Source organism: Kitasatospora sp. NPDC048194, assembly GCF_043202455.1.
Lineage (GTDB): Bacteria > Actinomycetota > Actinomycetes > Streptomycetales > Streptomycetaceae > Kitasatospora.
Genome location: NZ_JBIDAK010000026.1, coordinates 1 through 96,765, shown reverse-complemented (window position 1 = coordinate 96,765; position 96,765 = coordinate 1). Strand labels below are relative to the sequence as shown.

Below are 96,765 nucleotides of genomic sequence, written 5' to 3'. Positions count from 1 at the left end.
CGCGGGGCGTGGTTTGTTGTTGGGGCCGGCCCCCCCCCGGTCGCGCCCACCCCCGCGTTTAGCCGCGGGGCCGGGGGGGGGGGGGTCGGGCCCCCCCCCCCCCCCCCCCCACCCCGGGCCCCTCCGCCCCTCACTCACCCGAGCGGATCGGCTCCCCCGTCCGGTGCAGGTGGCCCAGGATCTCCCGGTACGAGCGGAGCAGGCCCGTCTCGTAGTACGGAATGCCCTTCTCCGCGCAGAACGCCCGGGTGATCCGCGCGGCCCGCCCCAGTGCGGGGGTCGGCATGTTGGGGAACAGGTGGTGCTCCACCTGGTAGTTGAGCCCGCCCATCAGGGAGTCGACGACCGGACCGCCCCGCACGTTGCGCGAGGTGAGCACCTGGCGGCGCAGGAAGTCCAGCCGCATCTCCGGGGTCACCATCAGCATGCCCTTGTGGTTCGGGGCGAAGACGCAGCCCAGGTAGACGCCCAGCAGCGCCTGGTGCACCGCGAGGAACGCCACCGCCTTGCCGACCGGCAGCGCGGCGAAGACGAGCCCGAAGTAGGCCGCGAAGTGGACGACCAGCAGGGCGCCCTCCAGCAGCGGCCGCTTGATCACCGGGCTGCGCAGTGCGCGGAAGCTGTTGAAGCTGAGGTTGAGGCCCTCCAGCAGGAGCAGCGGGAAGAACAGGTACGCCTGCCGGCGCCCGATGAACCGGGCGAGCCCGCTCGCCTGCCGGGCCTGCCGCTGCGACCAGACGACGAGGTCGGGGGCGACGTCCGGATCCCGCTCCTCGTGGTTGGGATTGGCGTGGTGGCGGGTGTGCTTGTTCATCCACCAGCCGTAGCTCATGCCCATCAGCAGGTTGGCGGCGATCCGCCCGCCGATCTCGCTCGGCAGCCGCCGCTCGAACACCTGGCGGTGCGCCAGGTCGTGGGCGAGCAGCCCGATCTGGGCGAACACGACGGACATCCCCGCCGCCAGGCCGAGCTGCCACCAGGTGTCGCCCAGCGCGAACAGCGCGCACCAGCCGCCGAGGAACGCGGCGAGCACCAGGCCCACCCGGACGGCGTAGTAGCCGGGGCGGCGGTCGAGCAGCCCTTCGGCGGCTATCCGGCGGCTCAACCGGGCGAAGTCGCTGCCGCCGCCGTCCGGCCGGGGGGCGGCGGCCTCGGCGGCCTCGGCGGCTCCGGGAGCCTTGGTCATCGTCAGGGGCTGTGTGGGCATGCCCCGAGTCTGGTCGGACGGGCGGCCGCGAAGAACGGGGAAAGCACCCGTGCCGTACGGGTGTTAACCCCCCTCTCCGCTTTCGGGCCACCCGTCCCGGGGCGTCTGCCGCTCAGCCCTTGTCGCGGGCCTGCCAGGCGGCGCGCTGACGCAGGGAGATCCGGTTGCCGTCCGGGTCGACGGCCTCGATGCGGACGCCGAAGCCGTAGTCCTCCGGTTCCGGCTGCTCGAAGGTCACGCCCCGCTCGCGCAGCACCTCGAAGTCGGCCCGCAGGTCGTCCGACTCGATGAAGACCGGACCGGGCGTCCCGCCCTCCTGGCTCCCGGCCGGCTGCCCGGCTGCCGGGGCGTGCGGCCAGAGGATGATCTCCAGCGGACTGCCGGGGACGGCCACGGTGAGGAAGCGGCCGTCCGGGCCCGGGTGGTCGATGCGCTTCTCCAGGCCGAGCTGGTCGGCGTAGAACTTCAGGGCGCGCTCCTGGTCGGTCACGTAGACCGTCACGTACATGATGTTCGTCAGCATCGCGCTGCCGTCCCTTCGTACTGTCGTCGGTGGTTCACTACCGCACCGACGGATCCCGGCGGACGAATGTGACAGTCACCGCGAATACGTCCCGTCCAGCGCGGACGGAAGTTCCGAGCCGCGCTCGGGGCCCGGGCTACCGGCGCGCCACCGAGCGGCGGACCGCGTGGACGGCCGCGCCGAGGGCGAACCCGTAGACCGACACCAGGCCGTGGCCGTTGTCCTGGGCGAGCCACATCGCCAGGCCCAGCACCGGGACTCCGGCCGCCAGGGCGATCTCCTTGGGCAGGCGGGTGCGGGTGAGGAGGGCCAGCGCGAGGGTGGCGCCGAGGAAGTAGGTCGCGCCGGAGCTGCCGGCGAAGTTGCGGGGGTCGGTGCTCGGGCCGTCGCCGAGGCCGAGCAGGGTGTCGATCCGGCCGGGCAGCAGGATGCCGGCGAGGAAGAAGCCGAGGGTGAGCGGGCCTCCCCAGTACCACTGGGCGAGTGCGGCGACCGCGGCCAGGGTGACGATGTTCCACAGGCCGCCGAAGAGCCCGCCGTTCTGCATGAACACCGAGGTGAACTCGCGCCACCAGCCGGACCTGGCGGGGTCCGCGTCCAGCGCGTCCATGGCCCCGGACCATGCGAGCTGGAGCAGGACGCCGCCGACGGCCGTGGCGGTCAGGGCGACCGCCGCCCAGGGGACCGGCCGCCCGCGCAGGGTGTCCCGGCCGACCACCCCGAGCCCGCAGTTGACCATCATGACCATCAGCGCAGCCGTGGTCACGTTGAAGACGATCGCCCCCATGCCCGTCACTCCCCCGGTTCCAGCGATTCCAACGCTGTTCGAAACCCGACGGCGCAAAGCTAGCACAGTTTTCGAACGGTGTTGGAAAACGAGGTACGGTGGATCCCATGAAGCGGTGGATCTCATGAAGCTCACCAAGGAGCGCATCGTCGATGCGGGCATGGCCGTCTTCGCGGAGGTCGGCTACCACAACCTGTCGATGCGCCAGGTCGCCGACCGACTCGACGCCCACGCCGGCAGCCTCTACTACCACGTGCGCGGCAAGGAGGAACTGCTCGCCCTGATGGCCGACCGGGTCTGCCGGCGCGCCTACGACGCTGGCACCGAAGCCCTCGCCGCACTCCCGCCCACCGCCACCTGGCAGGACCGCGTCGAAGCCCAGACCACCACCCTGCGCGCGGAGATCAAGCAGCACCCCGGCGGCGCCCAGCTCCTCGCCGAGAGCCCCGGCGTGCTCAGCACCGGCGCCCTCTCCCTGATGGAGCGCCTGCTGCGCACCCTGCTCGACGCCGGCCTGCCCGCCGAACACTGCGGCACCGCCGCCGACACCCTGCTCAGCCACGTCACCGGCTTCGTGCTCCAGGAGCAGAACCAGCCGACCACCCCGCCTACCGTCACCGCCGAGCTGTTCGCCGACCTGAGCGAGCGCTTCCCCCTGGTCATGGGCGACTTGATCCCCCGCCTGAGCCAGGACGAGAAGTTCGCGCGGAGCATCCGCCTGCTCTGCACGGGCTTCGCGGCCCTCTGCTAGCCGGCCACCCGCCGGGCGCGGACGTCGGAGCCGGACGGCCGGACCGCTACCCGGCCCCCTCGAGCCGCCGGGTCATGAACGTGCTGTGCGGGTCCGGCCGGTACTCCCCGAAGGGCCCGCACTCCTCGAACCCGAACTTCCGGTACAACTCCCGCGCCGGCCGGAAGAACTCGGCCGACCCGGTCTCCAGGCTCAGCCGGGTGCACCCCCGCGCCCGGGCCTGCGCGATGATGTGGGCCAGCAGCAGCGAGGCGACGCCGCTGCGCTTGCGCCGGGCGCTGGTGCGCATCGACTTGAGCTCCGCGTGCCCGCCGCCCAGCTGCTTGAGCGCACCGCAGCCGACCAGCTCCGGCCCGTCCAGCACCGACCAGAAGGTCACCTCCGGGCGCCGCAGCCCGTCGAGGTCCAGTGCGTGCGTGCTCTCCGGCGGCGTGATCGACCGCATCTCCCGCACGTGCTCGGCCAGGAACTCCGCGATCTCCGGCCCCGAGAGATCGTCCACCACGATCCGCACCGCGCCACCTCCCGTCGTCCGGCCGCACTCTACTGGAGCGCTCCGCCGGGGATTCCGGCCGTGGGGGCCCGCGCGGGCGGGATCAGTCGACCTCGCCCGGCAGGCTCCGGCGCCACTCCTGGAACCGGTCGAACCGGTCGACGGTGCCCGCCAGCCGGTAGCCCGGCACGGCGAACAGCGACCGGATGGCATCGGCCGGATCGAGCAGCGGAACGGACATCTCCAGCCGCTCCTCCAGGTCCTCGAGCACCTCCTGTTCGTACTCCGTCAGGCCGTCCCGGGCGTACGTCACCAGCGGGTAGCCGCCGGCCGGCGGGTGCGGCTGCGGCAGGGCGGGCATGCAGCGCCACATCACCCCGCAGCGGCGGACCAGCGTCTCGCCCAGGTACCACGCGGCGACCTCCAGCAGCGGAGTCCCGCGGGCGTCCCGGACCTCCTCCCAGGTGTCGAACCGGCTGCGGATCAGGTCCTCCAGCCGGTCGAGCGAGGCGGGCGCGAAGTCCCAGTCACCGCCGTGCTCGGCCGCCCACGCCGGGAACGCCTGGCGCTGCTCGGCGAGCCACCCGGACAGCCGGGGGTTGTCGGCCCACTCGGGGGTGTCGATCGGATCCATGCCGGCAGCCTATGCGCCGAGCGCCCCGTGGCGCCGTAACCGACTTGTGTGCAAGGTGCGTTGACGTTCGACACGACGTGGAATCGACGAGACGCGAACACCGTCGGCCGTCTACTGTTCGAACTCTGGCGGCGCACACGTCAATCGGGGCCCGTCCCGACGCCGCCCGGCCAACTGCCTTCATCTGCGGGCTCCTTGGGGGAGTAGCCACGTGACAGACCTGATACCCCGCCGCGCGCGCATCTGGGCGCGCGGCGGCCTCGCACTCGCCTGCACCGCCGTCCTGGCCGTCACCGGCCTGCCCGGTCTCCAGGGCACCGCGTACGCGGCCAAGGGCAAGCGCTGCGACGAGATCTACCAGAGCGCGAAGGGCGCCCCGCAGGGGACGTCCTTCCCCTGGAACAAGGCGTCCGACAGCGTCCGGGACAAGTCGTCCTGGGACACGTACGACTTCGACGCCCCGCGCCAGGCCTTCGACGGGCTCACCCTCCCGTCCGACCCGGCCCAACAGGAGGAGTTCCTCAAGCAGTTCGACTCGGACTACGAGAAGTACCCCGAGAACACCAAGGAACGCGTCTACGCGCGGTACAAGAACTACCTGACCCGCGACCCGCAGAACACCAAGTACGGCACCTTCGAGAAGTGGCTCTCCGACGCCTACATCCTGCCGAACAACAACAACCGGCGCGGCGCCTTCTACGAGGAGAAGGTGGTCAAGGACCTCGGACTGGTCGGCCCCGACTGGCTCTGCCAGGAGGAGATCCCCATCCTGGACAAGGACGGCAAGCCGGTCATCGACCCGAAGACGAACAAGCCGCTGGTCCGCAAGTTCGACGCGGTCAACTACAGGACCAACGACTTCCTGGAGTTCAAGGCCGGCGGCGGCCGGGACACCACCCAGGACCTCGCCAACCGGACCTTCCTCCAGGACCCCCAGCGCAAGGACGCACGCCTCACGTACGTCTTCGGCGAGGAGAAGAAGAGCGCCACCACGAAGTACCTCGCCAAGGTCAACAGCGAGGTGGGATCGGACCCGGCCAACCCGCGCGTGCGCAGCTACGAGCACCGGTCGACCGGGGTGCCCGTCTCCAGGTTCGACCCGAACACCTCCAAGCCCGACCCGTACATGAACACGGGCGCCAAGCAGCCCTCCGGCGGCGCCGCCCGGAACATCGAGGGCTCGATGCCCACCCCGAAGGACATGGCGGAGCGGATGGCGCGCATCCGCGCCGAGGACCCGACCGGCCTGCGGGTGCGCGGGCCCGGCGGGGTGGACTTCTCCACCCTGCAGCTCTCCTACGTCGGCAAGCCGGTCAAGGGCCAGGCGCTCAACTACGCGTTCGCCGCCAAGAAGGCCGACGAGGACGAGGAGAACGTCGGCTGGGGCGGCCAGGAGAAGGCCCAGCTCATCTCGGACTCCTTCTTCACCTGGCTCGCGCTCACCCCGGACAAGTTCTGGGTGAACCTGATGCCCGACCAGCCCGACCGGATCATGGACCCGGCCTTCGGCAGGACCGACGCCGGGCGGGTGCTGCTCCAGGCGGACCTGGAGATGAAGCACGACTGGGCCAGGGACGTCGACCCGCGCCAGGGCACCGGCAAGAAGCTCTGGGAGGCCATGCAGGCCGAGGGCCTGGACTGCGGGCCGATCGAGCGGAACTGGATCGTGCCGCTGCCCGCCAGGATCCGCGCCGACGAGAACGGCGTGTACATCCTCGACGCGCCGCTGAAGGTGAACTCCGAGGCGGCCGTCACCACCGCCCACAACCCGAACGGCGACTGCTCGCTCACCGAGGCCCAGACCCACACCTTCGAGCGGCTGGTCCGCGAGATCGTCGTCCCGGGCATCGAGCACAAGGTCAACACCGCCCCGGCGTACGCCGACCTGCGCCGCGTCTACAGCGCCCGGGTCGCCGCCGAGTACGTGCGGCAGCAGGACCAGCAGGAGGCCACCGACTACCGGTCGGTGATCAACAGCAACGACGTCTCCGGGTGGCCGCTGCGCGGCGCGAACAAGGGCTGGACGCCGCGCCAGACCTGGGAGGAGTACGTGAAGTCCTTCACCCAGGGCGACTACAGCTACCCGTGCGGGAACGACGGGAGGATCTGCGTCGTGGGCGGCGTGGACTTCTCCCAGTCGCCCAAGCAGGACATCGGCGCGACCGAGTTCACGGCCAAGCACAAGGACCTGCCGCGCTCCGCGCAGACCTCGGTGAAGGCCATGACCGACAAGGCGGACAGCGACGACCTGCTGCTCCTCGGCGGCGGCGGACCCGCCGACACCGGCCCCACGCCGACCCCGACCCCGACGGACACCCCGACCCCCACCGCGACGCCGACCTCGACCCCGACGCCGACGCCGACCTCGACCTCCACGGGCACACCGACCGGTACGCCCACGCCCACCCCCACCACCGCGCCGAGCACTCCGGCCGCCACCCCCGCGGGTGACGACGGCGCCAGCCCCTCACCGGCCCCGGCCGGCGGCAGCAGCGGCCGCGGCAGCGGCGGCGGCGGAAGCCTCGCCAGCACCGGCACCGACGTCCTGCCCCTGGCCGGCGCCGCCGCCGCACTGCTCGCGGGCGGCGCGGCGATCGTCTGGTGGCGCCGCCGCCGGGCCTGACCCGGTCCGCGGCGCGACGGCCGGCCCCGCACCCACCCGGGTGCGGGGCCGGCCCGTGCTCAGCCCCCGGTTGCGGCGAGCGGCGCGTTCAGCACTGCCGCGGCGAGCGGCGGGCCCAGCGCGGGTTGCGGCGAGCGGCGGGCTCAGCCCTGCTGCGGCCGGCGGCGGCGCAGGCCGAGCAGCAGCAGGACGACCGCCGTCAGCACCGCAGCCGTCCGCAGCACCCCCGGCGCCATCGACCAGCTGAACTCCCCCAGCGGCGAGCCCGTTCGGGCGGCCCCGCCGCTCTCCTTGGCGTGCTGCATCGTGAACAGGGTGGACGCGCTCATGGTGATCAGCGGGATCCCGAGGATCACGAACTTGCGCGTCATGTCCGAGATCTGCCGGGTCAGGTAGCCGAGCCCCCAACCCGCCAGCATCGCCGGGAAGAAGCCCGACACGGCGCCGCCGACGAGCAGCCCGCAGGAGAGCAGGATCAGCGGGGACGGCCTGCGGGCGCCCTTGGCCGGGCCGGCCCCGGCGGCGGGGGCGGCCTTGGCCCCGGCCCTGGCCTTCCGCTGCTTCCCCGGCTTCGTCGCGGCCGGCTCGACCGGCGCCGCCTCCTCCTCCACCCGCTGCTCGGGGACCGGCTTCGGCGCGGGCTGCGGGGTGTCCGAGAAGTCGAGCATCGTCATCGTCCACGGGCTCGAACTCTGCACCATGGGCGGCGGGATGACCCCAGAACCGGTCTCGGGCCCGGCGACGCCCGGCAGGTCCAGCGACACGTTCGGGATGCCGCCGGACGCGGCCGGAGCCGCCGACGGGCCGTAGACGCTGTCCTCCGCCGGAACTCCGCGCGCGCCCGCGCCCTCCGCGCCGTCACCCGCCGGCCCGGCCGCCTCCGGGGAACCCGACGCCGGCGCCGCCCCGGAGGAACCGGGCGCCCCCGGACCAGGCACCCCCGGACCCGACGCCCCCGCCCGCTCGCTCCACGGCCCGCTCTTGCGCCACCACTCGCCGTCCGTCATCACCGACACCCCGCCTCGCCCGGCCCGCCCACTGGGAGCGCGGCCGCCCACCGAACCGCCCTCGGCCGTGACGCTACCCACCGGGCCCCGCCCGCGCGAGTCCCGCCACGAAGACCCCGGCCCGCCGCTCCCCCGCCGCCGCAGGGGGCCCGGCCGTCCTCCCGCGCGACTAACCTAGGTCGAATGACCACACAGCAGGGCCCTCGACGCCAGGGCAGGTCCGCCACCGGCCCCCGCACCCTCGCCGAGGAGCTGCGCGCCCGTCCCGACGACGCGCTGGCCGCCCTGCTCCGCTCCCGCCCCGACCTCCTGAACCCCGTCCCCGGCGACCTCACCCAGCTGTCCGCCCGGCTGTCCTCGCGGGCCTCCGCGCTGCGCGCCCTGGAGCGGCTGGACCGCTTCACCCTCCAGGTCGCCGAGGCCCTCGCCACCGCCCCCGACGGCACCGGTCTGGCCACCGTACGGACGCTGCTGACCGGCCCGGCCAAGGTCAAGCCGCACCCCGGCGCCACCCCGCTCACCCCCGCCGACCGGTCCGCCGTCGCCGCCGAGCTGCCCCGAGCGATCGCCACCCTGCGCGACCGCGCGCTGCTCTGGGGCCCGGACAACGGCCTGCGGCTGGTCCTCGCGGTGCGCGAGGCGCTCGCCCCGACCGCCGCCAACCCCGGCCGCACCGGCCTCGGCCCGACGTTCGCCGAGGCCACCGCCGGCATGTCCCCGGCCCGGCTGCAACAGCTGCTCGCCTCGGCCGGCCAACCCCCCACCCCGGACCCGGTCACCGCCGTCGCCGCCCTGACCTCCCTGCTCAGCGACCGCGCCCGCTGCGCCGCCCTGCTCGCCACCGCCCCCGAGCCCGCGCTGCGCCTGCTGGAGCGGCTGGTCTGGGGGCCGCCCACCGGCACCGTCCCGGACGCCACCCGCCCCGTCACCGCCGAGGACGCGCAGAGCCCCGTCGAGTGGCTGCTCGCCCGCGGCCTGCTGCTGCCCACCAGCCCCGGCAGCGTCGTGCTGCCCCGCGAGCTGGCCCTGCACCTGCGCGGCGGCCGCACCCACCGCACCGTCGAACCCCTCCAGCCCGAGCCCGCGCCCGCCGCCGCCCCGCGCGATCCCCAGGTCGTGGACGGCGCCGCGGCCGGCCAGGCGCACACCGCGGTCAAGACCGTCGAGGAACTCCTGGACGCCTGGGGCCTCAACCCGCCGCCCACCCTGCGGGCCGGCGGCCTCGGCGTACGGGACCTCAAGCGCACCGCCCAGACCCTCGGGACCACCGAGCAGCAGGCCGCCTTCTGGCTCGAACTCGCTTACACCGCAGGCCTGCTGGCCCCCGACGGCGAGGTCGACGAGTGCTGGGCGCCGACCCCGGCGTACGACGGCTGGCTGCAACTGGACACCGCCGAACGCTGGGCCGTCCTGGCCACCGCCTGGCTCGGCGCCACCCGCGTGCCCGCCCTCACCGGCACCCCGGACGGCAAGGGCAAGCCGCGCGCCGCCCTCGGCCCCGAACTGGACCGCACCCTCGCCCCGTCCGTCCGCCGCGCCACCCTCGCCCTGCTCGCCGAACTGCCGCCCGGCACCGCCGCCACCGCCGAGGAACTGCTGCCCGCCCTGCGCTGGCAGCGCCCGCTGCGCGGCGGCCCGACCGGCCCGGACGGCCGCGAGCTGCGCGACGACCTCACCGCCTGGACCCTCGCCGAGGCGGAACTGCTCGGCATCACCGGCCGCGGCGCCCTCGCCGCGCCCGCCCGCGCCCTGCTCACCGCCGAGTCCGACCCGGCCGAGGTGCTCGCCCCGCTGCTGCCGCAGCCGCTGGACCACGTGATCCTCCAGCCGGACCTCACCGCGATCGCCCCCGGCCCGCTGCTCACCCCGCTCGCCCAGGCGCTCGCGCTGTGCGCCGACATCGAGTCCAAGGGCGGCGCCACCGTCTACCGGTTCACCCCGGCCTCCGTCCGCCGCGCCCTGGACGCCGGCCGCACCGCCGCCGACCTCCAGGCCTTCCTGGCGCAGCACAGCCGCACGCCCGTCCCGCAGCCGCTCGGCTACCTGATCGAGGACGTCGCCCGCCGGCACGGCATCCTGCGGGTCGGCGCCGCCTCCTCCTACCTGCGCTGCGACGACCCCTCGCTGCTCGGCGAGGTGCTCGCCGAGCGCCGCGCCGCCGACCTGCGGCTCCGGCTGCTCGCCCCCACCGTCCTGGCCTCCCAGGCCGCCCCGGACGTCCTGCTCGCCACCCTGCGCGCGATGGGTTACGCCCCGGCCGCCGAATCCGCGGAGGGCGACGTGCTGATCACCCGCCCGGACACCCACCGCACCCCGCCCCGGACGGCGCCCACGCCCGTCCCCGACGGCCCGCCCGCCCCGGACGACACCCTGCTCGCGGCCGCGATCAAGGCCATCCGGGCCGGTGACCGCGCCGCGACCGCCTCCCGCCGCGAGGCCGCCCCGGACCCGCGCCGGCTGCCCCGCACCGCGGCCGCCGAGACCCTGGCCGCCCTGCAGACCGCCGTCCTGCTCGGCGAGCGGATGTGGATCGGCTACCTCAACGCCGAGGGCATCGCCAGCCAGCGCATCATCGACCCGGTCAAGGTCGAAGGCGGCTTCGTCACCGCCTTCGACCACCACGCAGACGAACTGCGCACCTTCGCCCTCCACCGCATCACGGGCGTCGCCGAACTCGACGAGTGACGGCCGCCGGGGCGGCGGACGGCCAACGGCGGGACAGCCAACGGCGGGGGGCGGCTGACGGCCGGGGCGTCAGTGCCCCTTCGACTCCTTCATCTTCTCGGCGATCGCCTTGTCCGCCAGGCTGCCGATCTGCCCCTGGCCGACCGGCAGTCCACCTCCGGTGACGGTGTCCGCGAGCAGGAAGCCCGGCGCCGCGAGCAGGCCGCCGGGGCCCTCGCCGATGCCCGCGAGGGCGTGCGCGGAGCCGGCCGAGGCGGCGGTGGCGGCGAAGGCCGAGCCCATCAGGGCGAGGGCGGTGAGAACACGCTTCGACTTGTTCATGCCCAGCCCAACGAGTGAGGGCCCCGCCGGTCACCCGGCGCCCCGCAGGGCCGGGGCCGCCCGCGGCCGAGCGCGACGAGCCCCCCTCACGCACCCCGCGCGACGAGCCCGCCCGCGCCCCCCCTCACGACGACCCGCCCGCGTACCCCGCGCGATGAGCGACACTGGAGGGTCTGCGTCATCCAGCCTGTCAGCCAGTGGAGGGCTCCCCCGCGTGAACGACGGACCGCTCATCGTCCAGAGCGACAAAACTCTTCTCCTGGAGATCGACCACCCCAAGGCCGCCGACTGCCGCCGCGCCATCGCGCCGTTCGCCGAACTGGAGCGCGCACCCGAGCACGTGCACACGTACCGGGTGACCCCGCTCGGGCTGTGGAACGCGCGCGCCGCCGGCCACGACGCCGAGCAGGTGGTGGACGCCCTGGTGACGTACTCCCGCTACCCGGTGCCGCACGCGCTGCTGGTGGACGTGGCGGACACCATGGGCCGGTACGGCCGGCTCCAGCTGGTCAAGCACCCGACGCACGGGCTGGTCCTGACCACCACCGACCGGCCGGTGCTGGAGGAGGTGCTGCGCTCCAAGAAGATCGTGCCGCTGGTCGGAGCCCGGGTCGACCCGGACACCGTGGTGGTGCACCCCTCCGAACGCGGCCAGATCAAGCAGGTGCTGCTCAAACTCGGCTGGCCCGCCGAGGACTTCGCCGGCTACGTGGACGGCGAGGCGCACCCGATCCACCTCGAGGAGGACGGCTGGCAGCTGCGCCCGTACCAGGCGCAGGCCGTCGAGGGCTTCTGGCACGGCGGCTCGGGCGTCGTCGTGCTGCCCTGCGGCGCCGGGAAGACGCTGGTCGGCGCCGCCGCGATGGCGCACGCCAAGTCGACCACGCTGATCCTGGTGACCAACACCGTCTCGGCCCGCCAGTGGAAGCACGAACTGGTCAAGCGCACCTCGCTCACCGAGGACGAGATCGGCGAGTACAGCGGCACCCGGAAGGAGATCCGCCCGGTCACCATCGCCACCTACCAGGTGATGACGACCAAGCGGAAGGGCGTCTACGCGCACCTGGAGCTGTTCGACGCCCGCAACTGGGGCCTGGTGGTCTACGACGAGGTCCACCTGCTGCCCGCCCCCGTGTTCAAGTTCACCGCCGACCTCCAGGCCCGCCGCCGGCTCGGCCTGACCGCCACGCTGGTGCGCGAGGACGGCCGCGAGGGCGACGTGTTCAGCCTGATCGGGCCCAAGCGCTTCGACGCCCCGTGGAAGGAGATCGAGGCCCAGGGCTACATCGCGCCCGCCGACTGCTGCGAGGTGCGGGTCACCCTGACCGACTCCGAGCGGCTGGCCTACGCCACCGCCGAGCCCGAGGAGCGCTACCGCTTCTGCGCGACCACGGCGACCAAGCGGCGGGTGGTGGAGGCGCTGGTCAAGAAGCACGAGAAGGACCAGACGCTGATCATCGGCCAGTACATCGACCAGCTGGACGAGCTCGGCGAGGTCCTGGACGCCCCCGTGATCAAGGGCGAGACCAGCAACACCCAGCGGGAGAAGCTCTTCGACGCGTTCCGCAACAAGGAGATCAGCGTCCTGGTGGTGTCCAAGGTCGCGAACTTCTCGATCGACCTGCCGGAGGCCACCGTGGCCATCCAGGTCTCCGGGACCTTCGGCTCCCGCCAGGAGGAGGCCCAGCGCCTGGGCCGCGTCCTGCGCCCCAAGGCGGACGGGCACGCGGCGCACTTCTACTCGGTGGTCGCCCGGGACACCGTGGACCAGGACTTCGCCGCCCACCGGCAGCGCTTCCTGGCCGAGCAGGGCTACGCGTACCGCATCGTCGACGCCGACGACGTGCTGTAACCGCGGCGACGCTCAGTAACGGACACCGTCGCGCCCGAGGAAGATCACCCGCGCGGCGGTGTCCAGGGCGATGCCGAGGTTGCGGACGGCCGTGCTCAGCGGGTTGCGGTGGCGGCCCTGGACGGCGGTGGCACCGGCCGGGCCCGTACGGGGGGTGCTGTTCTTTCTGCTCATGTCTTCAACGGTAGGCACCCGACCGGCCCGGGGCATCACTCCAAAGGCCGCATCCGCCGCGGCGCCGGTCGTCCTCCAGGTGTACGGCGACCCCTGAGACCTGCGGGGCTGGAACCCCGAGACCGACGGGTCTAAGATCGTCCGCCTGCCCCCTCCCGAACCGTGGTACCTGGCGGTGTTCCGCAGGCAGCCGGGGGAGGCGCCGACCGCACGGCAACCGGTCGGCCGTACCCACCGTGAGCTCCATCGATCCGCTGCGCCCGCGTCCGGGGCAGCCGGGAAGGTTCGCTGTGCCCGCCACCCCCACCACCGACCCCCTCCAGCGCGAACGCGACCACCTGGCCGCGTCCCGCGCCGCACTGCGCGCGATGCGCGAGGACGTCCAGTCACTGGACCTGCGCGACGTGACCGGCACCTGGGTGTCCGCCGTCGTGCTCCAGAACCAGATCGAGGCCAGGATCGCCGCCCTGGCCGACCTCGCCGACACCCCGCTGTTCTTCGGCCGCCTCGACTACCTCCACCCGATCGGCGAGGAACTGAGCGGAACGGGAGGTGCCGCGCGAAGCGCGCCGAGGAAGGGTGGCGGTGGGCGACGGGCGGGAGGAGGGGAGAGCTTCTACATCGGCCGCCGCCACGTCCACGACGCCGACGGCGACCCGATGGTGATCGACTGGCGCGCACCCGTCTCCCAGCCGTTCTACCGGGCCAGCCGCACCGACCCGATGGACGTCGAGCGCCGCCGCCGCTTCGGCTACACCGGCGGCGAACTCACCGCCTACGAGGACGAGCACCTCACCGACCCGGCCGAGACGGACACCGCCTCCGCGCTGCTCGCCGCCGAGATCGAGAAGCCCCGCGTCGGCCCGATGCGCGACATCGTCGCCACCATCCAGCCCGAGCAGGACGAGATCGTCCGCGCCGACGTCACGGGCACCATCTGCGTCCAGGGGGCGCCCGGCACCGGCAAGACGGCCGTCGGCCTGCACCGCGTCGCCTACCTGCTGTACGCGCACCGCGAGCGCCTGGCCCGCACCGGCACCCTGGTGATCGGCCCGAACAACGCCTTCCTCTCCTACATCGAGCAGGTGCTCCCGGCCCTCGGCGAGCTGGACGTCGCCCAGGCCACCGTGCAGCAGCTGGTCGCCCACGTCGAGGTCCGGGGCGAGGACTCCCCGGAGGCGGCCCGGCTGAAGGGCGACGCCCGGATGGCCGAGGTGCTGCGCCGGGCTGTGCGCGCGGGGATCACCCTGCCGACCGAGCCCTGCGTGGTGGTCCGGGGCTCCCGCCGCTGGCGCGTCCCCGCGTACGAACTGGTCGAGATCATCGAGGAGTTGAAGGGCCGCGAGATCCGCTACGGCGCCGCCCGGGACGCCCTGCCGCAGCGCATCGCGCACGCCGTGCTGCTGAAGATGGAGCAGTCCGGGGAGGCCCCGGACGACCGGGTGCAGGACGCGGTGGCCCGCAACAGCGCCGTCAAGGCCGTGGTCAAGGAGTGCTGGCCGGCCGTCGACCCGGCCAAACTGGTGCTGCGGTTGCTCTCCGAGCCGGAGTTCCTCGCCGAGTGCGCCGAGGGCGTGCTCACCCCCGAGGAGCAGCGGGCCGTGCTGTGGCCCAAGCCCGGCCGCTCGGTGAGAACCGCCCGCTGGACGCCGGCCGACGCCGTCCTGGTGGACGAGGCGGCGGACCTGGTGCAGCGCACGCCCTCGCTCGGGCACGTGGTGCTGGACGAGGCCCAGGACCTCTCCCCGATGCAGTACCGCGCCGTCGGCCGCCGCTGCAGCACCGGCTCGGCGACCGTCCTCGGCGACCTCGCCCAGGGCACCACGCCCTGGGCGACGGCGAGTTGGCCGGAGGCGCTGCGCCACCTGGGCAAGCCGGACGCGCACGTCGAGGAGCTGACCAAGGGCTTCCGGGTGCCCGAGGAGGTCATCGCCTACGCGTCCCGGCTGCTCCCGGCGATCGCCCCGGGCCTGGCCCCGGCCGGCTCGGTCCGCCAGGCGCCCGGCTCCCTGGCGGTCCGGCGGGTCGACGGGCCGGAGGCGGTGGAGGCGGTCGTCGCGGCCTGCCGGGAGGCGCTGAAGAACGAGGGCTCGACCGGCCTGATCGCCGCCGACGCGAGGATCCCGCTGCTCGCCCGGGCGTTGGCGGACGCCGGGCTGGCGCACCTGACGCCCGGCACCGAGACCAGCGCCGACTCCCGGCTGACCCTCGTCCCGGCGTCGCTGGCCAAGGGTCTGGAGTACGACTACGTGGTGCTGGACGAGCCGGCCGCGGTGGTCGCCGGCGAGCCGGACGAGCGGACCGGCCTGCGCCGGCTGTACGTGGCGCTGACCCGTGCCGTCTCCGGGCTCACGGTGCTGCACACCGAGCCGCTGCCCGAGCAGCTCCGCTGAACCGCGCCCGAGGAGGGCGAAGGGGCCGCGCCCGCGGAGGGCGAAAGGGCCGCGCCCGCGGAGCACGACGGGGCCGGTCCCGCGCACGGGGCCGGCCCCGTCCGACGCGCACTCAGGCGTCGATCAGCGCCCGCCACTCGGCGACCTTGGCCGCGTCCACCGGCGTCCGCCAGCCGTCGACCCGGACCGCGCCGCCGACGTGGAAGGCGTCGAAGCCCTCCGCCCGCAGCCCCGGCACGTGCTCGGCCCGCAGGCCGCCGCCGATCAGGATCCGCTGGGTGTACCCGGGCTCGCCCGCGCGGGCCAGCTCGGCGGCCAGCACCTCGCGGCCGGCGTCGACGCCGGCGGCCGCGCCGGAGGTGAGGAAGGTGTCCAGCCCGGGCAGGGCGCCGACGGCGGCGCGCAGGGCGGCCCGGTCGGCACTGTGGTCGATCGCCCGGTGGAAGGTCCAGCGGCAGCCGGCGATCGCCCCGGCGACGGCCGCGGTGGCGGCCAGGTCGACCGCGCCGTCGGCGTCGAGGAAGCCGAGGACGAACTCCTCGGCCCCCTCGGCCCGCAGGGCGGCGGCCCGGGCGCACAGCTCGTCCAGGTCGCCCGGGGCGAAGCCGTCCCGGATCCGCAGCATGACGCGCAGCGGCAGGGCGACGGCGGAACGGATCCGGCCGAAGTCCTCGACGGACGGGGTGAGGCCGTCGGCGGCCATGTCGGTGACCAGTTCGAGCCGGTCGGCGCCGCCCGACTCGGCAGCCGTGGCGTCCTGGGGCGTCAGCGCGATGACTTCGAAAATTGGTCTAGACATATCGCACAGCCTGCCACATCCGACCGCCCCCGGCGAGACCGCCACCCCGCCGAGCCCCGCCTCAGGCGGCCTGCCGCCCACGCGGCCCGGCCATCCCCTTCGGGCGGCCCAGCAGCGCCAGCGCGACCGCCGCCGCCACCGTCAGCACCGCCATCGGCAGCAGCCGCCAGGCGCCGCCCTCCTGCTGCCACAGCGCCTGAAGGTTGACGCACACCGCCCACGGCAGCGCCACCAGCCCCGGCACGGCCACCAGGTACCAGCCGCGCACCGCCGACAGCGCCATCACCAGGGACACCGCGATCATCAGCGCACGCCACTGCGGGTCCAGCTGGTGGAAGCTGGTGTAGACGTTGTCCGTGAGCGCCGCGACCGGGGTGATCACCGCCGCGGCCAGCGCCAGGCCCCGCTCCCGCCAGGTCGGCACCGGCAGGGCGTCCTTCGGCGCGGCCAGCAGCAGCAGCGCCCAGAGCACGAACGGCCCGCTCCACTCGAAGACGGCGAGGAAGATCCAGAGCGGCTGGACGACCTGCGACTCGCTCACCGCCTGCACCAGGTCCGCCACCGCCGCCAGCGCCGCCACCACGGCCAGCAGCTTCGCCGCCGTCCACCGCCCCAGCATCGCCACGACGGCGGACAGCGCCGCAGCGCCGCACATCACCCAGTAGGGCAGGGAGTACAGCAGCGAAGCGCGCGACAGACCGAGGGTCAGGCAGGTCAGCAGCGCATGGCCCGCCGCCAGCCCTCCGGCGGCCCCGACCACCAGCGGGGCGGCCAGCGCCGCCAGCCGGCCGCCCCCGGAGGAGGAGGTCAGCCCGGTCCGCATCCGCAGCCCGTAGGCGCCCAGGTCGAACAGCTCCCGGACCTTGGCCACCGGTCCGGCCCCCGCCGTGGTGTCGGCGAAGACGTCGGCCAGCTCCTCGCCCCGCTCGCGCCGGTAGCGGACGGGGTAGAGCGCCAGTGCGGTCCGGACGGCGACGGTCCCGTTCATGCTCATGCGAAGGCCCCCCTGACCCTCGGAGTGACGGCGGTGACCGAGACGGACAGCCGCCGCTCGGCCTCGGTGGCCACGGCCCGCAGCCGCTCCGCCTCGGCGGCCAGCGCGCCCCGACCGGTATCGGTCAGCGCGTAGGTGCGACGGGCGCGGCCGTCCACGACCTCCTCGGCGGCGACCTCGATCAGGCCCTGGCCGAGCAGCCGGTCGAGCGCCCCGTAGAGCGTGCCGGTGCGCATCTTGACCCGGCCGTCCGAGATCGCGGAGATCTCCTGGATGAGCGCGTAGCCGTGCCTCGGGGCGTCGGCCAGCGCGGTGAGCAGAAGCAGCGTGGGCTCCTGCATGGAGCGTTCTGTCATGCGTCTACATATATCGCCGACCGGCACATCCCGTCCACCGGAACCAGCCGACACAATGGGCCGCATGCCCACCGCGACCGAGGACCTGCTCACCGCCTGGACCGCCCTGCTGCACCGCTGCGGCGCCGCCGACGACCCCGAACCGTACGGCCGCGAGCTGCTGCGCCGCTGGTCGGAGCCGCAGCGGCGCTACCACACCCCCGAGCACCTGCGCGCCGTCCTGCGGCACGTCGACGAGCTCGCCGGGCACGCCGCCGACCCGGACACCGTCCGGCTCGCCGCGTGGTTCCACGACGCCGTCTACCGGCCGGACCGCACCGAGAACGAGGAGCGCAGCGCCGCCCTGGCCGTCCGCGCGCTGACCGCCGTCGGCCTGCCCCCCGAGCGGGTCGCCGAGGTCGAGCGGCTCGTCCTGCTCACCGTCACCCACGACCCCGCCCCGGGCGACCGCGACGGCGAGGTGCTCTGCGACGCGGACCTCGCCGTCCTCGGCGGCTCCCCCGAGGCGTACGCGGCGTACGCGGCCGCCGTCCGCCAGGAGTACGGCTTCGTCCCGGAGCCGGACTTCCGCGCCGGCCGGGCCGCCGTCCTGCGCGCGCTCCTGGCGCTCCCGGCGCTCTACCGCACCCCCGCCGCCGCCGAACGCCTCACCGCGGCCGCCCGCGCCAACCTCACCGCCGAGCTGGCGGACCTCGGCGGCGGCCGGGCCGGTCCGGGGCCGGTCCGGCCCTAAACGAGCTCCCCCACCGGCGCCACCACCACGCCCCGCTTGCCGCACACCCAGTGCGGCTCCGGCCCCAGCTCCGGCTCCACGCCCAGCGCGTGCGGGTCCCCGTCGGCCGCGCAGTCGGCGCACAGCGGCCACCGCCCGTAGGCCTCCAGCAGGGCGTCCTGGACGTCCTGGGCGATCAGCCCGAGGACGTACTCGGTGCCGTCCGGCCACTGCTCCAGCCACCAGCGGCGGTGGGTGACGGCGTCCTCCACCAGCGAGACGACGGCGGCGTCCGCCACGTCCCGCGCGGTGAGGTCGGCCAGGATCAGTGCCCGCGCGTTGTGCAGGGCGGTCTCGATGTCGTCGGAAGCCATCCGTCCATCCTCTCCCGCCGGCGCCCGAACGCGGAAACGCCGCGTGGGCGGCCCCCTGAGGGAGCCGCCCACGCGGACGGGAGTCAACCGATCCGATCGGAGCGATCAGGATCAGAAGTCCATGTCACCGCCCGGCATGCCGCCGCCGGCGGCCGCAGCGGCCTTCTCCGGCTTGTCGGCGATGACGGCCTCGGTGGTGAGGAACAGCGCCGCGATGGAGGCGGCGTTCTGCAGCGCGGAGCGGGTGACCTTGGCCGGGTCGATGATGCCCTCGGCGACCAGGTCGACGTACTCGTTGGTGGCGGCGTTCAGGCCGTGACCGGCGGGGAGGTTGCGCACCTTCTCCACCACGACGCCGCCCTCGAGGCCGGCGTTGGTCGCGATCTGCTTGATCGGGGCCTCCAGCGCGACCTTGACGATGTTGGCACCGGTGGCCTCGTCGCCCTCCAGCTCCAGCTTCTCGAAGGCGACACCGGCCTGCAGCAGGGCGACGCCACCACCGGCGACGATGCCCTCCTCGACGGCGGCCTTCGCGTTGCGGACGGCGTCCTCGATGCGGTGCTTGCGCTCCTTGAGCTCCACCTCGGTGGCCGCGCCGGCCTTGATGACGGCCACGCCGCCGGCCAGCTTGGCGAGGCGCTCCTGGAGCTTCTCGCGGTCGTAGTCCGAGTCGCTGTTCTCGATCTCGGCGCGGATCTGGTTCACGCGACCGGCGACCTGCTCGCTGTCGCCGCCACCGTCGACGATGGTCGTCTCGTCCTTCGTGATGACCACCTTGCGGGCGGTGCCCAGCAGGTCGAGACCGGCGTTCTCCAGCTTGAGGCCGACCTCCTCGGAGATCACGGTGCCGCCGGTGAGGATGGCGATGTCGCCGAGCATGGCCTTGCGGCGGTCGCCGAAGCCCGGGGCCTTGACCGCGACGGACTTGAAGGTGCCGCGGATCTTGTTCACGACCAGGGTCGACAGGGCCTCGCCCTCGACGTCCTCGGCGATGATGACGAGCGGCTTGCCGCTCTGCATGACCTTCTCCAGCAGCGGGAGCAGGTCCTTGACCGAACCGATCTTGGAGTTGGCGATGAGGATGTACGGGTCCTCGAAGGTCGCCTCCATGCGCTCCAGGTCGGTGGCGAAGTAGGCGGAGATGTAGCCCTTGTCGAAGCGCATGCCCTCGGTGAGCTCGAGCTCCAGGCCGAAGGTGTTGCTCTCCTCGACGGTGATGACGCCTTCCTTGCCGACCTTGTCCATGGCCTCGGCGATCAGCTCGCCGATCTGGGTGTCGGCGGCGGAGATGGAGGCGGTGGAGGCGATCTGCTCCTTGGTCTCCACGTCCTTGGCCTGGGCCAGCAGCTGGTCCGAGACGGCGGCGACGGCCTTCTCGATGCCGCGCTTCAGAGCCATCGGGTTGGCGCCGGCGGCGACGTTGCGCAGACCCTCGCGAACCAGGGCCTGGGCGAGCACGGTGGCGGTGGTGGTGCCGTCACCCGCGACGTCGTCCGTCTTCTTGGCGACCTCCTTGACGAGCTCCGCACCGATCTTCTCGTACGGGTCCTCGAGCTCGATCTCCTTGGCGATGGAGACACCGTCGTTGGTGATCGTGGGGGCGCCCCACTTCTTCTCCAGAACGACGTTGCGACCCTTGGGGCCGAGCGTGACCTTCACTGCGTCGGCGAGCTGGTTCATGCCACGCTCAAGGCCGCGGCGAGCTTCCTCATCAAAGGCGATGATCTTGGCCATCTGAAGTGGTCCTCCGGGACACGGTCGACTGCTCGGACCAAGGGGTGCCCGCGACGGACGGCCCTGGTGTGCGGGGGTCCATTCCCCTACCGCTCCCGGGGGCCTCACCGACCCGGTCCGCTGTCACTCTCACGCTGTGAGTGCTAACGCCAATGATTAGCACTCCAGGTGGTCGAGTGCAAGCCCAATCGGCGACCCGCGAGCCGCCGCGGGAGCCGCCGGGAAACGCGAACGGGCCCGTACGACGCACGTCGTACGGGCCCGCCGAGAAGCGAGGGTTCCACCAGCAGTGGGCCGCGCCGAGCTCCTGGAGCGGAAGGGGGTCAGACCGCGCGGACCATGTCCGCCTGCGGGCCCTTCTGTCCCTGGGAGATCTCGAACTCGACCCGCTGGCCCTCCTCGAGGGTGCGGTAGCCGTCCATCTGGATCGCGCTGTAGTGGACGAAGACGTCCGCACCACCGTCGACCGCGATGAAGCCGTAGCCCTTCTCCGCGTTGAACCACTTGACGGTGCCCTGAGCCATTCCGAACTCCCCTAGTGCTGTGCTGGCCCTTCACGCGCCCGCAGGTCGCGGGCCCGGGTCTGGTTGGAGGCCGGCCCGGGGAACCCCCCCTGGGCGCAGCCGTGCACGCCGCAATCCCCGCGCGGAACGCCGAACGGCTTCCGGTGAGCGGGCGATTGCGTCGACCGCGGCTGAATGTATCCGGATCGACGCCCTCTGCAACAGGGCCAGCCGCCGGGAATTCACGGGACCCGTCAAGAGACAAGGCCGAACAAACCGGGAGGAAGTCGGCATTTCACGCCGGACATAGCGGACGAATTACCCAAATCCGTGCAGGAATTCTGACATCTGCCTGACATGTTTCACGGCCGGGGGCACGAGCCGGTCTCAACGTCCGGACGGCCTCGGGCCGAGCGGCGTGCGAGCCGAAAGGGGAGCCTTGTTCCCAGCCGAGCCACACTCTACTCCCACCCGACCCGGAATATTCCCGCCGAAATACCGACGGCCGCCCGCACCGACGGAGAGCCGAATTCCGTGGTGCGGGCGGCCGGGGAAGCGGACGCGGGGCTCAGCAGCCGCCGGCCACCGCCGGAATGATCGAGATGCCGGCGCCGTCCTTGATCTCGGTCTCCAGGCCGTCCGCGAAGCGGACGTCGTCGTCGTTCACGTACACGTTGACGAATCGGCGCAGCTTTCCGGTGTCGTCCAGGATGCGGGCGGAGATGCCCGCGTGGTTCTTCTCCAGGTCCGCGATGACCTCGGCCAGGGTGGCCCCCTCGGCGGTCACCTCGGCCGCGCCGCCGGTGTAGGTGCGCAGGATGGTGGGGATGCGGACGTTGGCGCTCATGGCTCTCCTAGCGGGGTGGGGTCGGGTCAGGCGGACGCGAGACCGGCGGAGCGGAAGGACTCCAGCGTCGGGCGGATCACGGCGGTCATCCCGGCGTCGGAGACGGCGTCCAGCGTCTTCAGGCCGTCGCCGGTGTTGATCGCGACGGTCTCCTTGGCCGGGTCCAGCTGACCGGTCTCGACCAGCTTCTTCAGCACGCCGACGGTCACCCCGCCCGCGGTCTCGGCGAAGATGCCCTCGGTCCTGGCCAGCAGCCGGATCGCCGCCACGACCTCCGCGTCGGTGACGTCCTCGACCGCGCCGCCGGTGCGGCGGGCGATGTCCAGCACGTACGGGCCGTCCGCCGGGTTGCCGATCGCCAGCGACTTGGCGATGGTGTCCGGCTTCACCGGCTTGATCACGTCCCGGCCCGCCTTGAACGCGGCGGACACCGGCGAGCAGCCCTCGGCCTGGGCCCCGAAGATCCGGTACGGCCGGTCCTCCACCAGGCCGAGCCTGATCAGCTCCTGCAGCCCCTTGTCGATCTTCGTCAGCTGCGAACCGGAGGCGATCGGGATGACGATCTGCTCCGGCAGCCGCCAGCCGAGCTGCTCGCAGATCTCGTACGCCAGCGTCTTGGAACCCTCGCCGTAGTACGGGCGCAGGTTGACGTTCACGAAGCCCCAGCCCTCGCCGGCCGGGTCCCCGATCAGCTCGGAGCAGAAGCGGTTCACGTCGTCGTAGGTGCCCTCGATGCCGACCAGCTCGCCGCCGTACACCCCGGCCATCACGACCTTGCCCTGCTCCAGGTCGTGCGGGATGAACACGCAGGAGCGGAACCCGGCCCGGGCCGCCGCCGCGCCCACCGCGCCGGCCAGGTTGCCGGTCGAGGAGCAGGACAGCGTGGTGTAGCCGAACGCCCGCGCCGCCTCGATGGCGCAGGCCACCACCCGGTCCTTGAACGAGTGGGTGGGGTTCCCGGAGTCGTCCTTGACGTGCAGCGGCGCGGTGAACCCGAGCTCCCGCCCCAGGTTGTCCGCCTTCACCAGCGGGGTCCACCCCGGGTTCAGGTTCGGCTTGGAGGCCACGTCGGCCGGCACCGGCAGCAGCGGCGCGTACCGCCAGATCGACGCCGGACCGGCCTCGATCCGCTTGCGCAGCTCCTCGGCGCGCTCGTCGCCGAACTCGTAGGCGATCTCCAGCGGCCCGAAGCACTCCGCGCAGGCGAAGCTCGGACCGAGCGGGGACCGGGCGCCGCACTCCCGACAGGACAGGGCGGCGGCGGGGCCGAGGTCGACGGTGGGGGATCCCGCCGGCCGGGCGCCGGGGGAGGGTGCGACGGTGTCGATAGCCATGATGGCGGAGGCCTCTCTCCTCATCTTCCCCGTGACGCGGTCGCGCCACAGGCCGGAATTGGCACCTGTCCCGCCGGGGCCTGTGAACGACAGCCGAGCGAGAAGGTTGCCGGGACGTCAACGGGCCGTTCCCTCAGTCCCTCTGGATGAGCTTGTGAAGTTGTGGTTCAGCGGCGACCCCGGCGTGCGGAGGTCCGGCAGCTGTACGAAGACTGTATCCGAAGGCGTCGATCCCGAACGGGACCGTCCGCCACGCGAGATGGCCCGTCCAAACCGCCCCCTCGAGGAGACCGACCGTGCCCGCCGAACCGACCCCCGCACTCCTCCCGCAGGCGGCGTCCTGGCTGCGCCGCCGCTCGTGGAGCGCGGCCGACCGGCCGGTGCACACCCTGCTGGAGGCCAAGCGGCGCACCGGGCAGACCGTCAGCGTGGTCCTGCCCGCCCTCGACGAGGAGGCCACCGTCGGCGACATCGTCCGCACCGTCCGCCGCGAACTGATGGACCGCCTCCCCCTGGTCGACGAACTGGTCGTCCTCGACTCCGGCTCCACCGACGCCACCGCCGCCACCGCCGCCGCGGCCGGCGCCCGGGTGGAACACCGGGACGCCATCCTGCCCCGGCTGCCCGCCGTCCCCGGCAAGGGCGAGGTGCTCTGGCGCTCGCTGCTGGTCACCCACGGCGACATCGTCTGCTTCGTCGACGCCGACCTGCGCGAGTTCGACCCGGCCCTGGTCTACGGCACCGTCGGGCCCCTGCTGACCGACGGGAACATCCAGCTGGTCAAGGCGATGTACGACCGCCCCTTCGAGGTCACCGGCGCGGCCGCGGGCGACCCCGACGCGGTCGTCCCGACCGGCGGCGGGCGGGTCACCGAACTCGTCGCCCGCCCCCTGCTCAACCTCCACTGGCCGGAACTCGCCGGTTTCGTCCAGCCGCTCGGCGGCGAGTACGCGGCCCGCCGGTCGCTGCTGGAACGGCTCCCCTTCCCCACCGGCTACGGCGTCGAACTCGGCCTCCTCGTCGACGCCCTGGAACTGGCCGGGCTGGACGCCCTGGCCCAGGTCGACGTCGGCGTCCGCCACCACCGCCACCAGGACGGCCAGGCCCTCGGCCGGATGGCCGCCACCATCTACCGCACCGCCCTGGAACGCCTCGACCGCACCCACCGCCTCAAGGCCTCGGCCGACCTGGTCCACCCCCACCTCACCCAGTTCACCCGCGACCCGGAGACCCGCGCCTTCATCGCGCACACCCACCCCGTCACCGCCCTCGAGCGCCCCCCGATGCACACCATCACCGAATACGCCACCCGCCACTGAGGGGTTTGCCACCCCGGACCCCCGGCAACATCCCAACCATGGGCGATCTCACGACCGAACGTTCGAGTGCCACCGGCACCGCTCCCGTCCTGGTGGCATCCAACCGGGGGCCGGTGTCGTTCAGTACCGCCGACGACGGCACCCTGACGCTGCGCCGGGGCGGCGGGGGCCTGGTCTCCGGCCTGTCCGCGATCGACGACCCCGACGCCGTCTGGGTCTGCGCGGCCCTCAACGACGCCGACCGCCGAGCCGCGGCCGGCGCCCCCGACGGCCGTCTCGACCGCGCCGGCCACGACGTCGGCGGCCAGGCCGTACGGATGCTGGACATAGACCCGCAGACCTTCGCCCACGCCTACAACGGCATCGCCAACTCCACGCTCTGGTTCGTCCACCACCTGCTGTACGCGACCCCGACCGCGCCCTCCTTCGACACCGACTTCCGCACCGAGTGGGCCGCCTACCAGGCCTACAACACCGCCTTCGCCGAGGCCCTGGCCGCCGAGGCCGCCCCGGGCGCCGCGGTCCTCGTCCAGGACTACCACCTCTCGCTCGTCCCGGGCCTGCTCCGCGAGCTCCGCCCCGACCTGCGGATCGGCCACTTCTCCCACACCCCGTGGGCCCCGCCGGAGTACTACCGGCTGCTGCCCGACGACGTCGCCCGCGCCGTCCTCACCGGCATCCTCGGCGCCGACCGGGCCGGCTTCCTCACCGAGCGCTGGGCGCGCGCCTTCGCCGCCTGCTGCGAGGACCTCCTCGGCGCCACCGTCGACCCCGGGGCGCTCACCGTCACCCTCCCCCAGCCTTCGGCCGGGGGGACCCCCAGCGGCCGCACCACCCGCCTGGGCGTGCACGCCCTCGGCGCCGACGCCGACTTCCTCCGCGAGCGCTCCCACCGCCCCGACGTGGACGAGCGCCTCGCCGCCCTGCGCGCCGCCGTCGGCGACCGCCGCACCATCGTCCGGGTCGACCGCACCGAACTCAGCAAGAACATCGTCCGCGGCCTCCAGGCCTACCGGCACCTGCTGCGCACCCGCCCCGAGTGGCACGACCGGGTGGTGCACATCGCCTTCGCGTACCCCTCCCGCACCGACCTCGCCGAGTACCGCAGCTACACGGCCGCCGTCCAGGAACTCGCCGAGGCCATCAACGCCGAGTTCGCCACCCCCACCTGGCAGCCGCTGATGCTGCACGTCGACGACGACTTCCCGCGCTCCCTCGCCGCCTACCGGCTGGCCGACGTCGCGCTGGTCAACCCCATCCGCGACGGCATGAACCTGGTCGCCAAGGAGGTCCCGGTCGTCTCCGACAACGGCTGCGCCCTGGTGCTGTCCCGCGAGGCCGGCGCCCACGCCGAACTCCGGGAGGACGCCCTCGTCGTCAACCCGTACGACGTGGTCGCCACCGCGGAGGCCCTGCACGCCGGCCTCACCATGAGCCCGGACGAGCGCGCCGACCGCACCAAGCGCCTCGCCGCGGCGGCCACCGCGCTCCCCCCGCAGCAGTGGTTCCTGGACCAGCTCAACGCCCTCTGAGCGACTCCCCCAGAGCCGCCAGCAGCTCCACCACACCCTCGGGGCCGTCGACCACCACGTCCGCCCGGTCGGCGAGCTCGCGCACCGGAGCGTCCCCCACCGCTCCGGCGCACACCAGCAGCCCCGCCGTCCCCTGCCCGCGCAGCTTCTCGACCGCCGAGAAGGCCGCCACGTCCCCCAGGTCGTCGCCCGCGTACAGCACCGCCCGCGCCCCGCGTTCCTGGAGGAACGCGGTCAGCGCGGCACCCTTGTCGACCCCCGGCGGCCGCAGCTCCAACACCAGCCGCCCGGGCTCCACCACCAGCCCGTACTCGGCGGCCAACTCCCCGACCGGCGCGCGCAGCAGCTCCAGCGCCTCCTCCGGCGCCGCCGTGCGCCGGGTGTGCACGGCCACCGAGCGCCCCTTGTCCTCCACCCAGGTCCCCTCGGGCGCCCCCACCCGCTCCAAGGTCCCGGGCAGCGCCGCCCGCACCCCCGCGACCCCGGGATGCACCTCCGGCGCCGTCACCAGGCCGTCCTCCCACCGCTCGGCGCCGTAGTGCCCCAGCACCACCAGGCCCGGCACCGCGTCGAACCCCCCGTACTCCGCCGCCACCCCGGCCGGCCGACCCGTCACCACCACGAGGCCCCCCACCACGGGCGCCAGCCCCCGCAGCGCCCCCACCACCCCGGGATGCGCCCTGGCCCGCGCGGGATCCGCCACGATCGGCGCCAAGGTCCCGTCGAAGTCCAACGCGACCACCGCCTCCAGCGGCGTCCCCAGAATCACCCGCAGCCCGTCCCGCCCGGCCTCGGTCGCCGGCACAACCATCTCTTCAAGACCCATACCGACCCCCATACCCGCTACCCCCCACCACAAGCCGCAGGCGCGCGGGCCGGAGCCCGCGCGCCCGGGAAGAGCACCCCGCCGGCACCCCTGCCGGTGGTCAACGAGCCGCCCGGCGGGCCTCCCTCACCCGCCGCAAGCGGTTCACCAGCACCGGAGCAGCCGCCAACGCCTCCTCCCGGTCCAGCAGCCCGTTCAGCACCTGGTAGTAGCGCGTGGGCGAGATCCCCAGCTCCTCCCGGATCGCCCGCTCCTTGGCCCCCGCCGTCCGCCACTGCCGCCCCTCCAGCGCCAGCACCGCCCGCTCCCGCCCGGTCAGCTCACCCACCGAGAACACCTCCGTCCGTCACTACGGAGTGTCATTCTCGCGCCGAACACCGACACACTCTGCGGGACGCACGCACCCCCACCGCGCGGCTACCGTCGACCCATGATCAGCTTCGCCCTGCACATCCCCACCGCCGAGCTCACCCCCGAGCCCCTGGACCCGTCCCAGATCGTCTCCGGCACCCCGGAGGTCACCGGGAAGGTCCTCGCCGAGTCCCCCGACGGCCGCCAGCTGCGCGGCATCTGGCAGATCACCCCGGGCGTGGTCACCGACGTCGAGGCCGACGAGATGTTCGTGGTGCTCAGCGGCCGGGCCACCATCGAGATCGAGGGCGGCCCGACCCTCACCGTCGGCCCCGGCGACTGCGCGGTCCTGCGCGAGGGCGACCGCACCACCTGGACCGTCCACGAGACCCTCCGCAAGGCCTACGCGATCACGCTCCCCCACTGATCGCGGGCCACCCCCGACCGACGCGCCCCGCCACCGACCGGGCCCCCCGGATCGGGGCCGCGACGCCACCGACCGGAAGCCGGCGCCCGGGTCCTACTGCTTGCGGACCCGGGCCGCCTCCTTCACCGCCGCGTCCTGCAGCCCGCCGAGCACCTGCTTCGGATCCCCCGTCACCGCCTGCCCGATCCCCGCCTTGATCCGGTTGCTGACCTCGCCCCAGGCCGGGTCCCCGAACGGGTAGAAGCTCGCGTTGGCCAGCCCGACCGCGAACTGCTTGAGGTCCTCGTGCTTCGGGTCCGACGACATCTGGGTGAAGGCGTCCTGGGTCACCGGCAGCAGGTTGTACTGCTCGTCGAACTTCAGCTGGTTGTCCCGCGAGTAGACGAAGGACAGGAACTTCTTGATCTCGTTCTTGTGCCCGTTGGCCTTGAACGCCATCATCCAGTCCGCGACCCCGAGGCTCCCGGTCCGGCCGACGCCGTCCTTCTTCGGGATGGGCGCCGTACCGAAGTCGATCTTCCCGGCGGACGCCATCCGCAGCAGCGTCGGGTGCCCGTTCAGCATCGCGACCTTGCCCGCCGCGAAGTCCTGGAACACCGGCGTGCGGTTCATCCGGCCCGGGTCCGGGTACGTCAGCCCGGTGCTCACCAGGTTGTTCTTCAGCCAGTTGAAGGTGGCCTGGTTCTGGTCGCTGTCGATGGTGTAGTTGCCGACGTCGTCGGAGATGCTCCCGCCGCCGCTCAGCGTCCACAGCATCGACTCGGCCGGCGCCTCCTCCGGCCCCAGCGGAAGCCCGTACGGGGTCACCCCCGGCACCTTGGCCTTGATCTTCTCGGCCGCGGCCCGCAGCTCGCTCCAGGTCGTCGGCGGCTGGGTGACCCCGGCCTGCTTGAAGATCGCCTTGTTGTAGAACAGCACCCGCGACGAGGACACGAACGGGATGCCGTACTGGGTCCCGAGCACCTGCCCGGCGTGGGCGAAGTTGTCCATGAACTTCGCCTGAGTGTCCATCGAGAGCACGTCCGCGGCCGGGTACAGCCGGCCGGCCGCGACCTGGTCGGCGAACCCGCCGCTCTGCAGCAGGTCGGGGGACTTCCCGGCCGCGATCATGTCGTCGACCTTCTTGCCGATGTCCGTCCAGCTGTCGACCTCGACCTGGACCTTGATGCCCGGGTTGGCGGCCTCGAAGGCCTTGGAGACGTCGTCCCAGTAGTGCTTGGAGCTGGTCTCGGCGTTCTCCCCGTAGTCCGCGGCCACCAGCTTGAGCGTGACCGGCCCGCCGCCCTGTCCGCTGCACGCGCTCACCGCGGTGAGCACCAGCGCTCCGGCCATCGCACTGCCGAGCACACGGGTGGAAACGTGGACGCGCCTGTTCAACGCGGGTACCGCCTTCAGGGGATCAACTGCGGCCGGATGAGGGAATCCGGCAGGGGGGAGGCGCCACACTGCCAAACCCGCGGTCCACTGGTCCACACCATTCGGCCCCACCCGCCGAGTAGTTACCGAAGTGCCCCGTTCCGTTGCACGATGCGCAACACGATGCGCAACACCGACGACCGGACGCCCCGTTCCGGCCCGTGAGCCCTCGCCCTCGCCCTCGCCCTCGCCCTCGCCCTCGCCCGAACCGGACCCCCGCCCGAGACCAAGCTCACCCAGTATGGACCAGACCAATCCGGCAACTGGACTAGACCTCTTCGACCGAGCCAAGGGAAACTGTCCCCCGTGAAGCACGTCATCGCACTCGATGTAGGCGGCACCGGCATGAAGGCCGCGCTGCTCGCCCAGGACGGCTCCGTGCTGTTCGAAGCACGCCGACCGACCGGGCGGGAGCGCGGTACCGAGGCCGTCGTCGCCGCCATCCTCGACTTCGCCGCCGATCTGGCGGACGAAGGCCGCAGCCGCTTCGGCGCCGCCCCGCTCGCGGCCGGCGTCGCCGTCCCCGGCACGATCGACGAGGAGAACGGCATCGCGGTCTTCTCCGCCAACCTCGGCTGGCGCGACCTCCCGCTGCGCCGGCTGCTCGGCGAGCGCCTGGCCGCCCCCGGCGGCCCCGCGGTGCCGGTGGCCCTCGGCCACGACGTGCGTTCCGGCGGCCTGGCCGAGGGCCGGCTCGGGGCCGGCCGCGGCGTGGACCGCTTCCTGTTCGTCGCCCTGGGCACCGGCATCGCCGGAGCCATCGGCATCGACGGCCGGATCGAGGCCGGCGCCCACGGCTACGGCGGCGAGATCGGCCACGTGGTCGTCCGCCCGGACGGGCCGCCGTGCGGCTGCGGCGCCCGCGGCTGCCTGGAGACGCTGGCCTCCGCCTCCGCCGTCTCCCGCGCCTGGGCCGAGGTCAGCGGCGACCCCGCCGCCGACGCGGCGTCCTGCGCCGCCGCGGTGGACGCCGGGGACGAGCGCGCGCTCGCCGTCTGGCAGCGCGCCGTCGACGCCCTGGCCGACGGCATCGTGCTCGCCCAGAGCCTGCTCGACCCGTCCACGGTGATCGTCGGCGGGGGGCTGGCCGAGGCCGGCGACACCCTGCTGACCCCGTTGCGCACCGCGGTCACCGGGCGCCTGACCTTCCAGATGCCCCCGAAGGTCGTTCCCGCCATGCTCAAAGACACCGCCGCGTCCCTGGGCGCGGGCCTGCTCGCCTGGGATCTGCTCTCCATGGAGGTGACCGCGTGACCACCGCGGACCGTGACCGTACCGCCCTGGCCGGCGCCCGGATCGTCCTGCCCGGCGGCGTCGTCGAGGGCGGCCGCCTCACCGTCGAGGGCGAGCGCATCGCCTCCGTCACGGGCGGCACCGACGGCACCGGCAGCACCGAGAGCGCGGCCGAGCCCGGGGACCTCGACCTGACCGGCTGCACCGTCGTGCCCGGCTTCGTCGACCTGCACGTCCACGGCGGCGGCGGAGCCTCCTACGCCTCCGGCATCGCCGAGGAGGCCCTGCTCGCCGCCCGCACCCACCTCGCCCACGGCACCACCACCACCGTCGCCTCCACCGTCACCGGCGAGATCGACGAACTCGCCCGCCAGGCCCACGTCCTGTCCGAACTCGTGGAGGACGGCATCCTGGCCGGCATCCACTTCGAGGGCCCCTTCATCTCCCACCACCGCTGCGGCGCCCACCGCCCCGACCTGCTGCGCGACCCCGACCCCGCCCTCGTGCGCAAACTCGTCGACGCCGCCCGCGGCCACGCCGCCATGGTCACCCTCGCCCCCGAACTCCCCGGCGGCCTCGACTCCGTGCGCATGCTCACCGACCTCGGCGTCATCGCCGCCGTCGGCCACACCGACGCCGACTACACCGCCACCCTCGAAGCCATCGACGCCGGCGCCACCGTCGCCACCCACCTGTTCAACGCCATGCCCGCCATCGCCCACCGCGCCCCCGGACCGATCGTCGCCCTCCTGCAGGACGAACGGGTCACCGTCGAACTGATCAACGACGGCGTGCACCTGCACCCCTCCGTCCTCGACCTCGCCTACCGCACCGCCGGCCCCTCCCGGGTCGCCCTGATCACCGACGCCATGGGCGCCGCCGGCATGGGCGACGGCCTCTACCCCCTCGGCCCCCTCCAGGTCGAGGTCAACAACGGCGTCGCCCGGCTCGTCGAGGGCGGCTCGATCGCCGGCTCCACCCTCACCCTGGACATCGCCTTCAAACGCGCCGTCACCGTCAACAACCTGACCCTCGGTCAGGCCGTCGAGTCGCTCTCCACCACCCCGGCCCGACTGCTCGGCCTCACCGACTCGATCGGCTCCCTGGAGACCGGCAAGCTCGCCGACCTCGTCGTGCTCGACTCCACCAGCTACGACCTGGTCGCCGTCATGCGCCGCGGTCGGTGGGTCCGCGGCGGCGACCGCTTCACCACCACCACCACCGAATCCGCCTGAGAAGACGACGACGGCCGCCCTCCCCCGCAGGGGACGGGCGGCCGCGTCGCGTCGCGCACCGGGCTCAGCTGCTCGGGTCCACCGTGATCTGGTCGATCAGGATCGGCCCCGAGGGCACGGTGAGGGTGACGGAGTTCGACCCCGCCTGGAACTGCGGCAGTATCCAGGTGGTGTACCAGGACGTGGCCGGGTCCTTGCCCGGCGAGTAGTTCCGGAAGGTCAGCCCGCTCGGCCAGTCCTTGCCGTTCACCGCCGCCGCGCCCTTCACGTCCGCGCCGGCGTTGTTGTAGTGCACCGTCAGCTTGTACGTCCCGGCCGCCGGGACGTCGCCCGTCCATGTCACCGAGCCGCCCTGCTGGAGCGTCAGGTAGCTGCCGTCGGCGGACTTGGCGCCCTTGACGGTGTTGCCGGAGGGCGCGTTCTGCGCCTGCAACTGGCCCGCGTCCACGGTGGACGGGCCGGTGGAGGCACTCGCCGAGGGCGAGGACGTGCCGGTGGTGGCGGTGCTCGCCGGGGTGCTGGGGGCCGGCGGGGCGGAGGTCGTGGTGCCGCCCTTGGCGGTCTTGTCGCCGTCCGGGTCGCCCGTGGAGAGCGCGATCCCCGCCCCGATGGCGATCGCCGCGACCACGGCGACCGCGCCGATCACCGCGCCCTTGCTCCGGCCGCTGCTCGGGCGCTCCTCACCCGGCTGCGGCCGGGAGTGCTCGGCGTAACGGGCCTGCGGTGCCTGCTGGGTGTGCTGGCCGTGCTGCGGCGGCACGCCCGGCCGGCCGTACGGGCCGCCCTGCGGGGGCATCCCGGGCTGGCCGTACGGGGGCTGCTGCTGGGCCATCGGCGGCGCCGCCTGCTGGTAGGGCTGGCCGTACTGCGCACGCCCGACCTCCATCGGCCGGTTGTACGACGTCCGGGGGACCCCTTGCTGCGGCTCGGCCGGCTGGCCGGTGGAGCCGTCGGCCGGGCGGTAGAGGTAGCCGAACGGGTCGTCGTCCTGCGGGGCACCGCCCCCCTGGCCCTCGGACACTCCGTTGTCGCCGGCGGTCGTCACGGTGGTCTGCTCCCCCATCCGTTGCGCGCCGCCGGGCTGCGGGCGGCGCAGATCATGGACGCTGTCGTACGCGGAACCCTACCTGCCGTAGCGGACAGCCGGAAAAGAGGCCTTGACAACTCTCCGGTAACCTGCGCCGCGCAGGATGCTCGGCACCCGATCGATCCGGCGGTCCGACCCGCCCCGAGCGGTCCGACCTGCTCCGACTGCTCTGGTCGGCCTCCGACTCATCCGTCAGGCCTCCGGCTGATCCGACCGGCCCCGACCGGCGCCCGCGGCCCTGCGTCAGCCCGCCCGCCGGTGCGAGCGCTCCCCGCGCGCCCCGCGCACCGCCCCGCCCCGGGCCCGCTTCTCGTCGTACATCCGTTCGTCGGCGGTGTGCAGCACCTCCTCGATGCTCATCCCGCAGCCGGCCCAGCCGATCCCCAGGCTCACGCCCACCCGCATCGCCCGTCCGTCGATCCGCATCGGCGGGATGATCGCGTTGCGCAGCCGGTGCGCGAGGTCCTTGGCCTCCTCGCGGCCGATGCCGTCGGCCAGCACCACGAACTCGTCGCCGCCCAGCCGGGCGACCGTGTCACCGTCCCGGACCGCCCCGCTCAGCCGCCGGGCCACCTCGACCAGCACCGCGTCGCCGGCGTTGTGCCCGAACCGGTCGTTGATCGACTTGAAGCCGTCCAGGTCGCAGAAGAGCACCGCGAGCCCCTTCTCCACCGGGGCCACCGGGCCGGAGCGGAACGCGGCCGACCAGGCGTCGCCGGTCGGCCCGTACTCGGCCGGGACCACGGCGTGCACGTGCTCCCCGTAACCGGGGCCCAGTCCGGGCAGCAGACCGCCGCCCTCGGCCGGCTGGTAGCCGTGCGCCGGCCCGGCGTACGGGTCCACCCCCTCCAGGCCGTCGTACGCCGCGTGCGCGCTGTACGAGTCGGCCGGGTAGCCGTACGGGGACGGGTAGCCGGCCTCGCCGGACCCGGCGGGACCGACCGGGGCGACCGGCTGCGGCTCGGAGCAGAGCCGGCGGCCCAGCCGGGCCTTGAGCTCGGCACCGTTGGGCAGGCCGGTGAGGGCGTCGTGGCTGGCCCGGTGGGCGAGCTGGAGCTCGTGGCGCTTGCGGTCCTCGATGTCCTCGACGTGGGTGAGCAGGAAGCTCGGGCCCTCGGCCGCGTCCGCCACGATCGAGTTGCGCAGGCAGACCCACTGGTAGCCGCCGTCCCGCCGGGACAGCCGCAGTTCCGCCCGGCCGCTCTCGGCGCTGGTGCGTTCCAGCAGCGCCCGGTCGTCCGGGTGGACGAGGTCGGCGAAGCTCTGCTGGCGCAGGACGGCGCGGGGGCGGCCGAGCAGTCGACAGAGCGCGTCGTTGACCCTGGTCAGCTGGCGGCGCCCGGCGCCGTGCAGTTCGGTGATGGCCATCCCGCTGGGCGCGTACTCGAAGGCCTGGCGGAAGCTCTCCTCGCTGGCCCGCAGCGCCTGCTGCTCCTTCTCCAGCCGGGCCAGCGCGCGCTGCATCTCGGCCCGCAGCCGGGCGTTGCCGATCGCGATGGAGGCCTGGAGCGAGAACATCTCCAGCGCCTCGCGGGTCCACGCCCCGGGCCGCTTGCCGCTGCGCGGGCGGTCCACCGAGAGGACGCCGAGCAGGTCGCCGCCGGCGCTGTACATCGGGGCGAGCAAGCCGTCGGCGGGGTGCCAGTCGTTGGCGTAGACGGGCAGCGGGCCGTCCCCGATCCAGCGCGGGATGTCGCTGGCGACGGCCCAGCCGCGGTCGTACGGCAGGAAGCGCAGGGTGCCCCAGTGGTCGCTCACGCCGAGCAGCCGGTCCCAGGACTCGCGCGATCCGACCTGCCCGAGCAGCACCGAGGGCCCGCCCATCGGGCTCTCCTCCAGCTCCCAGACGGCCGCCACCACGAGGTCGCCGTCCGGCCGGACGAGGCTCACCGCGGCGGCGTCGAAGCCGAGTCCGTGCACCGCGCCCTCGACGACGGCCTGCAGCGTGCCCGCCAGGCTGCGGGCAGCGTTGAGGTCCGCCACGACCCGGTGCAAGGTGCGGAGGGTCGCGAGACGGACGTACGGCTCCGACTCGGCTTCCATGCGGGGGCTCCCCGGCTGCTTCGGATAGTTCTTGATTGGTTATCGTCCGATTGCCAGAAGAACTGAATCACAGGGAGCACAGCGTTCGGCACGCTCGGTCAGCAATAGGACGTCACTTGTGACTTAAATCACACGGCACTAATGCGCCCTTAATCAGTTCATTCCCCCATAGCGGGACAAAAGGCGTTATCGGTGCATTTCCGGTGGTCGACCGGGTCGGCCCCGCACTGGAGCCCGGTACGCCCACCGGTCCCCCGGCATCACCCCTGGGAGTGAGCCCGCCCACGGCCCGGCAGGCCCGCGCCGGTGGTCCTACGACCACGGTCCGATGCCGTTTCCCGCGGCCGCCAGCTACCGTGCGGTACGTGTACCCGTCCTCGCAGCCCGAAGCTGCTCCCCACGCCACGCCCGACGAGTTCCGGGCAGCACTCTCCCAGCTCGCCGCCGGCGTGAGCCTGGTGACCGTCAACGACCCGGAGGACGGGGAGGACGTCGGCATGACCGCGACGTCCTTCCTCTCCGTGTCGCTGGAGCCGCCGCTGGTGCTGATCTCGGTCCGCGAGGACTCCCGGATGGACGAGGTGCTCGCCCGGGCCGACACCTGGGCGGTCTCGGTGCTGGCGGAGGGGCAGAAGACGCTCGGCTCACGCTTCGCCATGAAGGGCCGGCTCAGCGACCGGCTGCTGTTCGCGGACACCCCGCACCGCCGCGGCCCGCAGAGCGGCGCCCCCCTGATCGAGGGCGCGCTGGCCACCGTCGAGTGCCGCACCGAACAGCGGATATCCGCGGGCGACCACACGCTGCTGATCGGCCGCGTCCTCGAAGCCCTCGTCCCCGAACCCGGCGGCCGCCCGCTTCTCTACTTCCGCGGCGGCTACCGCAGTCTCGGCTGAGCCGGCCCCGAGCCGGTACCCGAGCGGATCACCGATCCGGCTCTCGGCCGGACAGGCCTACTGGTCCTGCCGCGGCGCCCGCCGCCCCTGCTTCAGTTCGGAGCGGTGCCGCTTGTTCTCCAGCCGCCGCTGGACCATCCCCCGGCTCGGGCGGGTCGCCCGCCGGGCCTTCGGCGGCGGCGCGCAGGCCTCGGTCAGCAGCGCCGCCAGGCGGGCCGCGGCCGCCTCCCGGTTGCGCCACTGCGAGCGGTACTCGGAGGCCTGCACCACCAGCACCCGGCCGTCCACCAGCCGGTGCGCGAGCCGCTCCAGGGCACGCTCGCGCCACACCTCGGGCAGCGCCCTGGAGGCCGCCAGGTCGAAGCGCAGCTCGACCTTGGAGTCGGAGGTGTTGACGTGCTGGCCACCGGGGCCGGAGGAACGCGAGAAGCGCCAGACGAGCTCGGCGTCGGGGACGACCACCGACCCCCGTACGCGGATGGGCTCGGGCATGCGCCCATCATCCCGCGCCCGCCCCGCCCGGTCACCCGGTTATCCGCACCCCGCCGCGAACCCCGACAATGGCCTACGTGATCGAGCTCGGCTACTCCCTCTCCAACCGCTTCCCCGACCCCCCGCAGACCGACTACCGCACCGCCCCCGTGCGCTCCCTGCGGTACGACCTGTTCTGCGGCGACGTCTACCTGGACGCCGAGGGCGCCGAGCTCTCCACCCGCTGGGGCTGGGTGCCCGTGCTGGACTTCGCCTGGGCGCTGTGCGACATCGTCGAGCAGCTCGACCGCGACCCGGACGGCTCCCGCGCCGCCCGGGTGCAGACCGCCGACCTCGACTTCACCCAGAACACCGAGTTGCTGCGCTTCGCCCGCCGCTTCAACTGGGTGGAGATCACCGCCACCTGGCTGCGGGACGAGCCGCCCGCCGTGGTGCGCCACAGCGAGCTGCGCCGGGAGGCCCGGGACTTCCTCCAGGACACCCTCGCCGACCTGTTCGACATGCACCCCGACCTGGCCGACAACCCGAACATCTGGTCGCTGCAGGGCCGGTTCCCGCGGATCTGACCCGGCGACGGATCGCCGGGTTGGTCAGTCCTTTGATTTTCCTTTGTCCGCGTTTGGCACCCGCCGAGAATTCACGGACCCGGTGGAACCAAGCACCCCGGGGATTGCGTTGTCCCGGGAAAAGCGAACGAAGGGACTGCAATCGCCATGCCAGTGAGCCTCTCCAAGGGTGGCAACGTCTCGCTGACCAAGGAGGCCCCCGGCCTGTCCGCGGTGAGCGTCGGCCTGGGCTGGGACGTCCGCACCACGACCGGCGCCGAGTTCGACCTCGACGCCAGCGCGATCGTCCTGAACGCGGACGGCAAGGTGCTGTCCAACGCGCACTTCGTCTTCTTCAACAACACCAGCACCCCGGACGCCACCGTCGTCCACACCGGTGACAACCGCACCGGCGAGGGCGCGGGGGACGACGAGACGATCAACGTCAACCTGGCCGGCCTGCCCGCCGAGGCCGCCAAGATCACCTTCCCGGTCACCATCTACGACGGCGTCGCCCGCGGCCAGAACTTCGGCCAGGTGCGCAACGCCTACATCCGCGTGGTGAACGCCGCCGGCGGCGCCGAGATCGCCCGCTACGACCTCTCCGAGGACGCCGCCACCGAGACCGCGATGATCTTCGGCGAGCTCTACCGCAACGGCGGCGAGTGGAAGTTCCGCGCCGTCGGCCAGGGCTACGCCTCCGGCCTGGCCGGCATCGCCCAGGACTTCGGCGTCCAGCTCTGACGCACCCCCGGGCGGTCCGGCCGACCGCTCGAAGCCCGCGGCGCGGGGCGTCGGACGGTCCGACGTCCCGCGCCGCGGGCCTTTCCGCCCCTGCTCAGCGCGAGGCGCGCAGGTGCGGCAGCTCGATCAGCTCGGTCTCGTCCTCCGGCGTCAGGTCCACCACGGTCGGCTCGGCCTGCTCCGGCCCGTCGGCCGCCGGCGCGGCCTGGACGGGCCGGGCCTGCTGCGCCTCGGCCTTCGCCTTGGCGGCGACCGCCTCGTCACCCACCACGTCCGCCAGGTCGGTGCGGTCCTCCAGCTCGGCGATGCTGCCCACCGCCGGCGCCGGAGCCGCCGCCCGTACCGGCGCGCCCGAGCCGCGGCCGAAGAAGCTGAAGCCCTGTCCGCGCGCCTGGCCGGACTGCGCCGGGCGCGGCCGCTGCCGCTCGACCGGCACCGGTGCCACGGCCGGGACGCTCGGCGTGCCGCCGAGCTGGCCGACCGTCGCGGTCAGCGCCGGACGCAGCGGCGTCGGCTGCACCGCGGTCGGCCGCACCGAAGCCTGGACCGCCGAGGACTGCACCCCCGAGGACCGGATCGCCGAGGACTGGGCCGCCGGCGCCTGCGCCGGGGTCGGCACCGAGGGCGCGATCGGAGCGGGCACGGACACCGGCTTGGCCGCCGCGCCCGCCGAAGCCACCGGAGCCGCCGGAGCCGCCGACCCGGCCTGGGCCCCGGAAGCCGCGGCGGCGCCCGGGCCGGTCTGCGACACCGTCGCGGACGCCCGCAGCGCGACCTCCGCACCGGCCGTGCGCGCCCGCCGCGCCTCCTGCTCCGCGGCCCGCCGCTCGAGCAGCCGCAGCACCGAGGCCGCGCGGACGAACGCGGCCGGGCTGGCCGGGTACTTGGGACGGCTCGCGGCGAGCGCCCGCTGGGCCGCCTCGGCCTCCTTGAGCGCCTGCTCGGCCACGGTCACGGCCCGCTCCCGCAGCAGCCGGGCGATCTCGGTCTCGGCCTTCGCCAGCCGCGACTTCTCCGCCGTCAGCCGCCGCCCGAACCGGGTGGCCCGCTCCTCGGCGACCTCGGCCGCGTACTCGGCCTCGGCCAGTTGCTCCTCGAAGCGCTCCTCGGCCCGCAGCCGCTGCGCGGCGGACAGCTCGGCGGCCGCCCGGGCCGCCTTGTCCCGTTGGCGCAGCAGCAGGGCGAATCCGAGCACCGCGATCAGCGCCGCGATGCCCACCGAGCGCACCAGGACGGTGTCCTGACTGAACAGCAGAGCGGCCAGTGCGGCGACCAGCAGTACGCCGGCGGCGGTGGGGGGAACGACCCGGCTGAGGACGGAGGAATGACGGTGGCGTCCGCGAGACATGCCAAGAAACTAGCGTGCGAATTGGGGCCGTGTCAGCCCAGGGTCCTCTTCCGCCCTTGACAGGGTGCCGTTTTTACCGCACGTGCCCGGCTTTTCACTCAAGATCACGACAAGGGGGCTGCTCAGCGCGCTCCCGGCAGTGCGGCCCGCTGACCTCCCGGCGACCGGCCCGACGCCCGCCGCCGCGACCGGCGACCGCCGCCACTACCGGCGACCGACCCGGCGGCTCGCCGCCCGCGCCCGCCTCAGCGGTGCGAGGCCGCCGGACCGCTCGGGTCGTCGTGGTTCTCCGGCAGCTTGCACACGTGCTGGAGCCAGAGCGCCGCCGCGATCACCGCGGCCCCCGCCAGCACGGCCAGCCCGGCGGTGACCGCCTGGTCCTTGCGGGCCGCCACGTCCAGCTCCCCGAGCAGGTAGATCCCGGCCCCCGCGTAGATCCCGGTGACCACCGAGGACACCAGCGCGCTGGCCTGCCCCAGCACCACCGCGCGGGCCGCCAGCAGCGGGTCGACCCGCTTCGCGCCGGGCTGCCGCTCGCGCACCGCCTTCAGCCGGGACCGCAGCGAGATCGTGGTCGCCAGCAGGATCACCGCCACCGCCGCCAGCACCACCGGCGCCGCGGCCGGCACGGCCGGCAGCGTGTCCAGGGAGGCCCACAGCTTGGAGCCGGCCCAGGACAGCGCCGTCGTCGCGGCGGTGATGCCGATCAACAGGCGGAGGCGAAGCAGCTTCACTCGGAGCAGGTCCTTCCCGGGGTACCAGAGCCGGCCGACCGGCCGGGGGCCGGCGCGGAGGCGTCAGGCCACCGTACCGGGCGCGGCCGGACGGACATCTACTCGTACGGCCGGGGCCCCCGGCCGAGTTCCCCGGCCCGCCCGGCCGACCGGCGGCGGGCCGGTCCCGGGGCTACTCCGGCAGCGTCAGCCGGATGTCCTTGCGCCGCCGCACGCCCTGCGCCTCCGGGCCGCCGAGCGCCTCCAGGAGCGCGGCGACCTGCCCGTGCCCGGGCACCTCGGCCTCGGGCTGGGCGTCCAGCCACGGGGCGAGCACGAAGACCCGCTCGTGCGAGCGCGGGTGCGGCAGCACCAGCTGCGGGTCGTCACTGACCACGCCCTCGTAGGCCAGGATGTCGACGTCCAGGGTGCGGGGGCCCCAGCGGACCTCCCGGACCCGGCCGAAGGCGTCCTCGATCGCGTTGCCGCGCTCCAGCAGGTCCCGCGGCGGCAGCGAGGTGCGCAGCACGACGACCGCGTTGTAGTAGTTGGGCTGTTCCTCCGGGCCGCCGACGGCCTCGGTCTCGTAGACCGCCGAGACGGCCTTGATCTTCAGCCCCGGGGTGTCGGCGAGCGCGTCGACGGCACCCTGCAGGGTCTCCAGCCGGTTGCCCAGGTTGCTGCCCAGCGCGATCACCGCGCAGCGCTGGCCGTGCAGCGTGGTGTCGGCGGAGTCCACCCGGCTCTCCAGGTCGAACGCGTTCGGCTCGGCGGTCGGGTCACTGCTGCTCATCGAAGAAATCCCTCTGCATCGGATACCGGGCACGCGGTGGGGGTCATGTGCGGCCCCGGTGGATGGTCACGGTCACGTCGTCGAACGGCACGGTGATCGGGGCGTCCGGCTTGTGCACGGTGACCTCGACCTCCTCGACCGCGTCGTGCTTCAGGCACTGGTCGGCGATGCGCTGGGCCAGGGTCTCGATCAGGTCGACCGGCTCCCCGGCGATGATCGCGGTGACCTCCTCGGCCACGATGCCGTAGTGCGCGGTGCGGGTGAGGTCGTCTCCGGACGCGGCGGGGCGGGTGTCCAGGTACAGCACGAGGTCGACCACGAAGGTCTGGCCCTCGACGCGCTCGCGCTCGAAGACGCCGTGGTGGCCCCGGGCTCGCAGCCCCCGCAGGGTGACGCGGTCCAGCAAACGAATCACTGCTCCCAGTCGGACGGGCCCCGCCCTGGAAGGCACGGACGGGCAGGGCGAAGGCGGGCAGCACGCCCGCCACTCCGTTTCGAATCTACCCGCGAGCGCGGACAACGCCTGACCGTCCTACCCGGCACGAACCGTCGCCACGCACGCCGATCCGGCGATTGACGTGAACGTCGGACGCCCACTCGGGAATTCCCCGGTCACGGTTCGGCGCCGCTATCGCGCGACCGCCGCCGTCATTCCTCGTCGTCCTCGTCGCCGCTGGTCAGAACGGGTGAACCGTGGTGCGACCAGAGCTTCCACCCGGCCGGGGTACGGCGGAACAGATTGCTGGAGACGACCTTTCCGCCGACCAGCGGACCGAGTTCCCCCTCCTCCTCCGCCTCACCGCCGGAGAGGATGTTCTCGGTGCACGTGACAAGGGCCACATCGCCGTGGACCTCGGCCTCGACATCGGTCAGGAAGAACTGGATGTACTCCGTGTTCATCATGATCAACATGTAGGAGCGGGTCACCTGCGCCCGCCCGCGCAGCACCGGCCAGCCGGGGTGCACGCACACCACGCCGCCCTTGTCGTCGGCGTGCTCGGGCCCCAGCCAGGCCTCCTCGACCGCCTCGACGTCCCCCCGCTCCAGCGCCTCGTAGAACGCCCGGTTCGCCGCGAGCACCGCTTCCAGGTCCACCTCGTGGGCCTTTCCGGCCGTACCGCCGCTCAACCTGCCGTCACCTGTCACAGACCCTCCCTCACCCCAGCCGCGCCGCGCGCTGCCAGGCCGCGACCACGCGGACGGCGTCCGCCGTACCCGACACGTCGTGCACCCGCACCGCCCAGGCTCCGGCCTGGGCGGACAGCACCGAGACCGCGGCGGTCGCGTCGTCCCGCTCACGGGCCGGGCGCAGCTCCCCGGTTTCCGGGTCGGCGAGCAGCGTACCCAGGAACCGCTTGCGCGAAGCGGCGACGAGCACGGGACGGCCGAGCGCGGTGAGCGCGTCCAGCCGGCCGAGCAGCGCCCAGTTGTGCTCGGGGGTCTTGGCGAAGCCGAGCCCCGGGTCGAGGATCAGCTGGTCCTCCTTGACCCCGGCGGCCAGCAGCGCGTCGATCCGGTCGGTCAGCTCGGCGACCACGTCCCGCACCACGTCGTCGTAGACGGCGAGCCGGTCCATGTCGGCGGACTGCCCGCGCCAGTGCATCACCACGAAGGGCACGCCGGTCCCGGCGACCACCCGGCCCATCGCCGGGTCGGCGAGGCCGCCGGAGACGTCGTTGACGATCGCCGCGCCGGCCTCGACGGCCCGCTCGGCGACCGAGGCCCGCATGGTGTCGACGGACACCACCACCCCGGCGGCGGAGAGCTCGCGCACCACGGGCAGCACCCGGCGCAGCTCCTCCTCCTCGGGCACCCGCTGCGAGCCGGGCCGGGTCGACTCGCCGCCGACGTCCACCAGGTCCGCGCCGCGGGCGCGCAGCGCGAGTCCGTGCGCGATCGCCTTCGCGGGGTCGAACCAGAGCCCGCCGTCCGAGAAGGAGTCGGGCGTGACGTTGACCACGCCCATCACGGCACAGCGGCCGAGCCGCGGCAGACCGGGCGGCAACGGGAAGGACGGCGCATCGCTCATGCTCCCCATTATCGAACGGGGCCCCCGCCGAGCGTTCTCGGCGGGGGCCCCGGGCGGTGCCGAGCGGCCTCAGGCGGCCTCGGTCACCTCGCGGCTCGACGGGACGGGCATCAGGCCCTCGCGCTGGCGCTTGCGGCCGAAGCGCGGCATGCCCAGGGTGATGAAGGCCTCCGCCTGCATCGCGGCGAAGCCGATCCGCGGCAGGTCCCGGGTGTTCGGGAAGACCAGGAAGCGCGGCTCCCACTCCGGCTGGAACTTGGCGTTGAACTTGTACAGCGACTCGATCTGGAACCAGCGGGACAGGAAGACCAGCAGTCCGCGCCAGGCGCGCAGCACCGGGCCGGCGCCGATCCGCTCACCGCGGGCCAGTGCCGAGCGGAACATCGCGAAGTTGAGCGACACCCGGCGCACGCCCATGTCGGGCACCGCCTGGAGGGCCGCGACGATCAGCAGCTCGTTCAGGCCCGGGTCGGCGGCGCGGTCGCGGCGCATCAGCTCCAGCGAGATGCCGTCCGGCCCCCAGGGCACGAAGTGCAGCACGGCCTTCAGGTCGTCGCCGCCCTCGCCCTCCTCCGGCGCCTTGTGCGCGGTGACCACCACGCAGTCGTCGTCCAGCGGGTCGCCGAAGCGGCCCAGGGCCATCGAGAAGCCGCGCTCGGTGTCGGTGCCGCGCCAGCGGGCGGCGGCGTCGGCGATCCGGTACTTCTCGTCCGGGGTGAGCTCGGAGACCCGGCGCACCTTGCAGGAGTAGCCGTTGCGCTCGATCCGCTTGACCATCTGGCGGACGTTGCGCATGGCGCGGCCGGACAGCGAGAAGGTCGAGGTGTCGACGATCGCCTCGTCGCCCAGCTCCAGTGCGTCCAGGCCCGCCTCGCGGGTCCACACCTCGCCGCCGACCTCGCTGCAGCCCATCACCGCCGGCACCCAGGCGTGCTCGCGGGCCTCGGCCATGAACACCTTGATCGCGCCCGGCCAGGCCTCGACGTCGCCCACCGGGTCCCCGGAGGCGAGCATCACGCCGGAGACCACCCGGTAGGAGATCGCGGCCTTGCCGGTGGGCGAGAACAGCACGCTCTTGTCGCGGCGCAGCGCGAAGTAGCCGAGCGAGTCGCGTTCGCCGTGGCGCTTGAGCAGCTCGCGGACCTTCTCCTCGTCCTCGGCGCTGAGCTCCGGCTTCGGCTTGCCGGGGCGCAGCGCCAGGTAGGCGGTGGTGAAGGCGGTCAGCAGCCCGAGCCCGCCGAGCAGGTAGGCGACCAGGTCGGACATCCGCACGTTGGTGTAGCGGATCGGGCCCTCGAAGCCGAACAGCCCGTACCCGACGTGCTCCAGGCGCTCGGTGAGGCCGGGGTGGCCGACCTCGTACTTGGTCCGGGTGCTCACGATCAGCAGGCCGAGCAGCACGCTGAGGGTGCCCATCACGACCAGGTTGACCAGCGCGCGCCAGCGGGTGCGCGGGTCGGCCTTGGCGTAGAACTCGCGCTGGTGCAGCAGCATCACGACCCAGACCGCCAGCGAGACGACCGCCGGGCCGACCTGGTGCCAGCGCACGATGTGCAGCGCCGCGCCGACCGGCAGCAGCACGCAGACCGCGCGCCAGGCCCGCCGCTTGCGGCGGCGCAGCGCGTGGGCGAGCGGCACCAGCAGGATGCCGACCATCAGGGTGCCGACCGCGGCCAGGCTGGTGGTGCCGCCCGGCAGCTGCCCGGCGAAGGTGTGCATCTTGGTGTGCCGGAGCTTGGGGAACACCGCGCTGGCGATGTCCACCAGCCCGATCAGCAGGCAGGCGTAGCCGACCGCGCCCGGGAGCCAGGCCCTCGGGACGGCGGCCGCCTGGTTGCGCAGCGTCTGCAGACCACGCCGACGGCGCGGCGGCTGCTCGGGGCTCGGCTCAACGGACACGGGAACGCTCATGGAAGCTCAGGGTAGAGGCTGCGGGGCGGTGTCCGGTCACTCCGGGGGAGCACGTGTGATGGACCTTCATGCCTATTCCTTCATCAGGCCATGCGCATACCAAGGATCCGGAAACGGTAGGTAAACCGGGTGCCCTGGATGCGCTGCGGTTGAGCCGGGGGTGGGAGCCGGGACCCGCCGCCGCGTGGCGGGTCGGGGCCCTCCGGTGCGCGTTACGTACGGTGGACGCCGCATTCTAGGGTGCCGGTTGCCCCCGGTCTCCGCCCGCCCTCCCGGCCCACCCGGGCGCCCGGTCGGCCTAGCAGCGGTGGCCCGGCCTGACGGGCCGCCAGACGATGAAGCCTGCTCCGACAGTGTCCCACCGGAAGGCCGACGGCATGGAACTGACCAGCGACGCGCTGGTGAACTCGCTGCTCGCACTCGGTGCCGCGGCTCTCGTCACCACCCTGTGGATCTGGCCCCGGCTGGCCAAGCAGCGCCCGCTGCCGGTGCTCGGCCGGATCGGCCTGCTGACCGTCGTTCAGGTGTCGATCCTCGCCGTGCTGGCGCTCTCGGTGAACAACTCCTTCGGGTTCTACACCTCCTGGGACGACCTGCTCAGTCCCGGCGGCGCCAAGCTCGCGCTGGCGAGCAACGAGAACCACAAGGGCGGCACCCCGGTCTCCGACGACCTGATCCAGCCGACCACCGAGGGCGGGCTGGAGACCGTCACCAACCTGCCGAAGGGCGCGCCGGAGGAGGTCGGCAAGGTCGAGTCGGTGCGGGTCAACGGCAAGGAGACCGGCTTCTCCGACCAGATGTTCGTCTACCTGCCGCCCGAGTACTTCGACCCGAAGTTCGCCCTGGTCCGCTTCCCCGTCCTGGTGGCACTGGCCGGCTACCCGGGCACCACCCTGAACCTGCTCAAGGAACTGCCGCTGGTGCAGACGGCGGCCGAGCTGCAGCGTTCCGGCAAGATGCCGCCGACCGTCCTGGTGATGGCCCGCCCGGCGGTGGTCCCGTCCCGGGACACCGAGTGCGTGGACGTCCCGGGCGGCCCGAAGACGGAGAGCTGGTTCGTCAAGGACCTGCCCCAGGCCCTGCACAGCACCTACCGGCTCGGCCGCTCGGCCGGATCCTGGGGCCTGTTCGGCTACTCCACCGGCGGCAGCTGCGCGATGCGGCTGGCGATGCGCTTCCCGAACGTCTACGGCAACGCCGCCGGCCTGCACGGCGACTTCGCGGTGCGCCAGGACAACTACACCGGCGGCGACCTCTTCAACGGCGACAAGGCGCTGACCCAGCAGCACGACCTCGGCTGGCGGCTGCAGAACCTCCCGGTGCCGCCGCTGAACCTGCTGGTGGTCTCCACCCGCAAGGAGGGCGACTACCCGCAGACCGTCCAGTTCGTCGACCAGGCCACCCAGGCGGCCGCCGCCAACCCGCAGTTCAAGGTCGAGTCGCTCTACCTGGACGACGGCGGCCACAACTTCGACAGCTGGACCCGGGAGCTGCCCGCCTCGCTCGAATGGCTGGGCACCCACCTCGGCTGAGGCGTGCGGGTGATTACCCGCCGGTCGGCCCGACCGTCCGGCGGTTCGGGGGAACGTATCGCGGCCGCCCGCCGGACACCCGGCGGACGCCGCCCCGGATGCGCGCAGGAGGCGCCGTGCTGAGCACCCGCTCGCTCTTCGACGAGATCTACCGGAACGACCAGGCGTACCAGCTGTTCTGCAGCATCGCGGCCGGCGGCGAGGACCAGGGCGGGTGGGAGAACGAGCGGATCACCGCCCTCACCCAGGACCCGGTCCTCGCGCCGAAGGTCGCCCGGCACGGCGCGGACGAACGCAAGCACGGCCGGATCTTCGCCCAGCTGCTGAACAAGCGCGGCCTGCCCAAGGTGCCCGTCCCGGAGGAGGCCGACTACTGCATGCTGCTGGAGCGCCAGGGCGTCGGCCTCTCCCACGAGCGGCTGAAGAGCGACGTCCCGCTGAGCGACCGGGAGATCATCGTCTACCTCGCGCACAGCCGGGTCACCGAGCAGCGCGCCGCCGAGCAGATGCGCCAGCTGGTCAAGGTGTACGGGGACAACCCCGACCTCGGCCGGGCGATGCGGATGATCTCCGCCGACGAGGACAACCACCTCGCGTACTGCCACGAGGAGCTGCTGCGGCTGAAGGACGCGGGCCACGGCCCGTACATCCGGCACACCCTGGAGGCCACCGCCCGGGGCGAGATCCGCACCCACCGGGACGTCGGTCTCGCGGTCACCGCCCGGATGGCGCGGATCCTGGGCTGGCCGCGCTGGCAGCTCGCCCTGGTCACCCTGGGGGTGCACGCGCTGTACCTGTACGACCGCGTCCTCGGCTGGCGCCGGATGGTCACCCTGCGGATGCCCGAGCGCCGCAACGCGCTGGGCACCCCGGCCCCGCCGCACGCGGAGCACGAGGTGCTCTGAGCCGCCGCACCGGCGGCCGCGCCCACGGGCCGCCCGGCTACCGGCTACCGGCTACCGGCTACCGGCTACCGGCTACCGGCTACCGGCTACCGGCTACCGGCTACCGGCTACCGGCCGATGATGAGGCTCATCGCCTCGGCCCGGCTCGCCGGGTCGCGCAGCTGGCCGCGCACGCAGGAGGTGATGGTCTTGGCACCGGGCTTGCGGATGCCGCGCATCGACATGCACATGTGTTCGCACTCGACCACGACGATCGCCCCGCGCGGCTCCAGGATCCGCATCAGCGCGTCGGCGACCTGGCTGGTCAGCCGCTCCTGCACCTGCGGGCGGCGGGCGTAGACGTCGACCAGCCGGGCCAGCTTGGACAGGCCGGTGATCTTGCCGCTGGCGGACGGGATGTACCCGACGTGCGCCACCCCGCGGAACGGCACCAGGTGGTGCTCGCAGACCGAGGTCAGCTCGATGTCCTTGACCAGCACCATCTCGTCGTGGCCGAGGTCGAAGGTGGTGGTCAGGACGTCCTCGGGCTCCTGCCACAGGCCCGCGAATATCTCCTTGTAGGCCCGCGCCACCCGGGCCGGGGTCTCCAGCAGGCCCTCGCGGTCCGGGTCCTCCCCGACGGCGAGCAGCAGCTCGCGGATGGCGTTCTCGGCCCGCTTCTGGTCGAAGGTGCCGACGGCGACAGGGCCGTCGAGCGTCACCGGGTCGATCATGCGGGCCTCGCTTACGTGTGGGAAGACTCTGGCTGAACAGCACGGATGCCGCGCCTCCAGGGTACAAACCCTGGTGACGCGGCATCCATTCCCCCGGGGAACCGGGCCCGGCTCCGGGCGGTCAGCCCTCGGTCGGCGGCTCGGAGGCCGGCAGCGGCGGGAGCTTCACGACGTCCACCGGAGCGGTGTCGGTCGCGGCGGCGCCGTTGGTGAGCGCCAGCTCCTTCGGCGACTGGACCGGCGGCCGGGTGGACGGCGTGCGACGGGTGGAACCCGTCCAGGCCGGCCGGGCCGGGCGCTTGACCACGGGGGCGAAGATCTCGGCGATCTGCTCCTTGTTCAGGGTCTCCTTCTCCAGGAGTTCCAGAACCAGGTTGTCGAGCACGTCGCGGTTCTCGACCAGGATCTCCCAGGCCTCGTTGTGCGCGCTCTCGATGAGCTTCTTCACCTCTTCGTCGACCAGCGCGGCGACCTCTTCCGAGTAGTCGCGCTGGTGACCCATCTCGCGGCCCAGGAACGGCTCCGAGTTGTCGGTGCCGAACTTGATCGCACCCAGGCGCTCGGTCATGCCGTACTGGGTGACCATGGCCCGCGCGGTGGCGGTGGCCTTCTCGATGTCGTTCGAGGCGCCGGTGGTCGGGTCGTGGAAGACCAGCTCCTCCGCCGCGCGCCCGCCCAGCATGTACGCCAGCTGGTCGAGCATCTCGTTGCGGGTGGTGGAGTACTTGTCCTCGTCCGGCAGCACCATGGTGTAGCCGAGGGCCCGGCCGCGGGACAGGATGGTGATCTTGTGCACCGGGTCGCTGTACTGGCAGGCCGCCGCGACCAGGGCGTGACCGCCCTCGTGGTACGCGGTGATCTTCTTCTCCTTGTCGGACATGATCCGCGTGCGCTTCTGCGGACCGGCCACGACGCGGTCGATCGCCTCGTCCAGGATGCCGTTGTCGATCAGCTTCTTGTCCGAGCGGGCGGTCAGCAGCGCGGCCTCGTTGAGCACGTTCGAGAGGTCGGCGCCGGTGAAGCCGGGGGTGCGCTTGGCGACGGCCGACAGGTCGACGTCGGGCGCGATCGGCTTGCCCTTCTGGTGCACCTTGAGGATGTCCAGGCGGCCCTGGAGGTCCGGGCGCTCCACCGCGATCTGGCGGTCGAAGCGGCCCGGGCGCAGCAGCGCCGGGTCCAGGATGTCGGGCCGGTTGGTCGCCGCGATCAGGATCACGCCGCCCTTGACGTCGAAGCCGTCCATCTCGACCAGCAGCTGGTTGAGGGTCTGCTCGCGCTCGTCGTGGCCGCCGCCGAGGCCCGCGCCGCGGTGCCGGCCGACGGCGTCGATCTCGTCGACGAAGACGATCGCCGGGGCGTTCGCCTTGGCCTGCTCGAACAGGTCGCGGACCCGGCTGGCACCGACACCGACGAACATCTCGACGAAGTCGGAGCCGGAGATCGAGTAGAACGGCACCCCGGCCTCGCCCGCGACGGCACGCGCCAGCAGGGTCTTGCCGGTCCCGGGCGGGCCGTAGAGCAGCACGCCCTTGGGGATCTTGGCGCCGACGGCCTGGAACTTGGCCGGCTCCTGCAGGAACTCCTTGATCTCGTGGAGCTCCTCGACCGCCTCGTCGGCGCCCGCGACGTCGGCGAAGGTGGTCTTCGGGGTGTCCTTGGTGAGCAGCTTGGCCTTGGACTTGCCGAACTGCATGACGCGCGAGCCGCCGCCCTGCATCTGGTTCATCAGGAACAGGAAGACCAGGACGATGATCACGATCGGCAGCATCGACAGCAGCAGGCTGACGAAGGTGCTCTGCTTCTCCGGGCTGACGGTGTAGCCCTCGGCGAGCGTGTTCGAGTCCTTGTCGTTGATCTGGGCCTGGAGCTTGTCGGCGATCGCGACACCCTGGTCGCCGATGTACGAGGCCTGGAACTTGGTGCCGGACGGGGCCTTGCCCGTACCGGCCGCGGACAGCGTGGCGCCGTCCTTCAGCTGGATCTTGATCGTGTTCGAGTCACCGGTGGTGATCTGCGCCGACTTGACGTTGTGCGCGTCGATCGCCGCGACCACCTGACCGGTGTCCACCGTCTTGTAGCCGTTCGAGTCCGAAACGACCTGCATCAGTACGATGACGGCGAGGACGGCCAGCACGATCCACATGATCGGCGCACGGAAGTATCGCTTGACGTCCATCCATGCGGGGCGTTGCCGCCCCGTCCCTCCTGCCACTCAACGGCGCCGGGAGGCGGGGGGCCTCGGCGCATCCGGGTCGGTGCTCATGTGAAGAGCGGTTTATTGGACCGTACCGCAGTCGGACCCGCCCATGGCGGGAGCGCGGCGACACGGCCGTCGTTCTTTGTCCCCCCGGTCCAACGGGCGGGAACCACCTACTGTTCCCGCCCGTAGCCCGAACGGGCCTCAGCCGCCGTAGACGTGCGGGGCGAGGGTCCCGATGAAGGGGAGGTTACGCAGCTTCTCCGCGTAGTCCAGCCCGTAGCCGACCACGAACTCGTTCGGGATGTCGAAGCCGACGTACTTCACGTCGATCTCGACCTTGGCGGCGTCCGGCTTGCGCAGCAGGGTGCAGACCTCGAGCGAGGCCGGGCCGCGCGACCCCAGGTTGCCCAGCAGCCAGGACAGCGTCAGACCGGAGTCGATGATGTCCTCGACGATCAGGACGTCGCGGCCCGCGATGTCGGTGTCCAGGTCCTTCAGGATGCGCACCACGCCCGAGGACTTGGTGCCCATGCCGTACGAGGAGACCGCCATCCAGTCCATGGTGACCTGCGAGTGCAGGGCGCGGGCGAGGTCGGCCATGACCATCACGGCCCCCTTGAGGACGCCGACGATCAGCAGGTCCTTGCCTGCGTAGTCCCGGTCGATCCGCTCGGCCAGCTCCAGGAGCTTGGCGTCGATCTCGTCCTTGCTGATGAGCACCTTTGCGAGGTCAGCGCCCATGTCGTTCTGGTCCACCGGGGATACGTCCTCAAACGTTCGGGGTCTGTGTGGCCGGCGGCCGGCTCCCCCGGGACGTGCCTCGCCCTCAGTCGCCCTGCCGCCGAAAGACCAGCGTGCCACACCGGCGGGTGGCCTCGACTCCCCCGGGTAGGTGCAGCGGCCCCTGACCCCGCCATCCGGTGACCAGCAGGTCCACCGTCTCCAGGTGCCGGGCGAACAGGTCCCCGGCCGGACAACCCGCGCGCAGCGCGGCCCGGCGCAGCACCCGGCGCCGGACGGCCGACGGCAGTTCGGCCAGCTTCACGGCGTCCAGGGTGCCTTCGCCCGTCCGGAGGTCGCGTTCGGCCAGGGAGGCCCACTGGTCGAGGGCGTCGGCGTCGTCGCGGAACAGCCGGGCGGTGCGGGCCAGCGCCTCCACCACGCCGCCGCCCAGGTGCTTCTCCAGCACCGGCAGCACCTCGTGGCGCACCCTCGAGCGGGTGTAGGCGGGATCACAGTTGTGCGGGTCGTCCCAGACCGGGATCGCCTGGGCGGAGCAGGCCTGCCGGGTGGCCGCCCGGTCCAGCTCCAGCAGCGGCCGGCGGTAGCGGCCCTTCTGGGCCGGCATGCCGGCCAGCGAGCGGGCGCCCGACCCGCGGGCGAGGCCCAGCAGGACGGTCTCGGCCTGGTCGTCCCGGGTGTGGCCGAGCAGCACCGCGATCGCGCCGTGGCGCTCGGCCGCCTCGTCGAGGGCGGCGTAGCGGGCGTCCCGCGCGGCCGCCTCCGGCCCGCCGTCGCGGCCGACCTGCACCGGGATCGCCTCGACCGGGTCCAGGCCGAGCGACCGCAGCCGCTCGGCGACCTGGGCGGCGCGGTCGGCGGAGCCGGGCTGCAGGCCGTGGTCGACGGTGACGGCGCCGACCCGCAGGCCGATCTTGGGGGCTTCGAAGGCGGCGGCGATGGCCAGCGCCATCGAGTCGGCGCCGCCGCTGACCGCGACCAGCACCAGCGGCGAGCCGGGGGCGGCCGGGGTGCGGGGCAGACCGGAGGGGTGGCGGGCGGCGTTGCCGATCAGGGTGGTGCCGACGGCGGCGCCCACCAGCGGCGCACCGGCCGGGCGCTCGCGGGGCTCGCGCACGGGCGCGGTGAAGGTGGTACCGGCCTCGGCGGCGAGGTCGGTGAGCGTACGGCGGACGGCCAGGCGTATCGCGGCTACGGCGGGGTGAGGGCCCACGGCGGACGACTCCTCGGCGGAGGGGACAGGACTGCGGCGGGCGCGGCCGGGGCCGCGCGCCGACATGAGCGCCGCGTTACCGGGCGCTCACAGATGGTGGCAGAAAGCGGCGACCCGCTACGCCACCCGCGCCATCGGTACGACCACCGTCCCACGTTCGGGTGAATGGAGAAACGTATCTTCACCCACCACCTGCCCGATTGGACCACTCGTACGAGCGGGTTTGACCGCCACGGACCAGCGGCGGTCCCGCCTCGTCGGCTTCCTCAGCGGGCGACCCGGGCGACCCAGGCCGCCGGGTCGTGGATCTCGTCCTTGGTCGGCAGGGTGTTCGGGGAGGTCCACACCCGGTTGAACCCCTCCATGCCCACCTGCTCCACCACCGCGCGGACGAACACCGCGCCGTCCTGGTACTGCCGCAGCTTGGCGTCCATGCCCAGCAGCCGGCGCAGCATCAGGTCCAGCCGGTTCGCCCCCCGGTCGCGGCGCTGCTGGAACTTCTCCCGGATCTCCGCGACCGTCGGCACCACGGCCGGCCCGACCCCGTCCATCACGACGTCCGCGTGGCCCTCCAGCAACGACATCACCGCCGTCAGGCGCCCCAGGATCTCCCGCTGCGCGGGCGACTGGACGATCTCCAGCAGGTTCGCCGAGGCGCCGTCCCGGCCCTCCCGGCCGCCCGCCCCGGGCAACGCCCCGCCGAGCGAACCCGCCGCCTCGCGCAGCCGGTCCAGCAGGGCGCCCGGGTCGACGTCCGTCTCGGCCAGGAAGGCCTGCACCTCGGACTGGATGTGGTCGCGCAGCCAGGGCACCGCCGTGAACTGCGTCCGGTGCGTCTCCTCGTGCAGACACACCCAGAGCCGGAAGTCGGACGGGTCCACGTCCAGTTCGCGCTCGACGTGGACGATGTTCGGCGCCACCAGCAGCAGCCGGCCAGGACCGGGGCCCTCCGGGCTCAGCCGCGGCTTGTCGAACAGCGCCGCCGGGCTGTCCGGGGCCTCCAGCGAGGGCTCGGCCGGCGCGAAGGTCTCGTACTGGCCCAGCACCTTGGTCGCCAGGAACGCCAGCAGCGCCCCGACCTCGATCCCGGTGGCCTTCTCCCCCACCGCGCCGAACACGCCCGCCGCCGCACTGTTCGCCCGCCGCGCCTGCAGCTTCTCCACCAGCGGCTGGACGACCGTCCGGAAGCCCGCCACGTTCGCCCGCACCCACCCGGGGCGGTCCACCACCAGCACGGGGGTCGCGGCGGCCGCGGCCAGGCTGCTCGACCGCATCCCGGTGAACGCCCGCACGTGCTCCTCCGCCTCCAGGGCGTGCCGGCGCAGCTCGGCGACCACCGCCGCCGCCTCCGCCCGGCTCACCTCCGGCCCCGGCCGAACCAGCCTCGTCGCGGTAGCGACCGCGAGATTCCAGTCGACCATGTCAGCCCCGCCACTCGCGCTCGTCATGCCCTCACCGTACGTGCTCATCACCACCAACGGCAGCCACCTGCCGGCAACACCTCGGCCACCGGCCCCGGATCCGCGACCACCGCCCGGAAGCACCGGCCCACGGGTACGAACGACGGCCCGGACACCCGCCCTCCACCCCTCCTGCCCGCCCGCACGGCCCCCGAACCCGGGCCGCCGGCCCGGCGGTGGTGGGGCGCGGTCGGCGCCGTGCGGCCGGTCCGGACGGTCGCCCCGGCGCGGGCGGGTCAGTGGCAGCCGCAGGCGGCGAGGCGGGCGGCGATGCGGTCCATGGCGGCGCGGGCGGTGTCGGCGGAGGCGGAGGTACGGGTCATCACGGCGAAGAGGAGGAGGCGGCCGTCGGCGTCCACAACGGTGCCGGCCAGGGTGTTGACGCCGCTGAGGGTTCCGGTCTTGGCGCGGATCAGCCCGGCCGCGTCGGCGGCACCGGAGCCGGTGCCGTAGCGCCTGTCGAGGGTGCCGCTGAACCCGGCGACCGGGAGGCCGGTGAGGACCGGGCGCAACTCGGGGTGCTGGTCGGAGGCGGCCAGGGCGAGGAGTCGGACCAGGACGGCGGGCGGGATCCGGTCGTCCGGGTGCAGGCCGCTGCCGTCGTCGAGGACCACGCCGGTCATCGGGACGCCCAGTGCGGCGAGCTGCCGGGTGACGGCGGTCGCCGCGCCCTCGAAGCCGGCCGGCTGGTGGGCGGCCAGCGCGACCTGACGGGCGATCGCCTCGGCGAGCTGGTTGTCCGAGGTGGTCAGCAGCCGCTCCACCAGCCGGGCGAGGGTCGGCGACTCGACCTTGCCGAGGACGGGGGCGTCGGCGGCCGCCGGAGCGGTGGCGGGCCTGGCCTTGCCCTCGACGGTGACGCCCTGGGCGGCGAGCATCGCGGCGAAGGCGTCGGCGGCCGCGCCGGCCGGGTCGGCGACGCGGTTCGGGGCCTCCTCCCGGCTCCTCGGGTCGGCCTTGGCCTCGTCCACCATCAGCGGGACGACCAGCGCGATGTTCTGCGCGTCGTGGTTCCGGTGCTGCGGGCTGCCCGTGTACATCGACAGGTCGTAGTCCAGCTGGACCGTGGTGGTGCCGGCCGCCTTGAGGGCGGTGGCGGTCTGCCGGGCGAGCGCCTCCAGGGAGGCGGGGGCGGTGTCGGCGTCGACGGGCTGTCCGCCGATCTGCACCTGGTCGGCGGGCAGCGCGGTGAGCGTCGGGTCCCCGCCGCCGACCAGGGTGACGGTGCCCGGGGTCGAGCCGCGGACCACCCGGGTGGCGAGCCGGGTGTCCGCGGGGAGGAGGGACAGCGCGGCGACCGCGGTGGCGAGCTTGGTGGTGGAGGCCGGGGTGGCCGGGGTGTTCTCCCCCGAGCCGTAGAGGAGGCGGCCGTCGGCGGCGTCCGCGACGGCGATCGTCACGGTGCCGAGGCTCCGGTCCGCGAGGGCGGAACGGAGCGCCTGCTGCAGGCCCTGGGCGGTGGGGGCGGCGGCCTGCGGCCCGTCCTCCGCGGCGGCCAGGACGGCACCCGCCGGGGGCACCGGGCGGGCGACCGGCGCACTGCCGCCGTCGGCGGGTGCGGAGCCGGCGGGTGCGGAGCCGGCGGGCGGTTCGGCCCGCCGGGCCGGTCCGGCGCTCGGGCTCTCGCCGGTCCGGGGCCCGGCCTTCCCGTGGTCGCCCCTGCGACCCCCCTGGCCGTCGTCGTCCTCGCCCCGCCCCGCGCTGTGGCCGGGCGCCGGCGAGGGCTGCGCGTACGCACCGCCCGGGGTCAGCACGGCCCCGGCGACCAGCAGCGCCGCTCCGGCCAGTCCCGCGGCCGTCCCCCTGCGACGGCCTGCCGCCCCCACCCCAGCTCGCACCGACCGGCCCCTTTCCTGAGCACTCGCTCCCGTAGGAGACACTTGGATTCTGTCAGTCCCTACCTTGGAGGAAGCGTTGGAGTTCGACGTCCTTATCGAAATCCCGAAGGGCTCGCGTAACAAGTACGAGGTCGACCACGAGACCGGCCGTCTGCGGCTCGACCGGATGCTCTTCACCTCGACCCGCTACCCGGCCGACTACGGCTACGTCGAGGGCACGCTCGGCGAGGACGGCGACCCGCTGGACGCCCTGGTCATCCTGGACGAGCCGACCTTCCCGGGCTGCCTGATCAAGTGCCGCGCCATCGGCATGTTCCACATGACCGACGAGGCCGGCGGCGACGACAAGCTGCTCTGCGTCCCGGCGACGGACCCGCGCTGGGAGCACCTGCGCGACATCCACCACGTGTCGGAGTTCGACCGCCTGGAGATCCAGCACTTCTTCGAGGTCTACAAGGACCTGGAGCCCGGCAAGTCCGTCGAGGGCGCCAACTGGGTCGGCCGTGCCGAGGCCGAGGCCGAGGTCACCGCTTCGATCAAGCGCCTCGCGGAGCAGGGCGGCCACTGAGCCGTCGTTCCGGTCCGGCTCGACCAGGACGGTTCGGGGCGGGGTCGGGACAGCCAGGGGCCGGGGGGGGGGGGGGGGGGGCCCCCGCCCCCCCCCCCGGCGGCCCCCCCCCCCCCCCCCCCGGGGGCCGGCGGCCCGGGCCGCCGCCCGCCCCGCGCCGCCCCGGGGCCGGGGGGGGGGGGGGGGGGGGGGGCCGCCCGGGGGGGGGGCCCCGCCCCCGGGGGGGGGCGGCCCGGGGCCCCCCCGGCCGGTGGGCTTTCCGGGGGCTCAGTCCTCCAGCCGGAACCCGACCTTCATGCACACCTGGTAGTGCTTGATCCGGCCGTCCTCCAGGTGGCCCCGGACCTGCGACACCTCGAACCAGTCGAGGTTGCGCAACGTCCGGGAGGCCCGCTCCACCCCGTTGCGGATCGCGGCGTCGACGCTCTCGGTCGAGGACCCGACGATCTCGGTCACCCGGTACACGTGGTCGGTCATGGCGGACTCCCTCAGCTGTGCGACGGCCCCCGGTCCACCGTGCACCGGCCCGGGTCCGCCCGCACCCCGGCGGCGTCCGCCGGGGGCCGCCCGGAGGCACGCCTCAGAACGCCGCCCGCACCTCGCCGACCGGGACGCCGCCGCCGAGCAGCGGGGCCGCGCCTATCCGCTCGACGGTCTCCTGCGCGCCGGTCAGGCCCAGCCGGCGCAGCGCGGCCGCCAGGACCGGGCCGCGGGCCCGCTCGGCACCGTCGTCGATCTTGAAGGCGAGCGCCCGGCCGTCCGGCAGGGCGACGACCTGGACGGCCTCGGCGCCCATCTTGGAGAGCGCGCCGGGGACGGCCCGCATCAGCCAGGTGTCGGCCCGGCGGGTGCCGGCCACGTACTCGGGGTGGGCGCGCATCGCGTCGGCGACGCGGCGCTGGACGGTGCCCTCGGCGGCCAGCACCAGGCCGCGGTAGCCGCGGGCCAGGCCGGTCAGCGTGACGGCCAGCAGCGGGGCGCCGCAGCCGTCCACCCCGGCGTGCGCGGGGGTCTCGCCGGTGGCCTCCTCCAGCGCCTCGCGGGCCAGCCGCTGGATCGGGTGGGCCGGGTCGAGGTAGCCCGCGGTGTCCCAGCCGTTGGCGACGCAGGCGGCCAGCCAGCCGGCGTGCTTGCCGGAGCAGTCCATCAGGATCGGGGCGCGCCCACCGCCCGCGCCGAGCAGCAGCTCCGCCTCGGTCTCGTCGAGCGGCAGGTCGGCCGGGGTGCGCAGGGCGGACTCGTCGAGTCCGGCGGAGCCCAGGATCGCCCGGACCCCGTCGAGGTGAAACGATTCTGCGGAGTGGCTGGAGGCCGCCAGCGCCAGCAGCTCGCCCTCGATCGCCAGCCCGGCCCGCAGGGTGGCCACCGCCTGGAACGGCTTGGCCGTCGAGCGGGGGAAGACCGGCGCGTCGGGGTCGCCCAGCGCGAACTCCACCGAACCGTCGGCGGCGAGCAGGACGAGGGAGCCGTGGTGGCGGCCCTCGGTGAAGCCCGAGCGGACAACCTCGGCGAGCACGGGCGGGTTGGCGGACTGCGACATCGGGAGCCTTCCGGGGGCGGGGGTGGACCGGGAGGAAGCCGGGCCCACCCGCCCGCGACGACTCACCCGGTCAGAGCGGCCTCTCGGAGAGCAGGTCGTCGACCCGTGCTTCCCCATCACGGTACCTGCGGGTGATCTCGGCACTGCAACCGTCGGCCGTCCGCAGCAGGCGCCGGCGCCGTCCGGAGACCTCGCGCTCGTGCGCGCGCAGCCGTTCCAGCGCGGCCAGCAGCTCCTCGGCGGGGTGCGCGGCGAGGTCGGCGAGCTGGACGTCCCCCATCAGGGCGTCCGCCTCCAGCTGCGACTCCTGGGTGCGCGGCGGCCCCAGGGTGACGTGCCGGGCCGAGCGCCGCACGGTGGAGGGCGCGTCGGTCAGGATCGCGGGCAGCCGGTCCAGCAGCTCGCCGCCGCCGTCGCCCGCCGGCCGGGCGGCGCGGGCGGGGTTGCCGCCGGGGCGCCGGTCGAGCTCGGCGCGCAGGATGTCCATCCGGCCGTGCAGCAGCCGCCGCAGGTAGGACAGGTCGGCCTCCTGCGCCAGGGTCTCCCGGCGCAGCAGGCGCAGCTGGTCCAGGCCCAGCCGCTCCAGATCGGGCTCGCCGTCCGGGCCGGCCGCCCAGGAGGGAGCCCCGGGGGCCTGCGCCACCTGCCCGGGACGGTTCCCCGCCGCGCTGCTCGCGTCCATCATGCAACCCACCTGCCGTCGTCGATCCCGCCCGCTCGCGGCACTCCGTCCCTGCCGCCGGCCCGGCCCGTCCCCCGACGGGCTCGCGCGTCCGTCCGTTGGCACGCCCGGGGGATCCGAACGGTTCCGCCCCCCGGCCGGAACCACCCGCCGGGGCGACCCGGCCAGAACGCCTGACCTACCGGCTCGACCTCCCGGCCGAGCCCGGCCCGGTGCGGCGGACCTCCAGGCGCGCCGGGCCCTCGTACGGTCCCCAGCGTGCCACCCCACCCGGCGCGCGCGCACCGACCGTGCACCCGAACGGCCCCCTGGCGAACGGGGGTGGCTGATATGACCGGTCCTTTCCGCAGGAAGAGTGGCGCCCGACCCTGCGCAGGCGCGCGCTTCACGGCGCGCGCCACCGGTGTGCGCGCCCCAGATGTGCGCCCCCGGGCCACGACGGGACCGGTACGGCGGCTCCGGCACAATGGCGGCATGCGAGCAGTGGTGCAGCGAGTGACCGAGGCCAGGGTGACCGTGGCCGGAGAGACCGTCGGCGCGATCGAGGGGCCCGGGCTGTGCGTCCTGGTCGGCGTCACCCACGACGACACCCCCGCCAAGGCCGCCCAACTCGCCCGCAAGCTCTGGACGCTGCGACTGCTGCCCCCCGACGACGCGGGCGTCGAGCAGAGTTGCTCGGACCTCGGGGCCCCGCTGCTGGTGATCAGCCAGTTCACGCTCTACGGCGACGCCCGCAAGGGCCGCCGCCCCACCTGGAACGCCGCGGCCCCCGGCCCGGTCGCCGAACCCCTGGTGGACGAGGTGGTCGCCCGGCTGCGCGAGCTGGGCGCAAAGGTGGAGACGGGCCGGTTCGGCGCCGACATGCAGGTGGCGCTGGTCAACGACGGCCCCTTCACCGTCCTCGTCGAGGTCTGAGGCCGAGGCCCGGAGGCCCGGAGCCCAGGGTCCGGGACCAGCGGTCCGGGGCGGCGGCGCCCAGGGCCCGGGCCCGCGGCCTACTGCGGGACGATCACGTCCTGGGTGCCCGGGACCGTCCCGGCCAGCAGCACCGCGTCCACCGGGACGTTCCGCTTGACGATCGCCAGCGCGATCGGCCCCAGCTCGTGGTGCCGGGCCGAGGAGGTCACGAAGCCCAGCGCCCGCCCGTCCGGCTCGGCCGCCAGCCGCACCTCGGTGCCGTGCGGGGGCAGGGTCTCCTCGGTGCCGTCCAGGTGCAGGAAGACCAACCGGCGCGGCGGGCGGCCCAGGTTGTGCACCCGGGCGACGGTCTCCTGGCCGCGGTAGCAGCCCTTCTGCAGGTGGACGGCGGTGCGCAGCCAGTCGACCTCGTGCGGGATGGTGCGGTGGTCGGTCTCGAAGCCCAGCCGGGGCCGGTGGTCCTCGATCCGCAGCGCCTCGTACGCCCACACCCCGGCCGCCGGGCCGTACCTCTCGGTGAGCCCGGCCAGTTCGGCGCGCGGCACGAACAGGTCGCGCCCGTACGGGAGTTCGCGCACCGCGGCGGCGCCCTCGACCGAGGCGGTGGAGCCGGCCGGCAGGTGGACCACGGCGTAGTCGGCGGTCGCGTCGGCGACCTCCACCCGGTAGAAGAACTTCATGCTCTCCAGGTAGGCGACCAGTGCGCCCTGGGTGCCGGGCTCGACGTGCGCCCAGGTGGTGGTGCCGTCGTCGACCAGGTAGAGGGCGTGCTCGACGTGCCCGTTCGGGGAGAGCACCAGGGCCTCGGTGGCGTGCTGCGGCTGCAGCCCGCTGACGTGCTGGGTGAGCAGCAGGTGCAGCCAGGAGAGGCGGTCGTCGCCGGTGACGGTGACCACCCCGCGGTGCGAGAGGTCCACGAATCCGGTGCCCCGCGCGAGGTTGCGTTGCTCGCGGAAGATGTCGCCGTAGTGGGCGGCGACTCCCTCGTCGGCCCCCTCGGCGGGGACGGCTCCGGGCAGGGCAAGCAGCGGGCTCTTCACACCGGTCATACCGGCCAGCTTACGACCGGCCGTCCCGGTGCCCGGCGGCGCAGTCGGCGCAGCGGCCGAAGATGGCGAAGTGCTTGAGGTCGGTGTCGAAGCCGTGCTGCTCGCGCAGCCGGTCGATCAGCGGCTGCGCGATCTCGGTGCCGGTCTCCGTGACCTTCTCGCAGTCCCGGCAGACCAGGTGCAGGTGGTGGTGGCGGCCGGCCAGGTGGTAGGTCGGGGCGCCGTGGCCGAGGTGGGCGTGCGAGACCAGGCCCAGTTCCTCCAGAAGCTCCAGGGTCCGGTAGACGGTGGAGATGTTGACGCCGCTGGCGGTCTTGCGGACGTGGCTGAGGATGTCGTCGGGGGTGGCGTGGTCGAGGACGTCGACGGCCTCCAGCACGAGCTGGCGCTGCGGCGTCAGCCGGTAGCCGCGCTCGCGCAGGTCGGCCTTCCAGTCGTCGGAGAGGTGCCAGTCGCCGGAGAGCTGCCAGTCGGTGGTGCCGGTGTCCGCCACGGTGCTGTCCCTGCCAAGGTCGGGGGTCCTGATGCAAGTGTAGGGACCGGCTGCGGGCCGGTCCCTACCTCGTGCGCGGGCCTTACTTGAAGAAGGCGATGCCGTCGTCCGGCAGGTCGTTGATGTCCTTGATCAGCTGGGCCGGGCTGAGCACCTTCCTCAGCTGGGCGGACATGTACGGGCGCAGCGGCACGTTCGGGGCGGCCTTCTCGCCGACCCAGAGCAGCTCGCCGTTCACGAAGCCGTACAGCCGCTTGCCGCCGGAGTACTCCGGGGAGCCCTCGATCCGGGCCACCGCGTCGGTGGCCACGTCGACCTGCGGCTTGCCGTCGGCCAGTTCGCCGTACCAGATCTCGACGGTGCCGTCGTCGCGGAGGGAGGAGATCTCGATCCCCCGGACCCCGCTCGTGCCGTGGTGGTTGCTGGTCACGCGCCAGAAGGCGTGCTCGTTCTCCAGCGGACGGACCTTCTCGCCCTCCTCGTTCAGCACCCAGGTGCGGGAACGGAACTCCAGGAAGGGCCGGCCGTCGTGGCGGATGACGATCTCCTGGCCGAAGTTGCACTTCTCCGTGCCGGGGAAGTCATAGACGCCCGCGCCCTCCCAGGTGCCGAGGAGGAAGGCGAGCGGGACGACGTCCTTGTGGAGGTCAGAGGGGATCTCGATCATGTTCCTGGTCGCTGTCGTGGTCGGTGCGGTCTGCCTCAACCGTACGGCAGGCTCAGCGCTGGCCCTGGTACAGCTTCATCACCGAGAAGATGGCGAACCAGGTGATCAGCACGGCCATGAGGGCCAGCAGACCGTCGAAGAACATTTCCAGACCGGACACGGGGGGCTCCCAGGCGGCGACAGTGTGGTGGATTTTGCTGGCGCTCACTCTATCCGCCGGGCCCGGGCCGGTCGCGGTGAGCCCCACCACGTCGCCTTTCGCGCCCCCGCGCTCCGGCGCCGCCCAAGGTTTCCCCACGGGATTCCGGGATGACGGCGGGCCGCGGCGGCGGGCCCTCTAAGGTGGCGCCATGTCGAAGAAGCTCGTCATCAAGGTCACCGCCGGGGCGGATGCGCCGGAGCGGTGCTCCCAGGCCTTCACGGTGGCGGCCGTGGCCGTCGCCAGCGGGATCGAGGTCTCGCTCTGGCTGACCGGGGAGTCCTCCTGGTTCGCCCTGCCGGGGAGGGCGAAGGAGTTCGAACTGCCGCACGCGGCGCCGCTGCCGGACCTGCTGGAGTCGATCCTGGCGGCCGGCTCGGTGACGCTGTGCACCCAGTGCGCGGCGCGGCGCGGGATCGAGCAGAAGGACACCGTCGAGGGCGTCCGGATCGCGGGCGCGCAGGTCTTCGTCAGCGAGATCATGTCGAACGACGTCCAGGCGCTGGTGTACTGAACCGCCGCCCGGGCGGGGTGCGGGGCCGTGGCAGGCGCTACCGCCCTCCGCCCCGGGAATCGTGCGGCTCTTCGTCGGGGCGGTCCCGGTCGTGACCGGGATCGTCCCACTTCGGGTCGTCCCAGCGCGGGTCGTTCCACCAGTCGTCGTCCGGGTCGCGCTTGTTGGCGAACACCGCCGCGGCCGGCGGGATGACCATCGCGACCACGCACATGCCCACCGCGGCGCCCACCGAGAAGAACCGCACCACGCCCCAGGCCAGCACGAACAGGCCCAGGCACACGCCCATCATGGCGTAGTAGAAGTGCCGCCGGCGCCGTGTCTGCACCTCTCCACGGTACGGCCGAGGGCCCTGCCGCGGCAGGGCCCTCGGGGTGATCGTCCGGTCTGGGACCGGGGTCCGGTCCGGGTCCGGTCAGACCGCGATCGCGACCTCGACGGCGGTGCCCTGGGAGGCCACCACCTGACGGTCCACGGTCTGGCCCGGGACCAGCGCGCGCAGGGTCCACTTGCCCGGGCGGGCGAAGAACCGGAACTGGCCGGTCGCCGAGGTGGGCACCTCGGCCGTGAACTCACCGCCCTCGTCCAGCAGCCGGACGTAGCCGTTGACCGGCTCACCGTCGCGGGTCACCGAACCCTGGATGATCGTCTCGTTCGCCACGTCAACTCCTGCCAGGTCCGGCCCGCCGGCCTTCGCACCGCACATGTCTGTCTTCCCTTCTGACTTACGGCTCGAGCCGGGGGCTCAGTTGCTGCCGAGCTCGATCGGCACGCCGACCAGGCTGCCGTACTCGGTCCACGAACCGTCGTAGTTCTTGACGTTCTGCTGGCCGAGCAGCTCGTGCAGCACGAACCAGGTGAGCGCGGAGCGCTCGCCGATGCGGCAGTAGGCGATGGTGTCCTTCGCGAGGTCGATGCCCTCGGCCTCGTACAGGGCCTTGAGCTCCTCGTCGCTCTTGAAGGTGCCGTCGTCGTTGGCGTTTTTGGCCCACGGGATGTTGCGGGCGCTCGGCACGTGGCCGGGCCGCTGCGACTGCTCCTGCGGGAGGTGGGCCGGGGCGAGCAGCTTGCCGGAGAACTCGTCGGGCGAGCGGACGTCGACCAGGTTGAGGTTGCCGATGGCGGCGATCACGTCGTCGCGGAAGGCGCGGATCGAGGAGTCGGCGGCCTGCGCCTTGTACTCGGTGGCCGGGCGGACCGGGACCTCGGCGACCAGGTCGCGGGAGTCCAGCTCCCACTTCTTGCGGCCGCCGTCCAGCAGGCGGACGTCGCCGTGGCCGTAGAGCTTGAAGTACCAGTAGGCGTAGGAGGCGAACCAGTTGTTGTTGCCGCCGTACAGCACGACGGTGTCGTCGTTGGCGATGCCCTTGGCGCTCAGCAGCGCCTCGAAGCCGGCCTGGTCGATGAAGTCGCGGCGGACCGGGTCCTGGAGGTCCTGCTTCCAGTCGATCCGGACGGCGTTGCGGATGTGGTTCTTGTCGTACGCGGAGGTGTCCTCGTCGACCTCGACGATGACGACCTTCGGGTCGTCCAGGTGGGCCTGGACCCAGTCGGCGTCGACCAGGACGTCGCTTCGGCTCATGGTGGTGTTCTCCATCCGAGGGCGGTTTGCGGAAGGTGCTGCTCAGGAGGTGCTGCAGGGCGCCCCGGACGGGTTCGGTCCGAATTCCTGTCCGAATGACGGGACGGGAGAGGAGACCGGGCAACCGGGCGGGGAACTGCGGAGTACGGCGGCGACCCTCGGCCGCGACGGCCGGAGCAGGTCACCGTGGAGATCGGCGGCGGGCTTCAACTGCCCTGCCAGACTGCCGATTCAGCGCATTCGACACAGACAGGCGGCCACGCGGCACAGGTCGACCGCCCGCCGCTTCGTGAGATCCGTCTGTCGCTTCATGCCGACGATGCTAGGGACACCCGAGGCCCGCTGTCATCAGCGTATCGAATACCGAGATCGAAACGGTCGGATGATGGGATTCGCCGCGAGAGGGGCGGGACGGAGCCCGCGGCCGGCTCCCGGCGGCGGGGCACAACGTGCGGAAACGACACCGCTCCGGAGCCGGCGCTGGACAGCCCGTCTCGCAGAGCGGAACGGGGGCGGAGTGGAAAGGGGCCGGCGGCGGGCCGGGGAGGGGCGGGCCGGTGCTCCGGGAGGGGGTGCGGGCCGGTGCTCCGGGAGGGGGCGCGGGCCGGTGCTCCGGGAGGGGGCGCGGGCCGGCGTCAGCCCAGCAGCTTGACGCCCTTGCCCTCGAAGGACAGCTGGAGGCCCTCCGGCAACGGCGTCGCGCCGTCCTTCGCGGCCAGCGCCAGCCCGGCGGGCATCGAGTCCAGGGTGAAAGCGGCCGGCTGGATCTTCCGGTTGGTGAGCCCGGCGACCATCTCCGCCAGCGAGCTCAGCTTCAGGCCGTCCACGGTGATGGTGTTGCCCTCGTTGTGCACGGTCGCCTCACCGACCGAGACCGGCCCCAGCGAGGCCTTGACCTTGCCCGGGCCGCCGTACGACAGGCTCAGCCGGGAACTGCCTCCGCCCGGCAGCGGGGCGCCGCCCAGCAGCTCGGAGGCCGGCGGCAGCAGCTGGGCGAGGTCCTGGTACGAGATCACGCCGCTGCCGGTGCCGTCGTCCACGGTCGCGGTGCTCAGGCTGTCGCTCACCGAGACGCCGGAGAGCCTGGCCTTGAAGGAGTGCAGCGCCACCTGGTGGCCGTTGTTCTGGACGGTCAGACCGTCCGAGGAGATCCGGACGTCGTCCAGCTTCTTGGTCACCACCTGGGTGAGGAACGGGAAGCCCTCGATCGTCACGTCCGGCCGCCGGCTCATCTGGCCGCTCTTCACCAGCCGGTCGGCGGCCTCGTCCTCGGCCACGCCGACGGCGATCCGGTCCGCGCCCACCAGCAGCCCGGAGAGCACCGCCAGGCCGATCGTCGCCTTCCACCATCCGCGCATCGTGTTCCCCGTCGTCGCCGGTCGCCGTCGTCCCGCACGACCGTACGACGTCCCGCCCCGGAAGGTGGTTCCGGGGCGGGCAGGTGTGACGTACCGGGCTCAGCCGGCCAGCAGGTCGGTGGCGATCCAGATCAGCGGCGCGGACACCGCCAGCGGCAGCGCCACGCCCGCCGTCATGTGGACGAAGCGGGACGGGAAGTCGTACGCCGCGACCCGCCGGCCGACCAGCGCACCCAGCCCGGCGAGCACCCCCAGCGCCGGCGGCGCGCCCACCAGCAGGCCCAGCACGACCGCCGCGACCAGACCCAGCACCGGGCCCAGCTGCTTCGGACCGGGCAGCGGCGCCGCCGCCAGCAGGACGGCCAGCGCGACGGCGCCGACCCCGGCCGGCACCCAGTCGGCCAGCAGCAGCATCGTGCACAGCGCCGTCACCACGGTGGCCGACCCGAGCACGGTCAGCGCGTAGAACCGCTCCTTCGGATCCGACGGACGGAACGTCTGCAGCACCAGGACCAGCAGGAAGAACCCGCCCAGGGTGCCCACCACGGCCGCCGCCCCGCCGTCCGAGTCCGCCAGCAGGACGGCCGCATCGGCGGTGAACCCGGCCAGCGCGGCGAGCAGGATGCCCTGCCGGGCCGGCCACATGCCGTTCAGCCGGAACCAGCCGGCCGCCGTCAGCAGCTGCAGCAGCGCGACCACCAGGGCCAGCGCCACCTGGCCCAGCGCGGCGCCGCCGGCCAGCAGCGCGGCCGCACCGGCGGTGATCAGGGCGGGCTGCAGGCCCGGGTCGATGATCGGCGAACCCGTCCGGCCGCCGGGGGCACCGGACTGCGGCGCCGCCGGCAGCGGCTGCGCGGGCAGGCCCTGGTACGGCTGGGCACCGGGCCCGCCGGGCGCCTCCGGTGCCTGGCCGGGCAGCGGGGCGGACGGGCGCTTGAGCGTCATCGTCGGCGAGTCGAGGGCGGGCCCGACGGGCCCCGCGGGCCCGGCGGGCACCGCCTGCTGCGGCGCTGCCTGGGGCGGCGCGGACTGCGGCGTCGGGGCCCGGTGCCGTGCCCGGGACGGCGGCTCCTGCCAGGCCTGCGGCTGCGGCTGCGCCTGGGGGTGGTGCTGGTGCTGGTGCTGCGGCTGCGCCTGCGGCGGGAACTGCGGCTGCGCTGCAGGCCGGCCGAGGTGCGGTGGCGGGGCGACCGGCATCGCGCCCGAGACCGTCACCGGAGGCAGCAGCGTGGTGGCCGCCGCGTCGTCCAGCGGGGGGACGGGCGGCAGCAGCGTGGTCGCGGCCGCGTCGTCCAGCGCCGGCACCGGAGGCAGCAGCGTGGTGGCCGCCGCGTCGTCCAGCGCGGGCACCGGCGGCAGCAGGGTGGTCGCGGCCGCGTCGTCGTCCACCGGATGGCCGTACGGGTGCTGCGGGGGGTGCTGCTGATGCTGCTGCGGGTGGGGCTGGTACGGGTGCGGGTGCGGCTGCTGCGGCCAGGTGCCGTAGCCGCCGTCCTGCCGGTTCGGGTCGTTCATGTCCGTCACGCCGCTCACCCTCCCGCGAACGGCGGGAGGACCTCGACCGTCCCGCCCTCGGTCAGGGCGACGGTCGCGTGGTCGCGGCCGCCCACCTGGGAGCCGTCGACCAGGTACGAGCAGTGCCCGAGCAACTGGACGAACTTCGGCCGGTCCGCGTGCCGCTCCTTGGCCGCCGCCAGCGCCTCCGCCAGGTTCGCCGCCTGGTACGGCTCCTCGGCCAGCCCGGCCTCGGACTTCGCCGCCGCCCAGTAGCGGATCGTCCCGCGCACCCGGGCGCCGCTCGCGGGCTCGGTGGTCGCGCCCATCGGGCCACCCCTTCCGTTCGTCCTCGCCCGGCCCCGGTGGCCCGGTCCGGTTCGCCACCGGGGCGGCCGCCCGACCACCCGAACGAATGGACCCGCGCGGCGCCGCCGATGTGCGTCCATGATGGCGTGTCCGCCGTCGCGAGCGGCAATCGCCCTGGCCGGACGGGTGCGCGACGGCGCCCGAAGTTGTGTCCGGTCTCACCCGGCGCGCGCCCGGATTGGGCGAACCGCCGGATTCGCGCACTCCCGGGGCGGGAGCGGGTCGGCTATCCTCGACGACCAAGAGGGATCCGGGCAGAGTCGCCCCCGGGTCCTTTTGTGCTTTCAGGACGCCAGTACGGACGTTCTTGCGATTCGTCGGCCCACCCCCGGCGCGCCGCAGGAGCCCCCGCTCGACCGGCACGAGGACGTGCCCGGTCGGCGGGGTGTCGACACCGGGCGCCGGGCCGCCACCCGGTACCGGACCAGACCGGAGGGTTCGCGGGATGAGCGGGACGAGCGGAGCGCAGACGGCGCGCCAGGGGTTGCGGGACCCCGGGCGCGAGCGCCGTCCCGCCCTCCGCTCCCCCCGTGCGCCCCAGGCGCCGGTCGTCCTTCCCCTCCTCACCCTCACGTCGCCCACCGCCGCCCCCGCCGGGACGCGCAGCGCGCGACACCTCCCCGTTCGTGCGCCATCCGGCTGTGGCGGCAGCCCCACCGCGACCACGACGACCCGGAAAGGGGACCACCGGGTATGAGCTCCCTCCTCCTCCTGACCAACGCGCTGCAACCCTCAGCGGAAGTGCTGCCGGCCCTCGGCCTGCTGCTCCACAACGTCCGGGTGGCCCCCGCCGAGGGGGCCGCACTGGTGGACACCCCCAGTGCGGACGTCATCCTGGTCGACGGGCGGCGTGACCTGCCCCAGATCCGCAGCCTGTGCCAGTTGCTGCGCTCCACCGGCATCGGCTGCCCGCTGATCCTGGTGGTCACCGAGGGCGGCCTGGCCGCCGTGACCGCCGAATGGGGCATCGACGACGTCCTGCTGGACACCGCGGGCCCCGCCGAGGTCGAGGCCCGGCTGCGGCTCGCGCTCGGCCGGCTCCAGGTCGCCGTCGACGACAGCCCGATGGAGATCCGCAACGGCGACCTCTCGGTCGACGAGGCCACCTACTCCGCCAAGCTCAAGGGCCGGGCGCTCGACCTCACCTTCAAGGAGTTCGAGCTGCTCAAGTACCTGGCCCAGCACCCGGGCCGGGTCTTCACCCGGGCGCAGCTGCTCCAGGAGGTCTGGGGCTACGACTACTTCGGCGGCACCCGGACGGTGGACGTCCACGTGCGGCGGCTGCGGGCCAAGCTCGGCGTCGAGCACGAGCAGCTGATCGGCACCGTGCGCAACGTCGGCTACCGCTTCGTCGTCCCGGAGAAGGCCGAGAAGGGCGAGCGTCCGGACCTCGCCCAGCGCCCCTCCGCTCCGCTGGAGGCGTGACCCGGAGCCGGGCGGACCGTCCCCGCCCGGCTCGTCCGGATTGCTCCGGTGCGCCCCGGGGCGGCCCCAGGTCGCACTGCCGCCCCCGGGACCACACGCGTAGACTCCCCCCGTGGCCAAGGTGACGCGCGACGATGTAGCCCGACTGGCTGGGACCTCGACCGCGGTCGTCAGCTACGTGATCAACAACGGGCCGCGCCCGGTCGCGCCCGCGACCAAGGAGAAGGTCCTCGCGGCGATCGAGCAGCTCGGCTACCGGCCGAACAGCGTCGCCCAGGCGATGGCATCCCGCCGGACCAACCTGATCGGCATGGTCGTCCCCGACGCCCGCCAGCCCTTCTTCGCCGAGATGGCGCACGCCGTGGAACGGGCCGCCTCCGAGCGCGGCAAGCTCGTGCTGATCGGCAACTCCGACTACGTGGACGACCGCGAGGTCCACTACGTCCGCGCCTTCCTCGGCATGCGGGTCTCCGGCCTGATCCTGGTCAGCCAGGGCCCCTCGCAGCGCGCCGCCGAGGAGTTCGCCGCGATGGAGGGGGCGAAGGTGGTGCTGCTGCACCGCCGCCCCGAGGCGATCGACGACGTCGCCGTGGTCACCGACGACGTGGGCGGCGCCGAGGCCGTCGTCCGCCACCTGCTGGAGGAGCACGGCCACCCGTACGTGGCCTGCTTCGGCGGCCCGGTCGACTCCCCCGCCCCCGGCGACCCGGTCATCGACCACGTCGAGGGCTGGCAGCGCGCCATGGACGCGCACGGCGTCCCCACCGAGCCGCACCTGATCGACGCGCCCTTCCACCGCTACGGCGCCTACGAGGTCGCGCTCGGCGTGCTCAGCTCCCCCGACCGGCCCAGGGCGATCTTCTGCTCCACCGACGACCAGGCCATCGGCGTGCTGCGGGCCGCCCGCGAGGTCGGCCTGCGCGTCCCCGAGGACCTCGCGGTGGCCGGCTTCGACGACGTGCCCGAGGCCGCGCTCGCCGACCCGCCGCTGACCACCGTCGCCTCCGACCGCGACGCGATGGCCCGGGCCGCCGTGGACCTGGTGCTGGACGACTCGCTGATGGTCCCCGGCTCGGACACCGAGCGGGTCCGCAAGTTCCCGTCCCGCCTGGTCGTCCGCCGTTCCTGCGGCTGCGACGGAGCGGCGCCCGGCCGCACCCCGGCGGAATAGCCGGTTCCGCTCCGCCGGCCGCCCGGCCGTCCGCCACGGCGGCCTGACCAGGCTTTATGAGAAGTCAACGGGCTTCTCGGACCCTTCTGAGCCGCTTCTCATCCGCTCCTCATGCGCCGGGCGGAGCTTGGGCGGCATGAACGAACAGCAGCAGCACCCGGACGAGCACCACGACCCGTACCGCCCCCGCGTCATCGAGGGCACCGTCCTCGGCGGCGGCGCCGCGGGCACCAGCGGCGCGGCGGGCACCAGCGGCAGCGCGGGCACCGACGGCACCGCGCGCACCGGCGGCACCGACCCCTACGCCGGGTACGCCTACCGCGAGGACCACTCCGGCGGCGGCTTCGACGGACCGCCCCCTCCCCCGCCCGTCCCGCCCGAGCCGCCCACCCTCCTCGGGCACCCCGCGGGCCCCGACGGCCCCGGCCGCGGCAGCCGGGCCCGGCGCGGCGTGCTGCGCGGCCGGCTCGTCCTGGTCACCGCCGTCGCCGCGATCGCCGCCGTCATCGGCGGGCTCACCGGTGGGGTCGTGGCCGCCGACCGGCAGTCCTCCGGCAACCGCGTCGGCACCGTCGCCAGCCCGGTCTCGGCCCGCTCCGACGGCAGCGCCGACGTGCCGGCCGTGGCCGCCGCCGTCTCGCCCAGCGTCGTCCAGATCACCGTGAAGACCGGCAACGGCACCGCCACCGGCACCGGCGTCGTCCTCGACACCAGCGGCCGGATCCTCACCAACTACCACGTCATCGACACCGCGATCGCGAACGGCGGCCGGATCACCGTGACCTTCAAGGACGGCTCCACCGCGCCCGCCACCGTCACCGGCACCGACAAGGGCCTCGACGTCGCCGTGATCACCGCGACCGGCGCCAAGCACCTCACCCCCGCCGTCCTCGGCGACTCCTCCACCGTGGCCGTCGGCGACCCCGTCGTGGCCATCGGCAACCCCGACGGCCTCACCGGCACCGTCACCTCCGGCATCATCAGCGCCGAGAACCGCGACGTCACCGTGCAACTCGACGAAGGCAGCACCGGCAGCAACGGCGGCTTCGGTTTCCCCGACCTGCCCGGCCTGCGCGGCAGCATCCCCCAGCAGCAGAGCACCGGCGACGCCACCACCTACAAGGCCTTCCAGACCGACGCCGCCCTCAACCCCGGCAACTCCGGCGGCCCGCTGATCAACGCCAACGGCCAGGTCATCGCCATCAACTCGGCCATGTACTCCCCCAACGGCGCCAACTCGACCGCCGGCGGCTCCAGCAGCACGGCCGGCAGCGTCGGCCTCGGCTTCGCCATCCCGATCAACGACATCAAGCAGGTCCTGCCGAAGCTCGAAGCCGGCCAGAACGTGTGAGCCGGAACCCGTAGCAGTCGGCAGCCGTCCGCCAGGCGGACAATTGCTCCCAGCAGGCACCCCATCCGACGAGAAAGGGCACCAGCCCATGACCCCGTCCGCCGACGACCGCACCCCCGCCGAGGCCGGCCACCCCTCCGCCCGGCTCCTCGTGGTCGACGACGAACCCGCGCTCCGGGACGCCCTGGAGAGCAGCCTCGCCTTCGAGGGGTACGAGGTCGACACCGCCACCGACGGCTACGAGGCACTGGAGTCCGTCGAACGCGACAAGCCCGACCTCGTCCTGCTGGACATCATGATGCCCCGGATGGACGGCCTCACCGCCGTCCGCCGGATGCGCTCCCGCGGCGACACCGTCCCGGTGCTGATGCTCACCGCCCGCGACGCCGTCGGCGACCGCGTCACCGGCCTCGACGTCGGCGCCGACGACTACCTCGCCAAGCCCTTCGAGCTCGACGAACTCCTCGCCCGCGTCCGCGCCCTGCTGCGCCGCAACGCCCTCGCCGCCGAGGCCGCCGCCCGCGCCGCCGCCGAGGACGAGAGCGAGGTGCTCGCCTTCGCCGACCTGCGGATGAACACCGCCACCCGCGAGGTCACCCGCGCCGGCAAGCCGGTCGAGCTCACCCGCACCGAGTTCATGCTGCTGGAGATGTTCCTCTCCCACCCCCGGCAGGTCCTCACCCGCGAACAGATCCTCAAGGCGGTCTGGGGCTTCGACTTCGAACCCTCCTCCAACTCCCTGGACGTGTACGTGATGTACCTGCGCCGCAAGACCGAGCAGGGCGGCATGCCGCGCCTCATCCAGACCGTACGGGGCGTCGGCTACGCCCTGCGCCCGGCCGCCGGCACCGGCGCGTGAGCGCCCTACCGCCCCCGCCCCCACTGGCACCGCCACGCCCACCCGGCCCCCGGCGGCGCCTGGTCCACTGGCTGCGCTCCCGGTCCCTGCGCAGCCGCCTCACCTTCCTGAGCGCGGCGGCGGTGGCGGTGGCGATCGCGCTGTCCGCGCTGGCGTGCTGGTTCATCGTCGAGAAGCAGCTCTACGGCCAGGTCCGCAACGACCTCGCCAGTGCACCGCCGCCGCTGCCCGGGAGCGGCCATCTCCTGTGCTACGACACAGCCGAGAAGGCTCTGGAGCACCAGCGACCCGGCATCGCCCCGGAGAACTTCGGCGCCGTGCCCCGGGACACCCAGTACGTCGTGGCCAACCCCGCAGGGGTCTGCCTCCCCCCGTACGCGACCAAGGCCATCGTGGTCAGGCCCGGCGACAGCGCGGGCTTCAAACTCGCCCCGGGCCAATCGATCATCCGGGACGGTCACTTCACCGACGGAACACCGGCGGTCGTCCGCATCTCCCTCACCCACTCCGGATCCCAGCCCGCTCTGCTGATGGTGGCCACCTCCACCCAAGGCGTCGAGGACTCCCTCCAGGGCCTCGCCGTCCTCCTCGGCTCCGTCTCCGTCGGCGGCATCCTCCTCGCCGCCGTCGCCGGCCGCCTGGTCGCCCGCTCCGCCCTCAAGCCCGTGGACCAGCTCACCGACGCCGTCGAGCACATCGCCAGGACCGAGGAGGTCGGCACCACCATCCCGGTCCACGGCCACGACGAGATCGCCCGGCTGTCGGCCTCCTTCAACTCCATGAGCACCGCCCTCGCCAACTCCCGCGAACGCCAGACCCGGCTGATCGCCGACGCCGGCCACGAGCTGCGGACCCCGCTCACCTCGCTGCGCACCAACGTCGACCTGCTGATCCGCAGCAACGACACCGGCCGCCCGCTCCCCCCGGCGACCAGGACCAAGCTGCTCGGCAACCTCAAGGCCCAGATGCAGGAGCTCACCGTCCTGATCGGCGACCTGCTCCAGCTCTCCCGCCCCGACTCCCCCAAGGCCGGCCCGAACCTCGCCGTCGTGGCCCTCCACGAGATCGCCGCACGGGCCGTCGAACGGGCCGAGCTGCGCGGCCCCGGGCTGGTCTTCGAGACGAGCACCGAGCCCTGGTACGTGCACGGCGACGCCGCCGGCCTGGAGCGGGCGGTGATCAACCTGCTGGACAACGCGGTGAAGTACAGCCCGCCCGGCGGCACGATCGAAGTCCGGCTGCGGCAGGGCGTGTTGACCGTGCGCGACCACGGCCCCGGCATCCCGCCGGACGAGCTCCAGTACGTGTTCGACCGGTTCTGGCGCTCCCCCTCCTCGCGCCAGCTGCCCGGCTCCGGCCTCGGTCTGTCGATCGTCGCGCAGAGCGTCCGGGAGGCGGGCGGCGAGGTCACCCTCGGTCCGGCCGAGGACGGCGGTCCGGGTGCGCTGGCCACCGTCCGGTTGCCCGGCGGTCCCGCGCCGGAGTGACGCTCCCGGCCCGGCCACCACCGGGTGGGGAACCGGACGGCGGGAACAGGACGGGCGGGGAACAGGACGGGCGGGGCGCCCCGACAGCGCCCCGCCCGTCCTCATGTCCGGCACACGGTCAGTCGATGTCGCTGCCCGGGCCGAGGACCTTGATCCGGTCCTGCGCCGGCGGCTGCAGCGGCGCGGCCGCCGAGCTGTGGGCCGCCAGGTAGGCCGTGAAGACGTCCAGGTCGGAGGCGCCGACGAGCTTGTCGGTGCCGGCCGCGAAGGCCGGGAAGCCGTCGCCGCCGCCGGCCAGGAACTCGTTCGCCGCGACCCGGTACCTGGCGGCCAGGTCGACCGGCGCGCCGTTCAGCCGGATCGAGTCCACGACGACCCGGTCCGCCCCGGTCTTGCGCATGTCCAGGGTGTAGTGCAGGTTCGAGGACACCTGGAGGACCTTCGGCGCCGCCTCGTTGGCGCCGCTGACCTGCTGCTGGAGCAGCTGCACCAGCTGGGCCCCGGTCAGCGTCTTGACCTGCATCATGTTGGTGAACGGCTGGACGGTGAACGCCTCGCCGTAGGTCACCACGCCGTCGCCCTCGCCGCCCGAGGCCCTGTAGACCAGGTCGGAGCGGATGCCGCCGGGGTTCATGAAGGCGACCTGCGCCCCGCCCTTGTCGGCCGGGGAGAGCCCGGCCAGCTGCGCGTCGGCGATCACGTCACCGAGCGGCTTCTCCAGGTCGCTGCTGCCGCGGCCGTTGATGTCCGAACCGATCCAGCCGACGGGCCGGTTGGCGATCGGGGCGGCCAGCTTCTGGTAGTGGTCGACCAGCGCCGTCATGTCGGGCGCCTTCTCGACCGTGCGGCGCACCACGTGGTTCTCGGCCTTGACCGAGGGGCGCACGATCTCGCCGGTGGTCTTGTCCAGCTTCATGTCGATCTCGGTGAAGAGCCGGCCGAAGGAGGCGGCACTGGTCACCGAGCGCGGCACGCCGTTGGGGTCGGGGATGGTGCAGGCGTACGCGTTGTGGGTGTGGCCGGTGACGATGGCCCCGACCGCCGGGTCGATCTTCCTCGCGATGTCGACGATCGGGCCGGAGACGCCCTGGCCGGCCGGGCCGCAGTCGTAGTTGTAGACGCTGCTGGCCGGGTAGCCGCCCTCGTGGACCAGCGCGACGATCGAGTTGACGCCCTTGGACTTCAGCTCCGCGGCGTACTTGTTGATCGTCGAGACCTCGTTGGCGAACTTCAGGCCCTTGACGCCCTCGGCGGTCACGATGTTCGGCGTGCCCTCCAGGGTGACGCCGATGAAGCCGATCTTGACGCCCTGCGACTTGGTCACCCAGTACGGGGGCAGCAGCGTGCGGCCGGTCTTCTCGTCGGTGACGTTCGCCGACAGGTAGTTGAAGTTGGCGCCCTTGAAGGTCCGGCCGGGCTCGTAGCAGCCGTCGGTGGGGTGGCAGCCGCCCTCCTGCATTCGCAGCAGTTCCTGCGCGCCCTCGTCGAACTCGTGGTTGCCCACGGAGGTGACGTCCAGGCCGAGCTTGTCCATCGCCTCGATGGTCGGCTCGTCGTGGAAGAGCGCGGAGGTGAGCGGGCTGGCCCCGATGATGTCGCCGGCCGCGACGGTGATCGAGTCGTCGGCCGGGATCCGGGCCTTGCGCAGCTCGGTGGCCAGGTACTCGATGCCGCCGGCAGGAGTGGAGACCTCCTTGCCCGTGGCCGGGTCGATCTCCTTGACCGTGCCCGAGGACCCGGCCGGGGGCTCCAGGTTGCCGTGGAAGTCGTTGATCGCCAGCAGCTGGAGGTTGACGGTCTTGTGACGCTTGGCGTTGGCGTCGGCGGCCTGGGCGGCCGTCGGCACGGCCACCGTGCCGAGCAGACCAGCGGCGGCGACGACGGCGAGCGCCGTCCGTCGGGATCTGACGGTGAGCATGAAGGGGTTCCCCTGCGCGTCGGAGGGAGGACCGGTGGCGGGACAGCACCGGTGTTCGGGCGTGAGTCGTGCGTGTGCAGCCTAGGGTCAACGCGCGTAGCTGTCAGGACGTGGAACGTAACAAGACGATTACCTGCTGACGAACCGTCGCCGTCCGGGCGGTGCGCGGACCACGCAGGGGCCGTGCACGGGCCGTGCAGGGGGCGCCCCCCGTCGCGTCGGATCCCCCCGGCCCGGCCGCGCCAGACGCCCGGCCCGGCCGGGTCAGACGCCCGGCTCGGCCGCCAACTGCCGCTCCGCCCGCACCCGTTCGGCCACGGCGTCCTCGGTCATCGCGCGGTCGGTGTACACCAGCGGCCGCTCGGTCTCGGTGATGATGTGCTTGACCACCTGGACGTTGCCGTTGACGTCCCAGACCGCGATGCCGGGCGACAGGGTCGGGATGATCTCCACCGCCCAGCGCGGCAGGCCCAGCACCCGGCCGGTGGCCCGCGCCTCCTCGGCCTTCTGCATGTAGATCGTCCGGGTGGAGGCCATCTTCAGGATCGCCGAGGCCTCCTTGGCCGCCGCGCCGTCCACCACGTCCGACAGGTGGTGCACCACCGCGACGAAGGACAGGCCCAGCCGGCGCCCGAACTTCAGCAGCCGCTGAAACAGCTGCGCCACGAAAGGGCTGTTGATGATGTGCCAGGCCTCCTCGACCAGGAAGATGCGCTTCTTCCGGTCCGGCCGGATCCAGGTGTGCTCCAACCACACCCCGACGATCGCCATCAGGATCGGCATCGCGATCGAGTTGCGGTCGATGTGCGAGAGGTCGAACACGATCAGCGGGGCGTCCAGGTCGATGCCGTCGGTGGTCGGACCGTCGAACATGCCGCGCAGGTCACCGTCGACCAGCCGGTCCAGCACCAGCGCCACGTCCAGGCCCCAGGACTGCACCTCGTCCACCGCCACGCCCAGCGACTCCACGGAGGACAGCTCGGGGCTGCGCAGGGTCTCGATGATGTCGTCCAGCACCGGCTGGCGGTCCGTCACCGAGGCCACCACATGGGCGTGCGCGGCCTTCAGCGCGAAGCCGGCCCGCTCCTCCAGCCCGCGCCCCATCGCCACCTCGACGATGGTGCGCAGCAGTGACAGCTGGCCGGTCTGGGTGATCGCCGGGTCCAGCGGATTGAGCTTCACACCGCCGTCCCGGGCCGCCATCGGATCCAGCCGGATCGGCTTTATGCCCAGCGCGTCGGCGATCAGGTTCCACTCGCCCACACCGTCCTCGCCCTGCGCGTCGAGCACCACCACCTGGCGGTCCCGGAACCTCAACTGGCGCAGCACGTACGTCTTCTCCAGCGCCGACTTGCCGTTCCCGGACTCCCCCAGCACCAGCCAGTGCGGCGCCGGCAGCTGCTGCCCGTACAGCTGGAAGGGGTCGTACACGTACCCCTTGCCGCTGTACACCTCCCGCCCGATGATCACGCCGGAGTCGCCCAACCCCGGGGCGGCGGTGGGGAGGTACACGGCCTGCGCCTGGCCGGTGGAGGTGCGCACCGGGAGCCGGGTGGTCTCCACCTTGCCGAACATCAGGCTGGTGAACGCGTCGGTGAGGTTGCCGAGCCCCATGAGCGGCCTCCTGGTGTCAGCGGTGGGGGGTGGACGGATGCGGCGGGTGGACTGGTACGGCGGTGGACTTGGTACGGCGGGTGGACGGGTGCGGCGGGTGGACCGGTACGCCGGGCGAGTGCGACGGCCGGGCCACCGGCACCCGCCCGCTAGCGGCGGATGCCGGTGGCGAACGGCAGGGTGTTGACGAACGCCCGGTGGTGCTCGCGGTCGCACCACTCCAGCTTGAGGTAGCTCTTGCCGGCCGAGGCCCGGATGGTCCGCTTGTCGCGGGCCAGCGCCTCCGGATTGCGCGAGGAGACCGTGATGTAGCCGACCAGGTTCACCCCGGCCGCACCGGAGGCCAGGTCGTCACCGCGCTGGTCCACCCGGCCGGTGTGGGCCAGGTCGCGGGGGTCGACCGTGCGGTTCATCTTGGCCGCGCGGCTGGCCTCCGCCTCGTCGTTGGTCTTCTCGGTCAGCATCCGCTCGATCGCGACGTCGGTGGGCTCGAGGTCCATCGTCACCGCCACCGTCCGGATCACGTCCGGGGTGTGCACCAGCAGCGGCGCCAGGAAGTTGACGCCCACCGGGGTGAGCGGCCACTCCTTGATCCACGCCGTCGCGTGGCACCACGGCTCCCGGGTCGCCGACTCGCGGGTCTTCGCCTGCAGGTACTGCGGGTGGGTCGCGTCCAGCTCCGCCGGCCAGGCGTTGCGCCGGGACATCGCCTGGATGTGGTCGATCGGGTGGTCCGGGTCGTACATCGAGTGCAGCAGCGAGGACAGCCGGGCCTGGCCCAGCGGCTGGCGCACCCGGATGTCCGCCTCGGCCAGCCGGGCGCAGATGTCGGTCAGCTCGCGCGCCATCACGGCCGCCAGCCCGTCGTCGTCCCGGGACCGGCCGCCACCGCGCTTCTCGTAGGCGCTGCGCCCCATCGCGTGCGCCTCGGCGGCCAGGTCGCGGGTGTAGTGCATGCAGGCCACCAGGTACGCCCGGTGCTGCTCCGAGGAGGTCGACACCATCGACTGCAGCTGGTCGTACGACTCCTGCAGCCAGCGCGGGGCGTCGTGGTCACCGCGCCGCTCGACGTCCTTGGCGTGCGCGTCCGGGTCGGCCGGCAGCGTCCTGGCCAGGATCTGGAGCCGGGTGACGAAGCCGTCCCCGTTGGCCACGTGCTTCAACAGCGTGCCGAACCGGTCGACCAGGGCCTCCTGGTCCTCCGAGTCCCGCAGGCCCACGCCCGGGCCCTCGATCTCGATCGCGGCCGTCACCGTCCGCCGCTCCAGGTGCATCAGCACCCCGACCTCGTCCGGCCCGAACGGCGCGGTCAGCCAGCGCAGCCGCCCCACCCCGGGCGGCGGTCCGATCTCCACCTCACGGCCGTCCAACCGGGTGCCGGCGTCCATCGCGTCCGACCGCCACACCGCGCGCCCGCTGCGGACCGTCCGCCGGTAGGTGCGGTTGATCTCCGCCCACTTGTAGAACGTCCGCTTGCGGTACGGCACGTAGACCGCCGCGATGGCCAGCAGTGGCAGGCCGACCAGGCCGCCGATCCGCAGCGGCAGGACGGGCATCAGCAGACCCCAGAGCATGCCGAGGAACGCCCCGAAGATGATCAGCAGGATCTCCCCGGACTCCCGGTTCCGGCCGATCGGCGCGTTCGGGCGGGCCTTGCCGATCAGGTAGGTGCGGCGCTGGTGCACGTACGGCTGGGCGTACTGGGCACCGTACTGGCCGAGCGGTTCGCTGCTCACTTACCCGTCACCCTCCCTTCGCTGGGTTGCTGTCGCGGATCGGAACCGGGGCCTGCGGCGGCCCCGCCTGCTGCGGTGGGGCCGGAGTCCGGCCGGCGTGCGCGGCGATGCCGGGCGCGACCGAGCCGCCGCCCGCACCCCCGCCGCCCGCGCCCGCCACCTGGCCCCGGTCACCGTGGGTGGTGATGCCCTGCTTCATCAGGTTCGCGGTGCCGTTGATCATCGCCGAGCCGGCCTGGACGGCGCTGGCCCGGGCCCGGCGCATGTTCAGCATCTCGTCGCCGAAGGTCGGGACGAAGCGGTACACCGCGGCGCTCGCGAAGATCGACAGGAACAGGATCGCCAGCCCGGACAGCACCCGGGCGAAGTCGTCGTTGGCCCCGGCCCCCGTCGCCACCGCGCCCGCCAGCCCCAGGATGATCACGATGATCGGCTTCGCCAGGTCCACCGCCAGCATCATCCCGGCCCACCGGCGCACGTGCTTCCACAGCTGCCGGTCCACCAGCCCCGCGTACACCGCCGTCCCCAGCAGCGCGCCCACGTACAGCATCGCCGCCCGGATCACCAGTTCGATCCAGAGCACCGCCGCCGCCAGCACCGCGACCAGCGACACGATCACCAGGATCAGCGGGCCGCCGCCGACGTTCCCCTTCTCCAGGGTGTCGGCGAACGCGCCCAGGTACGTCCCGGTGTCCGACTTCGTCCCGACCGCGATCGCCTTCGTCAGCCCGTCCGTCACGCTCACCACGGTGAACAGGATCAGCGGCGTGAACGCGGAGGCCACCACGGTCAGCCACAGGAAGCCGATCGCCTCCGAGATCGCCGTCGTCAGCGGCGCCCCGCGCACCGCGCGCTTGGTCACCGCCAGCAGCCACAGCACCAGCGTGATCACCGTGGACACCGCGAACACCACGGCGTACTGCTGCAGGAACGACGCGTTGGTGAAGTCCACCTGCGTCGTCCCGTCGATCGCCCCCGACAGGTTCCGCACCACCCACGCCGCCGCCTGGGCACAGCCCTTGGCGAGCGACCCGAGCGGGTCGGTCACGCTGTTGACGGTGCCGCTCCCGGGCAGCGACCCACCACCGCCGGGCGGGGCGCAGTAGACGTCGTTCCCGGGCAACGGGATCCCGGGACAACTCGAGTTGGTGGCGCCCGAGCTGGGTGTGGGCGAGGGATCGGCGAGCGCGCGGCCGGCCGTCATCATGACGAAGACGGCGCCGAACAGCGCCGACCCCGTCACGCGTCGGACGGTCCGCCTGACGCGGCCCGGATGACCGTCAACGGGCATAGCGGAAGCCTCCGAACTGCTCGACGGCACCAGTGATCTCCTCCGCGGTCGCGGCTTGCTGGTCCGGCGGGACAGGTGCCGGGCCCGCCACTCGGCTGAAGTCGGTGAGCTTCCAGTCCGTTCCGGTCCACCGCAAGCTGAGGCTGAGGGTGAACCACTCCTCGGACACGGGCTTGGTCGACCGCTCGCCGGCCAGTCCGTACAGGCCGGTGCACCAGACGTCGACCTTGACGCTGTCCGGCGTGTAACCGCTGCTCCTGGCGCCGATCGGGACCGTCCGGCTGACGAAGGTCAGGCCCTTGGGCGGCTTCCCCTGCGCATCCACGCCGAACCTGGCCGCCGTCTCGGGTGTGAAGCCCTGGTCCAGCCGGCTCTGCAGCGCCCCCACCGCGCCCGGGTCGGCGATGGTGGCGACGATGGTGTGGCGGCTGTCGGTGCGGAACATGTCCGCGGAGCCGATCGCCACCGCGTAGTTGGTGGCGGCGGACTGGGCGCCCTGTTCGGTGTGCGGGAAGCCGGTGGCGATCCCGTTGGCGGTGGTGCCGACGGGCTGGTCGCCGCTGGGGGCCGGGCCGGCGCCCGAGGGGGCGCTGGGGGCGGCGCGGTCGGAGGAGCTGCCGCCGGCGCCCGGGTCGGGCTTGCCGCGGTTGGCGATGGCGACGGCCACCACGAGCAGGGTGACGACCACCAGGACTGCCAGCAGGGCGCGCACCGGACGGGACTGACCGAGGGTCGGCGGGGCCGCGGGCTGGTCGCCGACCGGCAGCCGCGTACGGGTGTGCGGCTGGTCGTCGGACAACGGCACGGCGGCCCTCCTGGTGCGGGGAGCCTGGGCGGCTCCGGGGGCCCTCCGTCCGGGGGCGGGCGCGGACGGGGGGTGGGGACGGGGTGGACTCCCGGGGCGGCTCGGCCGCCGGTGGGGTGGGGGCGGAGACCTGTCCTCAGGCGAGCCGGGTCACTGCTGTCCGATGGTCAGATCGCCATGCCGTAGACAATGGTGAACAGAGTTCCGAGTGATCCGATGATGAACACGCCGGTCAGCCCGGCGATGATCAGTCCCTTGCCCTGTTCGGCGCCGAAGCTGTCGCGCATCGCGGTGGCGCCGATCCGCTGTTTGGCGGCACCCCAGACGGCGAGGCCGAGGCAGACGAGGATGGCGATGGCCATGATGACCTCGACCATCACGCGGGCCTCCGAGCCGAGGCTCGCGAACGGGCCCCAGTCCGGCGCGATTCCGCCGATGATGGTGTCGATGCTCGGCTTCTTGGGTGGGTCCTCGGCCAGGTGGCCGACCGCATAGGTGTGCACGCTGCTCAGGTTCATTTCCATCTCACCGCCCGATCAGGCAAATTCAAGGGCCCGGACCCGGCCCGCGCGAAGGGTCGGTACCTATTCTTGGCCAGATCTGATGTCGACTTGGCTACTTCTCGCGGATTGGTCGTGAGGCGTCGGACACGTACGCGAGGATGTCCACCGTACGAAGGATAGCGCTCACTCTTTGTATCTCTGATGATTGCGGTGAGCAACGCCTTCCGGGACACTTCGACTGACGATTCGTCGGGATGGTGCTGATGGTACTCCGGAAGGCCGGTACGGCCGCCGCCGCTGCGGGAGTTGTCGCGTTCGGGCTCATCGGCCTGGTGACCATGGGGACGCTTGCGGCGAGTGGGACGCCGCAGCAGGCGGTGAATCGTTCCGCCCTCTCTCCGGGAACCGTTCCGGCCGCCTACCAGGACGCGATCCAGAAGTGGGGATCCCTCTGCCCGGAGATCTCCCCGCCGATGCTCGCGGCACAGCTGTACCAGGAAAGCGGTTTCGACCCGCGGGCCCAATCCGGCGTCGGGGCACAGGGAATGGCGCAGTTCATGCCGGGCACCTGGCCGATGTACGCGACGGACGGCGACGGGGACGGCAGGAAGGACGTCTGGGACCCGTACGACGCGATCGCCTCGGCGGCGGCCTACGACTGCGCGCTCGCGAAGGACGTCGCCGGGGTCCCGGGCGACCCGCAGGCCAACATGCTGGCCGCCTACAACGCCGGTCCGTACGCGGTGACGAGCAACAGGGGCATCCCGCCGTACCGGGAGACCCAGGGGTACGTGCGGAACATCCAGGCGATGGCGCGCAGCTTCACCGCGCCGACCGCACCGGTGGAGGTGTCGGCGCAGTCGGCGGGCGCGATCTACTTCGCCCAGACCAAGCTCGGCACGCCCTACCTGTGGGGCGGCGAGGGCCTGCCCTCGCAGAACGGGCGGTTCGACTGCTCGGGGCTGACCCAGGCCGCGTACGCCAGCGTGGGCATCAACCTGCCCCGGGTGGCCAACGACCAGTGGTACGCCGGCCCGCACCCGTCGCGCGACCAGCTGCGGCCGGGGGACCTGGTGTTCTGGGCGACGGACCTGAGCGATCCGCGGAGCATCCACCACGTGGGCATCTACGTCGGCGGCGGCTACATGATCAACGCGCCGCACACCGGGGCGGTGATCCGGTACGACAAGATCGACACCAGGGAGTACATCGGGGCGACCCGGGTCACCTCGGACGGCGCCCAGGCGCTGCCGACCCGCAACGACAGCGGGGCGGTCAACGCCCCGAGCCGCCCCGGCACGACGGCCCCGTCGGCGCCCGCCGCCGCCCGGGCCGCCGTCGTCGAGCCGGCCCCGCCGGCACGCCCCGCGGTCGCCGCCGCACCCGCCCCCACCGCGCCCGGCCGCCCCGTCCCGGGCGGCTGATCCGGGCGGTTCTGTGTGTGCCCTGTGGACGCTGAGTCAAGTTTCCATAACCGCGCGTTTCCGTGGAACGCTGTGCCCCGGGGATGACGTTCTATCCGGTGGCCCCTCGTCAGCTCATCGCGCCGGGCGGGCCCCGGCCGGAACGACCAGCTGCTGCGGACCAGAAGGAGGTACGGCGTGTCGACGCCGCTTGCCGACACGACCAATCCCGACCTCGGCCTGCTCTACGCCGTCAACGGCCTGGCCAAGGACTCCCCGCGGTGGCTGGACCACCTGGTCTCCTGGGTGGGCGAGTACGGCATCCTGATCGGCCTCGCCCTGCTCGGGCTGGTGGCCTGGCTGCAGGCCCGGCGCCGGCCGGACGCGCCGGTGGCGATCGCGGGCCTGCTCTGGGTGCCGCTGTCGGTGGCCGTCGCCGAGTTGGCCAACCTGCCGATCGCCGCGATCGTGGACCGTCCGCGGCCCTTCGTCGACCACCCAGGGCTGCTGGTGCTGGTGGACGGCAAGGCGGGCACCCACTCCTTCGTGAGCGACCACTCGACCATGACGATGGCCGTCGCGGTGGCGCTGTTCCTGGTGAACCGGAAGCTCGGCTGGATCGCCGGCGGACTGGCCCTGCTGCAGGGCTTCTGCCGGATGTTCATGGGCGTCCACTACCCGACGGACGTGATCGGGGGCTTCGCTCTCGCGGTGGCGGTGGTGCTGCTGCTGGCACCGATCGCGATGGCGGTGCTGGTCCCGTTCTGCCACGCCCTGAGCCGCACGGCCGTCGCCCCGCTCATCCGGGCGCCGGAGCGCGGCGGCCCGGCTCGCGGCGGCGCCCCGCGGGGCCGTCGGCGCGGACGCGGGGCGGTGCGCTCGGAGGAGCAGCCGCCGGAGTCGGACCTCGCGGCCTGAGCACCCGGCCGGCCCGCGGCGGTCCGCGGCTACCGGGGCCACCGGGGCGGACCCCCTCGGAGTCCTGGTCTAGAGCACCTCGCCGCCGCCGTGTTCGGCGAGGTGGCCGTGGCCCTCGCGGCGGGCCAGGTCGCGTGACCGGCGGGCGGCGGAGTACCAGCCGCAGCTGCAGGTCGCGAAGGCGAAGGAACCGCGTTCGCTGACCGCGACGCGGTGCTCGGGCATCCGGGCGTTGCCGGGTTGGGCCGGCAGCTCACTGTGCACGTGGTTCACGGTAACGCGCCGGGCGGCCGGCTCGCCAACCGCCCGGTTCCGGTCCGTCCCGTAACCGACGGCGCCCCAACTCGTTTGCCCGGAAAGAGCTCTGCCCACCCGGTGGTGTCCCGGCAGGGCAGTCGGGCCCGAGGGGGTTGTCGCGAGGATGAAGATGACCGACCAACAGCGAACCGGGCGGCCAGCGCGCCGCCCGGGGCCGCAGCTGCGCTCGGCGGCCGGGGCCGCCCTGCTCGCCGCCGTCCTGGCCGCGGGAGCCGCCGGGTGCTCGGCCGCCTCCGGCGGCGGCTCCTCGGACCAGGGGTCGGCCGTTCCGGACCAGTTGGCCGCCGACCCGCTGACGGCGGTGCGCAACGCCGCCGACATCACCGGGCGCACCGGCTCCGCGCACGCCGCCACCGAGCTGGTCACCGAGTCCGCGGAGAAGAAGGCGTCCTTCAGCGGGACGGGCGGCTACGACTACGTGAAGCGGATCGGCCGGCTGGAGGTCCAGGTGCCGCCGGGCGCGGCGACCACCGGGAAGATCGTCGAGGTGGTCCTGCCGGGCACCGTGTACCTGCAGAACAGCGGCGCCAAGGTGCCCGAGGGCAAGTGGGTGAAGCTGGACGTCCGTCAGCTGCCGGACGGCAACCTGGTCAGCAGCGGCGCCACCGACCCGGCGTCGGCGGCCGGTGCGCTGCGCGGCGTGCAGAAGGCCGACCTGGTCGGCACCGAGACCGTCGACGGCGCCCCGCTGCACCACTACCGGGGCACCCTGGACCTCGCGAAGGCGGCCGACGCGACGGGCGGCCGGGGCGGCGACGGCCTGCGGATGGGCGGGCAGACCTTCACCGTCAAGGAGGTCCCGTACGACGCCTGGCTGGACGACCAGGGGCGGCTGCACAAGGTGGTCGAGGTGTTCACCTTCGCCGGGGTGGCCGGGTCGAAGGAGGCCAAGGACCAGGTGAAGGTGACGTCGACGACGTCGCTGTCGGACTTCGGCAAGCCGGTCGAGGCGGCCGAGCCGCCGGCCTCGGACATCTACCAGATGAAGCCCACGGAGAGCCCGAAGTAGGACGCGGTACGGGGGCGAGACGGGGCGCCACCGGTGCGGGTGGCCGTCCGGGGAGCGATGGCCACCCGTTTCGGCGGCGCCGAGATGGCCCGTCCGTGCCATGTGGACGGGCCCCGGAGTGCCTAGGCTGGACGTCGGGTGGCTGCCGCCCGGGCTGGCGAGGCACTGAAGGGGTGGTGCGAGTGGTGTCGTCCACGGGCGGCCGCAGCGGCGGCCACGATGACGCGGCCCTCGACGAGATCGAGCTGGCCGGCGAGCTGATGATCGCCGCGACGGCCAGCAGCGGCGACCGGCTGCCGACCGAGCGGATCGACGAGGTGCTGCTGGACCGGGTGGAGCCGGGCCGGGGCGAGCGGGAGGGCTGACGGCGGGCCACCGGGCCGGGCGCTTCGGCCGCGCCCCTCCCGGACGTCAGCCGCGGCTCAACTGCGCAGCAGCCGGCCGATCGCGGCGGTGGCCTCCGCCACCTTGGCGTCCAGTTCGACGCCGCCCTGCTCGGCGGCCGCGGCGACGCAGTGCCGCAGGTGCTCCTCCAGCAGCGAGAGCGCGAAGGACTGCAGCGCCTTGGTGCTGGCCGAGACCTGGGTGAGCACGTCGATGCAGTAGACGTCCTCGTCGACCATCCGCTGGAGGCCGCGGATCTGGCCCTCGATCCGGCGCAGCCGCTTGAGGTGGGCGTCCTTCTGCGCGCTGTAGCCGTGCGGGCCGTGGCCGCCCTGGTGCCCGTCGACGGCCTCGGCTGCGGCGGCGGTGCCGGCCCCCGGTGCGGTGTCGGCTTCGGGCCCGGCCCCGTGCGCGTGGTCCGGCTCGGTGCGCGCTTGCGTCGTGGTCATCGGCCCGCCTTCGTCTGAGTGCCTGGTGGCTGCGTCGGCCTCCAGTGTCCAACACCCGGGCCTTCCGTGGTGTTCCGACGGCCCACCCGGCATGTGCCGGACGGCCCGGCGCGGGCCCCGGCGCGGTTCACCCGTCTGAGCGGCGCCCCCGTCCCGGACGCGCACGACGGGGGCGATCCGGGCGGGGTTCCGTCAGACTGGGGGCTCCCGTCCGCACCCCCGTCGTGCGGTGCGGGTCAGCCGGTCCGGTAGCCGAACGGAAGGGGAGGTTCCTCCTCCCCCGGTACCACCCCGTTTGCGTGATTGCGCTCGGTTGCACCTAGCATCGTTCAGTCCCTACCCCGCACATCGGAGATTTCCGTGCGTTTTAGCCTGACCCCGAAGGAGACGAGCTTCTACGACATGTTCGCCGCCGCGGCGGAGAACCTGGTCGTCGGCTCGAAGCTCCTGCTGGAACTGCTGGGATCAGACGTCTCGGCCCGCGCGGAGATCGTCGAGCGCATGCGCGCCGCCGAGCACGCCGGGGACGACACCACCCATGCCGTCTTCCACCAGCTGAACTCCTCCTTCATCACGCCGTTCGACCGCGAGGACATCTACAGCCTGGCCTCGTCGCTGGACGACATCATGGACTTCATGGAGGAGGCCGTCGACCTGGTCGTCCTCTACGACATCCAGACCCTGCCGAAGGGCATCGAGCAGCAGATCGAGGTGCTGGCCCGGGCCGCCGAGCTGACCGCCGAGGCGATGCCGAACCTGCGCACCATGTCGAACCTCACCGAGTACTGGATCGAGGTCAACCGGCTGGAGAACCAGGCCGACCAGATCCACCGCAAGCTGCTCGCCCACCTGTTCTCCGGCCAGTACGACGCCATCGAGGTGCTCAAGCTCAAGCAGGTCGTGGACGTCCTTGAGGAGGCGGCGGACGCGTTCGAGCACGTCGCCAACACCGTGGAGACCATCGCGGTCAAGGAGTCCTGACCCACGTGGACATGGCAGCACTCATCGCCGTCATCGGCGTTGCGTTCTTCTTCACCTACACCAACGGCTTCCACGACTCGGCCAACGCGATCGCCACCTCGGTCTCCACCCGGGCGCTCACCCCGAAGGCCGCGCTCGCGATGGCCGCGGTGATGAACCTGGCCGGTGCCTTCCTGGGCAGCGGCGTGGCGCACACCGTCTCCAAGGGGATCATCGAGACCCCGAGCGGCAACCAGGGGATGGCGATCCTGTTCGCAGCCCTGGTCGGCGCGATCGCCTGGAACCTCGTCACCTGGTACTTCGGCCTGCCGTCCTCCTCCTCGCACGCGCTGTTCGGCGGCATGGTGGGTGCGGCGCTGGCCGGCGGCATCGACGTGATCTGGAACGGGGTCGTCGACAAGATCGTCATTCCGATGATCGTGTCCCCGGTGGTCGGCCTGGTCGGCGGCTTCGTGGTGATGCTGGCGATCCTGTGGATCTTCCGGCGGGCCAACCCGCACCGGGCCAAGCGCAACTTCCGGGTCGCCCAGACCGCCTCGGCCGCCGCGATGGCGCTGGCGCACGGCCTCCAGGACGCCCAGAAGACCATGGGCATCGTGGTGATGGCGCTCACCATCTCCGGCCACCAGACCACCGGTGACATCCCGGTCTGGGTGAAGATCTCCTGCGCGACCATGCTGTCGCTCGGCACCTACGCGGGCGGCTGGCGGATCATGCGCACCCTCGGCCGGAAGATCATCGAGCTGGACCCGCCGCAGGGCTTCGCGGCCGAGGCCACCTCCTCGGCGGTCATGTACATCACGTCGTTCGTCTTCAAGGCGCCGATCTCCACCACCCACGTCATCACCGCGGCGATCATGGGCGTCGGGGCGACCAAGCGGATCCGCGCGGTGCGCTGGGGCGTCGCGAAGAACATCGTGCTCGGCTGGTTCATCACGATGCCGGCGGCCGCCCTCGTCGCCGCCCTGGTGTACTGGTTCGTGCACCTGTTCTGGGGCTGAGCGCGCAACGGTCCCGGAAACGGCGACAGGGCCCGCCCCCACATCTCGGGGGCGGGCCCTTCTCATGCCCCGCGGCGGCACCGCCATGCAGCACCGCGAGACAGCCGGGGGTCCGGCGGCTCAGCCGAAGCGGCCGGAGATGTAGTCCTCGGTCGCCTGGACCGACGGGTTGGAGAAGATCCGCTGGGTGTCGTCCAGCTCGATCAGCTTGCCCGGCTGGCCCACGCCCGCCAGGTTGAAGAAGGCGGTGCGGTCGCTGACGCGGGCCGCCTGCTGCATGTTGTGGGTCACGATGACGATGGTGAACTGCGACTTCAGCTCGCCGATCAGGTCCTCGATGGCGAGGGTGGAGATCGGGTCGAGCGCGGAGCACGGCTCGTCCATCAGCAGGACCTGCGGCTCGACCGCGATCGCCCGGGCGATGCACAGCCGCTGCTGCTGGCCGCCGGAGAGGCCCGCGCCCGGCTTGTTCAGCCGGTTGTGGACCTCGTTCCAGAGGTTGGCGCCCTTCAGCGAGCGCTCCACCACCTCGTCCAGGACGGCCTTCTTCTTCACGCCCGCGAGCTTGAGCCCGGCGACCACGTTGTCGTAGATCGACATGGTCGGGAAGGGGTTCGGCCGCTGGAAGACCATGCCGACCGAGCGGCGCACGGCGACCGGGTCGACGTTGGCGCCGTAGAGGTTCTCGTCGTCCAGCAGGACCTTGCCCTCGACCCGGGCGCCGGGGATCACCTCGTGCATCCGGTTGAGGGTGCGCAGGAAGGTGGACTTGCCGCAGCCGGAGGGGCCGATGAAGGCCGTCACCGAACGGGGCTCGATGCTCATCGAGATGTCCTCGATGGCCTTGGTGGTGCCGTAGTAGGCCGACAGTCCGCTGACGTCGATGCGCTTGGCCATGATCGTTGCTTCTCTCGTCTGTCTTCGTACGTCAGTGGTCGGTCAGTGTCCGCCCTTGGGCGAGCGCCAGCGTGCGATGCCCCGGGCGATGAGGTTGAGCCCCATCACGAAGGCGATCAGCACCAGCGCGGCACCCCAGGCACGGGCGTAGCCGAAGTCGTTGTTGACCATCGAGTACTGCTGCCAGATGTACATCGGCAGGGACTGCTGCGGCCCCTCGAACGGGTTGGTGTTGATCGCGTCGGCGCCGAACACCAGCATCATCACCGGGGCGGTCTCGCCCGTGATGCGGGCGACCGCGAGCATCACGCCGGTGGTGATCCCGCCGATGGCGGTGGGGAGGACGACCCGCAGGATGGTCTTCCACTTCGGCACGCCGAGGGCGTACGAGGCCTCGCGCAGCTCGTTCGGGACGAGCTTGAGCATCTCCTCGGTGGAGCGGACCACGACCGGGATCATCAGGATCGCCAGCGCGAGGCTGCCCGAGAAGCCGGAGTAGGCGAAGCCCAGGGCGAGGTTCCAGAGCGAGAGGATGAACAGACCGGCGACGATGGACGGGATGCCCGTCATGACGTCGACGAAGAAGGTGACGGCCTTGGCGAGCCGGCCGCGGCCGTACTCGACCAGGTAGACGGCGGTCAGCAGACCCAGCGGGGCCGCCATCGCGGTGGCCAGGCCGACCTGCTGCAGGGTGCCGATCAGTGCGTGGTAGATGCCGCCGCCGGGGCCGGACTGGATCACGCCCTTCATCGAGTGGCTCAGGAAGTTCCCGTTCACCACCTCGATGCCCTGCTGCACCGTGTAGACGGTCAGCGAGACGAGCGGGACGACGGCCAGGATGAAGGCGACCCACACCACCGAGGTGGCGAGCCGGTCCTTGGCCTGGCGGCGGCCCTCGACCTGGGCCGAGACCAGGTAGCTGGCCAGCAGGAAGAGCACGGCCGAGATCAGGCCCCACTGGAGGTGGCTGCGCAGGCCGCCGACGGCGCCGATCGCACAGCCGACGGCGATCGAGCCGGCGACGGTGACGGGCGGGGCCCACTTGGGCAGCCGGTTGGCGGTCAGCGTCCGGCCGAGCGGCCGGGCGTCCGAGGGGACGGTCGTGACGGCGGTCATGCGTTGGCCCCCGAGTACTCCTTGCGGCGGGCGATGATCAGTCGCGCGGCGCCGTTCACCAGCAGGGTGATCACGAACAGGACGAGACCGGAGGCCATCAGCGCGTTGCGCCCGTTGTCGCCGGCCTCGGCGAACTTCAGCGCGATGTTCTGCGCGAAGGTGCCGCCGCCCGCGTCGAGGATGTGCAGCGACAGGACGTTGTTGGCGGAGAGCACCACCGCGACCGCGATGGTCTCGCCGAGCGCGCGGCCGAGGCCGAGCATCGAGGCCGAGATGATGCCGGGGCGGCCGAACGGCAGCACCGCGGTGCGGATCATCTCCCAGCGGGTCGCACCGAGCGCGAGCGCCGCCTCCTCGTGCATCCGCGGCACCTGGCGGAACACCTCGCGGGAGACCGCGGTGATGATCGGCAGGACCATGATCGCCAGCAGGATGCCGACGGTGAACAGGTTGCGCGGGGTGCCGGTCCTGGTCTGGTCGAAGACGTACGTCCAGCCCAGGTAGTCGTTGAGCCAGCTGGTCAGGCCGTTCATGTGCGGGACCAGGAAGAGCGCGCCCCAGAGGCCGTAGACGATGCTGGGGACGGCGGCGAGCAGGTCGACCAGGTAGGCGAACGGCTGGGCGATCCGGCGCGGCGCGTAGTGCGAGATGAACAGCGCGATCCCGATCGCCACCGGAACGGCGATCACCATCGCGATGACGGCGCTCACGATGGTGCCGACCGCCAGGACCGCGATGCCGAAGACCGGCTTCGGGGCGTCCGGCGTCCACTCGAACGTGGTGAGGAAGTTGCCCTGGTCGGTGCTGAGCGCGAGGGCGGAGCGCCAGGCCAGGAACGCGGCGATGGCACCCATGATGACCAGCAGCAGGATGCCCGAGCCGCGGGCGAGGTTCATGAAGATCTTGTCGCCGACGCGGCTGTCACGCTGTCGGCGTTCCCTGCCTCGCGGGGCGGCAGGGGAGGATGAAGTCATCTTGGTCTACTCCGGTCTGGTGGCGCCGCCCCGGAAGGGGGACGGCACCATGGCGGCGGTGCCCCGGACGTTGGTGCTGGGTCGGTCGGTCCCGGTGGGACGGCCCCGGCCCCCCTCGCTCAGGGGGCCGTCCCACCGGTCGGCCTGACGGGTCAGGCCAGGGTGGTGATGACGCCGTTGACCTTGTCGGTGAGGGTCTTCGGCAGCGGGACGTAGCCCTTCTCGCCGACGGCCTTCTGGCCGGCGTCGCTGGCCGTGTAGGTCAGGAAGGACTTCAGGGTGTCGAGGGTGTCGGCCTTGTTGCCCTTGTCGCAGACGATCTCGTAGGTGACCAGGACCAGCGGGTAGGAGCCCTCTTCCTTGGTCGCGTAGTCGAGCTTCAGCGCGAGGTCGCTGCCGGTGCCGGCGACCTGCGCCTTGGCGAAGGTGTTGGCGGCGTTCTCGGCGGTGGCCGCGACCGGCTTGGCGGCGCCGGTGTTGATCGCGGCGCTCTTCAGGCTGTTGGTCTGGGCGTAGGCGAGCTCGACGTAGCTGATCGAGTTCTTGACCTGCTTCACCTGGGCCGAGACACCGGCGCTGCCGTTGGCCGACTGACCGCCCTTGCCCGCCCAGGCCTTGCCGGCCGGGTAGGACCAGGCGCCGTTGCCGGCGGCGGCGAAGTACTTGGTCAGGTTCTCGGTGGTGCCGGAGTCGTCCGAGCGGTGGAAGGTCTGGATCTCCGCGTCCGGCAGCTTGGCGCCCGGGTTCAGGGCGGCGATCGCCGGGTCGTTCCACTTGGTGATCTGCGAGTCGAAGATCTTGGCGGCGGTCGGGCCGTCCAGCACCAGGTTGTCCAGGCCGTCGACGTTGTAGACCAGCGCGATCAGGCCGCCGACCATCGGCAGGTCGATGCCCTGGCCGCCGGAGCAGACCGCCTTGGAGGAGTCGACCTCGGCCGGCTTGAGGGCCGAGTCGGAGCCGGCGAACTGGATCTTGCCCTGGTTGAACTGCTGGATGCCGGCACCGGAACCGCCACCCTGGTAGTTGATGGTGGTGCCGGAGCAGGCGGCGCTGTAGGTGGTCTTCCACACGTCCATCGCCGCGCCCTGGGCGGTCGAACCGGCGGCGATCAGCGAACCGGCCTTGCCACAGTTGATCGACGAGGCCGCAGTGGTGCCGCCGGAGCCACCGGACGCCTTGGTGGTGCCGTTGTCGTCCGAACCGCAGGCGGCGAGCGACAGCGAGCTGACGAGCGCCATGGCACCGATGGCGAGGGCCTTGGAGCGGCCGTTCCGCTGGAGCTTCACAGGGTGTCCCTTTCTGTGGCATTGCCCGTCGCGGGCCGTCCTGCAGACGACCGGGCGCGGGTTTTGCTGAGGTCCGGGGCCCGTTCGGCCCTCCGGTGATCCCGAAGTTAGGCCGGGCAGGTGACACGACAGCCGGTCGCAAGTGAACGCGGAGTGAACCTCGAACGGATGTCAGGAAACTACGTCACGTAGTAACGGTTGCGTCACGGCGAGGGCGCGGGGAGATCACTTCCACCCTCTCCCGCCGACGGCCCACCGCCCGTCCGTACGGGCTTCGAACCCAGTACCAGCAGCAGGGCGTCGATCAGCAACCGGTCCCGGTCGTGCGTCAGCCGCGCCCTGGCCTTCCGGGCCGGAAGCCACTCCAGCCGGTCCACCTCCCGGTTCGGTCGGAAGGCCCCGCTGGTCGGCACCGCCGCCCAGTACCGCACCTCCTTCGGACGGCCCTGCGCCAGGTAGTGCTGGGTCGGCAGCTCCGGGCCGAGCAGGCAGTGGAAGCCGGTCTCCTCCCACACCTCGCGCAGCGCCGCACCGACCACCCCCTCACCCGGGTCGAGCTTCCCCTTCGGCAGGCTCCAGTCGTCGTATTTCGGGCGGTGGATCACCGCGACCCGCGGCCGGCCCAGCCGGCCGCTCGGCTTCGGCCGGCCCGGCAGCCACAGCACCGCCCCCGCGGCCAGGATCACCGGGCCCCGGGCCGCTCCGGGGGCCGCTCCGGGCACGGCGCCGGCGGCCGGCCCGGTGCCGGGCAGCCGGCCGTCGCCCGGGCGGTGTCCCGGATCCGGGCGCCCGCCCTCACCGGTGCGCCCGGCGTCGGCACCCGGGGCACGGCCGTTGCCCAGGCGGTCGCCCACCTCAGGCCGTCCGCGGTGCGGGAGGGTGCCCCCAGCCGTCGGCCGGGGGGATCTCCAGCCAGCCGTCGAGGCCGGGCGGCAGGTCCGGCCACCGGCGGCCGAAGGCGTACCGCGCCGCCTCCACCTCCAGGCGCTGGTCGGCGTGCACCACGCCCAGCACGTAGGCGGTCGCCGGGGTGATCCGCGGAGTGCGCGCCGCGGTCGCGGCGGTCACCGCGGCGTCCGCCGCGTCCTGGTGCCGGCCCAGCACCGCGTCCAGCTCGTCCAGTTCGGACGACGGCCGACCGCACACCTCCAGCGCGTACCGGGCCCGCTTCACCAGGATCCGCAGCCGGCACCAGGGCGCGTCGTCGGCCGCCAGCGCACTGTCCGCGTCCACCGCACCCCGTGCGCCGGGCCTCTCCTGCCCCAGGGCGGCCGCCGACGGCGACACCGCGCCCAGCCGGCGCAGCCCGTCACCGCCGTACGGCGTCGCGGCCCGTTGCAGCGGCAGCTGGTTGGCGGTCGCGGCCAGCGCGGTGAACGCGGCGGCCACCTGCGGCAGCAGCACCACCGGGGCCCGGCCGCCGGCCGCCTCCAGCAGCGGCGCCTCCCCCACCAGCAGGGTCATCCGGTCCGCCAGCGCGTGCAGCCGGGCCGAGCGGAGCTCCTGGAGCACCGTGGAGTGCGCCCTCGTCCGGGCCAGGGTCAGCTGCCGGTCCAGCAGCGCCCGCGCCTTGGGCGCGCCCGCGTGCCCCGCCAGCATGCCGGTGCCCTCCGGGGCGGTGCCGCTCAGCGAGTCCAGCGCGCCCAGCAGCCGGGCCGAGCGGCGGGCGTAACCGGGCTCCAGCGCCAACAGGTTGAGCAGCCACCGCAGTTCGGTGCGCGACTCCTGGGCCCAGGTCTGCTCGAACAGGGCGCCGAAGGTGTGCAGCAGCCCGCCGATCCGCCGGACCGTCCGCAGCAGGTCGGCGGTACCGGCCGCCGGGACGACCGCGGCGGTGCCCGGTCTCGCGCCGACCTCGCCCACCGCGAGCGGCAGGGCGCGCAGGAACGCGCCGGCCTGGGCGGTGAGATGGCGGGAAAGGATGTCCCCGGCGGTCGCTGTGGAGGCCGCCTGGGCCGTCATCGGCGCATCGGTCATGGCGTGGTAGATCCCCGTTCCCCCGGAGCCGTCCCCCGGAGCTGGTGGCCGACCGCCGGAGCGCGTTCCCGTCGGGCGCGGAGGGCCCGGAACCGCTCCGGCGGCTCGCATCAGTGGACGCGTCAGCGCGAGGTGGCGGCCCGGCGGCGTTGACGCGAGTCGATGAGCAGGTCCTGGACGTGTCGCAGCGGCCGGCCCTCGGCGTCCAGCGAGTGGCGGGTCCAGGCGCCGTCCGACCCCAGGTGCCAGGACTCCGACTCGTCCGACATCCCGAGGTCGATCAGCCCGGACAGCTCGGCGCGGTGCGCCGGGTCGGTGATCCGCAGCAGCGCCTCGATCCGGCGGTCCAGGTTGCGGTGCATCATGTCGGCGCTGCCGATCCAGACCTCCGGATCGCCGTTGTTGCCGAACACGAAGACCCGGGAGTGCTCCAGGAAGCGGCCCAGGATGCTGCGCACCCGGATGTTCTCGCTCAGCCCGGGCACGCCGGGCCGGATCGCGCAGATGCCGCGCACCCAGACGTCCACCGGCACCCCGGCCTGCGAGGCCCGGTACAGCGCGTCGATCACGGCCTCGTCGACGATCGAGTTGACCTTGATCTTCACGTACGCCGGCCGGCCCGCCTTGTGGTGGGCGATCTCGTTGTGGATCCGCGCGACCAGACCGTCCCGCAGGCCGCGCGGCGCGGTCAGCAGCCGGCGGTAGGACTCGCGGCGCGAGTAGCCGGAGAGCCGGTTGAACAGGTCCGAGAGGTCCGCGCCGACCTGCGGGTCGGAGGTGAGCAGACCGAGATCCTCGTACAGCCGGGCGGTCTTCGGGTGGTAGTTGCCGGTGCCGACGTGCGAGTAGCGGCGCAGGGTGTCGCCCTCCTGGCGGACCACCAGCGACAGCTTGCAGTGGGTCTTCAGCCCGACCAGGCCGTAGACCACATGGCAGCCGGCCTCCTCCAGCTTGCGGGCCCACTTGATGTTCGCCTGCTCGTCGAAGCGCGCCTTGATCTCGACCAGGACCAGCACCTGCTTGCCGGACTCCGCCGCGTCGATCAGCGCGTCCACGATCGGCGAGTCGCCCGAGGTGCGGTACAGGGTCTGCTTGATCGCCAGCACGTCCGGATCGGCGGCGGCCTGCTCCAGGAACGCCTGCACGGAGGTGGAGAAGCTGTCGTACGGGTGGTGCAGCAGCACGTCGCGCTCGCGCATCGCGGCGAAGATGTCCGGCTGCGAGGCCGACTCGACGTCGGTCAGCCCACGGGCCGTACCGGCCACGAACTTCGGGTACCGCAGCTCCGGGCGGTCCAGCTCGGCGATCCCGAACAGCCCGGTCAGGTCCAGCGGCCCGGGCAGCGGGAACACCTCCGCCTCGGTGATGTTCAGCTCCCGCACCAGCAGGTCCAGGATGTAGGGGTCGATCGACTCCTCGACCTCCAGCCGGACCGGCGGGCCGAAGCGCCGCCGCATCAGCTCCTTCTCCAGGGCCTTGAGGATGTTCTCGGTGTCGTCCTCCTCCACCTCGAGGTCCTCGTTGCGGGTGACCCGGAAGGCGTGGTGGGCCAGCACCTCCATCCCCGGGAAGAGCTCCTCGAGGTGGGCGCCCATGACGTCCTCCAACGGCACGTACCGCTGGGGCGAGGCCTCCAGGAAGCGGGCCAGCGACTGCGGCACCTTCACCCGGGCGAAGTGCTTGTGGCCGGACACCGGATTGCGCACCACGACGGCCAGGTTGAGGGAGAGCCCCGATATGTACGGGAAGGGGTGCGCCGGGTCGACGGCCAGCGGGGTCAGCACCGGGAAGATCTTCTGCCGGAACAGCGTGTGCAGCCGGGCCTGCTCCTTCTCGGCCAGCTCCGACCAGCGGACCACCTCGATGCCCTCGGCGGCGAGGTCCGGCAGGACCTCCTGCTGGAAGGCGGCGGCGTGCCGCGCCATCAGCTCGCGCGAGCGGGTCCAGATCAGGTCCAGCACCTCGCGCGGCTGGAGGCCCGATGCGCTGCGCTGGGCGACGCCGGTGGCGATGCGGCGCTTCAGCCCGGCCACCCGGACCATGAAGAACTCGTCCAGGTTGCTCGCGAAGATGGCCAGGAACTTGGTGCGTTCCAGGAGCGGTATCCCCGGGTCCTCCGCCAGTTCCAGGACGCGCTCGTTGAACGCGAGCCAGCTGCGCTCGCGGTCCAGGAAGCGGCCCTGCGGCAGTGCTTCGAGGTCCTGCTCGTCCGCGGCCGGCAGCTCCGGCGGGATGCCCAGCGAACCGGACATCCGGGCCGTCGGCGACAGCGGGGCAGAGACGGGGCGGGGGATGCTCATGGGCTCCAGCTCCTCCAGCGACAGGACGCCGTCCGGACACGAATGGCTCTGCGGGCCGTCGCCCTCACTCCGGGCCGCTCCCGGGAACAGCGCCCACCCACCGGGCGCGGTCCGTACAGGACCGGCCGGGGAATGGCGGTCGACTCTGCACGAGCGAGACACTACGGACTTCATCCTGTGATCTTCGCGGCAGCAATTGAATCCACGGTAAACACCGCATGGCCAGGAGGAAAGCTGAATCGGTCGGGGCTAGGGGCGGTGCCGTCTTCCGTCCCGCGCCGTCGACCGCCCGGGTGCGGCCCGGGCGGTCGCGCGCATCGGCGGGGCCGCCGGGCCGCCCGATCGACCCGGCCGTACTGCGGCGGTCGCCCGAACCGCAGCGGTGGCTAGGCGGATCGGTCCGCCTGGTACTGGACTCGGTACATCAGGTCCACCTCGTGAACGGTGAATCCCAGTCGTTCATATACCCGCACAGCGGCCGGATTGTCGGCGTCGACGTAGAGGAGGACGGTTTCCAGTCCGCGCTCGCCGGCTCCGGACCCCGTCAGATGGCGCAGGCCGGCCGCGGTCAGCGCGCGGCCCAGTCCACTGCCCTGCTCGGCCGGGTCCACCCCGACCACGTAGACCTCGCCGAGCTGCGGCTCGGTGGCAGTGGCGGGGTGCACCTTGGTCCAGTGGAAGCCCACCACCCTGCCGTTCCGGGTGGCGAGGAAGAAGCCGGCCGGATCGAACCAGGGCTCGGCGAGGCGCTCGGCCAGGTCATCGGCCGTCCAGGCACCCTGCTCCGGGTGGTGGGCGAAGGCCAGGGCGTTGAGTCGCAGCCACTCGGCGTCGTCCTCCCCCGGGCGGAAGGTGCGGAGCTCGACGCCCTCGGGAACGGGCACCACCTCGGTCTGCGGACCGCTCCGACGCATCTGCCGCAGCTCGCGCACCAGCTCGGCCCCGTAGGCCTCGGCCAGGTGCCGGGCCGCCGGGTGCCCGCCGTGCACCCAGAAGTCCACCGCGTCGCGGCCCGCCCGGTGGGCCTCCGCGAGGACGGCGTCCACCAGCGGACGGCCCAGGCCGCGCCCGCGGGCGGCCGGATCGACCACCAGCTCGGCAGCGGGACGGGCGTCCCGGCCCTCGGGGACCTCGAGCTGGCCGTAGCCGAGAACGGCGTCGGCCCCCGGCCCGGCCTCCGCCTCGATGACGTGGGTGACGCCAGGGCGAGCCGCCTCGGCGTTCCGCAGCCGGAGCCGGCCCTGCTCGGACACGGCGGCCCGGCCGTCCACCGCCTGGGCCTCCGCCAGGACACGCAGGGCGCCGTCGCGCTGCCAGGGGCTGAGCACGCTGATCGCAGTGACCGCTGTCTGATCATCCATGCACCGACGATACGTCAACGGAAATGCGAAGAACCCCCGATCCTGGTGGATCGGGGGTTCTTCAGAAGAATTGTTCGGCGGCGTCCTACTCTCCCACAGGGTCCCCCCTGCAGTACCATCGGCGCTGTGAGGCTTAGCTTCCGGGTTCGGAATGTA

The 96,765-nt window shown here is 73.1% G+C and carries 93 protein-coding genes, 1 rRNA gene, 1 pseudogene and 1 riboswitch; of the genes and pseudogenes, 30 read left to right on the top strand and 65 right to left on the bottom strand.

The genetic code is table 11. The annotated features are described in order from the left end of the window. Positions 1-130: 130 nt before the first annotated feature. The 3 genes from ACGF07_RS26855 to ACGF07_RS26845 form a co-directional block, all read right to left on the bottom strand. A complete protein-coding gene (locus tag ACGF07_RS26855; RefSeq protein ID WP_392902737.1) occupies positions 131-1,207 on the bottom strand; it encodes a fatty acid desaturase family protein in 1,077 nt (358 codons plus the stop codon). 112 nt (positions 1,208-1,319) lie between these two features. Then, on the bottom strand, positions 1,320-1,730 hold the full coding sequence (locus ACGF07_RS26850) for a VOC family protein (RefSeq protein ID WP_392902735.1): 411 nt from the start codon (positions 1,728-1,730) through the stop codon (positions 1,320-1,322). Between the two features lie 136 nt (positions 1,731-1,866). Then, entirely contained in the window at positions 1,867-2,517 is a 651-nt protein-coding gene (locus ACGF07_RS26845) for a hypothetical protein (RefSeq protein WP_392902733.1), read from the bottom strand. A 124-nt stretch (positions 2,518-2,641) separates the two neighbouring features. Between ACGF07_RS26845 and ACGF07_RS26840 the strand changes: the two genes are divergently transcribed. Next, complete coding sequence (locus ACGF07_RS26840; RefSeq protein ID WP_392902744.1) at positions 2,642-3,268, top strand: TetR/AcrR family transcriptional regulator; 627 nt, start codon at positions 2,642-2,644, stop codon at positions 3,266-3,268. A 46-nt stretch (positions 3,269-3,314) separates the two neighbouring features. On the opposite strand, the gene ACGF07_RS26835 is transcribed toward ACGF07_RS26840, so the two are convergent. Both ACGF07_RS26835 and ACGF07_RS26830 read right to left on the bottom strand, forming a co-directional pair. Beyond that, complete coding sequence (locus tag ACGF07_RS26835) at positions 3,315-3,782, bottom strand: GNAT family N-acetyltransferase (protein ID WP_392902731.1); 468 nt, start codon at positions 3,780-3,782, stop codon at positions 3,315-3,317. A gap of 82 nt (positions 3,783-3,864) precedes the next feature. Further along, positions 3,865-4,395: a hypothetical protein gene (locus tag ACGF07_RS26830; RefSeq protein ID WP_362563849.1), complete on the bottom strand. Its 531-nt coding sequence runs from the start codon at positions 4,393-4,395 to the stop codon at positions 3,865-3,867. A gap of 211 nt (positions 4,396-4,606) precedes the next feature. On the opposite strand from ACGF07_RS26830, the gene ACGF07_RS26825 reads away from it, so the two are divergent. Further along, a complete protein-coding gene (locus ACGF07_RS26825; protein WP_392902728.1) occupies positions 4,607-7,018 on the top strand; it encodes an LPXTG cell wall anchor domain-containing protein in 2,412 nt (803 codons plus the stop codon). A 143-nt stretch (positions 7,019-7,161) separates the two neighbouring features. On the opposite strand, the gene ACGF07_RS26820 is transcribed toward ACGF07_RS26825, so the two are convergent. Beyond that, positions 7,162-8,025, bottom strand: a complete 864-nt coding sequence (locus ACGF07_RS26820; RefSeq protein ID WP_392902725.1) for a hypothetical protein — start codon at positions 8,023-8,025, stop codon at positions 7,162-7,164. Positions 8,026-8,208: 183 nt separating this feature from the next. Between ACGF07_RS26820 and ACGF07_RS26815 the strand changes: the two genes are divergently transcribed. Further along, positions 8,209-10,710, top strand: a complete 2,502-nt coding sequence (locus ACGF07_RS26815; RefSeq protein ID WP_392902723.1) for a helicase-associated domain-containing protein — start codon at positions 8,209-8,211, stop codon at positions 10,708-10,710. A 69-nt stretch (positions 10,711-10,779) separates the two neighbouring features. On the opposite strand, the gene ACGF07_RS26810 is transcribed toward ACGF07_RS26815, so the two are convergent. Next, on the bottom strand, positions 10,780-11,031 hold the full coding sequence (locus ACGF07_RS26810) for a hypothetical protein (RefSeq protein WP_350744274.1): 252 nt from the start codon (positions 11,029-11,031) through the stop codon (positions 10,780-10,782). Between the two features lie 214 nt (positions 11,032-11,245). Between ACGF07_RS26810 and ACGF07_RS26805 the strand changes: the two genes are divergently transcribed. Next, complete coding sequence (locus ACGF07_RS26805; RefSeq protein WP_350744275.1) at positions 11,246-12,883, top strand: DNA repair helicase XPB; 1,638 nt, start codon at positions 11,246-11,248, stop codon at positions 12,881-12,883. Between the two features lie 12 nt (positions 12,884-12,895). Here ACGF07_RS26805 and ACGF07_RS26800 read toward each other — a convergent pair whose 3' ends face one another. Next, positions 12,896-13,057 carry a hypothetical protein gene (locus tag ACGF07_RS26800; RefSeq protein ID WP_350744276.1) on the bottom strand — a complete coding sequence of 54 codons (162 nt, stop codon included), beginning with the start codon at positions 13,055-13,057 and terminating at the stop codon, positions 12,896-12,898. A 368-nt stretch (positions 13,058-13,425) separates the two neighbouring features. Between ACGF07_RS26800 and ACGF07_RS26795 the strand changes: the two genes are divergently transcribed. Further along, positions 13,426-15,450 (top strand): HelD family protein, encoded by a 2,025-nt coding sequence (locus ACGF07_RS26795; RefSeq protein ID WP_392902742.1) that lies wholly within the window; start codon positions 13,426-13,428, stop codon positions 15,448-15,450. A 112-nt stretch (positions 15,451-15,562) separates the two neighbouring features. Here ACGF07_RS26795 and ACGF07_RS26790 read toward each other — a convergent pair whose 3' ends face one another. From ACGF07_RS26790 to ACGF07_RS26780, 3 genes are all read right to left on the bottom strand, one after another. Then, the gene (locus ACGF07_RS26790; RefSeq protein ID WP_392902719.1) at positions 15,563-16,249 is read right to left on the bottom strand and encodes a copper homeostasis protein CutC; all 687 of its coding nucleotides are present in this window, start codon (positions 16,247-16,249) and stop codon (positions 15,563-15,565) included. A 61-nt stretch (positions 16,250-16,310) separates the two neighbouring features. Further along, the gene (locus ACGF07_RS26785) at positions 16,311-17,243 is read right to left on the bottom strand and encodes a hypothetical protein (protein WP_392902717.1); all 933 of its coding nucleotides are present in this window, start codon (positions 17,241-17,243) and stop codon (positions 16,311-16,313) included. Then, positions 17,240-17,599 (bottom strand): PadR family transcriptional regulator, encoded by a 360-nt coding sequence (locus tag ACGF07_RS26780; RefSeq protein ID WP_350744280.1) that lies wholly within the window; start codon positions 17,597-17,599, stop codon positions 17,240-17,242. Before ACGF07_RS26780 ends, ACGF07_RS26785 begins: the two co-directional genes overlap by 4 nt. A gap of 55 nt (positions 17,600-17,654) precedes the next feature. Here ACGF07_RS26780 and ACGF07_RS26775 point away from each other — a divergent pair, with 55 nt between their 5' ends. Then, the gene (locus tag ACGF07_RS26775) at positions 17,655-18,332 is read left to right on the top strand and encodes a hypothetical protein (protein WP_392902714.1); all 678 of its coding nucleotides are present in this window, start codon (positions 17,655-17,657) and stop codon (positions 18,330-18,332) included. Here ACGF07_RS26775 and ACGF07_RS26770 read toward each other — a convergent pair. From ACGF07_RS26770 to thrC, 5 genes are all read right to left on the bottom strand, one after another. After that, positions 18,329-18,685 (bottom strand): hypothetical protein, encoded by a 357-nt coding sequence (locus ACGF07_RS26770; RefSeq protein WP_350744282.1) that lies wholly within the window; start codon positions 18,683-18,685, stop codon positions 18,329-18,331. The two genes, ACGF07_RS26775 and ACGF07_RS26770, sit on opposite strands and share 4 nt — an antisense overlap. A gap of 111 nt (positions 18,686-18,796) precedes the next feature. Further along, positions 18,797-20,419 carry a chaperonin GroEL gene (gene groL, locus ACGF07_RS26765; protein WP_350744283.1) on the bottom strand — a complete coding sequence of 541 codons (1,623 nt, stop codon included), beginning with the start codon at positions 20,417-20,419 and terminating at the stop codon, positions 18,797-18,799. 323 nt (positions 20,420-20,742) lie between these two features. Continuing rightward, positions 20,743-20,943 carry a cold-shock protein gene (locus ACGF07_RS26760; RefSeq protein ID WP_153461112.1) on the bottom strand — a complete coding sequence of 67 codons (201 nt, stop codon included), beginning with the start codon at positions 20,941-20,943 and terminating at the stop codon, positions 20,743-20,745. Positions 20,944-21,490: 547 nt separating this feature from the next. Then, positions 21,491-21,769 (bottom strand): ubiquitin-like small modifier protein 1, encoded by a 279-nt coding sequence (locus ACGF07_RS26755; protein ID WP_350744284.1) that lies wholly within the window; start codon positions 21,767-21,769, stop codon positions 21,491-21,493. Between the two features lie 26 nt (positions 21,770-21,795). Then, complete coding sequence (thrC, locus tag ACGF07_RS26750; protein ID WP_392902712.1) at positions 21,796-23,103, bottom strand: threonine synthase; 1,308 nt, start codon at positions 23,101-23,103, stop codon at positions 21,796-21,798. Positions 23,104-23,120: 17 nt separating this feature from the next. Next, positions 23,121-23,256, bottom strand: a riboswitch (SAM riboswitch). Between the two features lie 143 nt (positions 23,257-23,399). On the opposite strand from thrC, the gene ACGF07_RS26745 reads away from it, so the two are divergent. Then, on the top strand, positions 23,400-24,422 hold the full coding sequence (locus tag ACGF07_RS26745; protein ID WP_392902710.1) for a glucosyl-3-phosphoglycerate synthase: 1,023 nt from the start codon (positions 23,400-23,402) through the stop codon (positions 24,420-24,422). A 38-nt stretch (positions 24,423-24,460) separates the two neighbouring features. Further along, positions 24,461-25,954 carry a trehalose-6-phosphate synthase gene (locus ACGF07_RS26740; RefSeq protein WP_350744287.1) on the top strand — a complete coding sequence of 498 codons (1,494 nt, stop codon included), beginning with the start codon at positions 24,461-24,463 and terminating at the stop codon, positions 25,952-25,954. On the opposite strand, the gene otsB is transcribed toward ACGF07_RS26740, so the two are convergent. Both otsB and ACGF07_RS26730 read right to left on the bottom strand, forming a co-directional pair. Then, complete coding sequence (gene otsB, locus ACGF07_RS26735) at positions 25,941-26,765, bottom strand: trehalose-phosphatase (protein ID WP_392902740.1); 825 nt, start codon at positions 26,763-26,765, stop codon at positions 25,941-25,943. The genes ACGF07_RS26740 and otsB overlap by 14 nt on opposite strands. Before the next feature lie 115 nt (positions 26,766-26,880). Next, on the bottom strand, positions 26,881-27,108 hold the full coding sequence (locus tag ACGF07_RS26730) for a DUF3263 domain-containing protein (RefSeq protein WP_350749959.1): 228 nt from the start codon (positions 27,106-27,108) through the stop codon (positions 26,881-26,883). Positions 27,109-27,210: 102 nt separating this feature from the next. On the opposite strand from ACGF07_RS26730, the gene ACGF07_RS26725 reads away from it, so the two are divergent. Beyond that, on the top strand, positions 27,211-27,558 hold the full coding sequence (locus tag ACGF07_RS26725) for a cupin domain-containing protein (RefSeq protein WP_392902707.1): 348 nt from the start codon (positions 27,211-27,213) through the stop codon (positions 27,556-27,558). Positions 27,559-27,651: 93 nt separating this feature from the next. Here the strand turns inward: ACGF07_RS26725 and ACGF07_RS26720 are convergent, their stop codons facing one another. After that, on the bottom strand, positions 27,652-28,935 hold the full coding sequence (locus ACGF07_RS26720) for an extracellular solute-binding protein (protein WP_392902705.1): 1,284 nt from the start codon (positions 28,933-28,935) through the stop codon (positions 27,652-27,654). A 345-nt stretch (positions 28,936-29,280) separates the two neighbouring features. Between ACGF07_RS26720 and ACGF07_RS26715 the strand changes: the two genes are divergently transcribed. Together ACGF07_RS26715 and nagA are read left to right on the top strand one after the other, a co-directional pair. Further along, entirely contained in the window at positions 29,281-30,228 is a 948-nt protein-coding gene (locus ACGF07_RS26715; RefSeq protein ID WP_392902703.1) for an ROK family protein, read from the top strand. After that, complete coding sequence (gene nagA / locus ACGF07_RS26710; RefSeq protein WP_392902701.1) at positions 30,225-31,442, top strand: N-acetylglucosamine-6-phosphate deacetylase; 1,218 nt, start codon at positions 30,225-30,227, stop codon at positions 31,440-31,442. The genes ACGF07_RS26715 and nagA overlap by 4 nt, the downstream gene beginning before the upstream one ends. Positions 31,443-31,506: 64 nt before the next feature. On the opposite strand, the gene ACGF07_RS26705 is transcribed toward nagA, so the two are convergent. Then, positions 31,507-32,487, bottom strand: coding sequence for a hypothetical protein (locus ACGF07_RS26705; protein WP_350737414.1), 981 nt, complete (start codon positions 32,485-32,487; stop codon positions 31,507-31,509). Positions 32,488-32,772: 285 nt separating this feature from the next. Beyond that, positions 32,773-34,572, bottom strand: coding sequence for a diguanylate cyclase domain-containing protein (locus ACGF07_RS26700; protein WP_392902698.1), 1,800 nt, complete (start codon positions 34,570-34,572; stop codon positions 32,773-32,775). 356 nt (positions 34,573-34,928) lie between these two features. On the opposite strand from ACGF07_RS26700, the gene ACGF07_RS26695 reads away from it, so the two are divergent. Continuing rightward, positions 34,929-35,465, top strand: coding sequence for a flavin reductase family protein (locus ACGF07_RS26695; protein ID WP_392902696.1), 537 nt, complete (start codon positions 34,929-34,931; stop codon positions 35,463-35,465). A 57-nt stretch (positions 35,466-35,522) separates the two neighbouring features. On the opposite strand, the gene arfB is transcribed toward ACGF07_RS26695, so the two are convergent. Next, on the bottom strand, positions 35,523-35,957 hold the full coding sequence (gene arfB / locus ACGF07_RS26690; protein ID WP_392902695.1) for an alternative ribosome rescue aminoacyl-tRNA hydrolase ArfB: 435 nt from the start codon (positions 35,955-35,957) through the stop codon (positions 35,523-35,525). A 68-nt stretch (positions 35,958-36,025) separates the two neighbouring features. Here arfB and ACGF07_RS26685 point away from each other — a divergent pair, with 68 nt between their 5' ends. Both ACGF07_RS26685 and ACGF07_RS26680 read left to right on the top strand, forming a co-directional pair. Next, positions 36,026-36,523 (top strand): hypothetical protein, encoded by a 498-nt coding sequence (locus tag ACGF07_RS26685; protein ID WP_392902693.1) that lies wholly within the window; start codon positions 36,026-36,028, stop codon positions 36,521-36,523. A 147-nt stretch (positions 36,524-36,670) separates the two neighbouring features. Further along, complete coding sequence (locus ACGF07_RS26680; protein WP_350737400.1) at positions 36,671-37,246, top strand: TerD family protein; 576 nt, start codon at positions 36,671-36,673, stop codon at positions 37,244-37,246. A gap of 94 nt (positions 37,247-37,340) precedes the next feature. On the opposite strand, the gene ACGF07_RS26675 is transcribed toward ACGF07_RS26680, so the two are convergent. The 7 genes from ACGF07_RS26675 to ACGF07_RS26645 form a co-directional block, all read right to left on the bottom strand. Beyond that, on the bottom strand, positions 37,341-38,594 hold the full coding sequence (locus ACGF07_RS26675; protein ID WP_392902690.1) for a hypothetical protein: 1,254 nt from the start codon (positions 38,592-38,594) through the stop codon (positions 37,341-37,343). Between the two features lie 245 nt (positions 38,595-38,839). Next, complete coding sequence (locus ACGF07_RS26670; protein WP_350737394.1) at positions 38,840-39,328, bottom strand: DUF3180 domain-containing protein; 489 nt, start codon at positions 39,326-39,328, stop codon at positions 38,840-38,842. 172 nt (positions 39,329-39,500) lie between these two features. Next, complete coding sequence (gene folK, locus ACGF07_RS26665; RefSeq protein WP_350737391.1) at positions 39,501-40,100, bottom strand: 2-amino-4-hydroxy-6-hydroxymethyldihydropteridine diphosphokinase; 600 nt, start codon at positions 40,098-40,100, stop codon at positions 39,501-39,503. A 43-nt stretch (positions 40,101-40,143) separates the two neighbouring features. Next, the gene (folB, locus tag ACGF07_RS26660) at positions 40,144-40,503 is read right to left on the bottom strand and encodes a dihydroneopterin aldolase (RefSeq protein WP_350737429.1); all 360 of its coding nucleotides are present in this window, start codon (positions 40,501-40,503) and stop codon (positions 40,144-40,146) included. A gap of 245 nt (positions 40,504-40,748) precedes the next feature. Next, positions 40,749-41,228 (bottom strand): nuclear transport factor 2 family protein, encoded by a 480-nt coding sequence (locus ACGF07_RS26655; protein ID WP_350737389.1) that lies wholly within the window; start codon positions 41,226-41,228, stop codon positions 40,749-40,751. 28 nt (positions 41,229-41,256) lie between these two features. Further along, positions 41,257-42,138: a dihydropteroate synthase gene (gene folP / locus ACGF07_RS26650; RefSeq protein WP_392902686.1), complete on the bottom strand. Its 882-nt coding sequence runs from the start codon at positions 42,136-42,138 to the stop codon at positions 41,257-41,259. Between the two features lie 60 nt (positions 42,139-42,198). Further along, positions 42,199-44,040 carry a phosphatidylglycerol lysyltransferase domain-containing protein gene (locus ACGF07_RS26645; protein WP_350737383.1) on the bottom strand — a complete coding sequence of 614 codons (1,842 nt, stop codon included), beginning with the start codon at positions 44,038-44,040 and terminating at the stop codon, positions 42,199-42,201. A gap of 377 nt (positions 44,041-44,417) precedes the next feature. Between ACGF07_RS26645 and ACGF07_RS26640 the strand changes: the two genes are divergently transcribed. Further along, positions 44,418-45,572, top strand: a complete 1,155-nt coding sequence (locus ACGF07_RS26640) for an alpha/beta hydrolase-fold protein (protein ID WP_350737380.1) — start codon at positions 44,418-44,420, stop codon at positions 45,570-45,572. 116 nt (positions 45,573-45,688) lie between these two features. Then, on the top strand, positions 45,689-46,477 hold the full coding sequence (locus tag ACGF07_RS26635) for a ferritin-like domain-containing protein (RefSeq protein WP_350737377.1): 789 nt from the start codon (positions 45,689-45,691) through the stop codon (positions 46,475-46,477). A gap of 107 nt (positions 46,478-46,584) precedes the next feature. Here ACGF07_RS26635 and folE read toward each other — a convergent pair whose 3' ends face one another. The 6 genes from folE to dacB form a co-directional block, all read right to left on the bottom strand. After that, complete coding sequence (gene folE, locus ACGF07_RS26630; protein ID WP_350737374.1) at positions 46,585-47,190, bottom strand: GTP cyclohydrolase I FolE; 606 nt, start codon at positions 47,188-47,190, stop codon at positions 46,585-46,587. A 121-nt stretch (positions 47,191-47,311) separates the two neighbouring features. After that, positions 47,312-49,366, bottom strand: a complete 2,055-nt coding sequence (ftsH, locus tag ACGF07_RS26625; protein WP_392902682.1) for an ATP-dependent zinc metalloprotease FtsH — start codon at positions 49,364-49,366, stop codon at positions 47,312-47,314. A 225-nt stretch (positions 49,367-49,591) separates the two neighbouring features. Continuing rightward, positions 49,592-50,146 carry a hypoxanthine phosphoribosyltransferase gene (gene hpt, locus ACGF07_RS26620; RefSeq protein ID WP_030059589.1) on the bottom strand — a complete coding sequence of 185 codons (555 nt, stop codon included), beginning with the start codon at positions 50,144-50,146 and terminating at the stop codon, positions 49,592-49,594. Between the two features lie 70 nt (positions 50,147-50,216). Then, a complete protein-coding gene (tilS, locus tag ACGF07_RS26615) occupies positions 50,217-51,344 on the bottom strand; it encodes a tRNA lysidine(34) synthetase TilS (RefSeq protein WP_350737368.1) in 1,128 nt (375 codons plus the stop codon). Between the two features lie 266 nt (positions 51,345-51,610). Next, positions 51,611-52,792 carry a zinc-dependent metalloprotease gene (locus ACGF07_RS26610; RefSeq protein WP_392902678.1) on the bottom strand — a complete coding sequence of 394 codons (1,182 nt, stop codon included), beginning with the start codon at positions 52,790-52,792 and terminating at the stop codon, positions 51,611-51,613. Between the two features lie 248 nt (positions 52,793-53,040). After that, positions 53,041-54,642, bottom strand: coding sequence for a D-alanyl-D-alanine carboxypeptidase/D-alanyl-D-alanine-endopeptidase (dacB, locus tag ACGF07_RS26605; RefSeq protein WP_392902676.1), 1,602 nt, complete (start codon positions 54,640-54,642; stop codon positions 53,041-53,043). 76 nt (positions 54,643-54,718) lie between these two features. Between dacB and ACGF07_RS26600 the strand changes: the two genes are divergently transcribed. Beyond that, the gene (locus ACGF07_RS26600; RefSeq protein WP_030059594.1) at positions 54,719-55,210 is read left to right on the top strand and encodes an inorganic diphosphatase; all 492 of its coding nucleotides are present in this window, start codon (positions 54,719-54,721) and stop codon (positions 55,208-55,210) included. A 267-nt stretch (positions 55,211-55,477) separates the two neighbouring features. Here the strand turns inward: ACGF07_RS26600 and ACGF07_RS26595 are convergent, their stop codons facing one another. The 3 genes from ACGF07_RS26595 to ACGF07_RS26585 form a co-directional block, all read right to left on the bottom strand. Further along, on the bottom strand, positions 55,478-55,687 hold the full coding sequence (locus ACGF07_RS26595) for a dodecin (RefSeq protein ID WP_224285507.1): 210 nt from the start codon (positions 55,685-55,687) through the stop codon (positions 55,478-55,480). Positions 55,688-55,790: 103 nt separating this feature from the next. Continuing rightward, positions 55,791-56,750, bottom strand: a complete 960-nt coding sequence (locus ACGF07_RS26590) for an asparaginase (RefSeq protein ID WP_392902672.1) — start codon at positions 56,748-56,750, stop codon at positions 55,791-55,793. 70 nt (positions 56,751-56,820) lie between these two features. Next, positions 56,821-57,435 carry an ABC transporter substrate-binding protein gene (locus ACGF07_RS26585; protein ID WP_392902670.1) on the bottom strand — a complete coding sequence of 205 codons (615 nt, stop codon included), beginning with the start codon at positions 57,433-57,435 and terminating at the stop codon, positions 56,821-56,823. Positions 57,436-57,906: 471 nt separating this feature from the next. On the opposite strand from ACGF07_RS26585, the gene dtd reads away from it, so the two are divergent. Next, positions 57,907-58,347, top strand: a complete 441-nt coding sequence (dtd, locus tag ACGF07_RS26580; protein WP_350737353.1) for a D-aminoacyl-tRNA deacylase — start codon at positions 57,907-57,909, stop codon at positions 58,345-58,347. A gap of 80 nt (positions 58,348-58,427) precedes the next feature. Here dtd and ACGF07_RS26575 read toward each other — a convergent pair whose 3' ends face one another. From ACGF07_RS26575 to ACGF07_RS26565, 3 genes are all read right to left on the bottom strand, one after another. After that, positions 58,428-59,390, bottom strand: coding sequence for a folate-binding protein (locus tag ACGF07_RS26575; RefSeq protein WP_350737426.1), 963 nt, complete (start codon positions 59,388-59,390; stop codon positions 58,428-58,430). Positions 59,391-59,409: 19 nt separating this feature from the next. After that, positions 59,410-59,892 carry a Fur family transcriptional regulator gene (locus tag ACGF07_RS26570; RefSeq protein ID WP_350737351.1) on the bottom strand — a complete coding sequence of 161 codons (483 nt, stop codon included), beginning with the start codon at positions 59,890-59,892 and terminating at the stop codon, positions 59,410-59,412. An 82-nt stretch (positions 59,893-59,974) separates the two neighbouring features. Then, entirely contained in the window at positions 59,975-60,559 is a 585-nt protein-coding gene (locus ACGF07_RS26565; RefSeq protein ID WP_350737348.1) for an FABP family protein, read from the bottom strand. 350 nt (positions 60,560-60,909) lie between these two features. Here ACGF07_RS26565 and ACGF07_RS26560 point away from each other — a divergent pair, with 350 nt between their 5' ends. Further along, the gene (locus tag ACGF07_RS26560) at positions 60,910-61,272 is read left to right on the top strand and encodes a DsrE family protein (protein ID WP_350737346.1); all 363 of its coding nucleotides are present in this window, start codon (positions 60,910-60,912) and stop codon (positions 61,270-61,272) included. A 37-nt stretch (positions 61,273-61,309) separates the two neighbouring features. Here ACGF07_RS26560 and ACGF07_RS26555 read toward each other — a convergent pair whose 3' ends face one another. The 7 genes from ACGF07_RS26555 to ACGF07_RS26525 form a co-directional block, all read right to left on the bottom strand. Further along, positions 61,310-61,600, bottom strand: coding sequence for a DUF3099 domain-containing protein (locus ACGF07_RS26555; RefSeq protein WP_350737343.1), 291 nt, complete (start codon positions 61,598-61,600; stop codon positions 61,310-61,312). Positions 61,601-61,687: 87 nt separating this feature from the next. Beyond that, complete coding sequence (locus ACGF07_RS26550; protein ID WP_030059605.1) at positions 61,688-61,978, bottom strand: DUF1416 domain-containing protein; 291 nt, start codon at positions 61,976-61,978, stop codon at positions 61,688-61,690. A gap of 39 nt (positions 61,979-62,017) precedes the next feature. Then, on the bottom strand, positions 62,018-62,854 hold the full coding sequence (locus tag ACGF07_RS26545) for a sulfurtransferase (RefSeq protein WP_350737340.1): 837 nt from the start codon (positions 62,852-62,854) through the stop codon (positions 62,018-62,020). Between the two features lie 231 nt (positions 62,855-63,085). Then, entirely contained in the window at positions 63,086-63,166 is an 81-nt protein-coding gene (locus ACGF07_RS26540; RefSeq protein ID WP_350517234.1) for an Ms5788A family Cys-rich leader peptide, read from the bottom strand. A gap of 323 nt (positions 63,167-63,489) precedes the next feature. Next, complete coding sequence (locus ACGF07_RS26535) at positions 63,490-64,212, bottom strand: DUF2993 domain-containing protein (RefSeq protein WP_350737338.1); 723 nt, start codon at positions 64,210-64,212, stop codon at positions 63,490-63,492. Positions 64,213-64,311: 99 nt separating this feature from the next. Then, complete coding sequence (locus tag ACGF07_RS26530) at positions 64,312-65,736, bottom strand: hypothetical protein (RefSeq protein ID WP_392902665.1); 1,425 nt, start codon at positions 65,734-65,736, stop codon at positions 64,312-64,314. A gap of 5 nt (positions 65,737-65,741) precedes the next feature. Beyond that, on the bottom strand, positions 65,742-66,035 hold the full coding sequence (locus ACGF07_RS26525; RefSeq protein WP_350737333.1) for a MoaD/ThiS family protein: 294 nt from the start codon (positions 66,033-66,035) through the stop codon (positions 65,742-65,744). Between the two features lie 733 nt (positions 66,036-66,768). Between ACGF07_RS26525 and ACGF07_RS26520 the strand changes: the two genes are divergently transcribed. From ACGF07_RS26520 to ACGF07_RS26500, 5 genes are all read left to right on the top strand, one after another. Beyond that, a complete protein-coding gene (locus ACGF07_RS26520) occupies positions 66,769-67,500 on the top strand; it encodes a response regulator transcription factor (RefSeq protein WP_350737330.1) in 732 nt (243 codons plus the stop codon). Between the two features lie 112 nt (positions 67,501-67,612). Then, on the top strand, positions 67,613-68,671 hold the full coding sequence (locus ACGF07_RS26515) for a LacI family DNA-binding transcriptional regulator (RefSeq protein WP_392902661.1): 1,059 nt from the start codon (positions 67,613-67,615) through the stop codon (positions 68,669-68,671). 136 nt (positions 68,672-68,807) lie between these two features. Further along, the gene (locus ACGF07_RS26510; RefSeq protein ID WP_392902659.1) at positions 68,808-70,022 is read left to right on the top strand and encodes a S1C family serine protease; all 1,215 of its coding nucleotides are present in this window, start codon (positions 68,808-68,810) and stop codon (positions 70,020-70,022) included. An 88-nt stretch (positions 70,023-70,110) separates the two neighbouring features. Then, a complete protein-coding gene (locus ACGF07_RS26505; protein ID WP_350737321.1) occupies positions 70,111-70,881 on the top strand; it encodes a response regulator transcription factor in 771 nt (256 codons plus the stop codon). After that, positions 70,878-72,368 carry a sensor histidine kinase gene (locus tag ACGF07_RS26500; RefSeq protein ID WP_392902656.1) on the top strand — a complete coding sequence of 497 codons (1,491 nt, stop codon included), beginning with the start codon at positions 70,878-70,880 and terminating at the stop codon, positions 72,366-72,368. The genes ACGF07_RS26505 and ACGF07_RS26500 overlap by 4 nt, the downstream gene beginning before the upstream one ends. Before the next feature lie 118 nt (positions 72,369-72,486). Here the strand turns inward: ACGF07_RS26500 and ACGF07_RS26495 are convergent, their stop codons facing one another. The 6 genes from ACGF07_RS26495 to ACGF07_RS26470 all read right to left on the bottom strand — a co-directional run bounded on the left by ACGF07_RS26495 (position 72,487) and on the right by ACGF07_RS26470 (position 80,250). After that, positions 72,487-74,286: a bifunctional metallophosphatase/5'-nucleotidase gene (locus tag ACGF07_RS26495; RefSeq protein WP_392902654.1), complete on the bottom strand. Its 1,800-nt coding sequence runs from the start codon at positions 74,284-74,286 to the stop codon at positions 72,487-72,489. A gap of 264 nt (positions 74,287-74,550) precedes the next feature. Next, positions 74,551-75,900, bottom strand: a complete 1,350-nt coding sequence (locus tag ACGF07_RS26490; protein ID WP_392902652.1) for an ATP-binding protein — start codon at positions 75,898-75,900, stop codon at positions 74,551-74,553. A gap of 149 nt (positions 75,901-76,049) precedes the next feature. After that, positions 76,050-77,636, bottom strand: coding sequence for an SCO6880 family protein (locus ACGF07_RS26485; protein ID WP_350737309.1), 1,587 nt, complete (start codon positions 77,634-77,636; stop codon positions 76,050-76,052). Between the two features lie 7 nt (positions 77,637-77,643). Next, a complete protein-coding gene (locus ACGF07_RS26480; RefSeq protein ID WP_392902650.1) occupies positions 77,644-78,879 on the bottom strand; it encodes a hypothetical protein in 1,236 nt (411 codons plus the stop codon). 37 nt (positions 78,880-78,916) lie between these two features. After that, positions 78,917-79,732: a hypothetical protein gene (locus tag ACGF07_RS26475; RefSeq protein WP_392902647.1), complete on the bottom strand. Its 816-nt coding sequence runs from the start codon at positions 79,730-79,732 to the stop codon at positions 78,917-78,919. A gap of 167 nt (positions 79,733-79,899) precedes the next feature. Then, complete coding sequence (locus ACGF07_RS26470) at positions 79,900-80,250, bottom strand: hypothetical protein (protein ID WP_392902644.1); 351 nt, start codon at positions 80,248-80,250, stop codon at positions 79,900-79,902. A gap of 248 nt (positions 80,251-80,498) precedes the next feature. On the opposite strand from ACGF07_RS26470, the gene ACGF07_RS26465 reads away from it, so the two are divergent. Together ACGF07_RS26465 and ACGF07_RS26460 are read left to right on the top strand one after the other, a co-directional pair. After that, positions 80,499-81,659: an NlpC/P60 family protein gene (locus tag ACGF07_RS26465; RefSeq protein ID WP_392902642.1), complete on the top strand. Its 1,161-nt coding sequence runs from the start codon at positions 80,499-80,501 to the stop codon at positions 81,657-81,659. 177 nt (positions 81,660-81,836) lie between these two features. Then, the gene (locus tag ACGF07_RS26460; RefSeq protein ID WP_350737297.1) at positions 81,837-82,556 is read left to right on the top strand and encodes a phosphatase PAP2 family protein; all 720 of its coding nucleotides are present in this window, start codon (positions 81,837-81,839) and stop codon (positions 82,554-82,556) included. A 69-nt stretch (positions 82,557-82,625) separates the two neighbouring features. On the opposite strand, the gene ACGF07_RS26455 is transcribed toward ACGF07_RS26460, so the two are convergent. Beyond that, on the bottom strand, positions 82,626-82,820 hold the full coding sequence (locus ACGF07_RS26455; RefSeq protein ID WP_350737295.1) for a hypothetical protein: 195 nt from the start codon (positions 82,818-82,820) through the stop codon (positions 82,626-82,628). A gap of 163 nt (positions 82,821-82,983) precedes the next feature. Between ACGF07_RS26455 and ACGF07_RS26450 the strand changes: the two genes are divergently transcribed. Both ACGF07_RS26450 and ACGF07_RS26445 read left to right on the top strand, forming a co-directional pair. Then, the gene (locus tag ACGF07_RS26450) at positions 82,984-83,883 is read left to right on the top strand and encodes a hypothetical protein (RefSeq protein WP_350737292.1); all 900 of its coding nucleotides are present in this window, start codon (positions 82,984-82,986) and stop codon (positions 83,881-83,883) included. Positions 83,884-84,065: 182 nt separating this feature from the next. Next, positions 84,066-84,248 (top strand): hypothetical protein, encoded by a 183-nt coding sequence (locus ACGF07_RS26445; RefSeq protein WP_350737290.1) that lies wholly within the window; start codon positions 84,066-84,068, stop codon positions 84,246-84,248. 57 nt (positions 84,249-84,305) lie between these two features. Here ACGF07_RS26445 and ACGF07_RS26440 read toward each other — a convergent pair whose 3' ends face one another. Continuing rightward, on the bottom strand, positions 84,306-84,716 hold the full coding sequence (locus ACGF07_RS26440) for a metal-sensitive transcriptional regulator (protein WP_392902638.1): 411 nt from the start codon (positions 84,714-84,716) through the stop codon (positions 84,306-84,308). Positions 84,717-85,076: 360 nt separating this feature from the next. Between ACGF07_RS26440 and ACGF07_RS26435 the strand changes: the two genes are divergently transcribed. Together ACGF07_RS26435 and ACGF07_RS26430 are read left to right on the top strand one after the other, a co-directional pair. Next, the gene (locus tag ACGF07_RS26435) at positions 85,077-85,697 is read left to right on the top strand and encodes a DUF47 family protein (RefSeq protein ID WP_329489086.1); all 621 of its coding nucleotides are present in this window, start codon (positions 85,077-85,079) and stop codon (positions 85,695-85,697) included. Between the two features lie 5 nt (positions 85,698-85,702). Then, positions 85,703-86,698, top strand: coding sequence for an inorganic phosphate transporter (locus ACGF07_RS26430; RefSeq protein WP_350737281.1), 996 nt, complete (start codon positions 85,703-85,705; stop codon positions 86,696-86,698). A gap of 120 nt (positions 86,699-86,818) precedes the next feature. On the opposite strand, the gene pstB is transcribed toward ACGF07_RS26430, so the two are convergent. From pstB to rrf, 9 genes and pseudogenes are all read right to left on the bottom strand, one after another. After that, a complete protein-coding gene (pstB, locus tag ACGF07_RS26425) occupies positions 86,819-87,595 on the bottom strand; it encodes a phosphate ABC transporter ATP-binding protein PstB (protein WP_350737278.1) in 777 nt (258 codons plus the stop codon). A 42-nt stretch (positions 87,596-87,637) separates the two neighbouring features. Then, complete coding sequence (gene pstA, locus ACGF07_RS26420; RefSeq protein WP_350737275.1) at positions 87,638-88,711, bottom strand: phosphate ABC transporter permease PstA; 1,074 nt, start codon at positions 88,709-88,711, stop codon at positions 87,638-87,640. After that, complete coding sequence (gene pstC, locus ACGF07_RS26415; protein ID WP_350737272.1) at positions 88,708-89,685, bottom strand: phosphate ABC transporter permease subunit PstC; 978 nt, start codon at positions 89,683-89,685, stop codon at positions 88,708-88,710. The genes pstA and pstC overlap by 4 nt, the downstream gene beginning before the upstream one ends. Before the next feature lie 152 nt (positions 89,686-89,837). Further along, positions 89,838-90,971, bottom strand: coding sequence for a phosphate ABC transporter substrate-binding protein PstS (pstS, locus tag ACGF07_RS26410; protein ID WP_350737270.1), 1,134 nt, complete (start codon positions 90,969-90,971; stop codon positions 89,838-89,840). A gap of 203 nt (positions 90,972-91,174) precedes the next feature. Beyond that, the gene (locus ACGF07_RS26405) at positions 91,175-91,825 is read right to left on the bottom strand and encodes an NUDIX hydrolase (protein ID WP_392902633.1); all 651 of its coding nucleotides are present in this window, start codon (positions 91,823-91,825) and stop codon (positions 91,175-91,177) included. A 1-nt stretch (position 91,826) separates the two neighbouring features. Then, positions 91,827-92,948, bottom strand: coding sequence for a CHAD domain-containing protein (locus tag ACGF07_RS26400; protein ID WP_392902630.1), 1,122 nt, complete (start codon positions 92,946-92,948; stop codon positions 91,827-91,829). Between the two features lie 122 nt (positions 92,949-93,070). Next, positions 93,071-95,149 (bottom strand): annotated as a pseudogene (locus ACGF07_RS26395) (RNA degradosome polyphosphate kinase); the annotation flags it as partial. Between the two features lie 485 nt (positions 95,150-95,634). Beyond that, positions 95,635-96,609, bottom strand: a complete 975-nt coding sequence (gene mshD / locus ACGF07_RS26390) for a mycothiol synthase (RefSeq protein WP_392902628.1) — start codon at positions 96,607-96,609, stop codon at positions 95,635-95,637. Positions 96,610-96,681: 72 nt separating this feature from the next. Then, positions 96,682-96,765 (bottom strand): 5S ribosomal RNA (gene rrf / locus ACGF07_RS26385); the annotation flags it as partial.

What these genes read in the sequence shown, in the direction of transcription:
- ACGF07_RS26490 (WP_392902652.1), bottom strand. Translation starts at nt 75,900, where the DNA reads ATGGGGCTCGGCAACCTCACCGACGCGTTCACCAGCCTGATGTTCGGC.
- ACGF07_RS26850 (WP_392902735.1), bottom strand. Translation starts at nt 1,730, where the DNA reads ATGCTGACGAACATCATGTACGTGACGGTCTACGTGACCGACCAGGAG.
- ACGF07_RS26535 (WP_350737338.1), bottom strand. Translation starts at nt 64,212, where the DNA reads ATGCGCGGATGGTGGAAGGCGACGATCGGCCTGGCGGTGCTCTCCGGG.
- ACGF07_RS26855 (WP_392902737.1), bottom strand. Translation starts at nt 1,207, where the DNA reads ATGCCCACACAGCCCCTGACGATGACCAAGGCTCCCGGAGCCGCCGAG.
- ACGF07_RS26830 (WP_362563849.1), bottom strand. Translation starts at nt 4,395, where the DNA reads ATGGATCCGATCGACACCCCCGAGTGGGCCGACAACCCCCGGCTGTCC.
- folP (WP_392902686.1), bottom strand. Translation starts at nt 42,138, where the DNA reads ATGGGGAGCATGAGCGATGCGCCGTCCTTCCCGTTGCCGCCCGGTCTG.
- ACGF07_RS26590 (WP_392902672.1), bottom strand. Translation starts at nt 56,750, where the DNA reads ATGTCGCAGTCCGCCAACCCGCCCGTGCTCGCCGAGGTTGTCCGCTCG.
- folK (WP_350737391.1), bottom strand. Translation starts at nt 40,100, where the DNA reads ATGAGCAGCAGTGACCCGACCGCCGAGCCGAACGCGTTCGACCTGGAG.
- ACGF07_RS26845 (WP_392902733.1), bottom strand. Translation starts at nt 2,517, where the DNA reads ATGGGGGCGATCGTCTTCAACGTGACCACGGCTGCGCTGATGGTCATG.
- ACGF07_RS26495 (WP_392902654.1), bottom strand. Translation starts at nt 74,286, where the DNA reads ATGCTCACCGTCAGATCCCGACGGACGGCGCTCGCCGTCGTCGCCGCC.
- folE (WP_350737374.1), bottom strand. Translation starts at nt 47,190, where the DNA reads ATGATCGACCCGGTGACGCTCGACGGCCCTGTCGCCGTCGGCACCTTC.
- ACGF07_RS26680 (WP_350737400.1), top strand. Translation starts at nt 36,671, where the DNA reads ATGCCAGTGAGCCTCTCCAAGGGTGGCAACGTCTCGCTGACCAAGGAG.
- ACGF07_RS26505 (WP_350737321.1), top strand. Translation starts at nt 70,111, where the DNA reads ATGACCCCGTCCGCCGACGACCGCACCCCCGCCGAGGCCGGCCACCCC.
- ACGF07_RS26520 (WP_350737330.1), top strand. Translation starts at nt 66,769, where the DNA reads ATGAGCTCCCTCCTCCTCCTGACCAACGCGCTGCAACCCTCAGCGGAA.
- ACGF07_RS26760 (WP_153461112.1), bottom strand. Translation starts at nt 20,943, where the DNA reads ATGGCTCAGGGCACCGTCAAGTGGTTCAACGCGGAGAAGGGCTACGGC.
- ACGF07_RS26725 (WP_392902707.1), top strand. Translation starts at nt 27,211, where the DNA reads ATGATCAGCTTCGCCCTGCACATCCCCACCGCCGAGCTCACCCCCGAG.
- ACGF07_RS26545 (WP_350737340.1), bottom strand. Translation starts at nt 62,854, where the DNA reads ATGAGCCGAAGCGACGTCCTGGTCGACGCCGACTGGGTCCAGGCCCAC.
- ACGF07_RS26470 (WP_392902644.1), bottom strand. Translation starts at nt 80,250, where the DNA reads ATGAACCTGAGCAGCGTGCACACCTATGCGGTCGGCCACCTGGCCGAG.
- ACGF07_RS26400 (WP_392902630.1), bottom strand. Translation starts at nt 92,948, where the DNA reads ATGACCGATGCGCCGATGACGGCCCAGGCGGCCTCCACAGCGACCGCC.
- ACGF07_RS26755 (WP_350744284.1), bottom strand. Translation starts at nt 21,769, where the DNA reads ATGAGCGCCAACGTCCGCATCCCCACCATCCTGCGCACCTACACCGGC.
- ACGF07_RS26795 (WP_392902742.1), top strand. Translation starts at nt 13,426, where the DNA reads ATGCGCGAGGACGTCCAGTCACTGGACCTGCGCGACGTGACCGGCACC.
- ACGF07_RS26585 (WP_392902670.1), bottom strand. Translation starts at nt 57,435, where the DNA reads ATGATGGACGCGAGCAGCGCGGCGGGGAACCGTCCCGGGCAGGTGGCG.
- ACGF07_RS26770 (WP_350744282.1), bottom strand. Translation starts at nt 18,685, where the DNA reads ATGGCTTCCGACGACATCGAGACCGCCCTGCACAACGCGCGGGCACTG.
- ACGF07_RS26675 (WP_392902690.1), bottom strand. Translation starts at nt 38,594, where the DNA reads ATGTCTCGCGGACGCCACCGTCATTCCTCCGTCCTCAGCCGGGTCGTT.
- ACGF07_RS26810 (WP_350744274.1), bottom strand. Translation starts at nt 11,031, where the DNA reads ATGAACAAGTCGAAGCGTGTTCTCACCGCCCTCGCCCTGATGGGCTCG.
- ACGF07_RS26780 (WP_350744280.1), bottom strand. Translation starts at nt 17,599, where the DNA reads ATGACAGAACGCTCCATGCAGGAGCCCACGCTGCTTCTGCTCACCGCG.
- ACGF07_RS26640 (WP_350737380.1), top strand. Translation starts at nt 44,418, where the DNA reads ATGGAACTGACCAGCGACGCGCTGGTGAACTCGCTGCTCGCACTCGGT.
- ACGF07_RS26565 (WP_350737348.1), bottom strand. Translation starts at nt 60,559, where the DNA reads ATGATCGAGATCCCCTCTGACCTCCACAAGGACGTCGTCCCGCTCGCC.
- ACGF07_RS26550 (WP_030059605.1), bottom strand. Translation starts at nt 61,978, where the DNA reads ATGTGCGGTGCGAAGGCCGGCGGGCCGGACCTGGCAGGAGTTGACGTG.
- ACGF07_RS26465 (WP_392902642.1), top strand. Translation starts at nt 80,499, where the DNA reads ATGGTACTCCGGAAGGCCGGTACGGCCGCCGCCGCTGCGGGAGTTGTC.
- ACGF07_RS26540 (WP_350517234.1), bottom strand. Translation starts at nt 63,166, where the DNA reads ATGAAGCGACAGACGGATCTCACGAAGCGGCGGGCGGTCGACCTGTGC.
- arfB (WP_392902695.1), bottom strand. Translation starts at nt 35,957, where the DNA reads ATGCCCGAGCCCATCCGCGTACGGGGGTCGGTGGTCGTCCCCGACGCC.
- ACGF07_RS26800 (WP_350744276.1), bottom strand. Translation starts at nt 13,057, where the DNA reads ATGAGCAGAAAGAACAGCACCCCCCGTACGGGCCCGGCCGGTGCCACC.
- ACGF07_RS26790 (WP_392902719.1), bottom strand. Translation starts at nt 16,249, where the DNA reads ATGTCTAGACCAATTTTCGAAGTCATCGCGCTGACGCCCCAGGACGCC.
- ACGF07_RS26525 (WP_350737333.1), bottom strand. Translation starts at nt 66,035, where the DNA reads ATGGGCGCGACCACCGAGCCCGCGAGCGGCGCCCGGGTGCGCGGGACG.
- pstB (WP_350737278.1), bottom strand. Translation starts at nt 87,595, where the DNA reads ATGGCCAAGCGCATCGACGTCAGCGGACTGTCGGCCTACTACGGCACC.
- groL (WP_350744283.1), bottom strand. Translation starts at nt 20,419, where the DNA reads ATGGCCAAGATCATCGCCTTTGATGAGGAAGCTCGCCGCGGCCTTGAG.
- ACGF07_RS26700 (WP_392902698.1), bottom strand. Translation starts at nt 34,572, where the DNA reads ATGGAAGCCGAGTCGGAGCCGTACGTCCGTCTCGCGACCCTCCGCACC.
- ACGF07_RS26820 (WP_392902725.1), bottom strand. Translation starts at nt 8,025, where the DNA reads ATGACGGACGGCGAGTGGTGGCGCAAGAGCGGGCCGTGGAGCGAGCGG.
- pstA (WP_350737275.1), bottom strand. Translation starts at nt 88,711, where the DNA reads ATGACCGCCGTCACGACCGTCCCCTCGGACGCCCGGCCGCTCGGCCGG.
- ACGF07_RS26775 (WP_392902714.1), top strand. Translation starts at nt 17,655, where the DNA reads ATGGGCCGCATGCCCACCGCGACCGAGGACCTGCTCACCGCCTGGACC.
- ACGF07_RS26450 (WP_350737292.1), top strand. Translation starts at nt 82,984, where the DNA reads ATGACCGACCAACAGCGAACCGGGCGGCCAGCGCGCCGCCCGGGGCCG.
- dtd (WP_350737353.1), top strand. Translation starts at nt 57,907, where the DNA reads ATGCGAGCAGTGGTGCAGCGAGTGACCGAGGCCAGGGTGACCGTGGCC.
- ACGF07_RS26785 (WP_392902717.1), bottom strand. Translation starts at nt 17,243, where the DNA reads ATGAGCATGAACGGGACCGTCGCCGTCCGGACCGCACTGGCGCTCTAC.
- ACGF07_RS26815 (WP_392902723.1), top strand. Translation starts at nt 8,209, where the DNA reads ATGACCACACAGCAGGGCCCTCGACGCCAGGGCAGGTCCGCCACCGGC.
- thrC (WP_392902712.1), bottom strand. Translation starts at nt 23,103, where the DNA reads ATGGCTATCGACACCGTCGCACCCTCCCCCGGCGCCCGGCCGGCGGGA.
- ACGF07_RS26645 (WP_350737383.1), bottom strand. Translation starts at nt 44,040, where the DNA reads ATGAGCGTTCCCGTGTCCGTTGAGCCGAGCCCCGAGCAGCCGCCGCGC.
- otsB (WP_392902740.1), bottom strand. Translation starts at nt 26,765, where the DNA reads ATGGTTGTGCCGGCGACCGAGGCCGGGCGGGACGGGCTGCGGGTGATT.
- ACGF07_RS26510 (WP_392902659.1), top strand. Translation starts at nt 68,808, where the DNA reads ATGAACGAACAGCAGCAGCACCCGGACGAGCACCACGACCCGTACCGC.
- ACGF07_RS26610 (WP_392902678.1), bottom strand. Translation starts at nt 52,792, where the DNA reads ATGACGAGCGCGAGTGGCGGGGCTGACATGGTCGACTGGAATCTCGCG.
- ACGF07_RS26740 (WP_350744287.1), top strand. Translation starts at nt 24,461, where the DNA reads ATGGGCGATCTCACGACCGAACGTTCGAGTGCCACCGGCACCGCTCCC.
- mshD (WP_392902628.1), bottom strand. Translation starts at nt 96,609, where the DNA reads ATGGATGATCAGACAGCGGTCACTGCGATCAGCGTGCTCAGCCCCTGG.
- ACGF07_RS26560 (WP_350737346.1), top strand. Translation starts at nt 60,910, where the DNA reads ATGTCGAAGAAGCTCGTCATCAAGGTCACCGCCGGGGCGGATGCGCCG.
- pstC (WP_350737272.1), bottom strand. Translation starts at nt 89,685, where the DNA reads ATGACTTCATCCTCCCCTGCCGCCCCGCGAGGCAGGGAACGCCGACAG.
- ACGF07_RS26840 (WP_392902744.1), top strand. Translation starts at nt 2,642, where the DNA reads ATGAAGCTCACCAAGGAGCGCATCGTCGATGCGGGCATGGCCGTCTTC.
- ftsH (WP_392902682.1), bottom strand. Translation starts at nt 49,366, where the DNA reads ATGGACGTCAAGCGATACTTCCGTGCGCCGATCATGTGGATCGTGCTG.
- ACGF07_RS26440 (WP_392902638.1), bottom strand. Translation starts at nt 84,716, where the DNA reads ATGACCACGACGCAAGCGCGCACCGAGCCGGACCACGCGCACGGGGCC.
- ACGF07_RS26685 (WP_392902693.1), top strand. Translation starts at nt 36,026, where the DNA reads ATGGCCTACGTGATCGAGCTCGGCTACTCCCTCTCCAACCGCTTCCCC.
- ACGF07_RS26595 (WP_224285507.1), bottom strand. Translation starts at nt 55,687, where the DNA reads ATGACCGACCACGTGTACCGGGTGACCGAGATCGTCGGGTCCTCGACC.